We start from the raw sequence: 113,341 nt of genomic DNA on the forward strand, positions 1-113,341 counted from the left end.
GACTGGTCGCTAATACCTTCAAATACCTCGCCGGCCAGCCCGTCATTGGGGTCAATCCTGATCCGCAGCGCTGGGACGGCGTCTTGCTGCCCTTCGGGATTGCTGACCTCGCGCACATCGTGCCGGAAGTCTGGCTCGGCAAAAGACCGGTCAAGCAGATCTCGATGGGCATCGCCAGGTTGAATACGGGACTGGAGCTCCATGCGGTGAACGACTTCTTCATCGGGCAGCGAAGCCATGTTTCGGCACGCTACCGAATCACCGTCGACGACAGGGAAGAACGGCAGTCATCGAGCGGCATCATCGTTTCGACAGGCCTCGGCTCGACCGGCTGGCTGCGCAGCATCTATGCTGGCATCAATGGTGCCAGCCGCACCATTCTCGGACTTAGTGCCGCAGCGCCACCGACCGGCGCCTTCCCCTGGGATGCCGATTACCTGAACTATTTCGTGCGCGAGCCCTATCCCAGTCGAACGACGGGAGCGGACATTGTCATCGGCCGGATCCGGCAGAACGGCCGTTTTCAAGTTGTCTCGGAGATGCCGGAGAATGGCGTCATCTTCAGTGACGGCATAGAGGCGGATTATCTCGAATTCAACAGCGGAACGCGGGTCGAAATCGGGATCAGTCCGAAGCAGGGTCGACTGGTAACCTGAGGTGGTCGCGGCGGCATGCAACCGGGCCGTCGAGCCGGGTCGCGCCGCGCCATCAACCCTCTATCCAACCAGCCAGCGCATCAGCACGAAGACGGCCATGCCGATGATGATGGTCGGCATCAGCTTGTGCCAGCGCCAGCTGATCGCGGCGGCGACGATGGCGGCCACCAGATACGGATTGCGCCAGTCGATCTGCATCTCAGCCCCGCCCGGCATCAGGATCATCGGCACGATGATCGCGGTCAGCACCGTGACCGGCACGAAAGCCAGAGCCCGTTCGATCAGCGGCGGAAAGCGCACATGATCGGCAAAGAGATATACCGGCCAGCGTATGGCAAGGTTGATCAGCGCCATGCCGCCGATCATCAGGGCAATGTCGATCTCGCTCATCATTCCGCCTCCGCCAATTTGCGCCGCCGCTGCCATTCCTGCAGGAGAAGGCCCGCCGCGATGCCGGCGAGTGCCCCCAGCATCAGGCCCAGCTTGTAGGGAAGGTCATTGGCAAACGTCGCGATCGATCCGGCGACGATGGCCGCCAGCCAATAGGGGCGCGAGCGCAGCGCCGGCATGACGATGCCGATGAAGGTCACTACCATCGCGAATTCGAGGCCCCATTCGCCGATGTCCTCGAACTGCGTGCCGACGACGATGCCGATATAGGTCCAGAACGCCCAGTTGAGATACATGCCGAGGCAGGAGGCCAGATAATACCAATGCGCGTTGGCGCCGCCGCCCTCCAGCCGATAGCGGCGCTCCATCACCGCGAAGGTTTCGTCGGTGAGCCACGCGGCAAGGCCGAAGCGCCAGACCTGATTGAGATGCCGCACATGATCGACCAGGGTGGCGGCGTAAAGCAGATGCCGCAGGTTGAGGATCAGCGTCGCCAGCCAGATGACGCCAAGCGCCGAACCGGTGCCCAGCAGAATGATGGCGATGAACTGCGCCGAGCCCGAGAAGACAAAGACGCTCATGCTCATGGTGGCGAGCGGCGACAGGCCGTGGCTGGTCGCGAGTGCCCCGAAGATGAGCCCGAACGGAAAGGCCGAGATCATCATTGGCAAGGTGGCAAGGAGGCCGCGCGAGATTTCGCGTCCGATGCCGGCATCGATTCTGGTGATTGAATTCATCTCGTCACACGATGCCGAAATTGCTGTTCGGCCGGTCGTGCAGAATCTCGGCAAGGCGGGTGAGGGCGAGCTCCAGCAGATGCCGGTCTGCCGGCGCACAGAGGCACAATCTCACCCCGTTGGGCGCGTTGCGATTGAGCGAGAAGATCGTGGCCGGCGAGATGCCGACACCGCGCATCCTGGCTTCCAGCGCAAATCCATCGGGCGTCCAGGGCTCCGGCAACTTCACCCAGGTGTGATAGCTGGCTTCGTCGCTGCAGAGCTGCACATCGGAAAGGATGCGCCGTGCCATGCGCTGCCGGGCGATCGCCTCGATGCGATGCGCCTCGGCAAGGTCCATCCCGGTCCCGTCCTCGACCCAATCGGCCGCAATCTCGGCGGTGAGCGGTGCCGCCATCCAGGTGGTCGAGCGCACCACTTGCGCAAAACTGTCGAGCGCCCCTTCGGGAATGGCGAGATAACCCACGCGCAGGCCCGGCGCCATGCTCTTCGAGACGCTGGTGAAGTAATGGCCGAGTTCCGGCGCGTAAGTTGAGAGCGGCGGTATCTCGCGCGTCCCCAGCAGGAAGCCATAGACATCGTCCTCGACGATCTTGACACCGTATTTGCGTGCGATCGCGGCCAAAGCCTTGCGCCGCTCGGTCGAGAAGATGATGCCGGTGGGGTTGTGCATGTTGGCGACGCAATAGAACGCCTTCGGGCGCAGATTGATGCAGGCCTGCTCGAAGGCTTCGGCATCGACACCTTCCGCATCCATGGCGAGGCCGTGAAGGCGGATGCGCAGGAAATCGGCGAGCCGCCTGAGGCCCGGATAGGTCAGGCATTCGGCCAGCACCACGTCGCCGGGTTCGGTGATGGCGCCCAAGGCCGCCGTCATCGCGTGTTGGCCGCCGGCGGTGACGATCACGCGGTCGGCCGAGACCGGATATTGCTGTTCGGCCAGCCATTGCGCGCCGGCCGCACGGTGCCGCGGCAGGCCGACATGGTGATGATAGTCGAGCAGTGAATCGATGCCCGGCCGATGCGCGATCCGCTGCAAAGCGGTGGAGAGCAAAGCGTCATTGGCGCGCGGCGTCGGGAAGTTCACCGAGAGGTCGATGAACTCGCCCGCCTTCACCTTGGCTTCGCGGTCGAACGGCATTTCCGTGCGGCGCCGCACATCCTCGCGCACGAAGGTGCCGCGCCCCACTTCGCCGCCGATGAGGCCGCGCCGTTCCGCTTCCGCATAGGCCCGCGTCACGGTGCCCACAGTGACACCCAGCCGATAGGCGAGGTCGCGATGGGTGGGAAGCCGCGTGCCGGGAGCCACGCGCTGTTGCCGGATGTCTTCGGACAGCGCATCGGCGATCGCGAGATAGCGCGGCCCGGCAAAGCCGGCCAAGTCTGGTTGCCAAGTTGTCATGGTGACAATGTATCGATTGACGCGATCATTGGTCAATACAATTATGCGGGCGTCGATACAATATCGGCATCGATCAATACAATGGTCAGTTATTCTTACCAAAGGGGAGTAAAATGTATCCTTACAAGTCGCTATCGCCCACATCCAGTCCCGCCCCCAGTGGGTCGTTCTATCGATCTATCACCGCCGCCTTCGGTCTTCTCTCGCAGGCGGTCATGAACAAATTGCTCGATGTCATGGAAATCCACCGTCAGCGCCGCGCGCTGCAGAATCTCGACGACCGCCTGCTGAAAGATATCGGCCTCACCCGCTGCGATGTCGAAAAGGAAGTCGCGCGCCGAATCTGGCGCTAAGGACTTTGGGCTGGAGAGCCGATCATGAAACACAAGATCTACCAGGTTGACGCCTTCACCGACCGCGCCTTCGCCGGCAACCCCGCCGGGGTGATGCCGCTTCAATCCTGGCTGCCTGATCCGGTTCTCCAGCAGATCGCCGCCGAGATGAATCTCGCCGAGACAGCCTTCTTCGTGCCGAATGAGGGCGGTTTTCACCTGCGCTGGTTCACGCCCACGACCGAGGTCAAGCTGTGCGGCCACGCGACGCTGGCCAGCGCCTTTGTGCTGACGCGTCTCATTGATCCCAAGCTCCGGAAGATGCGCTTCGACAGCCTTTCCGGCCCGCTCTTCGTCGAGGTTCAGGGCGAGCGGCTGGAGCTTGATTTTCCCTTGCTGGCCTATGAGGCCAATGACGACGCGGCCATCCCCGCGCGCATCGCCGCCGCCATCGGCGTGACACCGCGCGAGGTGGTTTCCAGCCGCGTCTATGACGCCTTTGTGGCGCGCCTCGATGACGAGGCTGCTGTGCGCAATGTGCCGTCTAATTACGCCGCCATCGAGGCTCTCGGCCGCGATCTCATCGTCACCGCGCCGGGCGCGAACGGGATCGATTTCGTCAGCCGCTTCTTCGCTCCCCTCCACGGCATCCCGGAGGATCCCGTCACCGGCTCCTCCCATTGCGTCCTCGCCAATTTCTGGCACGACCGCCTGGGCAAGTCCGAGTTCCACGCCCGTCAGGTCTCCCGCCGCGGTGGCGATCTCTGGCTGAAAATGGCGGGCGACCGCCTCAAGATCGCCGGCCATGCGGTCTGTGTGCTCACCGGGGAAATCGAACTTTCATAAAGGCTTAATGCCGGCCGACGGAGCGCCGTGGCACCCCCTCGGCAGCTTTGCCGCACTTGCGTCATGGGCCGGTCTGGGCTAATAGCCCTTGCCCAAGCGCTCATGCGGTCGGAAGGTCGCCAATCGGCTTGGGGAAACCCGGAAGACCGAGCCAGATTGCCCATGACCAGCGCGCCCCCAGCCAAAGCCGCGACGCCGCCTGTTGCCGAGAATTTCCTGCTCCCCGCGGGTCTCGCCGATGGCCTGCCGCCGGAAGCCGGCTTCGAGGCGGCGATGGTCGAGCGCCTGATGACGAGCTTCGCTCGCTGGGGCTATGAGCGCGTCAAGCCGCCGCTGATGGAATTCGAGGATTCGCTCCTCGCCGGTCCGGGCGAGGCGATGGCCGCCCATACCTTCCGCCTGATGGACCCGATCTCGCAGCGCATGATGGGTCTCCGGGCCGACATGACGCCGCAGGTCGGCCGCATCGCCGCCTCGCGCCTGAAGAAAATGCCGCGCCCCTTGCGTCTTTCCTATGCGGGTCAGGTGCTGCGCGTCAAAGGCGAGCAGATGCGCTCCGAACGGCAATTGGGTCAGGTCGGCGTCGAATTGATCGGCGTCGAAAGTGCCGCCGCCGATGCCGAAGTGGTGCTGCTCCCGGTCGAGGCCCTGCGCGCCTTGGGCGTCCCCGACATCGCCGTCGACATCAACGTGCCGCGCCTTGCCCCCAGCATCCTGGTCGATCTGCCGGCCGTCGAGCGCAACGATCTCATCGCCGCCCTCGATCGCAAGGATACCGCGCGCGTCGCTGAACGCGGTGGCCGGCACAAGGATCTGCTGCTGGGTCTGTTGCGCGCGGTAGGCCCGGTCGAAACCGCCTTGCCGGCGCTGATGGCGCTCGATCTTCCCAAGACGAGCGCGGCCGCCCGCGCCAATCTTGCCGAAACCGTTGCGCTCATCCGCGCGGCCGCCCCCGGCCTCACGCTCACCATCGATGCCACCGATCATCGCGGCTTCGAATATCACAGCGGCCTTGCCTTCACGCTGCTCGGGCGCAATGTGCGCGGCGAGTTCGGGCGCGGTGGTCGCTATGTCAATCATGCCGGCGAGGCCGCGACCGGCTTCTCGCTCTATCTCGATACCCTGCTCGCGACTCTTCCATTGCCGCCGCGGCCCAACCGAATCTTCCTGCCTTTCGGCAGCGATGCCGCGATCGCCGCGTCGCTCCGCAACGATGGCTGGGTGACGGTGCAGGGCTTGAGCCAGGTCTCGGATTCACGCCAGGAAGCCAAGCGCCTCCTGTGCTCGCATGTCTTGAAGGATGGCCGCCCCGCGGCCGTGACGGATTAAGGTCTAGAGGATCATCATGGCCAATGTAGCGGTTGTCGGTTCACAATGGGGTGACGAGGGCAAGGGCAAGATCGTCGACTGGCTCTCGGTGCGCGCCGATGTCGTCGTGCGCTTCCAGGGCGGCCACAATGCCGGCCACACGCTCGTCATCAATGGCGTGACCTATAAATTGTCGCTGCTGCCCTCGGGCATCGTGCGCCCCGGCAAGCTCTCGGTCATCGGCAATGGCGTCGTGGTCGATCCCTGGCATCTCATCAAGGAAATCGACGGCCTGCGCGGCCAGGGCGTCGCCGTCTCGCCGGATAATCTGGTCCTCGCCGAGAACGCCGCCTTGATCCTGCCGCTCCACGGCCAGCTCGACCGCCTGCGCGAGGGCGCCGCCGAAGGTGCCGCCAAGATCGGCACCACTGGCCGCGGCATCGGCCCGGCCTACGAGGACAAGATCGCGCGCCGGGCCATCCGCGTCTGCGACATCATCGATGCCGGTGGCCTCGAGGCCAAGATCGAGAATCTGCTCTCGCATCACAATGCGCTGCTGAAGGGCATGGGGGCGCAGCCCATCGACGGCGCCGCCCTCATCGCCGAGCTCCGCGCCATCGCGCCGCAGATCGCGCCCTTCGTGAAACCGGTCTGGGAAATGCTCGACACCGCGCGCCGCCGCGGCGACCGCATTCTCTTCGAAGGTGCGCAAGGCATCATGCTCGACGTCGATCACGGCACCTATCCTTATGTCACCTCTTCGAACACGGTAACGGGGCAGGCTGCGACTGGCTCCGGCCTTGGCCCGGCGGCGATCGGCTATGTGCTCGGCATCACCAAGGCCTACACGACCCGTGTCGGTTCCGGCCCGTTCCCCTCGGAACTTACCGACGAGATCGGCCAGAAGCTCGGCGAGCGCGGCCATGAATTCGGCACCGTGACGGGCCGCAAGCGCCGCTGCGGCTGGTTCGACGCCGCGCTCGTGCGCCGCGCTGCCAAGGTTGCCGGCATCAGCGGCATCGCCCTTACCAAGCTCGACGTGCTCGACGGCTTCAAGGAATTGAAGATCTGCACCGGCTACGACATCGGCGGCAAGAAATACGATTACCTGCCGGCCTCGTCCGATCTCCAGGCCAAGGCGCGGCCGATCTACGAGACCATCGAAGGCTGGTCGGAATCGACGCAAGGGGCGCGCTCCTGGGCGCAGCTTCCGGCCCAGGCGATCAAATATGTCCGCCGTGTCGAAGAACTGATCGAAGTCCCCGTGGCACTCCTCTCCACCAGCCCGGAACGCGACGACACCATCCTCGTCACCGATCCGTTTGCGGATTGAGATCTCTCAAATCGTCATCCCCGGGCCCGTCGGCGCATGCCGACATGCGTCGGTGGGTCCCGGGGATCCACTGGTGCAGTTGAGAGAGTGGATGCCCGGGTCAAGCCCGGGCATGACGAAGGTGGTGGGTGTCACCGCCGCGCCACGATCACCGTCGCCGTCAGCGAGACCAGCGCCAGCACGATGATCGTGCCGCCGTAGAGATAGGTGGCATGGGCGAGCCCGAAGACCGGCGCCAGCATGCCGACCAGCATCACCGGCAGGCTGAAGGCGAGATAACTCTGCACCAGGAATGCCGAGAGCAGACCAGCCCGTTCATGGGCGCCGGCCAAAGGCAGGAAGCTTTGCGTGGCGCCAAAGAAGCTCGAGCCGAATCCCAACCCCGCCACCAATGTGCCGAGCAGCAGCAGAGCCACGTCCTGCAGATAGACGCCGGAGAGGGTGACGGCGACGCCGACAGCGAGTAACCCAGCCCCGCCGATCAGCACCTTCGTCTCGGCATGTCGGCGCACCAGGAGGATGGCGACGGCGCCGCTGATGGTGAGCAGGGCCACGATACCACCGCCGACGAAAGGCGAGGTCAATCCCGTGGCGAGGCGCAGCAGCGAGGGCATCAGCGACAGGTAGAATCCGCCCAGCGCCCAATTGGCGATATTGACCGGAGTCACGCGCAGCAATGCGCGCCGCGCCTGCTTGGGCACGAAGACATGGGGTTTCAGCGAGGCCAGCGCCCCCGGCTGTGCCGAGACCGTCTCCGGCATCTGCCAGACCAGAACCGCCATCACCAGGAACATCGCCAGCAGGATCTCATAGACCAGATGCAGCGGGTCCGGCGCATAAGTGGCAAGCGCGCTCGCCGCCAATGCGCCCGCCGACATGCCGAAAAGCGGTGTGACGCTGTTGATGAGCGGCCCCTTCGCCTTGTTGGTATCGAGAACGGTGGCGCCCAGCGTGCTCATCAGGGTACCGGTGGCGATTCCCTGGATGGCGCGGGCGATGATGAGATGCGTGGCGGAGTCGGCGGCGTAGAAAATGCCCATCGCAACTACCGTCAGCAGCAGACCTGCGAAGATCACCGGACGCCTGCCGATATAATCCGACAGCGACCCCACGGTCAGCAGCGATAGCAGCAAGGTGATCGCATAGACTGAGAAGATCGCGGTGAGGGTCACATGCGACAGCGCCCAGGCTTCCTGATAGAGCCGGTAGAGCGGCGTCGGAGCTGCCGAGCCCGCCAGGATCGCGCCCAGGCTGAAGGCCGCGAAGGCGGTCATCGCGCGCTGCGAGAAGAAACGGCCCGGCGCGGTCTTCGTGGTGTCGGTAGAGGTCATGGGAGCTTTCTCGGACGAATAAGGCGCGACGCTAGCAAATGGGCGGCAGGGTGACGATCACCGATAAGTCTATGCAGCCATGACGAAAATCGCGGGCAACCACCGGCCGGCAATATATATGATGATTATCATATAAAATTCAAGCCCCAGCCGTTGAGAGCCCCTCTGCGCGACCGAATCACCGGCGCGCTGTTGTTGGGCGCCGGATTTGGTCTGGCACTGGTCAGGAAACCCGAAAGAACGAACTGCCTCTTTCATTTCCCCTCCACCTTCAGGGGGAGGCCCCGTCGGCGAATGCCGACATGCGTCGGCGGGGTGGGGGCATGTAAGTGAAGACTTTGCGAGGCCATGCCCCCTCCCGGCCTCCCGCCTGAGGGAGGAGATGTGAGACGCATTGCCGCGAACAATCGCCGCATTCCCGGGTTATGATTGATCGCGGAAGGAGGCTGCATGACCGATCGGACCGAAACCCAGTCAGACGTGGTCGCCTTTCTGCGCGACCCTGCTTCGCATGCGGGTGCGGAGGAGGTCGAGGTGATCGCCACCCATGCCTCGATGATCTTTCTCGCCGGCAACCGCGCCTTCAAGCTGAAGAAGGCCGTCACCTATTCCTTCCTCGATTACGGCACGGTGGGATTGCGCGAGGCGGCCTGCCGTGCCGAGCTCGCGCTCAACCGCCGAACGGCGCCGCAACTCTATCTGGGAATCCGCGCGATCCGCTGCCGTGCGGATGGTCGTCTCGGCTGGGACGGCGCGGGAGAAACGCTCGATTGGGTGGTCGAGATGGTGCGCTTCCCACAAGAGGCGCTGTTCAGTCATTTGGTGGAGCAGGGTGGTCTCACGCCGCAAATCATGCGTGCGACCGCCGATGCCATCGCCGCCTTCCACCGATCGGCCGAGGTGACGCCCGGTTTCGGCGGCGCCGAGGGGATCGCCGCGGTTCTCCGTATCAATGCCGAGAACATGCGCGAATGCCTGCCCCCGGCAGTCGCAAGCGAAGATGTCGGGCGCCTGATCGCCGCCACCCGGTCCGCTTTCGATAGGCACCAATCCTTGCTGGAAGCGCGTCGCCAGGCGGGCAAGGTGCGCCGCTGTCATGGCGATCTCCATCTCGGCAATATCTGTCTTCTCGACGGGCAGCCGACGCTCTTCGACGGGATCGAGTTCAGCGACATGATCGCCAATACCGACATGCTCTACGATCTCGCCTTCCTGCTGATGGATCTCCTGCATCGCGGCCATGCCGATTTCGCCAGCATCGTGTTCAACCGCTATCTCGATCGCAGCGACGAAGCCGACGGCCTGGCCCTGCTGCCGCTCTTCCTGTCGTTGCGCGCCGCCGTACGCGCCCATGTCACCGCGCGGGCGGCGCTGCCCCAGCCATCGCCGTCCGCCGCCGCTTATTTCGCCCGCGCCGAGGATCTGCTGCGCCCCGTCGCGCCGCGCCTCATCGCCATCGGCGGCTTGAGCGGCACCGGCAAATCGACCCTCGCGGCGGCCCTGGCGCCTTTGATCGGCCAGGCCCCCGGCGCGCGCTGGTTGCGCAGCGACGTCCTGCGCAAGCGCCATTTCGGACTGGCACCCGAAGAGAAACTGCCGCCTGCCGCCTATACTCGCGAAATCAACGATCTCATTTATGGGCAACTCATGGCGGCGACGCGCGCGGCGCTCGCATCGGGCTATAGCGTCATCCTCGATGCCGTCGCGGCGAAGCCGGATGAGCGCGCGGCCTTCGCCGCCTTGGCAAAAGAGGCCAAGGTGCCGTTCACCGGATTGTGGCTGGAAGCCGATCCCGCCATCCTCACGGCGCGTCTTGAGGCGCGGCGCAACGATGCCTCGGATGCCGATGCCGCCGTGCTCCGCCAGCAGCTCGCCTACAATCTCGGCCCGATGGACTGGCAGCGCGTCGATGCCGGCGGCGATTTTGCCGCCACCCTCAGCGCCGCGCGTCAGGTGCTGGAGCTGCCCTTATAGATCTCGGCGCGGAATTTCTCGGCGAGCGCATTGAGGCCCGGCGCATAGGTACGCGGTGCATCGAGCGGCGGGAAGGACGCACGGATCTCCTCCAGCAATTCAGCCAAAGCCGGCGGTGCCGAACGTTTGGTCACATGGAAGGCCTGCGAGGCGACCGCGCCCAGCATGGCGAGTGCTGCGTCGAGGCAGCGCCCGGCTTCCTCCTGGCCCATCCAGGCAAGCCCGGTCAACGGCGCCACATCGTTCTGCCCGAACCCGCCGCCTTCGCTGCCGGGGAGGAAGGTGCGCTGTGCCGCGCGCCGCGCCTGTTCGGCATAACCTACCTGCACGAAGCCCAGCACGCCGAGATAGCCTTGATAGCCGTTATCGTCCTGCAATTGATCGGGCAGCAGCGAATAGCGCCCATCGAGCAACTTGGTCGTATGCCGCTCGGCGATGGCACAGAGATCGGCGGCGGCGGCGGCGAGATTGTCGAGTGCCGGATAGGCGCGCGCATTGTGATAGCCGCCATTGCTGAAGACGCGGCCTTTGGGATGCGTGGCGTCGGGCGCCAGGAAGACCGGATTGTCGGTGACGCTGCGCAGGGAACTGGCCGCGATCTCCTCGGCCTGGGCAATCACACGGCGGAACTGGCCGAGGACACGCGGCAGGATGCGATAGGAAACCGGTGCCTGATAGGGCCGCCGCTCCGCACCACCGCCAGACAGTAACGCGCGCAGCCGTCGCAGGCTCGCCGCCTCGTATGCGTCTTCCCACAAATCTTCAAAGGCCGGGTCATAGGCCTCGAGCGGCGCCTTGATCGCCTCGGCCGAGAGCGCCATCACCCGTTCCGCGAGATCGAGGCGTCGCCGCATGGCGATGGCGGCATCGGCGATGAGAGCGCTCGCCGCCGGCGAGCCGTTGATGAGCGAGAGCGCATCCTTCTCCGCCAGCGGAAAGCGTTCGGCGATGGCGATGATGAGCGGCCCCATCCACAAAATCTCGCCGGCGCCGCCCTGGCCTTCCAGCGACACCTCGGGCAGCTTGCCGCCGTTCAGCAGATTGGCCACTTCGACGGCGAGGCCCGGTGTCGCCGCCGCATGGCCGTCGATGAAATTGGCGAGGCGCGCCAGCACGATGCCGCGCGCCACGCGCTCGGGTGCCGCCTTGCCGAAGGGGGCGGTGGTGGGGAAGGGCGGGATGCGCGCGTGTTTCAGCCGCGCCTCACCCTCGAAGCGCAGCTTGGCATGCTGACCGTAACCGCTGGTGACGCCATAGATGACGAGCTCTGGATCCTCGATCAGCTTCATGAACGAGGCGCGGGCCTGTTCCATCCGTGCCATGGCGCCCTTGGTGAAGCGCAATCCGGCCCCCTCCCAGGCGACACGGCGATAGAGATCGAGCGTCAAATCGGCGCGGGTATCGAGGTCGAGAATCATGGGAGCACTCGCGAGGATCAGGAAGGAAGTCCGGTCCCCAAGGCTAATCCGAATTTTACTGTATGGCCATGGCCGGAATGCGCTCGATCTTTCAGCAAAATCACAATCCCCCACGGAACTTCGGGTCACTCTCTCTCGTTATTCCCATCGATTCCCGTTCCTCCACCACGCGAGAAAAACCATGATCGCCCGTACGCTTCTTCCTCTCATCTTCCTCGCCGCCGCCTCCCTGCCGGCTTGGGCCGAAGGTGGCGTCAATGTCGGCGTGCTCGAATGCAAGGTCGGCAGCGGTTTCGGCTATATCGTCGGCTCGTCGAAGGACATGACCTGTACCTTCAAGCGCCCGGACGGTACCCGCGAGAGCTATCGCGGCGAATTCGACCGCTACGGCCTCGATATCGGCTTCACCGACGAACGCTGGATGTATTGGGGCGTCTTCGCTCCCGGCGACGTGGCCAAGGGCGCCTTGGCCGGCAAATATGGCGGCGCCGGTGCCGATGTCGCGGCCGGATACGGCGTCGGCGCCAACGCCCTCTTCGGCGGCAATGGCGACCAGATCGCCCTGCAGCCGGTCAGCGTCAACGGCAACAAGGGCGTCAATATCGCGGCCGGCGTTTCCTACGTGACACTTTATTCCGGCAAATAATCAGGCATCCGCCACCCGCTTCAGGAAGGTCTCGATCTCCCGGCGCAGAATCTGCGCCTGGCGGCCGAGCTCGCCCGATGCCGTGAGCACGCTTTCCGCCGCGTCGCGCGTGCTCGTCGTACTTTCCGTCATGCCGTCGATCAGCGACGAGACGGAGGACGTCCGGTCGGCGGCTTCCTGCACATTGCGGGCGATTTCCTGGGTGGCGGCGTTCTGCTCGTCGATGGCCCCGGCAATCGTCGTCGCCACCTCGCTCATGCGGCCGATCGTGCCGGAAATCCTGCCGATGATATCGGCCGATCTCCTGGTCTCGTCCTGGATCGCCTGAACCTGGGTGGTGATCTCCTCGGTGGCGCGTCCGGTCTGGCCGGCGAGGTTCTTCACTTCCGAAGCCACCACGGCGAAACCTTTGCCCGCCTCACCGGCACGGGCCGCCTCGATCGTCGCGTTCAAGGCCAGCAGATTGGTCTGGCTGGCGATGTCGCTGATCAGCTTCACCACATGGCCGATCTTGCCGGCAACGCCGGTCAGTTCCTGCATCGAATTCTCGGCGTTCTGCGATTCGTCGACGGCGCTCTGGTTGACGTTGCGGGACTGCGTCACCTGCTGGCCGATCTCGCTGATCGAGGCCGAGAGCTGATCGGCGGCGGACGCCACCGCATGGACGTTGCTGGTGGCGGCTTGCGCGGCCTCAATGACACCCTCGGTCTGTGTTGCGGCGACGCCCACCGCCTGGTTAAGCGTTACCGCCGTTCCCTGCAGTTCCACCGCCGCGGCATCGACCGCGCCCAACGCTCCTTGCATCGCTGCATCGAAGCTCGCGATGGCATCTGCCACGATTTCCTGCCGGCGCTGCCGCTCGCGCAGCATGGCTTGCTGATAGGTGGAAATGGCGAAATCGATGTCGAGCAGCACGGCGGCACTGATCGCGGCGCATAGATTGCCGGACCCCGCGGCCTGCCAGCGTTTTTGCCGCGCCGCCACGGCGAGCAGGCGTTGCAGCACGAAACTGTAGCCGCCGATATACCAGCGCGGCTCCAGCCCGATCCGGTTATGCGCATGGCCGATCGCCTCGACGCTCGCCACATATTCCGCGTCGAATCTGCCGGCGAAAAGATGCGCCCAATGTTTGGTCTGTGCGCTCTTCAGCCGGTCGCGATGACCGCCGATCAGGGCTGCCAGTTCCGGAAAGGCGCCGATATGGTCGTAGAACGCGTCGAGGATCGCGGGCAGATTGGCGGCGACCACCGGCCAGAACGCGCGCAGCAAAGCGGTGGTCTGGTCCGACATCTCGACGAAACGCAGTCTTTGTGCCTGGCCGTCCCCCTGGGCGGCAGGCACGAACTTCGTGATCGCATCCATCTCGATTTCCCCTCTTAAGCGCGGATTCGTTCCTCCGCGATGTTGCCGGATCCGTTCGGCCGCAGACGGGCGGCCGGAAAGGTCAGGGTTGCCGTGGTGCCGATACCGACGGCACTCGCAAGATCGAGATGCCCGTCATGCAGCTCGACCATGGTCTTCACCAGATGCAGGCCGAGGCCGGTGCCGCCGAATTTCCGGGTGGCGGTGCTGTCGACCTGGCCGAAGGGCTGCAGCGCCTTGGGAATATCCGGCCCGGCGATGCCGATGCCGGTATCGTTGATGGCGATCTGCAGCGCGCCGTCCTGGGCGAGGTGTGCTGTCACCGTGATGCTGCCCTCGGGTGTGAACTTGATGGCGTTCGACAGCAGGTTGAGCAGCATCTGCTTCAGCAGCCGCTCGTCACAGAGGAGGGGCGGCAAATCCGGGGCGATCTCGGTCCGCACCGACAGCCCCGCCGCTTCCGCCCGTTCCCGCACCATCCTGAGACAGGATCTGATGGCATCGGCCGCGTCGATTTCACGCTCATGGGGCCGCATCTGTCCGGCCTCGATCTTGGCGACGTCCAGGATGTCGTTGATGAGGCTGAGGAGATGCCGCCCGGCTTCGCCGATATCCTTGCAATAGCCCCTGTATCGCTCGGAGCCGAGCGGCCCGAAGGTCTCGCGCGTCATGACCTCCGTAAACCCGATGATGGCATTGAGGGGGGTCCGCAATTCATGGCTCATATTGGCCAGGAATTCGGTTTTCGCCCGGTTGGCGAGATCGGCCTGGCGCGTGGCGTCGCGCCGCGCCATTTCGGCGGCGACGCGGTCGCTGATGTCGCGCAGGATCGCGGTCAGGACCTGCTCGCCCTGCAATTCGTAATGCATGATCGAGGCCTCGGCCGGGAATTCCCCGCCGCCGCGCCGCCGCGCCAGGATCTCGCCGCGCTGGCCCATGCGCCTTGTGCCGCTCTTCGCAGCGATGAAGGCGGCGATATGCGCGCGATGCTTGTTGCGCAGCCTTTTGGGAATCAGCAATTCGATCGACCGGCCGATCACCTTCTCGGCCCGATAGCCGAACATGGCCTCGGCCCCGGCGCTGAACAGGGTGATGAGACCGTTGGCATCGACGGAGATGATGGCGTCGGTTGACAGCTCGACGATCTTGGCGAAATGGATTTGAGTGGCGCGCAATTGCCTGCGTATGCTCCGTTCTGTGGTGGAGCGGCGGCGCTGGGCCACGGAATCGGCGGCCTTTCCGGGGCGTTCCAACCCTGTGTCACCTTGCCGCCTCGACATCTCTCGGTCTCCCCACCGACACTTGTCTTGTCGCGAACAATAGGAATCAAGTCGTTATTTGAGTATATTTTGTAATGTTGAGCCGGAGCAGTAAAAATATCCTAAAATTCTACTGTCTCGGTAGATAAACCCAAGTAAATGGGTTTGAAACCTGCAAACTATACTTATGTATTAAACATATGTTTGTTGTTGCCGGGGCCCCTGCATTGACAAGACTTGGCGGTTTCATCAAATAGCCGGGCCGGGGCGGTGTTCTACCAGAGTAAGGGGTGCTGACGATGCGGACCTGTCCGTCCGTTGCCATGGGCTGCGCGCAATGTCCGCGCTTTGCCAACGCCTTCTATGGCGGCACGGATGCCGGCAGGGCCGCGGCCGTCGAGGCGCTGCGCCTGACCAGCCGCAACGTGCCGCCCAAGCGCGTCATCTACCGCGCGGGCGAGATCGCGCGGGAGCTCCACATTCTCTATAGCGGCTGGGCCTTCCGCTACCGGCTGCTGACCGGCGGGCGCCGCCAGATCCTCTCCTTCGCGCTGCCCGGCGATGCCATCAGCATGCGCATGCTGTTCCTCGATCGCGGCGCCTTCTCGGTCCAGGCGCTGACACCCTGTACCATCTGCACTTTCGACCGCGAGCGCTTCGCGGCCTTCGTCGGCGCGCATCCCGATGTGGCGCGGCGCGCGGAATTGCTCTGCGTCGAATCCAACGCCGCCACGGAAGAGCAATTGGTCGATATCGGCCGGCGCACCGCCTATGAACGGGTCGGACGCCTGATCCTCACCCTTGCCCGGCGCATGCAGGGCAAGGGCATGCTCAATGGCAATATCGGCCATCTCCCCTTGAGCCAGCTCCACATCGCCGATGCTCTGGGCCTCACCGCGATCCATGTCGGGCGCGTGCTCAAGCAATTGCACGAAGACCACGTCCTGACACTCCACCGCGCGCAATTCGAAATCCACGATCTGCCCGCTCTCGAACGGCTTTGATCCGGCCACGGCCGGCGCTAAGCTCAGGCCCATGAAGCGCCGCCATTTCCTGACCGCGACCGCCGCTGCGACGGCGCTGCTCGCCGCGCCCCGCCTCGCCAGAGCGGCGGGCGAGGCGGCGCGGCTGGCACCTGCCCTCGATGCGGCGCGGAACCTCGCTCAGCTCCACGGTCTCATCATCGCCCAGGACGGCAAGGCTCTGCTGGCCGAGCCCATCCGCGGCCCGCGCCTCGATCAGCCGGTCAATATCAAGTCGATCTCGAAATCGGTGATCTCCGCTCTGGTCGGCCGCGCCATAGGCGATGGCATCCTGCCCGGACCCGAGGCGCCGGTGGTCGCACTCCTGGAAAAGCGCCTGCCCGCCGAGGCCGACCCGCGCCTTCAGCGCATCACGCTCGATCATCTCCTCTCCATGCGCGCCGGGCTCGAACGTACTTCGGGCCCCAATTACGGCGCCTGGGTCAAAAGCCGCAATTGGGTGCGGCACATCCTCTCGCGGCCTTTCGTCGAGGAGCCGGGCGGGCCGATGCTCTATTCGACCGGCAGCACGCATCTCCTCTCGGCGATCCTCACCGATGCCACCGGCCGCTCGACGCTGGAGCTTGCCCGCGCCTGGCTGGGCGAACCTTTGGGCATTGACATCCCCGCCTGGGAACGCGATCCGCAGGGCGTCTATCTCGGCGGCAACAACATGCTCTTGTCGCCCGAAGGATTGCTGCGCTTCGGCGAGATGTACCGCCAAGGCGGACAGTTCGACGGCAAGCGCGTCCTGCCCGCCGATTGGGTGGCCAGTTCCTGGCGCCTCCGCACCACCTCGCGTTTCACCGGCCATGGCTACGGCTATGGCTGGTTCATCTATGAACTGGGCGGCCACCCGGTCTATTACGCCTGGGGCTATGGCGGACAGATGATCTATATCGTCCCGGATCTCCGCCTCACCGTGGTCGTCACCTCCGACCCCAGCGCGCCCTCCGGCCGCTCAGGCTATGCCGACGACCTTCACACCCTCGTCGCCCGCCACATCATTCCCGCGCTGGGGTGAACTGGTCCCTGCCGATCTGGACAGAATGCAACCAGTGGGCGCATGCTTCTAATCTTGGTTGAAGCATTGAGTTTTCGTCATGCCCGGGCTTGACCCGGGCATCCACTCTCTCAACTGCACCAGTGGATCCCTGGGTCTTCGCCCGGGGATGACGACCTTTTAGACCGAGAAAGGCGACCCCACCATGCCCATCCCCGTCTATTTCGCCACCAACCGCAATCCGATCGACAGCGCAATCCCCAATAATTTCGGCACCGATTTCCATCCCGATGGCGGCCTCACTTTCGGCCGCGCCACCATCGCCTCGGTGAAGGACGAAAGCGAGATCGGCAACAGCAATCTCGCCATCGACGAGGTGAGCGCCACTGGGTTTACCGACAAGCTCAAAAAGGCCATCGCCGAAAACGGCGAGAAGCATCTCCTTCTCTATCTCCACGGCTTCGATTACCGCTTTCGCGAAGTGGTGATGCGCGCGGCATACCTCGGCGATTGGTATCGCCGCGGCAAGCCAAGTGTCACCTCCACCATCCTCGCCTTCACCTGGCCGTCCTTGGGCAGCCTCAGCATCGACGCCTACAAGACCGATTACCGCAGCGCCGGGCTTTCCGGCGGCGCCTTCCGCCGCTATCTGAACACACTGCTGCCGATCCTCGCCGATTACCGCGCCCGCGACCCCAAGCGCCGCGTCACCCTGATGGCGCACAGCATGGGCAACCACTTCCTCCATGCCGGTCTCACCGCCAGCATCGGATCGGGACCGGGCCAGATCGCGGCACCCACCCTCGCGGCCCTCATCGATCGTGTCGTCCTCATCGCCAGCGACGAGGATCACGACGCGCTCTCGTCTTCAAGCGGCCTCCGCTTCGCGACCGACATCGCGGGCGAAGTGGCGCTCTATTACAATCAGCAGGACATCCCGCTCTCGACCATCTCGCGCGTCATCCACGGCACCGGCCGGCTGGGGATCGAAGGGCCGGCGGACAAGCCCGCTTTCAAGGGCCGCAACATCCACTTCGTCAATTGCTCCGCCGCCAATCCGGAGCTGAAACCCAACAAGCGCCTCGATCCGCAATGGCACCAATATTACCGCCTGGTCCCGGAAGTGCGCGACGACATCTGTGGCGTGATGCTGGGCGGCGACCAGATGTCATTGCCCAACCGCAAATATAGGAAGAAGGACAATTACCACCGGCTGGATCTGCGGCTTTAGGGCGTTCCAGGGACAGTTGGAAATAGTCGGCCGCCAGAAACTCGCTTGTCATCCTCCGCGAAGGCGGAGGATCCACGAGTTTCTGGCCGAATACCGAATAGCCGCTAGCAAATTCTTGGATGGCCCGCCTTCGCGGGCCATGACAAAATTGGTGCGCTGCGAAAGAGGAGTGAGTGCGTTATGGACGGGCGATATCTGGGGAATCCCGGCCTGCGGATTCGCGGGCATATCGTCCGGGTGAACAACCCATGGTTCTTTTGAAAGCCGTGCTGAAGGCGTGTTCTGACGCATAGCCCAGCGACAGGGCGATGCGGGCGATGGTGTCGCGGCCGTCGATCAACCGCTCTCCGGCCAGCATCATGCGCCAGCGGGTGAGATAGCCGATCGGCGTCTCGCCGACCCGTTCGCGAAAGCGCTGCGCGAAGGTCGAGCGCGACATGCCGGTGCGGCGGGCCAGTTCCTCCAATGTCCAGGGAAACGACGGGTCCGCGTGCATGGCTGCGATCGCGCCGCTCATTTGCGGATCCGCCAGTGCCGCGAACCACCCGATGTCATGATGCGACCGGTCGGAAAGATAGAGGCGAAGCGCCTGCACCAGGATCATGTGGGAGAGGTGCTGGGCCACCAGGGAAAATCCCGGCTGTGCCTCCCGCAATTCCTCCATCATGAGTTCGATCGACCATCTCAGCTTCGCCTGATCGCCTGATGTCTCGACCCGGATGATGGGTGGGAGGGTCCGCAGCAGCGCTTCGGCATGTCGTCCATTCACTTCAAAGCGGCTGCCGACAAGAAAGACATCGCCACCGCCGTTATAGGTGACGCGTTCGCCACTTCGGTTCGGATCGAGCACCTCGCTGGCGCGTTTCGGCGGCACGCTCGGATCGCTCGCGATTTTGACCGAACGGCCGCTTGGAAGGACAAAGCAATCGCCCGCGTTCAATCGAACCGGCGCCTCCTTGTCGCCCAGCGACAGCCAGCAGGTGCCCTTGATCACGGCATAACATTTGATGCGGCCGGCCAGGTCGTCCAGGGCAAGCGCCCAGGCTCCCCCGGCATCGAATCCGGCCGTGATGTAGCTGCGCGGCTTCAGCAGAGCCAGAACTTCGGATAGCGGATCCATAGGCGCCTCGGACGATCGCCAACAAATAACAGACCTTTACGCATAGATCGTGCGGCCTCCTCGGGTCTATACCTTTTCGCGGATTTGGTCTCGATGGCGAGGCCGGGAAAGTTTGCGGAGGATGGATATGAAGGCGGCAATCGTGAACGCGTTCGGCGTGGCGCCGGCGCTAGGGGAATTTCGTGCGCCCGAAGCCGGCGACGGCGAAACGGTGGTGACGGTTCACGCAGCGCCCTTGAGCCCGATCGTGAAGGCATTGGCTTCCGGCAGGCATTATACGAGTAGTGGGACGGCCGGCTTTGTGCCGGGCATTGATGGTGTCGGCGTCGATGCGGAGGGGCGCCGCGTCTATTTCCTCTTTCCGAAAGCGCCGTTCGGTTCCATGGCGCAGAAATCTCTCGTCGCGCGGGACATGCTCGTGCCGGTGCCCGATCAATTGTCCGACGATCGCGCCGCCGCGATTGCCACGGCGGGGCTTGCCTCCTGGGTTGCGCTGTCGCGTCGGGCAAAGCTCCAGAAGGGAGAGGTCGTGCTCGTCAACGGCGCCACCGGATCCGCGGGCCGGATGGCCCTGGACATCGCGCGCCATTTCGGCGCCCGCAAGGTCGTCGCCGTTGGGCGCAACCGCGCCAGGCTGGACGAACTCGAGGCAGACGTGAAGATTGCCCTCACCGACGATGCCGATCAGCCCTTGCGCGCGGTGTTTGACCAGGGCGTCGACGTCGTCCTCGATTTCATTTGGGGTGCGCCGGCCACCCGCATCCTGAAGGCCGCGGCGGGCAATCGGGCCTCGCGCACGGGCGAACCGCGTTTGCGCTATGTCCAGCTCGGCACCGCGGCGGGTGAGGAAATCCCGCTGCGTGGCGACATGCTGCGCAGTTCGGGCCTGGAATTGATGGGCAGCGGCATCGGCAGCCTGTCTGTGAGGGAAATGGTGATCGGGGCCGGCGAATTGCTGGCGGCATCCCCCGCCGCCGGATTTGAGTCGCCCTTTGCCGGCGTGCCGCTTGCTCAGGTGACGGATGTCTGGAACAGAGAGCCGGACGTCAGATATATCATCCAGCCCAATCGGGTTTGAACGGATCCCCCACCGGCCCTTGCATCAGATCCGCGTCGCCTTCATCTTCTCTCGCCGAACAGATGGAGAGATCACGCGGATGCAAGCCCTCATCATCGTCGCCAATCCAGGTGCTGCCAGTTTCAGCCACGCCATTGCCGCGACCGCTGAGGCGGTCCTTGTCGCCGGCGGCCACGACATCCGGCGCCATGACCTTTATGCCGAGGGCTTCAACCCGGTCCAGCCGATTGGCGAGGCGGGCAACACGCAATCCGCGGATCCCCTGGTCGAACGACATTGCGCCGATCTCGCCGCAGCCGATCTTATCGTGGTCTGCCATCCCAATTGGTGGGGCCAGCCGCCGGCCATTCTCAAAGGCTGGATCGACCGCGTCTTCCGCCTCGGCACCGCCTACGATTATCCACCGGGCATTGGCTATGAAGGCGTCCCGCGCGGCCTCCTCAAAGCCCGCGCGGCCCTGGTCTTCAACACCTCCAACACCCCACCCGAGCGCGAGGCGGCCGTCTTCGGCGATCCCTTGGAGAACATCTGGACCCGCTGCGTCTTCCCCCTCTGCGGCATCACCAACGTAAAACGCCGCATGTTCGCCCCCATCGCCGCCAGCACGCCGGAGCAGCGCGAAAGCTGGCTGGGGGAAGTGAAGAAGACTCTCGCATAGCGACATCACGCTATCCTTCAAAGACAAGATGTTTATCCCTGGCTGGAATCAAGGGAGATCAAGCGAGAACCCGACTTCATCGCGTTCCAGGTCGATCAAGAGACTGTTCTTCTCGAAATACCGGATGCCGATCACGTGAACGTCCGAGGTCGCATTGAATTCAATTTCCGGATCGTAGTTGGCTGTGATCCGCCATGTTGCAACGGATGGGATATCGACGGTGAGCAGTGTGCCGATCGCTGCTGGCGGTCGATCATCACCACCCACGACAATGGTCGAATTGCCAGTATCAAAAAGTGTCGGTAGGCAGTTCGGTGTGCCGTCGACGTCAATGGTGAGGCAGGTATCGATCAAGGGCCAGAAGTGATCTGAGGGGGAGGCGCGCATTGGTCGCGCGGCAAAACCAGATCGCACCCGATCCAGAATCCCCACTTCGAACGAGGTTACCTCTGGGCAATCCGCCGCTTCATTGGTGCAGGCGCGCCACTGCGTGCCGATGGGTGCAACGACATAACCTCGGTCCACGCCCGCGCCGAATGTCAGAAAATCGAAAACGGATTTCAGATGGCCATCAGCTTGGCTTCCAACCGGCGAGATGCCAAAGATGCCCTTGGGCCAGAGCGGCCCGCCAACGATTTCACCAGTGTCACGGCGAACCTTTTTATAGCGGATCAGAAAAGGCATCGGCCGGTCTGTCTTTACCGGGCGCAGCGGCGATCCGAATTCGAGTGTCGCAAAAGCAAGATGACCATATTCGTCATAGGTGCCGTAGCGTGCGACGATCTTCCTGGTCGTTACGGTGATGCCGTTGACTTCGGTCTCGCGACTGACCGCGATACCCTCCGTTGAACAGAGCTTGGCAGGCAAGACAACGTCGCAGTCGATGGTGACACCGACCGAACCGGTATCGAACAACAGTGGCTGGTTGACCGCGCGCTGGCCCAATGTCAGCACCTTGACATAGAGCATTCGAATATTGGGCGGGTTGCCCGGATACTCCAGCTTGATTAGCGGCACCGTTATCGGCCGGTCGATCTCGACTGACTGCGCCATGCCGGCGGGCGCCAACAGAACCCAACCCAGAATGATTGCCAGAAAACGTCGCATGATGTGTCCAGGATGACCAATCAAGTTCACCACCCCGACAATATAGCTGGCTTTGGGCCAGCCCCTAACCCTTCATTAACCACTCCGGCATCAAAACTGCATATTCGGTAGCAACGCCCGGAATCGGTCGCCTCTGGCGGCGGATTTTGCCGGGTTGGTTTGTGTGGCGGGGTCTTATGGCGGTGGCGGTCGGGTTCTCCGAGAAAGTCGAGCTGGGCGAGCGCTTCGAGATTGCGCCGGGTTCCCGCATGGCCCAGCTCGATTGCGGCCTCGCCGAGGCCTATGCCGCCACCGACCGGCTGGAGCCGGGGCGCAAGGTTTTCGCCCTCATCGCCCCCGGCCATCTTGCCTGCCGCGGCCTCGCTCTGGCGCCGCAGCGCGCTGCCATGGGTACCCATATGATGTGGCCGATGGCCAGCGGCATCATCGACTGGCCGGTTGGGTCGGATGGCAACGGCATTCTCTGGGGCCGGCGCCCGGCCTTCGTCTATCAGCAGCCGGCCGGCGAGCGCCTGTTCAAGGGCGAGAAGATCGGCCGCGAGGTCGGCGCCCTGCCGCAATTCACCGAGACCGCGCTGGTGAAGCAGGTGCTGCAGCCCGCGATCCTCATGCTCCGGGAAATGATCCTGATGAGCGCGCCGCACCGCGCCATCAATCCCGCCAACATGTTCTACCAGAGTGGCGATTCCGGCGACGTGATGTTCGGCGATTGCCTTGCTTCGCCGCCGGCCTATATCCAGCCCGCCGCTTTCGAGACCATCGAGAATGCGACGGCGCAGCCGATCGGCCGTGGCCTCGGTTCCATCGCCGACGATCTCTATGCGCTGGGCGTTACCTCGCTGATGCTGCATCTGGGGCGCAATCCCGCCGCGCATATGAGCGACGAGCAACTGGTCCATTCCAAGATCAATGCCGGCACCTTCTCGGCGCTGGCGGGCGGCGACAAGCTCGCCCCCGGCATCGCCGAATTGCTGCGCGGACTCCTTTCCGACAAGGTCGCCGACCGCTGGACCATCAAGCATCTCGAAGGCTGGGTGATGGGCCAGCATTACAGCCCGGTCCTGCCCGGCGTTCCCCAGCGCGCCTCGCGCCCGATCAAATTCGGCGGCAGCGAATATTTGAGCAAGCCCGGCCTCGCCCAGGCCATGGCGCGGAACTGGGATGACGGTGTCGCCCTCATCACCAGTCCCGATTTCGACAATTGGTTCAAGCGCAGCTTCAGCGACGAGAAGGCCGGCGACAAGATGGGGCGCATCATCAGCCTCGCCAACGCGACCGGCCCGGCCGCCGCCATCCGCGACCGCATGCTCTCGCGCTACATCATCCAGATGGGTGGCTCGCTGCCCATCGCCTATAAGGGCATCATCGCCAATCTGACCGGCCTTGGTACCTTGCTCGCGCATAATTTCGAGCGGCCGGAAGTGGTGCAGCAGGTGGCCGAGCTCCTGGCGGCACGCCTCGTTCATACCTGGCTCGAGGACCAGCCCAATCTTTCCACAGAACAGATGCAACAGCGCCGCGCCCTGGAACAGGTCGACAAGGTGCTCAGCCGGCCGGGGCCGGGCTATGGCATCGAGCGCGTGCTCTACGAGTTCGCCAAAGGGACACCCTGCCGCTCCTCGCTGATCGCCGATTATTACGTGACCGACCTCAAGGATCTGCTGCCCGCGATCGATGCCGCGATCGGTGCCGCCCCTTCGGGCACCTTGCCGATCGACCGCCACATCGCAGCCTTCATGGCCACTACCATGAAACGCGCGATGGACAGCGAATTGGTGGCGCTCGCCAACAAGGAGGACGATCTCGGCTACCGGGTCGGGATTCTGCGCATGCTGGCGATCGTGCAGCGCGTGCATCAGAATTATGAATTGCCGCGCCTGACCGAGGCCGTTCTCGACATGGTGAAGCCGGTCATCGCCTCCTTCCGCAATGTCGAGATCAGGAAGCATGTGCAGGACGAGGTCGACCGCCATGCCGCCGGCTGCCGCCTCGACGAGATGCTGCTGCTGCTCGACATGGATGGGCAATTGCGCGAGGGCGACAATAACGGCTTTGCCCATGCCATGCAGGAATATGCCAATCTCGAGCGCGGCCGTGTCTGGCTGCAGCATGGTGGCCTCACCGAGGTGACCCGCGTGCGTGCCTCCGCCCAGCGTGCGGCCGCCGTCACCGCCACCCTGATTTCCAGCGCCAGCCTCGCGGCCTATGGCGTCTTCACCGTGATCTTCTAGGAAACGAGAACAGCCAATGGCCGCCGCCACCGATCAAACGATCTTCAAGGTAAAGCCCTGGGCCGTCGCCGTGCCCATGGTCCTGATCGGGCTCGTCTTCCTGCCGACCACAGTGGTCGTCCTCGCCGCGCTGACGCCGACCTTCGTCGCGCGCATCGTCGACACCTCGCCGGGCCGGCGCCTCACCGTCACCGTGGGCGCCATGAATCTGGTGGGGGCGCTTTATTTCGTGCATCGCATCTGGGCCACGGGCCACAGTGTCAGCGATATCGGCCCGACCCTGGGCGATACATTCGGCTGGCTCTGCGCGCTGGTGGGGGCGGCGGCCGGCTGGGTCATCTTCGGCGCCATGCCGGCGATCGTCGGCCGCATCGCCGCCGCGCAGACCGCCATCCGTCTGCGCCGCCTCGGGGCGCAACAGGACAAGCTCGTCGCCGAATGGGGCGAAACCGTCCGCGGCGCCTATGCCGTCCGCGCCATCAAGGAAGAAGAAGCAGAGGCCGAGGCGGAGTAGGGTGCGGCCTACCGCACCTGATCCACATCGCGCACCGCGCCGCGGGCCGCACTCGTGGTGAAGGCGGCATAGGCTTTGAGGGCCGGCGAGACGTTGCGCTTGCGGTTGTTGCTGGGCTTCCAGGCCGCAGCCCCCCGCGCTTCCATCGCCTTGCGGCGCTCAGCGAGCACCGCTTCCGAAACGGCGAGCGTGATGCCGCGCGACGGAATGTCGATTTCGATCCGGTCGCCGTTCTCCACGAGGGCGATCAAGCCGCCTTCGCCCGCTTCCGGCGAGACATGGCCGATGGAAAGGCCCGAGGTTCCCCCTGAGAAACGCCCGTCGGTAATGAGCGCGCAGGCCTTGCCCAAGCCCTTCGATTTCAGATAGCTGGTCGGATAGAGCATTTCCTGCATGCCCGGCCCACCGCGCGGGCCTTCGTAGCGGATCACCACCACGTCGCCGGCCTTGACCTCGCCCAGCAGAATGCCGCTGACCGCGTCGTCCTGGCTCTCATAGACGCGCGCGGGACCGGCGAAGACATGGATGCTTTCATCCACACCGGCCGTCTTCACGATGCAGCCTTCGAGCGCGAGATTGCCTTTCAGGACCGCGAGCCCGCCATCCTTCGAGAAGGCATGGGCCGCATCGCGGATGACGCCCTTCTCGCGGTCGAGATCCAATTCCTTCCAGCGTTTGTCCTGGCTGAAAGCGGTCTGCGTGGGGACACCACCGGGCGCCGCCATGAAAAACTTCTGCACGCTCTCGCTGTTGGTCTGCTTGATGTCCCAGCGCCTCAAGGCGTCCTTCAACGACTTCGAATGCACCGTCGGCTCGTCGCCATGCAGCAGCCCGGCGCGGTCGAGCTCGCCCAGGATCGCCATGATGCCGCCGGCGCGGTGCACGTCTTCCATATGGACGTCGGATTTCGCCGGCGCCACCTTGCAGAGGCACGGCACCTTCCGCGACAGGCGGTCGATATCCGCCATGGTGAAATCGACGCCCGCCTCATAGGCCGCGGCGAGGAGGTGGAGCACCGTGTTGGTCGACCCGCCCATGGCGATGTCGAGGCTCATCGCATTCTCGAAGGCCTTGAAGCTCGCGACCTTGCGCGGCAGCACGCTCTCGTCATTCTCTTCGTAATAGCGCTTGGTGATGTCGACGATGAGGCGCCCGGCCTCCAGGAACAGGTTCTTCCGGTCGGCATGGGTCGCCAGCGTCGAGCCGTTCCCCGGCAGCGACAGGCCGAGGGCTTCGGTGAGGCAGTTCATCGAATTCGCCGTGAACATGCCCGAGCAGGACCCGCAGGTGGGGCAGGCCGAACGCTCGATCGAGGCCACTTCGGCATCGGTGTATTTGTCATCCGCTGCGGCCACCATGGCATCGACCAGATCGAGCGCCACTTCCTTGTCTTTGAGGATCACCTTCCCAGCTTCCATCGGCCCGCCCGAGACGAAGACCGTGGGGATGTTGATGCGCAGCGAGGCCATCAGCATGCCCGGCGTGATCTTGTCGCAGTTGGAGATGCAGACCATGGCGTCGGCGCAATGGGCGTTGACCATGTATTCGACGCTGTCGGCGATGAGCTCGCGCGAGGGCAGGGAATAGAGCATGCCGTCATGGCCCATGGCGATGCCGTCATCGACCGCGATGGTGTTGAACTCCTTGGCCACACCGCCCGCCGCCTCGATTTCCCGCGCCACCATCTGGCCGAGATCCTTGAGGTGCACATGACCGGGCACGAATTGCGTGAAGGAATTCACGACCGCGATGATCGGCTTGCCGAAATCCCCGTCCTTCATGCCGGTGGCACGCCACAACCCGCGCGCCCCCGCCATGTTGCGGCCATGGGTCGTCGTGCGGGAACGATAAGCGGGCATCGGGAACTCCTTGGGGCGAATTAGGTGCCGGTTGTCATATGGCACCCCCCGGCATTGGTCAAGAAAGCGCCGGGCAACGAAATGACCGCAAGCATTTCAAGGGCTTGAGGGACGCGATTCCAGCCTGCCGAGGGAATCTTCGGCCTCTGGCCGCCGCACCCGGCGTTTGACGCAGGTCAAGACACACCGCGCATTTCCGGCGCTCAATGTCATCAAGGCCGCCACGCCATTTGACGGAGGAGGACGGGATGAAGCACGAGAAGGATGCCGCGGCTGCCGGGGAAGGCCCGGCGCAGCCGGCAAAGCCCGCCAAGAAAGCAAAATCCGGCAAGAAAGCGAAGGCGCCGAAATCCGCGCCGCCGCCCGCCGCGCCCACGATCACGCATCAATCGCCCGGTGCCGAACGCCTCGCTGCCGGCAAGGCCTTGCGCGACAAGGTCGCGCGCGAGTCACAGGGCAATTGGAAGCGCGACAAGGCGCGGGTCGATCCGCTCGCGATCCTCAAGGCGGACGATGCGGGCCGGGTCGAGCGCCTGGTGCCGATCCGCTATGGCCGCATGCTGCAATCGCCTTTCGCCTTCTATCGCGGTTCGGCCTCGGTGATGGCGGCCGATCTCGCCAAAAGCTCGGCCAGCGGCCTTCGGGTCCAGGCCTGCGGCGATTGCCACCTGATGAATTTCGGCGGCTTCGCGACGCCCGAACGCAACATCCTCTTCGACATGAACGATTTCGACGAGACCCTGCCGGCGCCCTGGGAATGGGATTTGAAGCGCCTCGTCGCCTCCTTCATGCTGGCCGCGCGCAGCAACGGCTTCTCCGATGACGACGGCAGGGACATGGCCGTTACCTGCGCCCGCGCCTATCGCAAGCGCCTGCGCGATTTCTCCGAGATGAGTCCGCTCGACATCTGGTACGCGCGCGTCACCGACCGCGACGTCATCGGCCTTCTCAAGGACGACAAGGTGCGCGAGCGGGCCGAGAAGCGCGTCGCCAAGGCGCTGGAGGAGAACGGCTCCGACCTCGCTTATCCGCAGCTCGCCGGCATGGTCGGCGGCCAGATCCGGATTCTCGATGCGCCGCCCCTGATCTATCATCCGACCGAATGGAATGCCGACGAATTCCAGGCGCGGCTCGAGGAGACCCTCGTCACCTATCGGGAGAGCCTCGCCGACGACCGGCGCGAATTGCTTGACCGCTACCGCCTGGTCGACGGCGCGGTCAAGGTGGTGGGCATCGGCAGTGTCGGCACCATGTGCCTCATCGTCCTCATGATGTCTGCCGCCAACGAGCCCCTGTTCCTGCAATGGAAGGAAGCACGCGCCTCGGTCCTCGAACCCTATGCCGGCAAAAGCCGCTACGACCATCCCGGCCAGCGCGTCGTGATGGGCCAGCGCCTGACGCAGCCCGCCAGCGACGTGTTCCTCGGCTGGGTCACCGGCAAGGGCGGCCGCAAGGGCTATGTCCGCCAGCTCCGCGACGCCAAGATCAAGCCGCTGGTGGAGATCATGGAGCAGGAAACCCTCACCCAGTTCGCCAAGGCCTGCGGCTGGGTCCTCGCTCGCGCCCATGCGAAATCCGGCGACCCGCTCATGATCACCGGCTATCTCGGCAATTCGGATGCTTTCGACGAAGCCATGGGCAAATTCGCTGGTCTCTACGCCGACCAGGCCGAACGCGACCACGCCGCCCTGAAAGCCGCCATCCGCGCCGGCAGCATCGAGGCGCATATCGAGGAATAGGAAGCCGCCGCTTGGCCAAAAAAAGAGACCGGGGTTTCCCCCGGCCTCGGCTCTCTCGACATCCCGTCGGGAATGGCTACTTCTTGCCGCCGCTTGCACCGCCCTGTTGCCGGGCGCCATCGAAGGTGATCTCCGTCCGGCGGTTTGGCTGACGCTCCTCGTCATTGCCGTCGTGGTTGTAATGCGGGGGATCGTTGTCGCTGCTGTTATCGGCGCCGCTCTCGCTGCCGCTGCTCCCTTGCGCATTGTCGCTGCCGCCGTGATCGGCCGGCCCCTCCGCGAAGGCGGGTGCCGCCAGCAGGGTGACGACCGTGATCGCCGAAGCGATACGAAGAAACTTTTTCATTCGAAAATCCTCTTGATCAAGATAACGCCGGCGGGATGGCGGCCGGTGATGGCCTGACACCGCGTCGACGCCGTGACGGCAGCCTTAAGCGACGCCGCGGAAACGGGCTGTGATCCGGTTCACTCGAAGGCATCGCCCGTCGACGACCGGCGCGCGGCGATCTGACCGTCAGTTGCCACCCGACCCGCATTTTTCTCAATTAAGTTGCGCGCACCGTGCCTTGCCCCTAGCATCGAACGCGGGATGACGACATCCGGCCTGCGCTGGGTTGCTGGGGGGGCACGGCAATGGAACTGCCATTCTTCGTGACGTCGATGGAGGAGGATGGCGATGTGCGCGCCATGGACCTCAGGGAAAAGCCGCGCAAGCTGTTCTTCCTTTGGCTGGAATGGCGCGGCGACAGCAAACGCGCGCCAAAAAAATCCGACATCGACCCTGTGACGATCGCCCGGGCCGGCATCATGCCCGATGTCTGGCTGATCGAGCGCCTGGCGGATGGAAGGTTCCGGTTCTCGCTGACCGGCGAAAATTCGATCAATGCCTTCGAGCGCGGCCTGCGCGGAAAAACCGTGGAAGAAACCTACGACCCGCCCCGCGCCCAGATGGCCAATTACCGCTACGCGCGCATCATAGAAGACGAGCGCGCCGAATTCAGCCGCGGCCCCGTCCTGCGCAACGGCCGCCTCTGCTATTACGCCCACCGCATCCTGCTGCCGCTCCTCAACGATGCCGGCGAAAGCGCCTTCGCCATCGGCGTCGCCGACCAGGAAAACTACGACCGCGACGCCACGGGCGAACCGGAATTCTTCTACGACAACATCGTCATGACGCCGGTCGCGCGGTTGTGAGGGGGGGCGGGCCATGTGCGGTCGCTATGCGATGTATACGCACCCCAGCGCGGTGCACGCCTATTTCAGCATCACCCGGCAGATGCCGAACTGGGCGGCCCGCTACAACGTGGCGCCCACCCAGGATGCGCCCGTCGTGGTCGATCACGGCGAAGGGCGCGTCATCGAGATGAAGCGCTGGTGGCTGGTGCCCTCCTGGTCGAAGGAGCCCGGCAGCAAATATCCGATGTTCAATGCTCGCGCCGAAACATTGCGCGAGAAGCCCTCCTTCAAGGGCCCGTTCGAAAAACGCCGCTGCATCGTGCCGGCGGACGGCTTCTACGAATGGACCGGGCCGAAGAACGACCGGGTCCCGCATTTCATCCAGCAGGCCGATGGCGGGCTGCTGGGCTTCGCCGGCCTCTACGATGTCTGGAAATCCAGGGACGGCACCGAGACCGTCAATTCCTTCACCATCATCGTCACCAGCGCCAATGACTGGATGAGCCGCATCCACGACCGCATGCCCGTGATCCTCGAGCCGGGCGATTTCGACATCTGGCTAAAAGGCACTCCTGACACCGCCGCCACCCTCCTGCGCCCGGCCGCGAACGACCTCCTCAAGGAACGCATCGTCTCCAAATCCGTCAACGCCGCCAAGAACGAAGGCCCGGAACTAATCGTGTGACGGGAAGGGAGGGCGGGCGAATGGCGGCGTGCGTCGGCAGAGTGGGGCGCAGGTGAAACTCTCACCGCGAGATCTCACAACCTCACTCAAAGAAATCCTCATCGATCCCCCTCAAATAAAGAGTCTCCTCGATCCGGCAACCGACACTGTGCCGGAAAATCATGTGTAATTCGTTGAACGCATTGCAAATGCAGATCAGCAGAGTGTTCGAACTTTTCTAAGCGGACATTTATCTCACTTGTCAAAGTTCAAGCGCAGAAATGGATTGAGCTTCAGTAAATATAATGCTATTATTAATTTATTTTTCGAGCATTTGTTCTATCTGAAGGTACAGCCGTTCGGTTCAGATAAGGAGCTCGGCATGGGGGACAATCTCACACCTGATCCGGCGCATCGCAGAATCCGCATTTTTGCTCTGGATCCAAGCCTCGCTGCGCAGCACGGAATGTCCGGCGTTAGCGAAATTACGATCACGATTCCTTGGGAAGGAGACCTGAAGCCAGGGCCGATTGGCGAGTATATTGAGGTCATCGACGCTGATCCTGCGAGCGGTTGCTTCTACAAGCCTGTGGATCTGAATGACCAGCGCATTCTGGCGCAGCATGGACTAGCACCATCTGAAACAAACCCACAATTCCATCAGCAGATGGTCTACGCGGTCGCTCAGGCAACGATAGAGCATTTCGAGCAAGCTCTTGGTCGGGTCGCTCTATGGGCGACCCATTACAAGGATGATGGAAGCGGCAAATACAACTGGGAACAGTTCGTTCGCCGCCTTCGCATCTATCCACATGCTTTGCGTGACCGCAATGCGTACTACAGCCCGAAGAAGAAAGCTTTACTGTTCGGATATTTTCCAGCGGGAGTAAGAGATGAGAACAATTCACCGGATTCTCTCATATTCACCGCATTGTCACACGACATCATTGCTCATGAGACGACGCATGCATTACTGGATGGGGTGCATCCACGCTTTAATGAACCGATTAACGAGGATGTGCTGGCCTTTCATGAAGGCTTCGCAGATATCGTCGCGCTCTTTCAGCATTTTTCCTATCCGGGTGTCTTGCGGCACCAAATCGCTCAGACCCGCGGCAACTTGGCGCAAGAGAATCTACTCGGCCAGATAGCACAACAGTTTGGCAAGGCCGCTGGTCGAAAGGGAGCGTTGCGTGATTTTCTGGGCAAGAGAAATGAGGCGACAGGCGAGTGGCAACCACTCGACCCCAATGTACACCAGATAGAGACGACGCATGAGCCCCACGCCAGAGGTGCGATACTCGTCGCGGCAGTCTTTGGTGCTTTCCTGAAAGTCTATCGATCGCGAACCGCAGATTTGTACCGCATCGCATCCGAAGGAACGGGTGTTCTCCGTCCCGGTGAGATACACCCCGACTTGTCAAATCGGCTGGCGGACGAAGCGGCTCAATGTGCCAAGTACATTCTTCAAATGTGCATTCGCGCAATAGACTACTGTCCTCCGGTTGGTATCACGTTTGGGGATTATCTTCGGGCGCTCGTTACGGCGGATTACGATTTCAATCGCGAAGATCAATTCGGTTATCGCCTCGCCATTGTTGAAAGTTTCCGGCAATGGGGTATCCACCCCCATGGCATGCGAAGCATGTCGATAGAAGCGCTTCTTTGGCCGACCGGCGAGGCAGCAATGGAGGAAAAGCACATTACGATGGAAGCTGATGATATGCGATCCCTCTTTATCGAGAGTCGGAGAATTGAAAGCAACCGCTGGAAAAGGAGACCAAAGGCGATTGTCTCAATACTTAAGCCCTGGAATCTTGAAAGCGACCGCTATAAGACGTGGCAGGGCGTAGACGAAAACTCTGCTGTGCTTTGGGCGTGGTTGATGAGCGATACAGGTAAAAAGCTGCTTCCTGCGTTTGGTCTTGATATTAGAGACAATGCCGCGCCGACGATCTTTCGATCGCAGACGACCCATCTTCCCGCAGTCGAAGTGCATTCAGTGAGGACAGCATTGAGGCGCAGTCCGCGTGGAGCGACGGTCAGCGACCTTGTGGTTGAGATTACGCAGCGAAGGCGCGGGTACTTTGACGAAAATGTGCAGCAACAAAAGGATTCGCCGAAATCGACTTTTAAGCCCGATGACAGGGGAGATTTTCGCTATCGAGCCGGATGCACCGTGCTAATTGACCCGGTAACAATGCGCATTCGCCGCGTAATCAGGACTCACGGAACCATTAGCGACGATGCGCAAATGCGATCGGTGCGAGAGTTCCTAGTTGGTGGCGGGCTTTCTCCCGGAAATGCATTTTGGCCGGCTCATCGAGCCATGACCGCGTCCGAGCCATTCGCGCTCTTGCACAAGCATGGCGAGGAGTAACCGCAATGCCCAATCTGGAAGCTGTTCTAAAGGCGAAGAAGACGGCTGCACGAGTGAAGTCGAAACGAGTACAGCGTGCCCAACGGCCTGCACAAAAAAAGACCAGACATACAGACCTAGCTGCGCAGGATCGGCTCATTCCGCCTCCCGATTGCGTCGTGGTAAGAATGTATAGAATTGGGCATGGGGATTGTTTCTTGCTAGCTTTCGCGAGCGATCAGAGTGATGGCCCAGTCTATATTCTCATCGATTGTGGATATAAACCCGGATCTTCGGCATTCATTGGTACGACCGCTCGAGAAGTGACGGCTAGCATTCGAGCTGCGACTGGAGGCCATGTGCATGTCGTTGTCATCACGCACGAACATCAGGATCACGTGAACGGTTTTACGAAAGAAAACTTCAAGGATGTAACGTTTGGCGAAGCTTGGTTCGCCTGGACTGAAGACGAAGATGATAAGCTGGCGAACTCGCTTCGCGAGCGATTCAATGATCGACTAGCCGCACTTATTGGTGCGCGCAATCGTCTCTCAGCATCGGGCGATAGCACTACGAAGATCGACGATTTTCTAGCGTTTGAACTGGGAGGGGATGAGGAAAGTTTACGTAGCCGAGATATTTCTTTGGCTGCAATGCCAGGTGTTTCGCAAAACAAAAGGGCATTGGCTCTGGTCAGGGAGCTGTCGGGTGGGCGATGCAAGTACCTGCGGCCTCATGGCACGGCGGCCAAGGTGGAAGGAACTAGCAATCTGCGTGTCTTCACGCTTGGCCCACCCCGCGATGAAGCACTGTTGCGATCACTCAATCCGGTGGGTCAGGAGGGGTTTCATAAATTATCTGCGGGGTCGCCCGAAAGTTACTTCTTCGCCGCTGTTGCGGATGGAACTAAATCCGGGCAGGTAGCTCCGTTCGCGCCCCGGTATTGTATGGAATGGAATATGGCGCTTCGTGCCAAGGGAAAAGGCGCTTTCTGGCGGGAGCACTATGGCACATCGAAGCCAAACTTGCAGGCACCACCGGAGGAAACCGAAGACGACGCCCAGTGGCGGCGAATTGATCAAGATTGGCTTTACTCAGCAGATCAACTCGCACTTGATATGAACAGCGATACAAACAACGGAAGTCTTGTTCTGGCATTTGAGTTGACGCCTGGCGGAAAAGTACTTTTGTTTGCGGCAGATGCTCAGCGCGGAAATTGGGCCTCGTGGGCCAAGGGCGAGTGGAAGGACGGCGACAGGAGTGTCTCATGTCGTGATCTACTTGGGCGAACCGTCTTGTATAAGGTCGGCCACCATGGCAGTCATAACGCCACGCTCAAGGGTGAGCTTGAAGACGAATATGCGAATTTGAGCTGGATGGGGACTGGTGAAGCTTCGCGCGAGTTCTCTACAATGATTACCGCAGTGCGACCTTGGGCTGAGACCCAAAAGGGTTGGGACCATCCATTGAAGGCAATCAAGGACGCTTTGCTTGAGAAAGCCGGTGGGCGTGTGTTTCAGAGCGATACTGATTTTAGTCAAATGAAAGCAACAAATCATCAAGCAGACTGGGCAGCATTTAGATCAAGAGTGACGGGGCATCACCTATACTTGGATTATGTCGTTCAGTATTAGGCGTCTGATGATTGTGAGGTTTCGTCTGGATAGAATTCTGACGGCAGCTCGCATTGGCGCATCTCACTCTCCCCCTCAAGCCACTTGCGGCCTCATCGCGACGATACCACCCATGCGGGCCCGCACTTCCGGCGAGGCGAGGTAGGTCGTGACGGCTTGAGGCACCTGTATAGGGGCGCGACGCGGCTGGGCGGGCTTTAATTAGCGGGGCAGAGGATTCGGGCCAGAACCCGCTACCTTCATATCCGGCGATGTCTACGACTTGTTCGAAGCCGACAGCCACGATCCTGAGTGTGAAACCTGGCAATTCGCGACGGGAAGTCGCGTTCACTGCGAGAAACGTCGGTCTGGTGCCGATGCTCTTCTGGTTGCGGTAGCGAGGGCCGTTTAGAGAGACGCACCATCGAACATATACACAAAAAAGGCGGACCTTTCAGCCCGCCTTCTTCGTGCTTGGATCATCTTCAGTCGGGTTCGACTTACACAAACTCCCCGATCAACTTCTCATCAATGGCCGATTTCCGGATCGAGCGCTGCAGCTTGTCGAACGCGCGCACCTCGATCTGGCGGACGCGTTCGCGGCTGATGCCGAATTCGGTCGAGAGGTCTTCGAGCGTGGTGGGCTCGTCCTTCAAGCGGCGCTCGATGAGGATCTTGCGCTCGCGCGGGGTGAGGGCCAGCATCGCCTTGTCGAGGAGCTTTTTCCGGCGGCCGAATTCCTGGTCGTCGGCGACGCGGGTTTCCTGGCTCTCGGTTTCGTCGACCAGCCAATCCTGCCACTCGCCTTCGCCGTCGACGCGCAAGGGCGCGTTGAGGCTGTGGTCGGGCGCCATCAGGCGGCGGTTCATGTCGATGACGTCGTTCTCGCTGACGTTGAGGCGGGTCGCGATCTCCTTCACGTTCTCCGGCGACATGTCGCCTTCCTCCAGCGCCTTGATCTGGCCTTTGACGCGGCGGAGGTTGAAGAACAATTTCTTCTGCGAGGCGGTGGTGCCGATCTTCACCAGCGACCAGGAGTGCAGGATGTATTCCTGGATCGCGGCGCGGATCCACCACATCGCGTAAGTTGCGAGGCGGAAGCCCTTATCCGGATCGAAGCGCTTCACGGCCTGCATCAGGCCGACATTGCCTTCCGAGATCACCTCGGACATGGGGAGGCCATAGCCGCGATAGCCCATGGCGATCTTGGCGACGAGGCGCAGATGGCTGGTGACCATGCGATGGGCGGCTTCCGGGTCCTGGTGTTCCTGCCAGCGTTTGGCCAGCATGAACTCCTCCGCCGGTTCCAGCATCGGGAACTTGCGGATTTCCGAAAGATAGCGGCCGAGGGAATTCTCGCCCACCAAAGCCGGTAATGTCGTTGCACCACTTGCCATCTTGTTCCCCACTTTCATCTGCCTGCTACTTCCGTTTCGCAGGCGCGAAGACCAAAGTTACATTCACCTCGTCACTGGCTCATCTGGCCACCCAATCTTGGCACTTTCGTGGCAAGAATGGGGTAAAAACCAAGTAAGGGCGTCGGTTATCGCTTTCCTTAAGATAAGTTAACAAATAGGGGATTCAAGACCTTCCGACAAATCAAACGGAACAATTGGTTACTTCGTTCCCAGTGATGCGGCCAGTGTGACGAAATCTCGCGGCAGCTCGCTTTCCCAGGACATGAATACGCCCGTCCGGGGGTGGTGGATCCCCAGAATCGCCGCATGGAGAGCCTGCCTGGGGAAGGCCATGGCGGCCGCCCGGGCCGCCTCGGGAAGCTGGGCGCGGCGGGCGGGGGTGGGCCGGCCATAGGTCGGATCGCCGATCAGCGGATGCCCGATATGGGCCATGTGGACGCGGATCTGGTGGGTGCGCCCGGTCTCCAGCCGGCACTCGACCAGGCTGGCGCCGAGGCCGAACACCTTCTGCACCTCGTAATGGGTGACCGCTTCCTTTCCGTTCCGGCTGACCACCGCCATCTTCTGCCGGTGGCTGGGATGGCGGCCGATCAGGGTCGCGATGGTGCCGGATTTCGGGCTGGGCAGGCCCCAGACCAGGCAGCGATAGGCCCGCTCGATGTCATGGGCGGCGAAGGCTTCCGAGAGCGCGTGATGGGCGGCATCGTTCTTGGCGGCGATCATCAAGCCGCTGGTATCCTTGTCGATCCGGTGCACGATCCCCGGCCGCTTCACCCCGCCGATGCCGGAGAGGCTGTCGCCGCAATGGGCGATCAAGGCATTGACCAGGGTCTTGTCGGGATTGCCGGGGGCGGGGTGGACCACCATTCCGGCCGGCTTATCTATGACGATGATGTCCTCATCCTCGTAAACTACGTCCAGGGGAATCGCCTGGCCCTCCGGCACCGCGCGTTCGGCGGCGGGAACGGTGAGGTCGAAGGCCTCGCCCGGTTTGACCCGGTGGGAGGGCTCGGTTATGGTCGCGCCCGTGCCGTCCTTGAGATTACCGCTTTCGATCAAGGCCTTGAGGCGCGAACGGGACATCTCGGGCAGGTGAATGGCGAGCGCCCGGTCGAGCCGTTCGCCGGCCTCGCTGGGGGTGATCTCGATCCGGTGGTCGCTCATTATTTGGAACCTCATGCAATCTCAGCCCCCGGAAGTACCCCGCAACCTGCTGGCGCTCAAGTCCATGGTGATCGGCATGGCCGGGCTCCTCATCCTCTGCGCCCTCATCCTGGTCGGTGTCGGGGTGAGCCGGATGTCGGGCAAGCAGGGTTTCGACCCCGCCAGCATTCCCTTGCCCACCGGCTGCGAACTGGGGAACGTGACCAGCGCCGATGACCGTCTGATCGTCACCATCACGGGCCGGGATGATTGCCGGAAGGTGATCATTGCGGATATGGAAAGCGGGCGCGTGATCGGCGAAATCGCCTTCCCGCCGGACTGAACAAAAAACCGCGGAATTCCGCCAGCTAATCGATTAGCTAATCGATTAGCTAATCGATTAGCTGAGGGTAACCCCATGAATTTCTGCTCAGACAATGTCGCCGGCATCGCCCCGGAAATCCTGGCCGCGATCGGCCGGGTGAATGAGAATGCCGCGATGCCCTCCTATGGCGGCGACGCGATCACCGCACGGGTCGAGGCGAAGCTTTCCGAGGTGTTCGAGCGCCGGGTCTGGGCCTTCCCAGTGGTGACCGGCACCGCCGCCAATTCCCTGGCCCTTTCGGTCATGACGCCGCCTTACGGCGCCGTCTATTGCCATCCGGAGGCGCATATCATCGTCGATGAATGTGGGGCCCCCGAATTCTATACGGGCGGCGCCAAGCTGGTGCCGATCGCGGGGAAGAACGGCAAGCTCGCCGCCTCCGACGTCGCTCATGCGCTGGAGAATGCGCGGGCGGGCGATGTGCATCACGTCCAGCCGGCGGCTGTCAGCCTCACCCAGGCGACCGAATGCGGTACGGTCTATTCGGCCGAGGAAGTGGGTGCCATCGGCGAGATCGCCAGGCGCCACCATGTGAAGCTCCATATGGACGGCGCGCGCTTTGCCAATGCGCTGCGCCACATGAATGCGAGCCCTGCCGACATCACCTGGAAAGCGGGCGTCGACGCGCTCTCCTTCGGCGCCACCAAGAACGGCGCCATGGCCGCCGAGGCCGTCGTGTTTTTCGACGAGAAGCTGGCCGAGACATTCGGCTTCCGCCGCAAGCGCGCCGGGCATCTCATCTCGAAGATGCGTTTCGTCTCGGCCCAGCTCGATGCCTATCTCGAAAACGATCTGTGGCTGCGCCTCGCCGATCATGCGAACGCGCAAGCCGCGCGCCTGGTCGCGGGTTTGCAGGCGTTGCCCGGCGTCGAGCTGCTGCATCCGGTGCAAGCGAACGAGATCTTCATCCGCCTGCCGCTGGCCGTCGTCGCCGGTTTGCGCGCGGCCGGTTTCGATTTCTACGACTGGCCGGGTGCCGCGCCGGGCACGATCCGCCTCGTCACCAGCTTTGCTACCCGGGCCGAGGACGTCACCGGCTTCATCGCCACCGCCAAGAAGCTCGCCGCCTGATCCCCGTTATTCCGGCAGGCCCGAGATGCGGTAAAGATTGCGCTGGAGCGCGGTGGGCTTTGCCTTCTCGCCGAAGGCATCGAGGAAGATCTTGCCGACGGCCCCGGAGCGGTAGAGATGGCTGAGCGCGCGGTCGATGGCGAGGCGCAGATCATCTTCGCCCCGCGGCAGAGCGAGCGCATAGGTTTCGGAGGTGAGGTAATTGTCCGCGACCACCAGCTTCGTCGCCGGCGCCGGGCGCTGGTCGAGGAGATAGACGAGGATGGTGCGGTCGGCGAAATAGGCGGCGATGTCGCCTTTCTCGATCAGATCGAGCCCTTCCTCATGGGTTTTGGCGAGCACCACTTCGGCCTCGACCTTCTGCATCGCGAGCGTCGTTCGCAGCCCTTCCTCGGTGGTGGTGCCGTCCAGCACGCCGATACGCTGGCCCTTGAGTTCGCTGAGATCCTTCGGCCCGCCCTCGCGGATCACGATGCTGGCGCCGGAGATGAAGGTGGGGATCGAAAAATCCACAAGCGCGCGACGCGCCAAAGTCGCCGTCGTCGCCTCACAGAGCAGATCGGCCTTCCCTTCCACGATCGCGTCGAAACGGTCCGTGGCGCTCACCGTCACGTATTCGATGGCAAGTTTCGGCAGCTTCAGTTGCAGCCCGATCTCTTCCGCCACCGCCCGGCAGAGGCCCACGGAATAACCTTCCGGCACGCCATTGGCCGCCATCGATGAGAAGGGGGGTGCATCCGCGCGCACCGCAAGGCGGATCTTCTGAGCGGCGCCGATATCCTCAAGCATGTCGGCCGAGGCAGGCAAGGCAGCGGAGAGAAAGAGGAGAGAAAGGAACGCGGAACGCATCGAGGACATGGCAATCTCCAATGGGAGTTGAATCCGGGCCGATGGTTTTCGTCTAGAAATCTTGGCTCGCGACTTCATGCTATCGCGGCGCGATCGTCAAGAGTGGCGCGATTCCAGGTTTCTCTGCGTTCCGTTGTCAATATCCACATTGCCATCATGGGTTGAGGCGACGCCCCGCCTTTGCTAGCCTCCCTCGGATGATCGAGGCTCCTGCGGACGTACTTGGACCTCTGATTGAGGTCATCGTCGCCAAGGCGGTCGAGACCGTCGTCGTGACCGACGGTGATGTTGATCCGCGCCTTGGCCCCACCATTCTTTTCGCCAACGCCGCCGCGACGCAGAGTTCCGGCTATGCGGCTGGTGAATTGGTCGGCAAGCGCCTCGGCCTGCTTTATGCCGAGGATGTCATGCCGCAGGTGATCCGCACCTTGACCCAGGTGGCGGAGCAGCGCGAAGTCGTGGTCAGCGAATCCCCGACACGCTCGCGCAGCGGCCGCATCCGATGGCTGGAAATTACCTCAACGCCGATCTTCGACAAGGCCGGCCGGCTGCAGCATTTCGTGCGGATCGGCCGCGATGTTTCGGCCCGGAAGCAGATCGAGCAGCAGCGCGAAAGCACCCAGCGCCTATTGGCCTCGGTCTTCGGTGTCATCAACCAGCCACTCGTCGTCGCCGACGGGGCCGGCAATCTGACCATGGCGAATACGGCGGTCACGCGGCGCCTGGGCTGGAGCATCTTCGATTTGATGGGAAAGCCCGTGGTGCAATTGATGGCGCCGGCGGACCGGCCGCATCTCAGCGACATGATGCAAGGGGGCGATGCCTTGGATCAGACCCGGCAGATCAAGGGCCTGCTCTCGATCAAGGGAAAGCCGGCGGTGCCGGGCGAGGTCGAGTTGACGACGATCCTGCAGCCCGATGGCCAGCGCTATCACGTGCTGACCCTGCGTCCCGATGCCGTGCCGGCCACGGAGGGCAGGGCCTGGGATTTCGAGCTTGCCGTCCGCGATATCATGAAGGGCAGCAAGGCAGATGCCAATGTGGTGGCCGGCAAGCTGCAATTGGTCGGGCTGGATGAGGTGAGGGAATCGCTCGGCGACAAATGGCCGGCGACCGCGGAGCGCGCCTTCTCGCTGGCCGAGCGGACGATCCAGCGGCATATGCGGACCGGCGATGTCTTCCGCAGGACCTCGGAAGAGGGCTTCCTGGTTCTGTTCGCGCATCTCTCCGAGAACGAAGCCCAGTTCAAGGCACGCGCGATCGCTGACGAAATTCGCGAGAAGCTGACCGGCGAGATCCCCGATTTGGCCGTGGCGAAGATGACGTCCTTTGCTGGTACCGTTCCCGTCGATGAGAAGATCGGGGAATCCGAAGAGGAAATCATCACGGTGATCGAGCGGCGTCTCAAGGAAGAGCGGGACAGGGTCGAAGCGGCATCGAAGGCGGCCTTGCAAACCGGCCTGCGCAAGGCGAAATCCGTCCACACCAACGCGACGAATCTGAGCGGCCAGGCAGCGCCGATGATCTTCGTGCGCCTGCCCAGCGACCTCAGGGAGGCATCGGAGACGCTGCGTTCGCTGGGCCAGCATGTCTATCAGTTGGAGACCGAGACCTTTCTGCTGGCAGGCGCAGGCGAGCGCGTGCTCAGCGGGCTGACCAAGAGTGTGGGCGAACTCATCGTTACACCGGTCAGGTTGGCAACCCTGTCCCAGAATCGCACGGCGGAGGCCTGGCTGGATGTGGGCCGTGCGCTGGGCGAGGCCGCCAAGCGGCAGATCGTGATCGAGGTCAGGGACGTGCCGCGCGATATCGTGTCGTTGCGCTTGACCGATCTCACCATGCGCCTGTCTTCGCTCTTTAAATCGGTTGCCATCGAATTGCCCGCGGCGGATGCCGCTTTCGTCGACATGCTGCCCTCGCAGGTAAGGCTGGTCACGATCGACTATGCCCGCATTCCCTGGGCCAATGACAATGAAGTGACGGCGAGCTTCTCGCGCATGGTCAAGGTGCTCGATGTCCGGCAGCGCCGCCTGATCGTCCGCAACGTGATCTCGCCGCGTCGTCGCGCCCTGCTGGCAAAGACGGGCGTCTCGCTGTTCGTCAACGAGGAGAGCTGACCGGCATCACGCCCCCGGCTTGGGCAATCGAACCGTGGCGGTGAGGCCGGGGCCATCCTTGTTGTTGCGGAGAGTGAGGCTGCCGCCATGGCCGTGGATGATGTCGCGGGCGATGGTGAGGCCGAGGCCGGTGCCGCCGGTGGCGCGGTTGCGCGAGGCTTCGAGGCGGTGGAAGGGTTTGAAGGCGGCCTCGATCTCATTCTCGGGAATGCCGGGACCGGCATCGGCGATGGCGATCGTCACCGCGTCCGGCGCCTCGCTGAGCGTCACCGTAACATGACCACCGTATTTGCAGCCATTGTCGATGAGATTGGCGAGGGCGCGGCGGATGGCTACCGGGCGGCAGGGGAGGGTGGCGTGATCGGGGCCGTGATAGCTGGCCATTTGCCCCGCATCGCTCATGCCATCGCAAAGGCTGATCGCCAGCGACGCGAGATCGACGGTGACATGAGGTTCCTGTTGCGCGTCGTCGCGGGCGAAAAGAAGCGAGGTCTTGATCATCACCTCCATCTCGGCGATGTCGGACAGCACCTGTTCCCGCTGGCGGGGGTCGGTGAGTTCCTCGGCGAGGAGCCGCATGCGGGTGAGCGGCGTGCCGAGATCGTGGGAGATCGCGGCCAGCATCTGGGTCCGGTCGTCGACGAAGCGCTTGAGGCGCGTCTGCATGTCGTTGATGCTGTCGGCGATGGCCTTGTATTCCGGAATGCGCATGTCGGGCAACACGGTCACGTTGCGTTCACGCCCCATTTTTTCCGCTGCGGCCGCGATCTGCCGCAAGGGTTTGAGCATGCGCTGCGCGGCCCAGAAGGAGATCAGCAAAATGGCGAGGATGCCAAATATGGGCGCTGCGAAGTTGCGCGCGAGCCGCAGTCCCATGGAATCGTCATTGCTTTGCGATACGAAGAGCCAGGTTCCATCGGCCAGCGACACATGGATATCGAGATGCGGTGTCGCAAAAATTTCCTCCTGCCCGTTCTCCGACACTGACTGAACCAGACGCACCGGCATCTGGCTGACCACGACAGCGACCGAGTTCAGCGACCGGTTGAAGTCCCAGGGAAAGTCCTTGGCCCTGACGATGATCTCGGTGCCGGGGCGCAAATGGCGTCTGAGTATCTCGGCCAGGGCTTCGCTCTGCGGCAATTCATTGTGATACCGTCGGCGGTCCGGCGTCGCGACGAGTGCGAAATCGAGCAGATCCCGGGAGGGCAGGTCGGCAAGAATCTCCGGGCGCGCCGCCGGTGCCGCGCTATCGAGGCGTGCCTGCGCTTCGGCGATATTGTCTGCCAGCCATTCCTCTTCCATGAGAATGACATCCGGTTCCGGCACGATCACCAGCGACAGACCGTCGACCAGGATCGTCGACAGGATGATCAGCGCGATGGTGAGCGCGAGGCGCGGTGCTAGGCCGAGCCGGGGTTTGCGGAACTTGATCATGTGGTTGCGGTTCCGGCTGTGGCGGCGGTGCCGTTCATAACAACAGTGGGCGTGAAGAAGTAGCCTTCATGGCGGATGGTCTTGATGAGAGTCGGGTTTTGCGGATCCGGTTCGATCTTGCGCCGCAGGCGGCTGATGTGGACGTCGATGCTGCGGTCGAACTGGTTGGTGACGCGGCCGTGGAGATGTTCCAGCAATTGTTCCCGGTTGAGTGCGCGCTGGGCGTTTTCGGCGAAGACCACGAGGAGATCGAATTCGCTGCTGGTGAGCACGACCAGGATTTTGTCCGGTGAGGTCAAGGCGCGGCGATTAACGTCGAGCGACCAGCCCGCGAAATGGTAGATCGCCGAACGTACAGCAGTAGTGCCGGCATTGGCCTGCAGGCCGGCGCGGCGGATGAGCGCGCGGATGCGCGCCAGCAATTCGCGCGGGTTGAACGGCTTGGTCACATAATCGTCGGCGCCGAGCTCCAGGCCGACGATGCGGTCGGTATCGCCGGAGAGGGCGGTGAGCAGGATGATCGGCATCGGCGTCTCGGCCCGCAACTGACGGCACAGGGTGAGGCCGTCATCGCCCGGCATCATGACATCGAGGACGACCAGATCGATCTGGCCACGCTGCAGCAATGCCTGCATCTCGCGGCCGTTTCCCGCCTCGCTGACACTCAAGCCATGTTCGCGCAAGAACTTCGCCAGGCGCTGGCGGATCTGGCGGTCGTCATCGACGATCAGGATATGCGGGATGGCAATCGACTGGTTCATGGCTCTTGTTCATGGGGTTGGGGGCCGAAATCCCCCGATTTCCGTGTGGAAAGGTGCCGCCACCTTAGCCGAGCTCGGACAAATGTTCAGCGGGAAGCTCACACAAGAAATATTTCGTAACAAATCGACAAGCAGCCGACATCGCCGGAAGGGGGCCGCCCTGTAAGGTCCGCCGCGAGAGACAATTCCCATCATCGATTGGAAACCATCATGGATAGCTCTGACGTCATGGATAGCCCCGACATGGCCGGGCCGAACAATCCGCTACCCTTGCCGCCCTTGCTGGCTGCGATCCTGCAGGGCCGGGTCGGGGCCAGGCGATTCGATCTGGTGCTGGATGCCGCGATCCAGGACGCGGTGGCGAAATCGCCGGCGCGCGCCGAAGAAGGGACGAAAGAATGAGAGCCGTTGCGATCGCAACCCGATGGGGCCTTGCTTTGACGATGCTGCTGGGCTTCGCCGGCATTTCCCCGGCGCTGGGGGAAGAGGAGAAGGCGGAAGGCTGGGGCGGCCATTTGATCCTGGGTGGCCTGGCGGTTCCGGATTACGAGGGCTCGGAGGATTACGGGCCGGCGCCGCTGGCTGCCGGCAAGCTCTCTTACGATGACTATTATATTGAGGCCCGGGGGCCGGGATTGCGCGCCAATGTGTTGCCGGGCGATCTGCTGCCCTTCGGGCTGGAATTCGGCCCCGCACTTTCCTATCGCGGCGGCCGGGACGATGTCGACAACGACCGCGTCGACGATCTTCGCAATATCGACGGCACGATCGAGATGGGCGCTTTCGCCAAGCTCTATACCGATGCCGGCCTGCTGCCCGGTGACGAGATCGCCTTCGAGATCGAATGGCTGAGCGATGTGGGCGGCGAGCATGACGGCACCACGATCAGCTTCGGCCCGTCCTACAGCTTCCAGCCCTGGGAGCGCGTGCATCTTGGCATCAGCGCTTCGGCCACCTATGCCAGCGGCAATTACAACGATACCTATTTCGGCATCGATGCCGACAACGCCCGGCGCAGTGGCCTCTCGCAATACGACGCCGATGGCGGCATCAAGGATGTCGGCCTGATGGTCAACGCGATCTATCAATGGAACGAGCATTGGGGGATCACCGGCATGGCCGGCATCACGCAACTGGTCGGCGACGCCGCCGACAGTCCCATCGTCGATGACGAGGGCAGCGCCACGCAGGCGATCGTCGGCGCCGGTCTTCTGTTCCGTTTCTAAGGACGACGTCGGCGGGCCGCCGTATGCCCCTTCCCCCGAGTGCGGCGGCGGTCAGCGACAAAGAGCGGGCGGCAGGTGGTCTGCCGCCCGCATCTCTTTGCCGGCGCCGCAGCGCCGGGCCATGACGGGCTGCGACGTCAGCATCTCAGATTCCCGCGCGGGAGTGCCGGGACTGTTTCCGGGCTCGGGGAATCTCCGCTCGCGCCGTCTTCTTCCTCATCCACCTCATGCGGGTCGATGCGCGGTGCCCAATCCTTCCGATGGCCGGGATTGATGGTGTTGGGATCTATGCCGGTTATCTCCGGCACATGTATTTCCAGCACCGGGCCGCGGGCACGGCAATCGACGCTTTCCTCTCCGCTCACCGACAGGCCGAGGCCGATGAAGACGGCCGCCGCAAATACAAGGATGCTCCACGCCGCGAGCGCCTTTTGTGGCCGCGCCGATTGTGCGAGTCTCTCCTTGTACGCGTCGTGATCGAATTCATTCATGTCTGTGGAATCTGTGTTTCACACATGGAACTGACGTGATGTGAGTCGCGACAGCATCTGTTGCGCGTGCATCGCTAGACGCACGCGGTGACCATCGCGCAGTACATGTCGGCTACAACCGTCACAATCCCAAGCTTGGCGTTCGAACCAGGATTGTACGCCCTGCGCGATGCGCGCGGCCGGCGAATAAGTGCATCCACAGCATCGGCGATGTTCGTGCGGGCGCCGATCATCTGTGTCGATCATATCAATCGGTCATATCAATTGGTCATTGAGCCGTGCGGCGCTTGAAATCGTCCCCGGCGCCCCTGGAGGAGGGCGCCGGGGCCATCGGCTCATGTTCCGGCAATCGCGGGCGAGAACACGAACCAAGGACGGATTTCATCAACAAGGGCCTGCGACAAATTGGCTTACGCGAAGAATCAGCAAACACAATCGAGGATTAGGCAACTCATTCGAGAGGGCCGCGTATGCACGCTCGGCATTGGCATCGCGATCCATTTCCTTTGTAACCAGATAACGCCGCTGCTCGGCGTCAGCAGCAAAGATGTGGATAGCGCGCGTAAATGAGAAGCCCATATCTATTGCATTCGGTGTTGAGGAGAATTCAGGAATGCATCGTAGCGATCTAAGCGACCTCACTGCCTTCATTGCCGTTGCCGATCATTTGAACTTCCGAGCGGCCGCCACGCGGCTGGGAATCACGCCGTCGGCTCTCAGTCATTCCATGCGGCAGCTCGAGGAACGTCTCGGTGTGCGTTTGTTGAATCGTACCACGCGCAGCATGTCGCTGACCGATGCGGGCGTGCGTCTGCTGGAACGGCTGCGCCCAGCGATCGACGAGATCGACGGTGCCCTGGAGGATCTCAACAACGAACGGCAGCGGCCCTTCGGGCGCTTGCGGATCTATGCCGGGCAGATGGCGACGGCCGCGGTGATCACGCCGGTTTGGGAGCGTTTCCTCTCCACCTATCCGGACGTGCATCTCGAATTGCAGGTGGGCGAAGCGCCGATCGATATCGTGGCAAAGGGCTTTGACGCAGGGATCGGCACCCATGACCGGGCGGCCATCGACATGATCGCGGTGCGGGTCATGGGACCGATGCGGCTTGCCCCCGTGGCGGCACCCTCCTATTTCGCGCGGCACCGCAAGCCGCGCACACCGGAAGAGTTGGGGCAGCACAATTGCGTGCAATATCGCCTGGGGGCGGACGGCGCCGTGCTGGAATGGCCGTTCCAGCGCAACGGCAGCATGCAGAAGATCGCGGTGAACGGCCATGTCATGGTCAACAGCCCGGAGCTTGCCGTGCGCGCGGCCGTGGACGGATTGGGCATCGCACTCACCATCGAGGCGCTGGCCGAGCCGTTCCTGAGATCCGGGCAATTGGTGCGGGTCCTGGAGGAGTGGTCCACCTGTCTGGAGGGACTCTATCTCTATTATCCCAGTCACCGGCAGGTGCCGGCGGCTTTGCGGGCACTCATCGACATGATTCGGGAGCAGGCCCCGTCGCAGCATCAGCCGCCACGGGCCTTCGGCAATCCGTTTGTCGCAGCCTGAGGCCGCGCGAGGCCCAGGCATTCGATTTCATCGGTCCTGCCATGCCGCTGCTTCATGGAGCGGCGCAGATCTGCTTTATTGAGGCCTCGGTTTGCTGCATTGGTGAATTTCTTTCAGCACCGAATACAAAAGATAGGCGCTTTTCCGATCTGACTCCCGTCCTTTACCTTCCGCGACACCTTCACCTTGCACGCGTTGTCAACGCGTTGCTGATTGCAAGGCAGACAATGGACGGGGCGCCAGGTGGCGTGTCATCCGCAACATGGGAACATGAATGATGAAAACGGGGGCGATGGCGGTGAAACGCATTCTTCTCGGTACCACCACTCTTTGCGCAACCAGCCTGCTGGCCACGGCGGCGATGGCGTCGGACGGCGTGAAGCTGTCACTTGGCGGCTACATCACCAACGCGATCGGCGTGGCTTTCGATGACGACGATGCCGGAGAAGCCGGCGACGACCAGAACGCAGTCGGTGTCGGTACCGATGCCGAAATCTATTTCCTCGGCAGCGTGACGCTGGATAACGGCGTCACCGTCGGTGCGCGCTTCGATCTCGAAGGCGGCGACGAGAACAACGACCAGATCGACCAGGCCTATGCCTTCTTCCGCGGCGGCTTCGGTGACGTCCGCATCGGTTCGCAGACGGGTGTCGCCGGCAACATGTACATGCTGCCGCCGGGCTCGACCGCGAATTTCGGTCCCTATTCGCCGAACACCACCGGTGCCGCCGTTTCGCCGGGTGTCTTCGACATCGAAGGCATGGAAGCGAATCAGGACAAGTCGCAGAAGCTGGTCTATTACTCGCCGGAATTCGGCGGCTTCACCTTCGGCGTGGCGTTCACCCCGAACGATGATGAGAAGGATTACAACAACGGCGACAATGCCGACGGCGAATGGCGTGCGAACAGCCAGGCCGGCAATGCCGACAACAATATTGGCCTCGGCGCCCACTTCACTCATGAGGGTGACGGCTGGGGCGTCGATGTCGGTGCCGCCGCCTATTTGGAAGGCGACGTGCAGGAAGAAGGCGCCGATGAAACCGAGCAGTCCGGCTACAATGCCGGCGTCAACCTGGCCTTCGGCGGCTTCACCGTCGGCGTCGCCGGTACCTATCTTGCCGACTCGACCATCACCGGCGCCAGCAGCGACGGCGAGAATACCTGGGTGATCGGTACCGGTCTCTCCTACAACGTCGACGCCTGGACGATCGGCGCCGGCTGGTCGCATGTGGTGGGTGAAGTCGAGGGCACCAATGCCAAGGACCACATCGACCGCGTCGGTGTGACCGGCAATTACGCGATGGGCCCGGGCATCGATCTCGATGCCGGTGTCTTCTACACTTGGGCCAATGCGGCCGATGAAGGGGCTGCTACCGACGACAGCTTCAACTCCTTCAACGACAACAATTACGACGCGATCGAATTCGCGGTCGGTTCGTCGATCACGTTCTAAGGTCGGCGTTACGGTCTTCCGTGAGACGTATCGAGGCTGCCATCCAGACCGGATGGCAGCCTCTTTGCGTTGGAAATGTTCATGTATGACAAGGCGTTAGATTGCTCTTGATCGGCGCGCCGCAATCCTCTAAGAGTTCGCCCGCTTCCAGCGCCATGCCCGGCGCCACCGGCAGGTCCCCATCGTCTAGTGGCCTAGGACACCAGCCTCTCACGTTGGTAACACGGGTTCAAATCCCGTTGGGGACGCCAATTTCCTGATCTTAGCCTGATCCGTCAGCCCCACTCGGTCCCCTTAGAAACGGATACCGATGGTGGTGTTGATGATGCCTTCATCGAGATCCTGGTTGAACGGGATGTCGTAGGCGAGCTTGGCGAGGAAGGGGCCGGCGGCGAGGCCGAGTTCCGGGCCGGCGACAAAATCGTCGTCGATGCCGGAGCCATAGAGATAGCCGATATTGCCGCCGATATGGGGGCGGAAATTCTCGTCATCACCGAAGGGGAAATCGAGGCTGGCCACGCTGCGCCCGCCGAATCCGTCATTCGAGGTGTCGAAGTGATAGAAGCCGGCCTGTTCCACGCCCAGTGACAGCCAGGGCAGGACCGGCACATCGGCGGCGAGATTGAGGCCGCCGAGATGGCTGGTATTGCCGGCCTGATCTTCCAGGTTGAACCCGTAGAAGGCGCCGAGGCTGAAGATCCTGTCATGCTTCATGGGCGGCGGGGGGGCCGCGGCGGGTGCCGGCGGCGGCGCTGGCTGGGGTGTCGGGGCAGGGGCCATTTCGGCGACCGGGGCCGGCGGCTGTTCGAACATGATTTCGACGCGGCGGTTGGCCGCTTCCGGGACGCCGTCACCGGTCGGCACCGCCAGATCGGTTTCGCCCAGGGCCGCGCTCATTACAGCGTCGGCGGGCACGCCCTGGCGGACGAGTTCGTCGACCACCGCCTGCTCGCGGCGCTCGGACAGTTCCTGGTTATAGGCGGCGTTGCCGGACGTATCGGTATGGCCGCGCACCGAGATCCGGGCGGATCCGCTGCGCTGGTATTCCTGGGCCGCCGCGGAAATGACAGCGCGCGCTTCGGTATCGAGAGTCGCCTGGTCGAACGGAAAAAGGACGGTGAAGCGTCCGGTATCCGCCTGCGCGGTTTGAACGAGGGCTGATTCCGCGGCCAATGCCGCGCCCGTCGAGGATATGAGGCCAACCACACACAAGGCCATGACGTGTTTCATCGGATGCTCCTGTTGTCCGTAACCCGAAAGACCGCAAGCGGAGGAGGGATCCTCACTGCGCACGCAGCAACGCGGCGGCCCTGGAAGTGGAGAGATCGCCGCTTCACCCCCTGCTAACCAGCCTGGTGCGGATTTGTTCCCGTTCGGCCGGGCCATGGGAGCCGAATGTCGTAAAGGCCGGCCGAAACGCCCCTCAGAGGGGCGCGATCCGCAACAGGGGGCGGCAGCGGAAACTTTGGGTTGACATCCCGGGGGCGGCAACCTCTAGAAGTGTCCTGGTTTTCTGAGACAATGCTGGGCGTGGTGCTTGATGATTTATCGCATTCTGAACATTCCGATCGTCTATCGGGCGGCCCAGATGATCCTGGGGCCGGGGGCGGAGAAGAACATTCTGCGGCGCTTGCAGGCGCTGGTGGCGACCCTGCCGATGGATGGGCCTCTGCTGGATATGGGATGCGGCCCCGAATCATGGCTATTCAAACTGGGCTATGACCCGGTCGGGCTGGATATCGAGCCTTCATACGCGGCGGCGTATACGGCCGCCGGCCATAGAGCGGTCGTCGGATCGGCCGCGGAGCTGCCGTTTCCCAGCGAATCATTTCAGTGCGTCTGGACGTTCGCCATGTTTCATCACTTGCCGGACAATCTGGCAGGCAAGGCGCTGGCTGAGGCAATCCGGGTGACGCGCCCCGGCGGTGCCGTCCTGGTTTTCGATAGCATTCTGCCGCGCAGCGTCTGGCGCCGACCCCTGGCCTACGCCATCCGCCGACTCGACCGCGGCCGGTTCATGCGCCCGAAAGAACGGCTCCTTGGCCTGCTGCCCGAGCGGGCGGCCTGGAGTGTCGAGCATATATCTTATGCCGCGACCGGGCTCGAAGGCGTCTTTTGCATTTACCGCAAGGCGCCCGCCGCGGCTTAGGCGTTACGGCGCACAGGTTACGACCCGGTCGACCGCCCCGAGGTTTTCGATGCGGGCCACCACGTCGAAGCCGCGGCTCTTTGCAAGCTGGCACAAGGCCGTATCGTCGAGCGGCTCGTCGCTGGTGCGTCGGGCCGCGGTGCTGAAGCCGTAGCTCACCGTCTGCTGCTCGGCGCAGCCTGTGGAAAGCGGCGGCAAGCCATCGACCAGCGGCACCGCGCTCATGCCGAAGAGCATCATCGACGAGACGAAGCAATTGTCTGTGAGCGCCCAGAAATCCTGCGCCTTGGGCGAGGCGTAGGCGGCGAGGCTATTGCCATGCGTCTGGCGCAGCGCCTTCAGTTCGGCAACCAAATTTTCCATCACCAGCGGGCGCCGCTCCGGCCAGTAATAGGATGACGTCCGCAACAGCGGGAAGGTGCGCTTCATATCGTCCCGGACCGCCTTCTTCTTGCGGCTTTCGAAGAAGCTGGGATCGTCGGTGCGGACGAAGGAGGCTTGCGAGAACATCTGGGCGAGGCGTTCCATGAAGACATCCGGCACATGCTCGACCAGCGCGGCAGCCATGGCCGCCACGATGCCGAGTGCGATCAGCGAACGGTGCCACGCCCCGCGCTTGAAGGCAGGCAATTCGCGCGCCAGAAGCGGAATGCCGATCGTCAGCAGGATCGGCAAGGCGACCCACATCTGCGGATGGGTCATGTAATAGCCACCACCCGCCGGAATGGGAAAGAGCAAGGCCGGCAGCGTCGCGGCCACCAGCACGACACCCAGTACTTCGAGGAGCGGCAGCTTTCCTTGCCGGAACTGCAGCCAGATCGAGCCATCCATGCGCGCGCTGACCAGCAAAGCGAGGAGAGCCAAAGCCGACAGGCTGTAATGCAGGATCGGGTAATACCAGCGCCAGTCGATGCCGAAATTGCCTGCGATGTCAGCATTGAGGGAGCCGATGACGCCTGAATCGATGACCTGGCGATAGACTAGATAAGCCGTCGTGACGGAAGATGCCCAGATCGCGAGCATGACAAGCGGCCGTTTGTGATAGGCGCGCAACGCCACATAACCAAGCAAAGCGAGAGCGACAAAACCAGTCGTTACCTTTGAGGCTGTGGTCAAGGCAAGGCAGAAGAGCAAGGCGGCCCAAGCGATCCAGGCGAGGTTCCGTCCGAGCGGCCGGGTCATGACGTAGAATGCCGTCGGCACTAAAAGGGCAAAGAAAGCGAGGCCCAGGATATGGCTTTCGCTGTCGAAGAAATCGCGGCCGAAGCATTCGTAGAGAAAGACCAGCAAGGTCACGAGGAAGGCCAAGGTCGCCGGCCGCCGGCTCTCGGTCCGGTCGAAGGTCAGGGCAATGAGAGTGCAGGCGGCAAGGCAGAGCGGCGTGACGAAGAGTGCGCGCGTCAAAACGAATGTCCAGCCGCTGTCGCCGCCACTCATATCGGCAATTCTGGCGCCGATGAAATGGACCATGGCGTAATATTTGATGCCGTGCAGACCGTCTATGCCGATCGCAACTTGCTCGAAATAGCGCAACGCGTTGGTGATCGACCAGTGATAGTAGACGTCAGCACTGGCGCGTCCGCCCAGCGCCAGATAATCGGCCACGAAGGAGCCGTAGCGCGTTCCCGCCAGACCGACGACATAGAGAATGAAAACGAGGACGAAGCCCAGCGCCGTGAGCCAGACTTGGCGCTGCATCTCGGGACGCGCAAGCCATGCCAGCCGGATAGTCGCCGCGATGGCGGCGACCATCGTGACAATCGCGCCCAGCGACCCGAGGAACGACAAGCCCAGAAATACGACAAGCCCGGCCGCGATCGAAGGCCCGACGAGAATCGCCAATGACGGCCGTCGCGGCAGGAAAACCGAAAGGATCGCCGGCGGAACCGCCAACGTGAATGACAGGGCCGCGAACGCGCACAAGCTCGGCCAAATACTGGAATCCAGTCCGATGCGGAAAGCCGCAATTCCTGCCGTCAAGGCGCCGGAAAACAGAATAAAAAACAGGAGGGCCGCACTGATCCGCTCGATGCGGACTAGGCTGTCATTCTGAGGCAGGTTCTCGGGAGACGAGCTCGGGGACACGGTTTAATCCTTGTCGATGCTGATGCTAAATGGAGGCAAGTGGCGCGGCTGATGGTATTAGTGAGATCCAGAGAATACAACCAGCCCGATACCGCCCAATATAATTCCGATGCCGACAATTTTCATGGCGCCAATGGGCGCACCGAATATGACTGTGTCCAGGAGCGTGACGCCGACAAACGCCATGCTGACCAGCATGACGTAGGCAACTGACAACGTGCTGCTGGAAAGGACGTAGAACCAGAGTAGTGCCGTCGCCATGTATGTCAGGGCGCCGACAATGAAGATGGGCTCAAGGGCAAGCCTGGCGATATCCGCAATAAAACCGCGGCCGGAGACGCCGAGCCCGCCAGCCTTGGTCAAGCCCATACGCAGCAGGACGTTGGCCGCTATGGTCATCGCCGCGGTTATCACCGTCAGGATAAAAGCCAACTTAGTCATTGCCGTATCCGGTCATCATCTGTGCTCATTCTGTAGCCGCTTTTCTTCAATCATATGTCGAAATGGATAGGCGAAATAGCCTGGATATGACCGAGCCAGGTCAGTGGGTGAGATTGCCTGCACGAGATCGGCTCCATTCGGATAGTAACCCTGTATTTCGTATGCCGAAGACTGGCTGCCCCATCGCTCCTTGAACTTGAACACCGGATCGCCCCGGGCGGGTGAGCTCTCAAAATTCCAGCGGACCAGCCCAGCGGCGCGGCATTGTTCGATAGCGATATCGATCAAGAGCGCCGTCGGCTGCAGCGACCGGACATCGGCGGCCGCGATCGGAATGGTGTAGCTCGCCACCCGGGGGCCGCGCATAGTTAGCAACCCGGCGACAATTTTTCCTTCAAGCTCGGCGGTCAACCATAGGGGTGATGTCGGATGGTCCGGCTTGTTCTCGGCCAGCCCCATCGTCAGCTCAAAATATGAGAGAGGCTTGGTCGGGATTCCGGCGTCGGCACAATTTTGCAGGTAGATCTGATACAGCATGTGCACATCGGACGATTGGCTTCTCCGCACCGTGAAACCGGCGTGCTGTGCCTTTCTAATATCGCCCCGCCGAGCCTTCGGCCAGAACATCGGGCCAGTCAGGTCCAGGTACTGGGTTTCCTTCGGCACTCGGAAGTCCGGGCGAAAGACGCGGGCGATCGGCTCGGGAGGTAGGAGGAAGGGGGTATAGATCACGGCAACGAGAACTTCCGGCCGTGCCATGGATTCCCTGAACGCCATCAGAAGTCTATCGCGCCAGTGGTCGTCGCGGGCGGCAAGCAGCCCGTTGGGACCAAAGAAGGGCAATGCGTTGACGAGATTCCCTGCCGGCCCGGCACGCTCTCGGAACGGCATGTAACCAGCGATCTTCCCCGCCTCGTCGCGCAAGATCAACTGGCGGAAGCGATCGCCCAGGATCGCCGTCATGCCGATTTGATAGTCGAGATGGTGATATCCGAGAAGCTGGTCGCCCGCATGCCGAAGAAAGTCGGCCAGTTCCGCCGCATCGACCCGGTCAGGCTGATCGACGATCGCGGCGGTGCTATTGAGCATTGCCGGTTTCAGGGGACTTGAACCCACACACTTCCGCAACGGCATAGAGCGGCCGGCGGCGAGCTTCGTTCAGCGTTCGCCACAAATATTCGCCAATGACCGACAGGGCCATCAGGTTCAAGCCGCCGATCAATGTCACGGCGCAGATGATCGAGGCCCAGCCTTCCGGAGTGCCGCCACCAGTGATCGCGCGATACACGGTAAAGATTGCGAACAGGAAGCCAGCCGCGGCTATGATCAATCCGGCGGCACCCATCAAGCGGATCGGCAGCTCGCTGAAAGCCACGATGGAGTCGAGCGCATGGGAAATCTTGCGCATGAACGACCAGCGTGTCGTCCTGACGGCCGCGCGTCGATGATAGGTGATCGTCGCGGTGGGGAAGGGGCTGTTGGCGATGAAGCCGTCGATCGTGACCGAGTGGTCCGGGTAGCTGTTCAACAAGTCAATGACGCGGCGCGAGAACAGGAACTGGCTGGAGCCGCCCACGGGAAGATTCTTCAGGCCGAGCAAGCGCAACAAACGGTGATAGAGCGCGCTAAATATTCTATCGGTCAATTTGTCATCCCGCGAATGACGGATCGCCAGGGTGATATCCGCCTGTTTGCTGGTCATTTCCGCGAGCAGTAGATCAATCTGCTCCAATGGTTCCTGTAGATCAACGGGCACATTCACAATGAGATTGCCCTGGGCATGCCTATAGCCGCACCGCAATGCTATGTGGCTGCCGCGGTTGACCAGCAACCGAACGCCGCGCACTCGTTCGTCGAGGGCCGAGAAAGATTGAATGACGCGCCAGGTCCCGTCACGGCTGCCGTCATCCACCAGAATTATTTCGGCGTTCCGGCCGATCTCACTGGAATTCTGCCACGCGGCCAGTTGGCGGAAAAACTCGGGAAGAGCGTCTTCTTCATGATAGCAGGGCACGATCACGGAAAGCGGCAAACGCTCATCCTTACTGGAGGCCATGGGCCGCTTCCTCTCTGGCTAGAAACTTCGACATGAGAACGACCGTGCGAAAGCGTCCGCCGATATAGTATTGATCTTTCAGCCGACCTTCTTCGACGAAGCCGTGACTTAGATACAGCTTCATCGCAGGCAGATTGTCGTCGATAACTTCCAGCGTTACTTTGCGCATTCTCAGGCTCGTCGCGAGGTAACGCAGCAACAGTGTCAGCATATGCCCGCCGTAGCCTTTCCGCCCATCTGCCGCGGAATCGAATAGCGCAAGTCCAAGGCGGCAGCTCCCAGACAGTGGGTCGATGTTGAAGACCTTGATGAATCCCACCGGCCGGTGCGCCTCACCCGGAACGACGGCTGTCAATACCAGCTCGTCCGGACGCTCGCCAAGCCCGCGTATCCATTCGTCGACCTTCGCAGTCGATACGCCGCGATTGAAAGAGATCAGCTGCTCTACAGTAACGAGGTCGTTGCGCATGCGATGATAGCCAGGGCCGTCACTCGGTTCCGGGCGGCGCAAGCCAATGACGTCATCGGAGAGGAGCAAAGGGAACGTGTCCGTCATATCGCCTACTCTTGCCCGGGGCGATGGGGGCGCGTTTCGGGAGGCATCAGAAACTCAGCCATGCTGACCGGCGTGCGGACATGGTAGCCCAGAAACTGACGCACATCTTCGGAGAGGCCGCTCACATGCTGGGGGGCGAGCATCCGCGGATAGTCGAATTGTTGCCGCATGTAAGAGCGGCACAGGTTGAGAGTCACGGCATGCCGCCAGTTCTCAGTATGGTTTATGCCGCCACGATGCCAGCACCGGGCGTTGAAGATGATTGCATCACCGATATTCAGTGCCGGCCTCACCGACTTCGCCGCAAAAGCCTCCTCGCTGAGCTGCTCGCGCACCTGAAAACTGTCGGGCACGATTTCCATTCCGCCGTTTTGGCTTGTGAAAGGATCGAGAGCCAATGTTACGCCGAGATTGGTGATGTAGCCAGGAATGAGCCGAGGACAGTCGACATGGATAGAGCGCGAGTAATTCGATGCCGATGGCGGCATCGACGACGAGTTGTAGGCATGCACGATGCAGCCGTGCCCCAGTACCGTTCTGCATATGCGCAGCAAAGCGGGGGTCGATAGCAAATCCAGGAAAGGCTGTCCCCGAGACATGAGGGCATGAACCATTCCGTAGAACCGATATTCTGTTCCATGCGCCTCGGCGTCTTCAGCCAGTGCCCGGATCAATGCCGTTTTCAGAGCTGCGGCGATATCCGGCGTCACGAGGTTGCGCATGACTATCGCCCCTTCGCGCTCGATATGATCCCGCGCCAGCAGGAAGCCATCTTTCCCGAGAGACGTGGCGTCGAAATCGGCTAAACCAGCCTCGGCGCGCTTGTTGTCCAGCTTCAGCATGATGACATTCCTCCAGTATCGGCAAAACGCTCAGTTGACGGTGAATTCCGCCCAGCCATTGTCGAGGCAAGCCAAAATCGTCGTCGTCCTGCCCAGGCTACGAATTCTCGCGATCACTTTTTCATGATAGATGCTGTTAAGGCTGAGAACGACATACGGAACTTCGGCCAGCATCTCCTCGGTCAGCGTCAAGACAGGCAAGCCAAGAGCCGGCACGTGATGGCCTTTATAGCTGGGGTTATCATCGACCACGTATTTTATGGCTTCCGGCGCCACCCGCTGTGCCAGCCAGAAGAGCTGTGGCCCCACCCCATACATGACAACGGCATTGCTGCGAACGGCCGGCGTCTGCGCCAATCGATGCGCGATGCCTTCCACATCGTCATTTTTCATCATCTGCGGCTTTTGTGTGATCGGCTGGCTGCGCTTAGCCGCACATATCAGACTGCTGCCTTGTGGCGCCCATGTCTCGGGTTCCCAGCCAGTGCGCCGCATGACGTATGCAAGCTGATCCTGCCGGAAGTATTGCAGATGTTCATGGGCCAGGAAGTTGGGCTGGCCGTGGCGCACAAACTCGCCGATATCGGGAACCTGAATGACCAGTGTCGCCCGCTCGCTTGCCAACTGCCATGCAGCGGTCAGAAATTCGACCAGGTCGGCGATATGTTCAAGATTAAACTGGCTGACAATGCAGTCGAACCTGCCCGACGGCATCGCTCCAGGGAAGTAGCCATGAACGAATTCGCAATCTGGGTGTTCGCGCTTGGCGTCGGCAATCTTTTCCGACGCGTCAACGCCGACATAGCGTTCGCAGAACTGCTTGAAAAAATCGACATTGGCGCCGGAAGAACAACCGATCTCCAGCAGACTGGAGAGGGCCGGAGACAAGCGACCGAAGGTTTCCGAAAAGAAGGTATGGAAGGGCACGCGGTAGTGCGGCAGAAGTGCCTCAGCGCGATCGACTGAATAGTAGGAGTAGTAAACGTCGTAGATTAGACGCTGTATTTCCGGGTCCGGAACGGCCTGCTGCAAGTGGCCGCAATCGAGGCAATTCATCAGAAGCAGATCCGCGCAGCGTACGCTCTGAGCCAAGTCCTTGGGCAGCGGTACGATGTAAGCGGGGTAGCGATCCAATCGTGCCGCCTCTCGCAAGTTGAGGCTTCCGCAAACGGCACAGGATGTTAGCGCTGGTGGCATTCTGCTTCTCTACCAATTCCAAATATTGCGCGGGACATTATGACTTGCGGTGGAAATTCCGGGCGACATGCGCATCCGATCTTACAGCCGCACGCTGTTTTGCCTTTCAAGCTGCTCCCCCGCAACTCTCTATTTCGATGCCTCTAACCTATTGAAGTTCTTCTACAAGACACAAAACCAATTTACCATCTGAAGAATGTGGAAATCCAGGGTAGACGTTGTCGCATCTATTACCTAGTTTCCCGGCGAATCGGGGTCCAGGAAGGACCGAACCGAAGACAAGAAGTGGGGCGCTTCCTTTGATCAAGAACGACGTCAAACTCGGCCAGAACGTTCAGGTCTTTCAGCCGGACCTGGTTAATCTTTACGGTTGTTCGATCGGTGACGAGACCAAGGTCGGGGCCTTTGTCGAAATCCGGCGGGATGTGCGGATCGGGCGGCGCTGCAAAATCCAGGCTTTTGTGTTCATTCCCGAGGGCGTCACCCTGGAGGATGGTGTGTTCGTGGGGCCGCATGCCTGTTTCACCAACGATCCCGTCCCCCAGGCGGTCAATGCCGATGGCTCGCTGAAGGATGCCAGCGACTGGAAAGTCGTGCCGACCCTGGTGAAGGAAGGGGCGGCGATCGGGGCCAATGCGACGATTCTCTGCGGCCTCACCGTGGGCCGCTTCGCTTTGGTGGGCGCCGGCGCGGTGGTCACGCGCGATGTGCCGGATTATGCGATCGTCGCCGGCAATCCCGCCAAGGTGATCGGCGATACGCGCAAGGCCAAGGCGAAAGCGTAGCCTTCTTAGCGCCCGGACATCCTAACGCGCGGGCGCGTCCCAATTGATGGGGCGTTCGCTGGCCAGCAGATCGTCAGGATTCTGACCGCTGCCCAGATACCAGTCGCGCAGGGCCTCAAGCCCCTGCTGCAGCGTGATGCGCGGCTTGAAGCCGAACAGGCGCTGGGCCTTGCTGCTGTCGGCGATCAGGCGGCGGACATCGCCCGGACGGTCCGGCCCATGTTCCACCTGGATGTTGCGTCCAGGGAGGACGCGCGCGATGAGGTTGGCAAGGTCATTCACCGAGACTTCGCGGCCATTGCCGAGATTGAGCGTCTCGCCGATCGTGCCTTCATGGAGGGCCGCTTCGATGATGCCCCGGGCCGTGTCGGCGACGAAGGTGAAATCGCGCGTCTGGGTGCCGTCGCCATGGACGATGAGGGGCTTCCCGGCCATCGCGCGCAGCATGAATTTCGGGATCACCTCACCGCTATCGCCCTCGTGATGACTGCGCGGGCCGAAGGCGTTGAACGGCCGGATCACCGTCGTCGGGAAACGCCAGGTGCGCCAATAGGCGTCGGTATAACGCTCGCCGGCGAGCTTCGCCGCGCCATAGACGGTCATCGGGAATTGCGGGTGTTCCTCGGTCATCGGCGCCGTGCGCGCGGTGCCGTAGATCTCGGAGGAGGAGACATAGACGAAGCGCTTGATGCCGGCATTGCGCGCCAGTTCGAGGAGCGCCAAAGTCGCCGTCGCATTGACGGCATGGTTTTCCAGGGGCGCATGCAGCGAATGGCGCACGCCGAGGCAGGCGAGATGCAGGATCAGATCGCGATCCTTGATCAATCCGGCCATGGCGGCCTCGTCGCGGATGTCATTGCGGGCGACGGTCAGGCGCTGCGGATCGATATCGGCGAGATTGGCGTCCTTGCCGTTGACGAAATTGTCGACCACGGTCACCTGGGCGCCCAGCGCCACCAATTGGCGCGCGACCTCGTTGCCGATGAATCCGGCGCCGCCCGTTACCAGGACGCGAAGGTTCTGGGCGTTCACGCCGGCACCTTCGCGGTGACTTCCGCCATCACCTCGCGCAGGGCCTTGGCCACTTCGTCGACCTGGGCCCGGGTCATTTCCGGGAACATCGGCAGCGACAATTCGGCGGCGCCATGATGTTCGGCCAGGGGGAAGCTGCCGCGGCCTCGGCCGAGTTCGGCAAAGCAGGGCTGCAGATGCACCGGCGTCGGATAATGGAGATTGGTGCCGATGCCCCGCGCGGTGAGGCCCGCCATGATGGCCTCGCGCTGCTGCGGGGCGACCAGGATGCCATAGACATGCCAGACATGGCGCCTTCCGGCGCGCTCGACCGGCAGGGTGATGCCGGGCGTGTTCCCGAGCGCTTCCTGATACCAGGCGGCGACCTGGCGCCGGGCTTCGGTCCAGGCTTCGATATGGCGCATCTTGATGTCGAGGACGGCGCCCTGGACACCGTCCATGCGGTAATTGAGGCCCTTGATGACGTGATTGTATTTCCGGTCCTGGCCCCAATCCCGCAGCATGCGCAGCCTGGTCGCCAGCGCATCGTCCGATGTGGCGACGAGGCCGCCCTCGCCATAGGCGCCGAGATTCTTGCCCGGATAGAAGCTGAAGCAGGACATGCGGCCCATCGTGCCGGCGAAGCGGTCGCCGAGCTTGGCGCCGTGCGCCTGGGCCGCGTCCTCGATCACGATCAGGCCGTGCTGGTCGGCGATCCTCTGAATGGCACCCATGTCGGCGCATTGGCCATAGAGATGCACGGGCATGATCGCCTTGGTGCGCGGCGTGATGGCGGCGGCGATGCGGCCGGCATCCAGCAAGGCGGTGTCGGGTTCGATATCGGCAAAGACCGGTGTCGCCCCCACCAGGTCGATGGCGGTCGCGGTGGCGATGAAGGTCATGGTGGTGGTGATGACTTCATCGCCGCGCCCGATGCCGGCGGCGAGCAGCGCCAGATGCAAGGCGGCCGTGCCCGAGCTGCAGCCGATCGCGTGCTTGATGCCATAGGCGGCACCGAAGGCGGCTTCGAATCTGGCGACGGCGGGGCCGAGGACATATTGGCCGCTTTCCAGCACGTCGATGACGGCTTTGTCGACGTCCGGTTTGATGGCCGCGTATTGGCTCTTCAGGTCGAGGAATGGCACCATGATTGCGCTACTCAGAGTTCGAGGATGAGGCCGCCCTGGCGTGCCGAGGCATCCGCCATTTCAAGGAGGCGTACGATGTTGAGGCCGACCTCGCCGGAAGTCAGCGGCGGCTTGTTGGCCGTGAAGCAGTCGTTGGCATGTTCGGCCATGACGGAGAGGGCGTCGCGGCTGTCGAGATGGGGTGCGCGCATGTCGCCGATGCGGTAATCGACCTTCAGCGCCCGCTCCCGCTCGGTGTCGTGGATGAGTTCGATTCCCTTGTCGTAGATGCGGATCTTCTCCGAGGGGTTCATGTCGTCATAGACGACCATGGAACGATCGCCGCCGACGATGATCTGGCGGATCTTGACCGGTGCCAGCCAGCTCGCGTGGATATGGGCAACGGCATTGCCGGGGTAATAGAGCGTGACGTAAGCGAGGCTCGCCTGCTTGGATCCCATCGGGTCGAGCGCCGTGGCGCTGATCGCCGTGGGTGCCGCCGGCATCAGGCTCTGCAGGATGGCGAAATCATGCACCACCAGATCCCAGATGACGTTCACATCGCTCTGGAAGAGACCCAGATTGATGCGGGTCGAATCGTAATAGAGCACGCGGCCGAGCTCGCCCGCCGCACTCATCTGCGCCATGCGCCGGACCGCCGCGGTATAGACGAAGGTGTGGTCGGTCAGGATCTGGCGGCCTTTCTTCGCCGCCAGCTCGACCAATTGTTCGGCCTCGGCCGCGGTTGCGCAGAGCGGCTTTTCTACCACCACATGCTTGCCGGCCTCGAGTGCCGCCTTGGCCAGCGCGAAATGGGTCGAGACCGGCGTCGCCACGGCGATGACGTCGATCTCGGGATCGCGGATCATCTCGAGCGCGTCGGCGAAGACGCGGATCTTGGGGTAAAGACCCAGCGCCCGGTCGCGGTTCTTCGCCTGCTGGTCGGACACCGCGGCCAGAGTCGAGCCGGCGGCCTGATTGAAGACGCGGGCGAGGTTCGGCCCCCAATAGCCGTAACCGATGATTCCATATTTCAGCATGTGGCGCTTTTCCGCTCCGGGGTTTGCAGGGCCGCGTTGAGGGTGGTGGCGACCCGGTCGATCTGCGCCTCGGTCATGGTGTCGAACATCGGCAGGACGAGACCGCGATCCTGCGCCGCTTCCGATTGCGGCAGGGGGAAGCGAATGCCCGCGGCATGGGGGCCGCCGGCATAAGCCGGCTCGCGATGGGCGTTCATGATGCCGCGCCGGGTGGCGATGCCGGCATCGAGCATGGCTTGCATGACGCGGCGCTGATCGGCGCCCGCCGGCAGCAGGACGCAATAGCTCTGCCAGTTTGTGCGCGTGTCGTTGCGGTCCTTGGGCAGTTCCAGCCCGGGAATGACCGAGAGCGCGCGCTGATATTTCTCCGCGAGGTCGCGGCGGCGGGCGATCATGACCGGCAGGCGCTGCAACTGGCAGCGGCCGATCGCGGCCTGGATGTCGGTCAGGCGGAAATTGAAACCGATTTCGGTGTATTCCTCGAACACGACGGCGTTCGACTGGTGGCGCTTCTGATCGTTGACGCTCATGGCGTGCTGGCGCAGCAGGCGCAGCCGTGCCGCCATGGCATCGTCATCGGTGGTGATCATGCCGCCATCGCCGGTCGAGAGCAATTTCCGGGGATGGAAGGAGAAACAGGCCGCCTGGCCGATTGGCTTGCCGATCCGCATCCAGGCACCGTCGGCGAAGAGCTCGCTGCCCGCGGCGCAGGCGGCGTCCTCGATCAGGCGCAGGCCATGCTCGCGTGCGACGGCGGCGATGGCTTCCAGGCGGCAGGGCATCCCCACCTGATGGACGGCGAGGATCGCCTTGGTCTGGGGCGTGATGGCCTGGACAATAAGCTGCGGATCCATGTTGAAATCGTCGAGGCGGATGTCGACGAAGACCGGCACCGCCCCCGCATGGACGATGGCATTGGCTGTGGCGATGAAGGAATGGCTGACCGTGATGACCTCGTCGCCCGGCCCCACGTCATTGGCCAGCAGCGAGAGATGCAAGGCAGTCGTGCAATTCGACACGGCGACGGCATGCCGGGCACCGCAGAAGGCGGCGAATTCCTGCTCGAAGGTCGCAACCTCCGGGCCCTGGGTAACCCAGCCGGAACGCAGAACGCGCGCAACGGCGGCTTCCTCCTCAGGCCCGAAATTCACCCGGGCCAAGGGGATGACTTGATCCGACATGCCAGAAGCTTCCAATCCACTGTAATGCCCAGATATCTACGTTCGCGCCGGAAAAGGAGCAACCGAATAATCGGGCAAGGCAGGGCGGTTGGAGACGGCTCCCGCTCACGATGGTGTGTCGGGCGCCGGGACACTGGAAATTGGGCGGAAGATCGAGGGAATCGCCGAGAAAGAGTGGCGGGCGGATCGCTGCGTCACCTTGTCCCGGCCAGCGCCGATGCGCGGCGACTCGGCCGCACTTCCGATGCCTCAATCCCCCAGCAGCAGATTGGGCAGGAATTCGGCAAAGCCCGGGACATAGGTGACGAGGAAGAGGGCGGCGATGAGGGCGCCGTAGAAGGGCATGATGGTGCGCATGACGTCGGCCACGGAGACACCGCCGATGGCGCAGCCCACCACCTGGGTCGTCCCGACCGGCGGTGTGTTGAGGCCGAGGGCGCAATTGATCAGCATGACCATGCCGAACTGGACCGGACCCATCCCCATCTGCATGCAGATGGGGAGGAAGATCGGCGTGCAGATGAGGATGGTGGCCGCCATGTCGAGAAAGGTGCCGAGCAGGAACAGGATCAAATTGACCAGGAAGAAGATGACGAAGGGCGAGGTCGAAATCTGGCTGAGGAAATCGGCGGTGAGTTGTGCCACGCCATAGAGGCTGATGAGATAGCCGAAGGCATTCGAGATGCCGATGAGGAGCAGCACGATGCCGGTGGTCTTCACCGCCTTGGCCGCCGCCTTCATCAGATGCTCGAAGCGGAGTGTCCGGTAGAAGAAGACGCCGAGCAAAATCGAATAGATGACCGCGACTGCGGCCGATTCCGTCGCCGTGAACACGCCCGAGAGAATACCCACCAGAATGATGGCGATGACGAAAAGGCCGGGAATGGCCGCGGCCAGCGAGCGCCAGACCGGCGCCCAGCCGGGGAAGATGCCAGCGGGATAGCCGCGCTTCAGCGCCACGAGATAGGCCGCCACCAGCATGCAGATGGTGAGCAGCGCGGCCGGGACCAGGCCGGCAACGATGAGGGCGGCGATCGAGACATGGCCGCCGGCCGCCAGGGCATAGATGATCATGTTGTGGCTGGTCGGCATCAGGGCGCCCACCAGCGAGGCATGGGTGGTGACGTTGACCGCGTAATCGGCGTCATAACCTTCGCGCTTCATCATCGGGATCATGACCGAGCCCATGGCCGAGACGTCGGCCACGGGCGAGCCGGAGACGCCGCCGAAAAGCGTGCAGGCCACCACATTCGACATGCCGAGGCCGCCGCGGATATGGCCCACCAGATTGCGCGCGAAATTGACGATGCGGTCGGCGACGCCGCTATAGAGCATCAATTCGCCGGCGAAGATGAAGAAGGGGATCGCGAGGAACGAGAAGATGTTCATGCCGGAGGACATGCGCTGGAACACGACAGCGAGCGGCAGGCCCTCATAAAGGATGGTGGCGACCGCGGAAAGGCCGATGGCGAAGGCCACCGGCACGCCGATCACCAGGAGGACGAGGAAGCTGACGCAGAGGATGATCAATGCCAAGAGGGTTCGACCTTCGTGTCGGCAAGCAGCGCCAGGATATGCTCGATGGAGAAGAGGAAGATGAGCAGGCCGGCGATGACGAGGGGAATGTGATTGAGGCCTTCGGAGAGGCCGAGGACGGGGATTTTGTAGGTCATGACCGATTGCGCGAGCTTGCCGCCGTTCCAGGCCATGATGAGGCCGAACAGGCCCACGAGGACGTGGCAAGTGAGTTCGAACCAGATGTGGTATCGGTCGGGCACGAAGAAGGCGAGGGAATCAAGGCCGATATGGCGCGCATCGCGCACGCCCACCGCGGCGCCGAACATGGTGACGTAAAGCACCAGGACCAGCGCCAGGCTCTCGGCCCAGGTCGGCGTGTTGTTGAGGACGTAGCGGCCGAAAACCTGCCACGCCACAACCACGACGATGGCCAGCAGGCCCGCCACCGCCACATACATGCACAGCCGGGAGATCCAGGCATTGATGGTTGAGAGCCATTTCAGCATGGAATTTTCTCCCGGCCGTGCTGTGTATGCCGGTTACTGGATGGCGCGGATCTGCTCTATCAATGCCTGGAGAGCGGGGTCGGCGGCGAACTTGTCATAGACCGGTTGGGCCGCGTCGATGAAGCTCTGGCGGTCGATCTCGCTGGTGATGGTGGCCCCGCCGGCTTCCACCGCCGCGCGCGATTTCGCCTCGCGCGCATCCCACAATTCGCGCATATAGGGAACTGAATCCTTGGCCGCCTGGCGGATCACGGCCTGATCTTCAGGCGAAAGCGTGTCCCAGACCACCTTCGAGAAGACCAGCAATTCCGGCGACATGGAATGTTCGGTGAGGCTGTAATTCTTGGCGACTTCGAAATGCTTCGAGGATTCGTATGAGGGCCAGTTGTTCTCGGCCCCGTCGACGATGCCGGTCTTCAGCGCGGTATAGACCTCGGCATAGGGGAGGGGCGTCGGGTTGGCGCCCAGGGATTCAATTAGCGTCACCCAAAGGTCGGATTGCTGCACGCGGAGCTTCAGGCCCTTCATGTCGGCCACGCTCTTGATCGGTTTCTCGGTCGTGTAAAAGGAACGTGAGCCGCTATCATAGAAGGCGAGGCCGATGAAGCCCTGCGATTCAAGAGCCGCCAGGATCTTCTCGCCCACCTCGCCATCCAGCGCCTTGCGCATATGTTCCTTGGAATTGAACAGGAAGGGCAAGGCCGGGACGATGGTCTCTGGCACGATGTTGTTGAAGGCGGCTACGTTGACGCGGACCAGATCGAGGGCGCCGATCTTCACCTGCTCGACCGTGTCCTTCTCTGAACCGAGCGCGCTCTGGCCGAACACCTTGATCGTGTGCTTGCCGCCGGTCCGTTCGGCGATCAACTCGCTCATCTTCTTCACCGCCATGACGGTCGGATAATCATCCGGATGCACGTCGGACGAGCGGAATTCGGTGGCGAAAGCGGTGCCGGCCAATGTCATCGACAATGCGAGCCCGGCAATGATGCGGGTGAGTTTTGTCATCTGGGGTCTCCTCCTCGTCGGCGCGCGATTGCATAGATCGCCGCTCGTCTTATTGGGGGTATCCGAGGCAAGTTGTATGATAACCGTATAACCTGGTCAAGCCGACTTAAGTCGTGGGTAGATTGAATCCATATTGAATGTAATGGCTGTATTAATTGGCTAAAAAGTTAACATGACAACATGAGCAAATGCAGCATGACATTTTGCATCTGCGATACGATGGCGAGGCGAATGGCTTCAGTTGTCATACGTCTTAAAGGATGCTAGAAAATGGCCCTGCAGCGCCCGACCGATGAGTTGGCGCGATCTTGCGGGAGGATTTGAGAGTGACGGCCTTGCGCCAGCGCGAAACACTGACATCGCAACTTGTGAAGGCGCTGACCGAGCGCATTCGCAGCGGCCAATTAAAAACCGGCGACCGGCTGCCGACCGAGCAGGAATTGATCGAGGAATTCGCGGTCAGCCGCACGGTGGTGCGCGAGGCGATTTCCAGCCTGCGCGCGGCGGGCCTCGTTGCCTCGCAGCAGGGTGTGGGGGCCTTTGTCCTGCAATCCGATACCACCCAGGCCTTCCGCATCGAGGGCACCAGCCTCAATCTCATTAAGGACGTGATCGCGGTGCTGGAGCTGCGCATCGCGCTGGAATCCGATGCGGCCGCCCTGGCGGCACAGCGCCGCAACGAGACGCATATTGTGAAGCTGCGGGAGGCGCTCGACCGCATGACGGCGGCGATCGATGCCTCGCAGGATGCGGTCTCGCCCGATTTCGATTTCCACCGCACCATCGCCGAGGCGACCGGCAATTCGCATTTCACGCATCTCTTCAGCTATCTGGGGTCGCTGCTGATTCCCCGCGCCCGGGTACAGACCTCGCGCTATTTCCAGGATGACCGCAGCGAATATCTGCGTCGCGTCAACCGCGAGCACGAGGACATCTATCAGGCGATCCTGCGGCAGGATTCGGAAATGGCCCGCTCGGCCATGCGCCTCCATCTCAGCAATTCGCGCGAGCGCCTGCGCCAGGCCATGGCCGCCGGCGAATCCTGAACCTTATTCCCTCGATCCGTTTGCCCAAGGAAATGCGATGCATCCCCAAGAATTGAAATCAGCGATCGGCACCGGCCTGTTGTCTTTTCCGGTGACCGATTTCGACGCCGCCGGTGATTTCAACGCCAAGAGCTACCGGGCGCGGCTGGAATGGCTGATGCCCTATGGTGCCACCGCCTTGTTCGCGGCGGGCGGCACGGGTGAGTTCTTCTCGCTGGCACCCGATGAATATCCGGCCGTGATCCGTGCCGCGGTGGAGACCTGCAAGGGCAAGGTGCCGATCATCGCCGGCACCGGCTATGGCACACGCCAGGCCATCGCCTATGCAAGGGAAGCCGAGAAGGCGGGAGCCGCTGGTCTCCTCATCCTGCCGCATTATCTGGTCGAGGCGGATTCCGAGGGCATCTCGCGCCATGTGGCGGCGATCTGCCGGTCGGTGAAGATCGGTGTCATCGTCTATAATCGCGGCGTTTGCCGGCTGGGCCCCGACACGCTGGAGAAGCTGGCCGCGGAATGCCCCAATCTGATCGGTTTCAAGGATGGGATCGGCGATCTCGAACTCATGGTCTCGGTGCGGCGGCGCATGGGCGATCGGTTCGCCTATCTGGGCGGTTTGCCGACGGCGGAATTCTTCGCCGCCCCCTACAAGGCCATGGGTGTCCCGGTCTATTCCTCGGCGGTGTTCAATTTCATCCCGAAGACGGCGATGGATTTCTACCGTGCCATCACGAGCAACGACGAAGCGACCTTCAATGGTCTTCTCGACACATTCTTCATGCCCTATGCGGCGATCCGCAACCGGCGGCCGGGCTATGCGGTCAGCATCGTGAAGGCAGGGGCCGATCTGGTGGGCCATGGTGCCGGACCGGTGCGGACACCGCTGATGGATTGCAATGCCGACGAACGCGCGGCGCTCAAGGCCCTGATCGATCGGCTTGGGCCGCAATAGAGTTTCGGGAGATTTCGGCATGAAAGTTCTCCTCACCGGAGCAAGCGGCGGCGTCGGCACCAGATTGCGCGAGATGCTGCCCCAGCATTACCCGCATCTCCGCCTCTCCGATCTCGCTGCACCCAAAGATCTCCGCGCCGATGAGGAATTCGTGGCGGCCGATCTTTCCGACATGGTGCAGGTTGAGCGGGCAGTGGACGGCGTGGATGGCATCATCCATCTCGGCGCCCATTCGATCGAGGGGCCATGGGAGACGATCCTGCAGGCCAATATCGCCGGCACCTACAACATCTTCGAGGCGGCGCGGCGCCAGGGGGTGAAGCGCGTGGTCTTTGCGTCGAGCAATCATGTGGTTGGTTTCTATCCGCGCGGCCAGCGCATCGGTACCGACGTGACCGCCTTGCCCGATACGCGCTATGGCGTCAGCAAGGCCTGCGGCGAGGCATTGGGCGCCCTCTATGCCTATAAATATGGTCTGCGCGTGCTGTGCTTGCGCATCGGCAATTTCGGCGACGTGCCGCTGGATGTGCGGCGGCTCTCGATCTGGCTGAAGCCGGAGGATCTCGTTCAATTGATCCAGATCGGCCTGGAACATCCCGATTTGCGCCACGAGATCTTCTACGGCGCCTCGGCCAATACCCGCGGCTGGTGGGACAATTCGGCAGCTTACCGCTATGGCTACAAGCCCAGCGGCGATTCCGAAACCATGCTGCAGGCAGCGCTCGACGGGCAGGCGAAGCTGGCGCCCGATCCGGTCAGCGATTTCTTCCAGGGCGGGCCGTTCTGCAGCCAGGAATTCTCGGCCGATTTCGAGGCCCTGCGGAAAGAACTTTGAACATGGCCAAGATCGCGCGCCTCGACACCCTGCTGCTCGACATCCCCTTCGAGGATTATTACAACGGGCCTCGCACCAAGCCGCGGGGCTGGGTGCAGCGCGATACCTTGCTGGTGCGGGTCGAAACCGATGACGGTCTGGTCGGCTGGGGCGAGGCCTTCGCCTATGCCTGTGCCACGGCTACCCGCGCGGCGGTGATGGACATGTTCAAGCCGCGCCTCATCGGTCAGGCTTGCGACAACATCGCCGCCTTGAGCCGCGAGATGCAAAGGCAGCTTCATATCCAGGGTCGCTACGGCATCACCATCTTCGCCTGGTCGGGGATCGAGATGGCGCTGTGGGACATTGCGGGCAAACGCGAGAATCTCTCGCTGGCGCGGCTTCTGGGCGGGCGGTTGCGCGATCATGTGCCGGCTTATGCGAGCCTGGTGCGTTATGGCGAAGCCTTGCCGGTGGCGCGTGTCACCGAGGCGGCGTTGCGCCAGGGCTATAGCGATGTGAAGCTCCACGAGATCGCTGACGAACCGATCACGGCGGCGCGCGATGCCGGGGGCAAGGCATTGCGCCTCACCACCGACGTCAATTGCAACTGGTCGCTGGATCAGGCGCATGTGCTGCTGCCGCGCATGAAGGAGCTGGAGCTCTATTGGGTCGAGGAACCGATCTGGCCGCCGGAGGACTTTGCGACTTTGGGCCGCCTGGAGCGGGAATTCGGCATGGCGATGGCGGCGGGCGAGAATGCCTCGACGGCTTTTCAGTTCAAGCATCTCATCCCCGTGATCACCTACATCCAGCCGAGCGTCCCCACGGTGGGCGGATTTCTGCAATTCTTCCAGGTCGCGGAAGCGACCAAGGCGGCGGGTAAACAATTGATGCCGCATTGCCCTTACTCGGGACCGGGCTGGTGGGCGAGTTTGCAACTGGCGGCGCTGTTGCCGGAGATCGGCATGCTGGAATTCCTGTTCATCGAACCCGCTGCCTGGGTGGGGATCGATTCCCCGCTGCCGAAAGCCGGCAGGGTCGCCATTCCTGATGCGCCAGGCCTTGGCTTTGCACCGGATCCGACAACCCTCGACCGATTCATCGTGAGCTGAGAGAAGATGGCCCTCATTCGTACCCTGACCGGCACGCCGCCGAAGCTGAAAGCGCCGCGCGGCACCTGCGACACGCATATGCATTTCTACAGCAAGACCTATCCGGCGCTGCCGGGGACGCTCAACCCGCCTGATGCAAGTGTCGCCGATTATCATCAGGTGATGAAATGGCTGGGCATCGAGCGCGCCATCGTGGTGCAGCCCAATGCCTATGGCGCCGACAACCGCGCCACGATGGGCGGGGTCGCGGCCCTGGGCGAGATGGCGCGGGGTGTGGTCGTGGTGAAGCCCGGCATCAGCGATGCCGAATTGGAGGACTACACGCGCAAGGGTGCACGTGGCATCCGCTTCATGACCATGCTGGGCGGGACCCTGGGTTTTGCCGAGATGGACGAGATGGCGGCACGGGTGAAGCCTTTCGGCTGGAGCGCCATCGTGCAGCTCGACGGCCGCAATCTGCCTGAGCACGAGGCCCAATTGCGCCGCCTGCCGGTGAATTACGTGATCGATCATTGCGGCAAGTTTCTGGAGCCGGTGGAGCCGGACAGTGCCGCGTTCAAGACATTGCTGAGTCTGGTCGAGACCGGACGCTGCTGGGTCAAGATCGCCGGCGCCTATGAATCCTCGAAGGAGGGCGCGCCGCGTTTCGAGGATGTGGGCCGGCTGATGCGCATCCTTGTGAAGGCGGCACCCGAACGCGTCATCTGGGGCAGCAACTGGCCCCATGCCCTGGCCGAGAAGATCGGCTATCCGGACGACGCGGCCCAGCTCGATCTGCTGCTTGACTGGGCGCCGGACGAGAAAACGCGGCAGCGCATCCTCGCCGACAACCCGGCCGAGCTCTACGGCTTCTAGAGGTCGATCTCGATCGTGCCCGAGGCCGGGCGCGAGCAGCAGGCGAGGATATAGCCTTCGGCGATGGCGTCGTCGGTGATGCCGCCGTCATGGTTCATCACCACGTCACCGGAAATCTTTTTCACCTGGCAGGTGCCGCACAATCCCATCTCGCAGGCATAGGGGATGGGGATGCCCGCGGCCTGCGCGGCGGCGAGGATCGTCTCGGTGCCGCCGATACTGGCGCTGCGGCCAGATTGCGTGAAGCGGATTTCGGCACTGTCGGTGGTCACCGCTGATTCGACCGGTTTTGGTGCCGCGGGCTGGAAGCTCTCTTCGCGGTAGCGATCGAGCGATCCGGCGATGGTGGTCACAGCCTCACGCATCGCCTGCATGAAGGGGGCGGGGCCGCAGCAGAAGACATCGCGGCCGGCGAGATCGGGGCAGAGCTGGCGCAGCAGCGCATCGCTGGGGCGCCCCACCGGACCAGCCCAATTGGCGCATGCGGGGTCGTCGACAATGAAACGCGGCTTCAGCGCCGGCCAGAATCCGGCGAGCGCATCGATCTCGCTGGTGAAGAGAAGGTCGGCGGGCGTCCGCGCAAAGTGCAGGTAGGTGATGTCAACTTCAGCGGCAAGGTCGTGGAGGTAGCGCGTCATTGAGAGCATCGGTGTGACACCGCTGCCACCGGAGATGAAGAGCAGCTTCTCGGGGTTTGGCGGCAGGGTGAAATCACCGGCCGGTCCGACGGCACTCAGACTCTCGCCTACCTGGAAATGATCCAGCAGCCAGCGCGTGCCGATGCTGTCCTTCTGCGCCTTCACGGTGACGCTCGCCCGCAAGGGTCGGGTCGGCGTCGAAGAAAGCGTGTAGGTGCGATAGACGGTATTGCCCGGCACCGGCAAAGCGAACGTCACGAACTGGCCCGGCTGGTAGCGGAACCAGGCGCCGTCCTCGGCTGCGAAGTGGAAGGTCTTCACATCCGGCGCTTCCGTTGCGATGGCAACACAGCGGAGTTTCGTGGTCGCGGCGTTCCAGAAGCGCAAGGGCTGCGGCGCGTTCATCAGGCGACGTTCCGGTTGGATTGCGTGACGCTCTTCAAACGCGGCGTGATCAGGCGCTGATACCAATCGATGAACTGGATGACGCCGCCTTCGTGGAGCGTGGAATAGGGGCCGGGTTCGTAGGCGGGCGAGAGAATGCCCTTCTGGTTGTCCTCGACGATCTTGCGGTCCTGGTCGTTGGTGGCGAGCCACATCTCGGTCAGGGCCTTGATGTCGTAATCCACACCTTCGACGGCGTCCTTGTGTACCAGCCATTTCGTGGTGACTTCTGTTTCCGTCGGGCTGATCGGCAGAATGCGGAAGCTCAAGGCGTGATCGGCGAGGAGATGGTTCCAGGTGTTGGGGAAATGGAACAGCAGCATGGAGCCGAGATCGTCGCTGGGATAATCGCCGAGGCGCCGGTTGACGGCGGGTTGGCCGTTCATGGTCATGGAGACGGCCTTGTTGCTGAAGGGGATGCGCGCCGTGCGGTACTGGCCGTTATCCGAGATTTTGAACTGGCTGGGCAGGCCCATCTCCTCGCAGCGCCGGGCATGGGCGGCGATGAGATTGTCCTCCTCGACATGATCGACGCCGGTGAGGGTCGGGCTGTCGGAATAGACGCGGCAAAGCTCGGCGTGGTTGCTGGTGCAGTGATAACATTCGCGGTTGTTCTCGATGACCAGCTTCCAATTGCCCTTCTCGATGATGGTCGAGGTGAAGGCGACCTTGGCATCGGCGAGATTGTGCGGCGCCATATAGGGCTCGGCCTGGGCGCGGAACTCGGCGAAGGGCACCGGCTGGTCGGCGAGACTGATGAAGATATAGCCGGCCATTTCCTCGCAATGCACGGGTTTGAGGCCGAACTTCTTGACGTCGATCTCCTTCATCATGTCGCGGGCAAAGACCAGGCGGCCGTCGAGATCGTAGGTCCATTGGTGATAGGGGCAGACCAGCTTCGCACCGGAACCCTTGTCCTTGGTGCAGAGCTGCTGGCCGCGATGGCGGCAGATGTTGTGGAAGGCGCGGATCACCTTGTCCTGGCCGCGGGTGACGATGATCGGATAGGCGCCGATCTTCGCGGTGATGAAATCGCCGGGCTTCTTGATTTCGCAGGAATGCCCGACAAACAGCCATTCGCGGTAGAAGATGTGTTCGAGGTCGAGCTGATGGAAGTCTTCGCTGGTATAGAAATTCTGCGGCAGGCTGAAATTCGGCATTCGGCCGAGGAGTTCGACCAGCATCTGGGTGGAACGCGAAACCATCTCTAGGCACCTCAAGCGACGGCGCGCCGGTTTCCCGGCGGGGCCAGTTGACGAGAGTGATTGCAAGCGAGGGAATGGGTCGGCGCCGATGGCGTGCAGGCACGCGCGGCTGTCCCGCCCGATCGCCCACCGCGATCACGGACCAAAATTCCAGAGGCTGGTTTCCGGGCTGAGGCGGCGGCTCCGTCGAGCCGGGCACGGCGCCTTCCCAGACGGGATGATCCGTCCAGTGGCTTTTGGCCGCGCCCATTCCGCCATGACCGTTGCGGGGGCAGCACCGGGATCTCACCGGCTTCCCAATTCTCCGCGCCGTCTCCTCCCGGGTCCGGCGTGGCACCTCTCGCGGCCGAGGATATGAGAATCGCGGCCAAGACCTCGTCCGGTTGCGACCGGGCCTGTCGCGATTCCGCAAATCAATCAGACGAGATAGGAATCGTCCGCGCGTAGTTCGATCACTGTCGGTTTCTGACGCGTTGCTGCCGCTTTCAGTTCGGCGGCGAGATTGTCGTAGCTGGCCGGGCGACGGGCTTCGCAACCGAAGCCCTTGGCCAACGTCTGGAAGTCGGGCGTGTAGATGTCGACGCCGATCGGGTGGATCTGGCGATCGACCATGTAATTCTTGATCTCGCCATAGCCGTCATTGTTCCAGAGCAGGATGATGAGCGGCACCTGCGCTTCGACCGCGGCGGCCAACTCGCCGATGGTGAATTGCAGGCCGCCATCGCCCACCAGCACGACAACCGGGCGATCCGGTGCCGCCAGCTTGGCGCCGAGACCGGCGGGAAGGCCGTAGCCCAAGGTGCCGTAGCCGGTCGAGGAACTGAAGAAGGAGCGCGGACGCGGCGCTTCGTAGCTCTGGTTGAGGGCATAAACCGGCTCGGCGGAATCACCGACGAGGATCATGTCGGGCAAAGCGGCGCTCACCACCTCGATGATCTTCTGGTGGCGATGCACGGCGGGCCACCAATGCGTCTTCGATGCCGCGCGGATCGCGGCGGCGCGCTTGGCGCCGGCGGTGGTCTTGTCGGCCTTGGTGGCGCCGATGCCCAGCGCCCGCACGATGTCCTCAAGCGCTGCCTTGGCATCGGCGACGATGGGCAGATCGGCGCCGAAGCCGCGCACCAATTGCTCGGGATCGATGTCGATGCGGACCAGCTTGCCGTTGAAGGTGAGGGGTTCGGGATCGGGATACATTTCCGTCTCGCCGAATTCGGTGCCCACGGCCAGCACCACATCCGCCTCGCGGAGTGCGCGGGCGATGGGCGGATAGGCCATGTTCTCGCCGGCGCGCAAAGGATGGCCCGGCGGCAGGATGCCCTTGGCATTGGCGGTGTGGATCACCGGCGCATCGAGATGCTCGGCCAGTTTCTGAGCCGCCGCAGCGGCGTCGGCGGCACCGCCGCCCAGAACCATGAGCGGCGATTTCGCCTGGCGCAGCAAAGCGACGGCGGATTCGAGATCGGCATGGCGCGGGGAGGGGGCGAGGGGGATGTTGCGCGGCGCCACCACCGCCTTTGCCTCAACCTGCGTGGTGATGACGTCGATCGGGATTTCGATATGGACCGGGCGCGGGCGGCCGCCACGGAAGATGGCAAAGGCGCGGGCGATCACCTGCGGCAATTGTTCAGGCCGCAGCAGGGTATGGCTGAAGGCGGCAACCCCCGCCACCATGTTGCGCTGCGATGGCAGTTCATGGAGGCGGCCATCGCCCATGCCGAGCTGTTCGGTGCGGTTGACGCTGGAGATCACCAGCATCGGCACGGAATCGGCATAGGCCTGGCCCATGGCGGTGAGGATATTGGTCATCCCGGGGCCGGTGATGATGAAGCAGACGCCAGGCTTGCCGCTGACACGCGCATAGCCGTCGGCTGCGAACCCGGCACCTTGTTCGTGGCGCGGCGTCACATGGCGGATTTTCGTCTGCGGCAGGCCGCGATAGAGTTCGACCGTATGGACGCCGGGAATGCCGAAGACCATGTCGACGCCATAGGCCTCCAGCAATTGCACCAGAAGCTCGCCACAAGTCGCCATGATCTTTCCCCTAAAAACGTGAATCGACGGCGGGGATAGAGCCACGGGGCGGCAGCCGGTTCAACCTTGAAAACAGCGTCTTGACGGGCACCCCGGAGGCATTTAAGCATATTGTATGACAATAAACGTCGGGCGGCTCGGCGAGGCCGGCCTGACGAAAAAAAATGCACTCGCCCCGGGATTTGATCGATTGGGGAGAAAAATCGGTCGGATCGCGGCAAGTTTGCCGGGAGGGTTCTGTGCTGTCCAAACGCGACAATCGTGGGCGCGACGGGCGTGGGCGCGATATGCGCGGCCCGTTCTTGCGTCAAAGTACGCATCATCAGGTCTTGCAGGAGGTCGGCGAGCGCATACTGTGCGGCGTCTTCTCTCCAGGCGAGATCATGCCCAGCGAAACGGCGCTTTCCGACGAATTGCAGGTCAGCCGCCCGGTCCTGCGCGAAGCGATCAAGGTGCTGGCCGCCAAGGGGCTGGTGGATTCCCGCCCCAAGATCGGCACGCGCGTGAAGCAGCGCGAAGACTGGAACATGCTGGATCCCGACATCCTGGCCTGGGGCTTCGCCTCGCCGGAGGCGGAAAGCTATGCGGTGGCGCTGTCCGAAATGCGTCGCATTCTGGAACCGGCGGCGGCGGCCTTGGCGGCGGAACGTGCCAGTCCGGCGCAGCTCGCCCGCATCAGCGCCGCCTATGACGGCATGGAAGCGGCCGAGGAAGACAGCCAGGACAGCATCGTCAACGACCTCAAATTTCATCAGGCGATCCTGGCGGCGACCGGGAATGCCTTTCTCGCCTCGACCGGGCATGTGATCGAATCCGCCCTCATGTTCAGCTTCAAGATGGCGAGCCAGATCAAGGGGGCGCGCACCCATTCGCTGCCGCGCCATGCCGCCGTGCTGGAAACCATCGCCGCGCACAATCCGGAAGCGGCACGGCATGAAATGGAAGTGCTGCTGGACGAAGCCTGGGCCGATATCGCGGCTTTGCTGGGCGCCAAGGAGCCGCCGCCCGTCAGCGCGGCCAAGGCGCTGGCGCCGGTGCGGATTGGACGGGTCACGCGCAAGAACTGATTGCTGTCCGGACCGGCAGCGTCATCCTGCCGGTCCGGTTCCAGATCAACGGTGACGCAAGCATAAGACCAATTTGGGAGGAGAACATGCGTTTCAAGACTTTGCTGCTTTCGTTCGCGGCGATGGGGATCGTCCTGGGCGTCGGAACTGTCGGCACGATGCCGGCCAAGGCCGATACCGCGGACAAGAAGATCGCGCTGTCCAACAACTATGCCGGCAATTCCTGGCGCCAGGCGATGCTGAAGAGCTGGGAGAAGGTGACGGGCAAAGCCGTGAGCGACGGTGTGGTCGCCGAAGCCTCGGCCTTCACCACCTCGGAAAACCAGGTGACCGAACAGGCCGCGCAGATCCAGAACCTGATCCTGCAAGGCTATGACGCGATCGTCGTCAATGCGGCCTCGCCCGATGCGCTCAACGGCGCCATCAAGCAGGCCTGCGATGCCGGCATCATCGTCGTTTCCTTCGATGGTATCGTGACCGAACCCTGTGCCTGGCGCATCGCGGTCGATTTCAAGCAGATGGGCGCCATCCAGCTCGACTATCTGGCCGAGCGCATGCCCGAGGGCGGCAATCTGCTTGAGATCCGCGGCCTTGCCGGCGTCTTCGTCGATGACGAAATCCATGCCGGCATCGAGCAGGGTGTGGCCAAGCACAGCCAGTTCAAGGTCGTGGGCTCGGTCCATGGCGATTGGGCGCAGGAAGTGGCGCAGAAGGCCGTTGCCGGCATTCTGCCCTCGCTCCCCGAGGTGAAGGCGGTGGTGACCCAGGGCGGTGACGGCTATGGCGCCGCGCAGGCCTTCAAGGCCGCCGGCCGCCCGACGCCGCTCATCATCATGGGCAACCGCCAGGACGAGCTTGCCTGGTGGAAGGAACAGAAGGACGCCAACGGCTATGAGACCATGTCGGTCTCGATCGCGCCCGGCGTCTCGACGCTGGCGTTCTGGGTGGCACAGCAGATCCTCGACGGCCAGGAAGTGCCGAAGGATCTCGTGGTGCCGTTCCTCCAGATCAACCAGGGTGATCTGGAGAAGTCGCTGGAGACCACGGAGAAGGGCGGCGTCGCCAATGTCGAGTATTCGCTCGACGACGCCAAAGCCGTGATCGCCGGCAAGTAAGAGATCGTGATGACCCAATCGCCACGGCAGATCGTCGACCTTGCCGGGATCGCCAAGAGCTTCGGTGCCGTCAAGGCCCTGGCCGGCGTCGATCTGGCCGTGGCGGCTGGGGAATGCGTGGGACTTGTCGGCCATAACGGCGCCGGCAAGTCCACCTTGATGAATGTGCTCGCAGGCACTCTGGTGCCGGATACCGGCAGGATCGATGTCGCCGGCACCGATGTGACGCGCGGCTATGATGTGCGGGTGGCGCATCAGCGCGGCATTCGCTGCGTGTTCCAGGAATTGTCGCTCTGCCCCAATCTCACCGTGGCCGAGAATGCGCGTGTCTTTCACAAGCACCTCACGGGCTTCGGCTGGAAGAAGCGGGCGGCGGCGCTGATCGGCGCCAAGCTTGCCGAGATTTTCCCCGGTCATGACATCCAGCCGCAGGATATCGTCGGCGATCTTTCCATCGGCCGGCGGCAGATGGTGGAAATCGCCCGCGCCTTTACCGTGACCGACGAGCCGCTGGATCTCGTCATTCTCGACGAGCCAACCTCGTCGCTGGACGCGGTGACGGCGGAGCAATTGCTGGGCTTCGTGCGCCGGCAGGTGGCGACGGGGACCAGCGTCATTCTGATCTCGCATATGCTGGGCGAGGTGCTGGGCACCTGCAGCCGGATCGTGGTGATGAAGGATGGCGGCGTCGTGGCGGCAAAGCCCGCCGACGCATTCACGCGGGATTCACTGGTCGCTGCCATGGGTACGGTGGTGGAGGCGCATCAGGCGGCGGCGCAATCGGCGGTCGCGAGCGTTGGCCGCCGGGGGCCGGTGATGGTGCATGCGCGCCTGCGCATCCAGCCCAATGACCGGGCGCTAATCGCCCATCGCGGTGAGGTCATCGGCCTTGCCGGCCTGGCCGGTCATGGTCAGACCCGGATGCTGCTCCAAATCTATGCCGCCAGACGGCGCGATCTCTTTACCGACGTGGCGGCGCCGGTGGCGATCATCGCCGGCGACCGGCAGACCGACGGCATCTTCCCGCTCTGGTCAATCGGCGAGAACGTCACCATCCGTTCGCTGCGCAAGATGGCGCGGCATCTGCTGCTCGATAGAACCAAGGAACGCGCCATGGCGGAAACCTGGCGCGCCCAGATGAAAATCAAGACACCGGACATGGACAACAACATCCTCTCGCTCTCGGGCGGGAACCAGCAGAAGGCGCTCTTCGCCCGCGCGCTCGGCTCGGATGCCGAAATCGTGCTGATGGACGATCCGATGCGCGGCGTCGATGTCGGCACCAAGCTCGAAGTCTATGAGCGCATCCGCCAGGAGGCGGCAGGCGGCCGTACCTTCCTCTGGTACACGACCGAGATCGACGAACTCGGCAATTGCGACCATGTCTATGTCTTCCGCAACGGTATCATCGTCGACGACATTCCGCGCGGTGAACTGACCGAAGCCCGGGTGTTGCGTGCCTCGTTCCATGAGGCGGCGTAAGAATGCTGCAACGCTTCGTCAATCCGCGCCTCTTGCGCTCGGCTCTGCCGGCCTTGTCCCTGGCTGTTCTGCTCGTCGCCATCTTCTATACGCAGCCCCGGGCCATGAGCTATTTCGGGCTCAATCTGATGCTGCAATATGCCGTGCCGATCGCGTTGGCGACGCTCGCACAGATGTTCGTGATCACGGTCAACGATCTCGATCTCTCGATCGGGCCCTTCGTCGGATTGGTGGCGTCGATCGGAGCCACCTATCTTCATGACACGCCTGCTTTGGGGCTCTTGATGCTGGCCGGATGTGTGGCGCTCTATGCGGCGATGGGGGCGCTCATCCATCTGCGGAACCTGCCCTCGATCGTGGTGACGCTGGGCATGTCCTTCGTCTGGCTGGGGATCGCGGTGCTGGTTCTGCCGACGCCTGGCGGCAAGGCGCCGGAATATCTCAAGGCCCTGATGTCGATTCAGGTGCCGCTGGTGCCTTTCCCGATCGTCGCCGCAATCATTATCGCGCTCGTCGTGCATTTCGCCCTCATGCATTCTTCCTATGGCGTCATTTTGCGCGGGGCGGGTGGCAATCCCAAGGCGGTGGCGCGGGCCGGCTGGTCGTTGCTGCGCACCAAGATGATCATGTTCGGCCTTGCCGGCTTCTTCGGCGTGCTTTCCGGCCTGTCGCTCATTGGCCTCACCACTTCGGGCGATGCACATATCGCGGATCGCTATACGCTCTATTCGATTGCGGGGGCGATTTTGGGCGGGGCGGAATTCGTCGGCGGGCGGGTCTCGCCGGTGGGGGCGGTGCTGGGTGCCCTCACGCTGACCCTGGCCGGATCCTTCCTCATCTTCCTGCGCGTCTCGCCGGATTGGCAGATCGGCGCGCAGGGAGCGATCCTGATCCTGGTTCTTGCCCTGCGCGCCCTCATCAGCCGGGGAGAGGCGCGATGAACCTGCTGCGTCTCCTCGGCACCCGCGCCTGGATCTGGTCCTTCGTCGCGACCGCGTTGGTTTGGCTGGCGACGGTGATGTTCACCGGCGGTCTCGGCGGCGGGCAGATCCTGACGGCGGCCTTGTCCTTCGCGGTCTTCACGGTCATCGTCGGCACGGGTCAGATGTTCGTGATCACGACCGGTCCCGGCAATGTCGATCTGTCGATCCCGGCCACCATGGCCCTGTCGGGCGCCGTCACCACCAAGCTGATGGATACGCAGGACAGTCTCGTCGCGCTGGGCGTCGTCGTGGCGCTGGGCATCGGGGTGGCTGTGGGGCTGTGCAACTATCTGCTCATCCGCCTCCTGCGCATCCCGCCGATCATCGCCACCTTGTCGGCGAGCTTCCTGGTGCAATCGACCGCCATCGCCTATGGGCGTGGCCTCCGTATCAAGCCGCCGCCGGTCCTCGCCGATTTCACCACGGCGCAGGTGGCGGGCGTGCCCATCCTGGCCTTAGTCGGCTTGGTCTTTACCGCGATCATGGGGATCGTGCTGGCGCGGACGATGTACGGCCGCTCGGTGCTGGCCGTGGGGCAGAACATGCGCGCGGCCTGGCTGGCGGGGATCAATGTCGAGCGCACGCGGCTTATGACCTATGTCATGTCGGCGATGCTGGCGGGGCTTTCCGGCCTGCTGCTCTCAGGATTTTCTGGCGGCTCGTCGCTCAATATGGGCGAGGAATATCTGCTGGCCTCGATCGCGGTCGTGGTCATCGGCGGCACCTCAGTCGCCGGCGGCCGCGCCAATGTGCCGGGGATCTGGGGCGCCGCCCTGTTCCTGTATCTGCTGGTGACCATGCTCAACACCTTCGGCGCCAGCGCCGGGCTGCGTCTCATCCTGACCGGCCTCATCATCATCGGCGTCATTACCCTGGCGGGTGGTGGCGAGCAGCAAAAGCGGTAGGGGAGAGAGCCATGTCCATGGTCAGCGACGCCTATGAATATTACGATCAGCGCTTTCGTGCGCTCACGGTTCCGATTGCCAAGGTCGAGCGCCTCTATGACGGCTGCCGCTGGGCGGAAGGGCCGGTCTGGTTCGGCGACGGCAATTATCTGGTCTGGAGCGATGTCGCCGAGAACCGCATGCTACGTTGGGTGCCGGGCCTGGGTGTCGGCGTGTTCCGCGCCTATTCCAACAACTCGAATGGCAATACCCGCGACCGCCAGGGGCGGCTCGTCACCTGCGAGCATCTGACGCGCCGCGTCTCGCGCACCGAAGCCGACGGTAAAATCACGGTGGTCGCCGATCGCTATAACGGCAAGCGCCTCAACTCGCCCAACGACGTCGTGGTGAAATCCGATGGCAGCGTCTGGTTCACCGATCCTTCCTATGGAATCCTCAGCGATTATGAGGGCGAGCGGGCGGAATCTGAGCAGACCGGCTGCCACGTCTATCGCGTGGACGCGCAATCGGGCGCCGTCACCATCGCCATCGATGATTTCGTGAAGCCGAACGGTCTCGCTTTCTCGCCCGACGAAAAGATCCTCTACATCGCCGATTCCGGCCGCTCTCACGATGAGAAGGGACCGCACCATATCCGCGCCTTCGAGGTCGGCGAGGGCGGCAAGCTCGGCAAGGGGCGGGTCTTCGCCGAGATCGAGCATGGCGTGCCGGATGGCTTCCGTGTCGATACCCAGGGGAATGTCTGGACCTCGGCCCAGGACGGTGTCATCTGCTACAGTCCGGAAGGGGCCAAGCTCGGTCGCATCAAGCTGCCGGAGATGGTGAGCAACCTCACCTTCGGCGGCGAAAAGCGGAACCGCCTCTTCATCACCGCGACCTCGTCGCTTTATGCTGTTTATGTCAGCGCCAATGGCGCGCAACGACCGTGAGATGGGAAGTTCGATGAATATTGCCTTGAGAGCTGAAGCCGTTCTGCCTGATGACGGGATCGCCGGAACCCTGCTGGGCCGCGTCTGGGTGCCGGGCAAACCGGGTGGGCCATGTGTCGTCCTGGTGACGGATGCCGGGCTGAAAGATCTGACCGCGTCCTTCGCCACCATATCGGCCCTGCTGGCGAGCGATAACCCGGTGGCGGCAGCGCGCGCCGCGGCGGCGAAGGCGCCGGTGCTCGGCTCGCTCGATGATATTCTCGCGAACACGCCGCCCGATAGCCGCGACGAAACCAAGCCTTATCTGCTCTCGCCCATCGATCTGCAGGCGATCAAGGCCTGCGGCGTCACCTTCGCCGCCAGCATGCTGGAGCGCGTGATCGAGGAACGCGCCAAGGGCGATCCCAAGGCCGCCGACGGCATCCGTCAGGTGATCGCCACGGAAATCGGTGGCGATCTCCGGCGCATCAAGCCGGGCTCGCCGGAAGCCGAAAGGTTGAAGCAGGCCCTCATCGAGCGGGGCATGTGGTCGCAATATCTCGAAGTCGGCATCGGCCCCTATGCCGAGGTCTTCACAAAATCGCAGCCCATGTCCTCGGTCGGCACGGGGGCCGATATCGGCATCCACCATGAATCCGGCTGGAACAATCCGGAACCCGAGATCGTGCTGGCGATCAACCCCAAGGGCGAGATCGTCGGTGCCACTTTGGGCAATGACGTGAATTTGCGCGATTTCGAAGGTCGCTCGGCTTTGCTGCTGGGCCGCGCCAAGGACAACAATGCCTCGGCCGCTCTGGGGCCGTTCATTCGCCTCATCGACGAGACCTACAAGCTCGACGATCTGCGACAGGCGGAACTCAGCGTGAAGGTGGCGGGGCTCGATCAATTCGTGCTGGACGATCATTCCAACATGGCGCTGATCAGCCGCGATGTCACCGATTTGGCACGGCAGACGCTGAGCAAGAACCATCAATATCCCGATGGCCTGGTGCTCTATGTCGGCACCATGTTCGCGCCGATCAAGGATCGCGGCGCACCGGGCATGGGCTTTACCCACAAGATCGACGACATCGTCACCATCGCCACGCCGAAACTGGGGGCGCTGGTCAATCGGGTGCGCTATTGCCATGACGTGGCGCCCTGGACATTCGGAACCGGGGCCCTGATGCAGAACCTTGCGCAGCGCGGCTTGCTGGCATCCAAGAACTGAGACAATCGAGGACAAGATGACGAACAGACTGGCCGGCAAGACGGCATTGGTGACGGCGGCGGCGCAGGGGATCGGGCGCGCCAGCGCGTTGCGATTCGCGGCAGAGGGCGCCCGTGTCATCGCCACCGACATCAATATGGCGAAGATGGGCGATTTCCCGGCGGGCGTCACGACGCGGCGCCTCGACGTCATGGATGCCGAGGACATCAAGAAGGCGGCGGCCGAGATTGGTAAAATCGACGTGCTGCTGAACTGTGCCGGCGTGGTGCATGCCGGCACGATCCTGGAATGCAGCGAGGAGGATTTCGATTTCGCCGTGACGCTCAACATGCGCGGCGCCTATCGCATGATCAGGGCGTTCCTGCCGGCCATGGTGGCCAATGGCGGTGGCTCGATCATCAACATCGCCTCGGTTGCCTCGACGATCAAAGGTGTCCCGAACCGCTTCATCTACGGCACGACCAAGGCGGGCCTCATGGGGCTCACCAAGGCGGTGGCCGCAGATTTCGTCGGCCAGGGCATCCGTTGCAACGCCGTCTGTCCGGGGACCGTGCAGACGCCGTCGCTGGATGACCGCATCAATGCCAATCCGGATGCGCAAGCCGCGCGCAAGGCCTTCATCGCAAGGCAGCCGATGGGGCGCCTCGGCCGCCCGGAGGAAATCGCGGATATGTGTCTCTATCTCGCCTCGGATGAATCGGCTTTTGTCTCGGGCACGGAATTCGTCATCGATGGCGGCATGACGATCTGATCGGAACGGTATCAGTCAGGAGGATATTATGGCGGCAATCGAAAAAGTGGGCCTGATCGGCGTCGGCCTGATGGGGCACGGCATCGGCAAGAACATCCTCTTGAAAGGGTTCAAGCTGACGGTCCTTGCCAATCGCAACCGCAAGCCGGTCGACGACCTCATCGGCCGCGGGGCGACGGAAGCGAAAAGCCCGAAAGACTTGGCGGCCGCCGTCGATTTGGTCATCACCTGTGTCGGCAATTCGGCGCAGCTTGAGGACATCATGCGTCGTGCCGATGGCGTCCTTGCCGGCCTGAAGCCCGGCACGATCATCGCCGATTGCACGACGGCGCAGCCGCAATCGACCGAGGCGCTCGCCGCCGAGACGATGGCCAAGGGTGGGCATTTCGTCGACACGCCACTCACCCGCACGCCGAACGAGGCCGAGGCGGGCAAGCTCGGCGTCATGACCGGCGGCGATGCGGCGATCCTCACGCGCATCCGCCCGGTGATCGAGGCCTTTGCCGACACGATCGTCTATTGCGGCCCGGTGGGGGCCGCGCACAAGGTGAAGCTCATCAACAATCTGCTGGCATTGAGTGCCGCGGCGGTCACGGCGGAAGCCCTGGCGACGGCGCAGAAAGCGGGGGTCGATCTCAAAGCCCTGCGCGAGATCGTGACCGCGGGCGGGGCCAACAGCGTCATGTTCCAGCGCCTCTCCAGCTATTTCATCGATGGCGACAAGAGCCAGGCGCAATTCGCCATCACCAATGCGCAGAAAGACCTGCGCTATTACCTGCAATTGGTGGAAGGCCTGTCGCTGCCATCGCCGGCTGCCACCGGGGCGCACCAGCTTTATTGCCTGGCCAGTGGCATGGGCTATGGCGAGCGATACGTGCCGACCACGATCGACGCGCTGCTCTCGCTGGGAAAGAAACCTGTCTGAATCCTGACAAAATCGCGCCAGATTGTCGCAGTTAGGCAAATTTCCTGTCGTTTTATGAGGTTAGCGGCTTGCGAGCGTCGCTTCCTCATGCCATACACCCGCCCCGGACAGGCGCGCGGGGCGAGCGTGCCACGAATCAACACACTGAATCTCAGCGGAGTTGGTCAGCATGCTCGATATGGCGCAATACGATCCGACGCCCTATTACAACTGGACCTATCCGGACCGCGCGCCGCTCGTGCCGGGGTCGGCGGCGCATCGCGATGCCTTCTGCCGCCTGCTGACGGACACCTACAATCCCTATAAGCCGGCGGTCATTCCCTGGCCGAAACTTTCCGTCGAGGAACTGGCGCGGCTGGCGGCGCTGCCGTTCTGGGACACCGCCGTCGCCATCGAAGGGCGCGCCAGCCTGCGCATGCAATGGCAGGCGGACCGTCTCGCCGACAAGCAGATCGCGGAGGCGCTTTCCCTGAACGCCGCCGAGGAAAGGCGGCACAAGGAAGTGCTCCACAACATGCTGACCTTCTACCGGATCGAGCTGGGGCCAGAGCCGGTCTATCTGCCGCCCAAGGAACCGGAATTCGGCTTCCTGCGCACGGGGTTCGGCGAGTGCATCAATTCATTCTTCGCCTTCGGCCTTTTCGACATGGCGCGGTCTTCGGGCTTTTTCCCGCCGGCTCTGGTCGAGACCTTCGAGCCGGTCATCCAGGAAGAGGCGCGGCACATCATGTTCTTCGTGAACTATGTCGCCTATCGCCGGGCGCAGCTCGGCCTGCTGCCGCGTTTGTGGTTCGATCTCAAATGCCTGGTGGCGATCGCCGAGCAATTCGCCAACCGGATCGGCATGGCGGTCGAAACGAAACGCAAGCGCGGGAAGGTGAAGTCCAATTTCCTCACGGCCGGCGCCAATTCCGTCGCCAAGGGCTTTTCGAAGCGCAAATTCTTCGAGCTGTGCCTCGCTGAAAACGATCGCCGCATGGCGGGCTATGACCCGCGCCTGCTGCGGCCGATGATGATGCCGCGCCTCGTCGCGTTGATGCTGAAATTCGGCTGATAGCGCCGCCGCTTGTGCCGCCCGGGGCGATCTGCTAGACGATCCCTCGGTGGTTCCCCGACGGATGAAGTCCAGGGGATTAATAGGGAACACGGTGCGGACGACCCAGATAGGGGCCTATACCGTGGCTGCCCCCGCAACTGTAAGCGGCAAGGTTCCAGGCGCATTGCCACTGGCTTTCCAAGGAAAGCCGGGAAGGCCGTCCGGAACCGTCGAGCCGTGAGCCAGGAGACCTGCCACCGGCGTAGCGAAGCGGGAAGAATACGGGGAGTATCTTCACCGGATTGCGGAGATCGGCGGCTGTTGCCGGCGTCACCGCCATTCCCGTCAGCGCGTTTTTTGCAGCGTGTTCTCTCGGGGAGTGGATTTCATGCATATCATGGAAGGTTTCCTGCCGGTGCAGCACAGCATCGGTTGGGGTCTCGCCAGCGCGCCGTTCCTGGCGCATGGCGCTTATAAAATTCGGAAAATTCTGCGCGAACAACCGGAGGCGCGGCCGATCCTGGCGGTTTCCGGCGCCTATCTGTTCGTCCTGTCGGCACTGAAACTGCCCTCGGTCACGGGAAGCTGTTCGCATCCCACCGGCGCTGGTCTCGGCACGGTATTGTTCGGGCCGTCGGTGGTGGCCATTCTCAGCGCCATCGTGCTGCTGTTCCAATCCCTGCTGCTGGCCCATGGCGGGTTGACCACGCTGGGTGCCAACATCTTCTCGATGGGCATCGCCGGCCCCTGGATCGCTTATGCCGTCTTTAAGGGCGCCAAGGCGCTGGGGGCGGGCATCGGCGTGGGTGTCTTCCTGGCGGCTTTCGTTGCGGATCTCGGTACCTATGTGGTGACCTCGCTGCAGCTTGCCCTGGCCTTTCCGGATCCGGCCAGCGGCATGGCCGGGGCAGCCACCAAGTTTCTCGGCATCTTCGCCGTGACGCAGGTGCCGCTGGCCATCACGGAAGCGCTGCTCACCGTCGTCGTCGTCAATCTGCTGCTGCAGCGTGGTGTCAACAAGAACGCCAATCTCCAGAATCTCTCGCGGAGTGCCCTCTGATGACCAGGCAGAATCTCATCCTCATTGCGCTGGCGGTTGCGATCTCGATCCTGCCGCTGTTCATGTTCAGCGACGGCAGCGCCGAATTCGGCGGTGCCGACGGGCAGGCTGAAGGAATCATCCAGGAACTGCACCCGACTTACGAACCCTGGGCGGCGCCGCTCTGGGAACCGCCCTCGGCCGAGATCGAAAGTGCGCTGTTCGCCCTGCAGGCGGCGATCGGGGCCGGCATCCTGGGCTATGTTCTGGGCCGCCGCCACGGCCGCAAATCCGCCTGATCGCCGGAGGTGATCCGCACGATCGACATCGTGGCCCGCGGCAATCGCTGGTCGCGGCATCATCCGCTGGAAAAGATGGTGCTCTATCTCGGCGCTCTCATCCTGGTGATGGTGGCGCCAAGGGCGCATCTGCCGGTGGCGGCGGCTCTGGCCGCGACCATGGCTCTGGGGGCGACGTTGTTGCTGGCGCGGGTGAAGTGGCGCGTCTTCGCGGGGCTCATCGCAGTCCCGGCCGGTTTCCTGCTGACCAGCCTTGGCGCCATGGCTATATCGCTGGATTGGAGCGATGGCTGGCATCTCGGTCTGGCGCCCAATGCCTGGGAGACGATCTGGCCGCTCGCTCTGCGGGCTTTGGCGACGCTGACCTGTCTCATCGGCCTTGCCACGACGACCCCCGTCACCGATTTGCTGGCCTTTGCCGGGCGGATCGGGTTGCCGGCCTTTCTCTCTGATCTGGCGCTGATGATCTATCGGCAGATCTGGATCACCGCGGAGATCATGGAACGGAGCCTCGCGGCACAGCGCGCGCGTCTGGGCTTTGCCGGCTATCGCGGCACCTTGCGCTCGCTCGGCATTGCGGCGGCGACGCTGTTTCCGCGGCTGCTCGACCGGTCGCAGCGGATCGAACTGGGCCTGGCGGCGCGGAATTTCGACGGGCGCCTCGCCTTCCTGCGCGTGGGCGAAGCCCTGTCGGCGCGCCGGATGGCCGGTGTTGGCGGCGTTCTGGCGCTGCTGATGTTGCTGACTTTGGCGCTGCCGGTGACGTCATGATCCTCTCCTTTCACGAAGTCGGCTATCGCTATGCCGATGACGGGATTGCGCTGGACGGTATCTCGCTGTCTCTGGGTGCACGCCGCATCGCGCTGCTGGGCAGCAACGGTGCCGGCAAGACCACCATGCTGCTGCATCTCAACGGCAGCCTGCGGCCGAGCCGGGGCATGCTGCGTATCGACGATGCGCCCGCCGGCTATGACGCGGCGAGCCTGCGGGCTTGGCGGCAGCGCGTGGCCTTCGTGCTGCAGGATCCGGACGACCAGCTCTTCGCCGCGACGGTGGCCGAGGACGTTTCCTTCGGTCCGATGAATCTGCGTCTACCCCTGGCGGAGGTCGAGGCTCGGGTCACGGCGGCGCTGGCCGACATGGATATCGCCGATCTTGCCGAACGGGCCACCCATGCGCTGAGCTTCGGACAGAGGAAGCGGGTGGCGATCGCCGGGGCGCTGGCGATGCATCCTGAAATTCTGGTGCTCGACGAACCCACCGCCGGGCTGGATCCGCTGGCAACGCAGCATCTGCTCAATGCCTTGACCCGGTTGAGCGCGCGCGGGGTGCAGATCATCTTCTCCACCCATGATGCCGATCTTGCCTATGCCTTCGCCGATGACATCGTGCTGCTGCGTGCCGGACAGGTGGTGGCGCAGGGTCCCACGGAAACGATCGGGCAAGATCACGCTGCCTTTATCGCGGCCTTTCTGGAGCCGCCTTATCTGCCGCGCCTGATTGCCCAATTATCGGCCCTGCATCCCGAACTCGATGCGGCGCGCATCCGGTCGCGGGAAGATCTGCTGGTGGCCCTGGCGGAGATCGCATCGGCGGCGCCGCGCCGCCTGCATCAGCGAGTCTAGGAACGCGCGCTTATTCCGGCCGGCGGGATAGGCATTCATTGATGCCGCATTAACGGATACCGGAATTCGGACCCGATTGCGCTAACGAGAGCGTAATATTTTCGACAAATACTGAGGTATCGGCGTTTCCGCGCGCCCATCTCCCGGCGTGCGTTTTCTCGGCGCAACCTTTGGTGACGGAGGTACCGGATGTCCGGCCTGTTCAAGACGCTCAGGATTTCCTGGCAGATCCAGCTCGTAAGTTTGATGGCGTTCGTGGGCTTCGCCGCCATCCTGATCGTCTATCTGACGGTTGATGGCGCGCGCGGCCGCGAACAGGATCGCGCCAACAGGGCGACCGACATCTACGTGACGGCGCAGGCCCTGCGCTACGAATTCCTCAACGCCCGGCGGCGCGAGAAGGATTTCCTGCTGCGCCTCGATGAGAAATATGTGGCCGATCATGGCACCGTGATGACGGCCATCGGCGAGAATCTGGCGCGGCTCGAGGCAGCGGACCAGGGAGGTTCTTTCACATCCGACATCGAAGCAATCCGCGCGGGGATCGGCGAATATCAGAATGCCTTCGTGGCGCTGGCGGCGGATTGGAGCGAGATCGGCCTCACTGACGAGCTCGGCCTGCGCGGGAAATTGCGCAAATCGGTGCACGACGTCGAAGAGAAGCTGAAAGCCCTCGCCCTCGACAAGCTCACCATCACGATGCTGATGCTGCGCCGCGCGGAGAAGGATTTTCTGCTGCGCCTCGACCCCGCTTATGTCGAGCGTCATGCCAAGACAGCGGCTTCGTTCCAGGCGGATCTCACCGCGGCTGGTCTCATGCCCGCCGACCGCGATGCCATCGCGAAATTGATGGAAGGCTATGCCGTCGACTTCCTGCGTGTGGCCGAATTGCGTCTGAAACTGATCGGGGACGAAAAGCTGCTCTCGGAAGCCTTCGCCAAAGTTGATCCGATCGTCACCGCCATGATCGAGCGCATCGACGCGGATTTCAAGGCGGCCAACGCGGCCGCGGTGGAACTCGGCGCCGTGACGGAACGCTGGATCATGATCGCGATTGTGGTGACGGCGATCATCTCGGCTTTGGTCGCCTTCTATATCGGGGGGCGCATCTCGCGCCCGATCGGGGCCATGACCGGCGCGATGCATGCCTTGTCCGGCGGCAATCAGGAGACGGCCATTCCCGCCACCGATTACAGCAACGAGATCGGGCAGATGGCCAAAAGTGTCGAAGTGTTCAAGAACGCGATGCTGGAATCACAGCGCCTGGCGGCGGCGCAGGCGGCGGCGCAGCGCCAGCAGCTGGAACGGAGCGAGCGCATGCTGGCGCTCACACGAAGCTTCGACCAGGAGGTGGCGGCGGCGTTGGCCACCGTCAACGCGGCGGTCCTGGCGATGGAAACGACCGCGCACAAGATGGCGGAATCGGCGCAATCGGTCGCAAGCGGCGCGCAGGCCGTCTCCTCCGGCGCCATGGAGGCGTCGACCAATGTGCAGACGGTGGCGGCGGCGACCGAGGAACTCAACGCCTCGATCGGCGAGATCGGCAATCAAGTCACCATGTCGACCCGGGTGGCGGAGGAGGCGGTGGGCGAGGCCGAGCGCACCAGCCAGGTGGTGACCGGGCTCGCCAGTGCCGCCGACCGCATCGGTCAGGTGGTGACCCTGATCCAGGACATCGCCAACCAGACCAATCTCCTGGCCCTCAACGCCACCATCGAGGCGGCACGGGCGGGCGAGGCGGGGCGCGGCTTTGCCGTCGTCGCCTCGGAAGTGAAGAACCTCGCCCAGCAGACGGGCCGTGCCACCGAAGAGATCGGGCAGCAGATCGGCGATGTGCAAAGCTCGACCGGAACAGCGGTTACCGCCATCCAGCAAATCTCCAGCACGATCAAGCGCAGCCACGAAATCGCCGCAACCATCGCCGCGGCGGTCGAGGAGCAGAGCGCCGCCACCAAGGAGATCGCCCGCAATGTCGAGGAGGCGGCCAAGGGAACCGAGGAGGTGACCCAGAACATCTCGGTGGTCAGCGATGCCGCCCGGGCCAGCACGGAAGCCGCGACAACGGTGCGGGAATCGGCCGGCGAGCTTGCCCGTCAATCGGCTCAACTGGATCATCTGGTGAAGGGATTCCTGGACGGGGTGCGGGCGCTTTAAGCGCCCCACCGCCAATACAACATCAAATCAACATGAATTGTGCCTTGAATGTTGACTTTTGCCGCGTTTGATGGCGAATGGATGTCCGGAAGCGGATGCCATCAATGGGAGGCGGCGGCGGGTTCATGCGTGAGGCGATGGCGCGGGTGCGCAGCCTGACCTGCTGGTCAGGCCCGGTCGAACCCGAAATCATCAAAGGCGGCATCACCAACGCCAATTTCCGGGTGACGGATCGCGGCCGGCGCTATTTCGTGCGCATTGGCGACGATATCCCGGTCCATGGCGTGATGCGGTTCAATGAATTGGCGGCAAGCCGCGCCGCCGCCGATTGTGGATTGTCGCCCGCTGTGGTGCATGCGGAAGCGGGTGCTCTGGTCTTCGACTTCATCGAAGGCAAGACGCTGGCGGCGGAAGATGTGCGTGCGCCGGCCATGCTCGCGCGGATCCTGCCGCTCATCAAGCGCTGCCACCGCGAGATGCCGCTGCATGTAACCGGGCCGGCGCTCATCTTCTGGGTCTTCCATGTGCTGCGCGATTACGGCCATTCGCTGGAGGCCGGCAAGAGCCGGCATCTCGGTGCCCTGCCGCGTCTGCTCGGCATCGCCTCGGATCTGGAAAAGGCGGTTGGGCCGGTCGAGATCGTCTATGGCCATAACGATCTGCTGCCGACAAATTTCATCGATGACGGCCGGCGGCTCTGGCTGATCGATTGGGATTATGCGGGGTTCAATTCGCCGCTCTTCGATCTTGCCAATCTCTGTTCCAACAACGAGGTGGCAACGGCGGACGAGCGGCATCTGCTGGAAAGCTATTTCGAGGCGCCTGCTTCGGACGACTTGTTGCGGCGCTACCACGCCATGAAATGCGCCTCGCTCCTGCGCGAGACGATGTGGAGCATGATCTCGGAAATTCATTCCACCCTCGATTTCGACTATCAGGCCTATACCGCCGAGAATCTGGCGCGGTTCGAACGCGCGCTCGGCGATTTCAAAGCGATGTGAGGAGTAGCGTATGAGCACTTTGCCGGCTTCGGCCCGGGCAATCATCATCGGCGGCGGCATTATTGGCTGCTCGACCGCCTATCACCTGGCCAAGCTCGGCTGGAAGGATGTCGTCCTCCTCGAGCGGCACAAGCTCACTTCCGGCTCGACCTGGCATGCCGCCGGGCTGGTGGGGCAATTGCGCACCAGCGCCAATATCACGCAGCTCCTGAAATACTCGGTCGAGCTCTACAACAAGCTGGAAGCGGAAACCGGCCTGGCGACCGGCTGGAAGATGAATGGCGGATTGCGTCTCGCCTGCAACAACGCGCGCATGACCGAGATCAAGCGTCAGGCGACGACCGCGCATTCCTTCGGGCTGGAGATGCACCTTCTCACTCCCAAGGAAGCGCAGGATCTGTGGCCGATCATGGATATCGGCGATCTGGTGGGGGCTGCCTTCCTGCCGACCGACGGCCAGGCCAATCCGGCGGATATTGCGCAATCGCTGGCCAAGGGTGCCAGGCTGGCGGGTGTCAAGATCGTCGAGGAAACAGCGGTCACCGGGATCGAGGTGGTGAAGGGCAGGGCCATTGCCGTCATGACGGATAAGGGCCGCATCGCCGCCGATGTGATCGTCAATTGCGGCGGACAATGGGCGCGCGAGATCGGGGCGCTGGCCGGTGTCAACGTGCCGCTGCAATCGGTGCAGCATCAATACATCGTCACCGAAGCCATGGCCGGCGTGCCGAAGAATCTGCCCACTTTGCGCGATCCGGACCGGCTCATCTATTTCAAGGAAGAGGTGGGCGGTCTCGTCATGGGTGGCTACGAACACAACCCGGTTCCCTGGCTTCCGGGCAAGGATCGTTTTGCGCTGCCCGGCAATTTCGCCTTCCAGCTGCTTGAGAACGATTGGGATCATTTCGGGCAATTAATGGAGCAGGCCCTGGCCCGGGTGCCCGCTTTGGAGAATGCCGGCGTCAAGCAGATGATCAACGGTCCGGAAAGCTTCACGCCGGACGGCAATTTCATCCTGGGCGAGGCGCCGGAGGTGCGGAACTTCTTCGTCGGCGCCGGCTTCAATGCCTTTGGCATTGCATCAGGTGGCGGTGCCGGCAGGGCGCTGGCGGAATGGGTCGCGGGTGGCGAGCCGCCGATGGATCTGTGGCCGGTCGATATCCGTCGTTTCGGCAGCGTGCATCGCGACCGCAACTGGGTGCTGACGCGGACGCTGGAAGCCTATGCGCATCATTATTCGATGGCCTGGCCCCATGAGGAATTGGAGAGCGTGCGGCCCGTGCGCGTCTCGCCGCTTTACGCCAAGCTCAAGGAACAGGGCGCCGTCTTCGGCTGGAAGCTGGGCTGGGAACGGCCGAACTGGTTCGCCCCGAAAGGCGTCGAAGCTAAGGATATTTACTCGTACGAGCGCCAGAACTGGTTCGAGCATGTCGGCAACGAACACAAGGCCGCGCGCGAGCGCGTCGTGCTGATTGACCAGACCTCGTTTGCGAAATTCATGCTGGTCGGACGTGATGCCGAGGCGGCACTTTCCTGGATCGCCGCCAATGACGTCGCGAAAAAGCCGGGTGCGATCATCTATACCCAGATGCTGAACCAGCGCGGCGGCATAGAATGCGATCTTACCGTGACGCGGGTGGCGCAGGATGCCTATTACATCGTCACCGGCACCGGCTATGCGACCCATGATTTCCACTGGATCGCAGCGCATATTCCGGCGGATCTCGATGCGCGGCTGATCGATGTGACATCGTCCTATGGCGTTCTTTCGCTGATGGGACCGAAGGCCCGCGACGTGCTCTCCGCCGTCACCGATGCCGATGTCTCCAATGCGGCGTTCCCGTTCGGCACGGCGAGGGAGATCGCGATCGGCGGGGCGATGGTGCGGGCCCTGCGCGTCACCTATGTCGGCGAATTGGGCTGGGAACTCCACATCCCGGTCGAAGCGATGGTCACGGTCTATGACGCGCTCTGGGCCGCGGGGCAAAGCCACGGCATCGCCAATGCCGGCTATCGTGCCATCGAAAGCCTGCGTCTGGAAAAATTCTATCGCGCCTGGTCATCCGACATCACGCCGGATCATTCGCCGCTGGAAGCCGGGATGGGCTGGGCGGTGAAGCTGAAAAAGAACACGCCGTTCCTGGGCCGCGAGGCGCTGACGACGCTTGCACAGAAAAAGCTGCCGAAGCTCCTGGCCTGCTTCACGGTCGATGATCCCTCGATCGTGCTGCTGGGCCGCGAGACGATTTTCCGCAACGGCAAGCAATGCGGCTGGCTGGCCTCGGGTGGCTATGGCTATACGCTGGGCACCAATATCGGCATCGGCTATGTGCGCGATCCGCAGAACGGTGTCAGCGCCGAGGATGTGCTGTCGGGCTCTTACGAACTGGAAATCGCCTGCGAACGCTATCCGGCCAAGGTCAGCCTGCAGCCGCTCTATGACCCGAAGATGGAGCGGGTGAGGGGCTAAGCCAGCACCACTTCCACCTCGATCCCGTGCACGCTCGAACTCTCGGCCATGTCGGCCTTGGTGCCGGGGTTGAGGGCGTTGATGCTTTTGCCGCCGGGGAGGAGCTTGGGCCAGCGGCTTTTGGCGGCAAGCGCCACGCCGCGCGGGATTGTGTCGGCGATCTCGGCGATCATCTCGATGCTGTCGGTCGCATTCGAAACGCGGATTTGCGCGCCGTTCGCGATACCGCGCTGCATAGCGTCATCGGGGTGAAGGACAAGATGTTCCGGGCCCAGCTTCGCAGCGATCTTCGGATCGTTGTGATAGGAGCTGTTCATCAGCCATTTCGAAGCGGGGGACAAAAGCCGCAGAAGACCCTTGGCGGGATGCGCATCGACATTGGCGACCGGCACGCGCGGCAAGCCTGCTTCGATTGCGGCCTCGCTGGCGATCTCGATCTTGCCGGAGGGTGTCGGGAAAACGAGGTCCGGGAATTGTGTGACCGGCTTTGACCAGCGCGCGACCGTGCCGGATTCTTTCAAGGCCGCAAAACTCTCCTGACCCACCTGCCGCGCCAGATTGTCGAGGATGACGGCATCGTCTTCGAATAATTCCGGCGCGTTATACCCCATGGCGGCGGCGAGGCGGCGGAAGATCTCCTGATTGGGCAGGGCATCGCCCATCGGGTCCGTGGCTTGCGCCTGCGCCGAGATGGTGAGGTCGAAATAGGAAAGAACGAGATCGTCGAATTCCAGGAACGAGGCCGCCGGCAGGATGAAATCGGCGAGATCGACGGTGTCGGTCGGAAACAGGTCGATGGCGACATGGAAGAGGTCGTCGCTTTGCAGCGTTTTCTTGAGATCGGCCTGGCGCGGATTCGAGGCGGCGATGTTGATGTTCCAGGTAAAGAGTGCTTGCACGCGTTGGCGGTCGTTCAGCAGATCGACCAGGTCCATATGGCTCGCCACCTGGCGCTCGTTCTGCCGCAGATGCGGTGCCTCGAGATAGTCGCCGTCGATGCCGCGCCGGGCGCCGCCATTGAGGAAGAGGAGCCCGGCACCGGGTTTACCGAAATTCCCCGTCGCGGCGGGAAGGAGGCCGATGGCGCGGAAGATGTTGCCGCCCATGGGTTGACGCTGCAATCCCTGGCCGAGCCAGAGCAGAGCCGGTCCGCTGCCATAGAGGCGCGCGGCTGCGATGATGTCGGCTTCGGGGATGCCGGTCAGCGCCGCCGTGCGGGCCGGTGTCGCGGCGGCGGTGGTTTCGGCGATCTCGTCCCAGCCGATCACATGCGCGTCGATGAAATCCTGATCGATGAGATTGTCGCGCACCAGCACATGGAGCAGGCCGTAGGCCAAGGCGGCATCGCTGCCGGGGAAGGGCTGCAGATGGAGATCCGCCTGTATGGCAGTTTCATGACGGACCGGGTCGATCACGATCACCTTGGCCGGCGTTTCCTTCAGCCAGTATTTGTGCCGGTGCGGGGCGGAAGCTGAGGGGTTGGCACCCCAGACCAGGATGCAGGCGGCGTCTTTAGCCATGCGCGGGTCGAAACCGTCGCTGCCCGTGCCGATGAGATAGCCCAGTGCGGCATGCCCGGCCGCGTTGCAGATGCTGTCGGGATCGACTTCGCTGGCGCCCAGGCGGTGGAAGAATCGCTGCGGGAAACCGCCGGCGATGGCGGAGCAGGTGCCGGTATAATGGGTGTGCCAGATCGCTTCCGGGCCGCTTTCCGCCACGATCGCCTGGAGCTTTTCCGCGATGGCGGCAAGCGCAACTTCCCAGGTGACAGCCTCGTACTGCCCGCTGCCCTTGGGGCCGGTGCGGCGCAGCGGTTGGGTGAGGCGCGCCTTGGGATCGAGATAGGCGCCGTTATAGGCAATGGCGCATTTCCCGCACAAGGCACCGCGGCTTACCGCATGGTCGGGGTCGCCCAGAACCTTGATGCGGCCGTCCGGGGCCTTGGCGACGGCAATTCCGCAGGCGTCGTAACAATCGCGCGGGCAGGTGGTGCGGATGATCTGCTTGGCGGTCTGGCTGGCTGTCATCATGGGGTCACTCTAGCGATCCCGAGGATGATTGTGAACGGGTCTCGCGTTGCTCGGCTTGACTTGGCCGCGCTGGACCTTGATTTTGCCCCTTAGCGCCTTATCGAGGGGCAACTTGGGAAAGCACCAGCATGAACGACCGCTCCTACAGGCGATTGATCCTCGACCCCGGTTTCGGCTGGATGCTCGTCACCCAGTTCCTGGGGGCGCTCAACGACAATATCTATCGGTTCGTGGTCAGCTTCTTTGCGATCGCTCTGGCAGCGCAGCAGGAAGACGGTCTGGATGCCGCCACCTATCTGTCGGCGATCGCGGCGATGTTCGTTCTGCCCTATCTGCTCTTTTCCGGCTATGCGGGGCAATTGGCGGACCGCTATCCGAAACGCTCGGTGCTGATCGTCACCAAGAGTCTCGAGATATTGGCGATGGGGCTGGGCTTCGTTGCCTTCGTCCTCGGCAATCTCAATTTGATGATGGCGGTCATGTTCCTCATGGCCCTGCAATCGACCTTCTTCAGTCCGGCGAAATATGCCTGCCTGCCAGAATTGCTGCCGGATCACGATCTCTCGCGCGGCAATGCGCTGATCGAGATGAGCACGTTCCTGGCCATTATCCTGGGCACCTGGGCCGGCGGGCAGCTCTTTGAATCCATGGGTAACCAGCCGGTGATGCTCGGTGCCATCGTGCTCGCCATCGCGGTTATCGGCACGCTGGCCAGTTTCGGCATCGGCCGGACGCCGCATCCGGTGGTGAAGGCGCCTTTCCAACTCAATCCGCTGGCCGGTATCGACAAAGGCATGGCCGAACTCTTCGGCAACCGGCGACTCTTCCTGACGGTTCTCGGCATTTCCTGGTTCTGGTTCCTGGGCGCCTTGCTGCAGATTTCGATCCCGCTCTACGGCACGCAGGTTCTGGGCCTCGGCGAAGGGGCCACGGGCACATTGTGGGCGGCGGTCGCCATCGGTATCGGCATCGGCAGCATGGCGGCGGGGCGCCTCTCCGGCCACAAGGTCGAGCTCGGCCTGGTGCCGATCGGCTCGGTCGGCATGGGTCTCTGCGCCATGTTCCTGGTGACGGCGGATACCACCGGCGGCGCCATCTTCTGTTTCGGGCTGCTTGGTTTCTTCGGCGGGTTCTTCGTGGTGCCGTTGAACGCGATGCTGCAGCAGAAATCGGAGGCCGGATCGCGCGGCCGCATCATCGCCGCCAACAACGTGCTCAATTTCATCGCCATTTTGCTGGCGGCGGTGGCGAATTACGTGTTCGGCAGCGTGCTCGCTTTCCGGCCCGACGAGGTGATCTTCGCCGGCGGCATCCTCAGTTTCCTGGTGACGGGCTATATCTTCTTCCTGCTGCCGGATTTCTTCCTGCGCTTCGTGCTGTGGTCGCTCACGCATTCGATCTATCGCATCCGCATCGTCGGTGCCGAGAATGTGCCGTTGAATGGTCCGGCGCTGCTGGTCTGCAATCACCTTTCCTTCGTCGACGGGTTGCTGGTGGGTGCCTGCGTGCAGCGCTTCGTGCGCTTCATGGTCTATGCGCCGTTCTTCCAGATCCCGGGCCTCGGTGGATTCCTCAAAAGAATGCATGCGATCCCGACCGGCGGCGGCAAGGTGGCCGAGCCGATCCGCCGCGCTCGTGCGGAACTCGCAGGCGGCCACGTGGTCTGCATCTTCGCGGAAGGCGCGATCACGCGGACCGGCAACATGCTGCCCTTCAAGCGCGGTTTCGAGCGGATCAGCGATGGCATCGAGGCGCCGGTGATTCCGGTCCATCTCGACCAGGTCTGGGGCTCGATCTTCAGCTTCAAGGACGGCAAGTTCTTCTGGAAATGGCCCAGCCGCTTTTTCTATCCCGTGACGATCACCTTCGGGAAACCGTTGCCGTCAGACACCAAGGCCTTTGTCGTGCGCCAGAAGCTCCTGGAAATGAGCGGCGATTCGTTTCGCCACCGGCGCAAGGAAGACGATCTGGTCGCGATCCGCTTCATCAAGACGGCGAAGGCCAATTGGTTCCGTTTCGCGCTCGCCGATTCCCTCGGTCGGGAAATGACTTTCGGCGAGACACTGACAGGGGCGCGAATCCTCAGCGACTGGTTCAAGCGCGAACGGCCAGGTGAGCAGATGGTGGGTGTGCTGCTGCCGGGATCGGTGGGAGCGGCGCTGGTCAATATGGGGCTGATGCTGGCCGGCAAAGTGCCGGTCAATCTCAACTTCACCATCGGGGCGGAGGCGATGGAATCCGCCATCCGTCAATGTGGCATCAAGACCATCGTGACCGCGAAGCCGTTCCTCGCCAAGGCGAAGCTCGAAGAGCGGCCGGGCATGATCTATGCCGAGGATCTGCTGGGCGGGATCGGCAAGGCGACGCGTCTTCTCATGTATGTGAAGACCTTGCTGACGCCGACCGGCATGCTGACATTGCTCGCCGGGCCGCGCGGGCAGAAGATCGACGATCTTTGCACGGTGATGTTCAGTTCAGGCTCAACCGGCGAACCCAAGGGCGTTATGCTCTCGCAGCATAATGTCGTCTCGAATCTGGAGGCTCTGGCCCAAATTCTCTGGGCACAGAAGAGCGACCGCATCATCGGCGTGCTGCCGTTCTTCCACTCTTTCGGCTTCACGGGAACCTTGTGTCTGCCGCTGGTGGTGGGGCTGGGGGCCGTCTATCACCCCAATCCGCTGGACGGAAAGACGATCGGCGGGCTGGTGAAGAAGTACCGGGCGACGATCATGATTTCGACGCCGACCTTCTGCCAGGCCTATTACCGCATCTGCCCGGCGGAGGATTTTGCGAGCCTCCGTTATGTCGTGGTGGGGGCCGAGAAGCTGCGGCCGGATTTCGCCGCCCAGTTCAAGGAGAAATACGGTCTCGATATGCTGGAAGGCTATGGCACCACCGAGATGGGGCCGGTCGTGGCGGTCAATGTCCCTAACTACGGCAACGGGATCGACCGGCAGGTGGGCCACAAGCCCGGCACGGTCGGACATCCCATTCCCGGTGTCGCAGCGCGCATCGTCGACCCGGACAGCTATGAGGAACGGGCGCCGGGCGAGGAGGGATTGCTGCTGCTCAAGAGCCCTGCCCGTATGCTGGGCTATCTCAACAATCCGGAAAAGACCGCCGATGTCCTGCGCGATGGCTGGTATGTGACGGGGGACATCGCCGTGCTCGACGACGATGGCTTCATCCGCATCACCGACCGCCTGTCGCGCTTCTCCAAGATCGGCGGCGAGATGGTGCCGCATCTCAAGGTCGAGGAGGCGCTGCTGCGCATTCCCGGCATCAGCGGTGCCAATGTCACCAGCATCCCCGACGCCGCCAAGGGCGAACGCCTGGTCGGCTTCTACGTGGCCGAGGAACCGCTGGAGCCGGCACTGGTCTGGCGGCAGCTCAATGAGAGCGAGATGCCGAAGATCTGGATCCCGAAGGCGGCGGATCTTTATCGCATCGAGGAATTGCCGGTGCTGGGGACGGGCAAGACCGATCTCAAACGCCTGAAGGCGATGGCCCTAACTGCCGCGTCGGCCGCCCAATAGGCGGAAGACCAGCGGGGCCGCCACGATGATCATGAAGATGCGCACGACATGGTGGCTGGAGACGTAGGCGGAATCGATGCCGAGGGCCAAGGCTATGAGGCTCATCTCGGCAAGGCCGCCTGGTGCGAAGGCGAGCATGGTGGAGGCGAAGGGCAGGCCGGCGCTCCAGGCAACCGCATAGCCGAAGGCGCCTGCCAGGAGCAGCAAAAGGGCGGTGGCCCCGATTGCCAGCAGGATGCCGCGCAGAACCAGGCCGAAGGCCAGCCCGGTGAAGCGCGCGCCGATCATCGAGCCGATCACGATCTGGGCGAGCGTCACCAATTCCTGTGGCGGCTTCGAGGCGGTGATGCCGGCAAGATGCAAGCCGGCGCTGAGGATCATCGGCCCGACCAGCGCATGGGCGGGGAGGCGGATGAGCCGGGCGCCGAGATAGCCGGCAATTCCGGCAAGCGCCAGCCAGAAGATGTCGATCAGTTCCAGCGGGGCCTGGCTGGCCAGCGGATTGGCGCTGGGCGGGGCATAGCCGCCGAACCAGCGATAGCCGAAAGAGAGCACGAAGACCGCGACCAGGATGCGCGCGCCATGGGCCAGCGAGATGCGCGCCTCGTCGCCGCCGAAGGCGGAACCCGCCAGGATCATTTCGGAGAGGCCGCCGGGTGCCGCCGCGAAATACGCGGTAACCGGGTCATACTTGGCGACGCGCAAATAGTACCAGCGTACCGCCCAGGTCGCGACCACGACATAAAGGCCGAGCCAGAGAAAGCTGATCATCCAGTTCTGAAGGTGACCCAGGATTGCCGGCGAGAACTGGCTGCCCAGCATGATGCCGAGTACCGAGACAAAGATCATGCGCACGCGCGGCATGAGCGAGATGCGCACACCCGAGACGGCGGCCACGGTGGTGAAGGCCATGGCGCCCAGCATCCAGGGCAGCGGCATGTGGAGGAGATAAAAGGTGAAGCCGCCGATAGCACCCAGAACGAGGCCAAGAATATGGGCGCGTGTGGGTGGCGTGAACGCAAACGGCATCAGGCTGTCAAATCTCCGCGGTCACCTTGAGGCCTTCGAGGACGGCTTCCTCGGCGGTTCGAGGGGTCAGGCAATCGCCGATGACATACACGTCACCCTGCCAACCGGCAAGCTCGTCCTCCAGCCCGGCCACGCGCGTGTGGCCGAGGGAGGCCACCAGCGTGTCCACGCCTTCGAAGATGATCGGCTCGCCCGAGGTCGCGTGCTGGAAATAGACCGTGTCGCCGTCGATGCCGTAAAGACGGGCATAGGGCACAACCTCGACATTGAGCTTGTGAAGCTCGCCCACCCAATGATCGCGGACATATTGGTGGATACGCTGGCCGGCCATGTAGCCGTCGACGCAGAGTCGCACATGGCATCCGGCGCGAGCCAGCTTCTCGGCCAAGCCCAGGCCGATCCAGTCACAGCGCCAATCAGCGATCACCACCGAGCGGCCGATATTGGCCTCGTCGCGAATAGCGGCCCAGGCGCTCACCACATGGGCGCCCTCGACGCCTTCGATCCCGGCCTCGAGGGCCGAGCGGGGCCGGGCACCGGTGGCGATGATGACGGCATCGGGCTTCTCCGCCTCGACGAGCGCGCGCGTGACCGGCGTGCGGGTCCTGACCTCGACGCCGGCCAGTTCGACTTCGCGAGCGAGATTGGTGACAATGCCGCCGAATTCCCCGCGGCTGGGCAGCAATTGCGCGATCAGGGCCTGGCCGCCGAGGCGTTCGCTGGCCTCGCACAGAATGACCTGATGGCCGCGTTCGCCGGCAACCGCCGCCGCCTTCATCCCGGCCGGGCCGCCGCCGGCGATGAGGATCTTCTTCTTGCGGGCGAGTGGCTGGCGGGTGCCGTAAGTGAGCTCGCGGCCCGTCTCGGGATGCTGGATGCAGGAGATGGGATAGCCCATATGGAAATGGCCGATACAGGCCTGGTTGCAGGCGATGCAGGCGCGGATGTCCTCGAGCTTGCCGGCCTCCGCCTTCTTCGGCATGTCCGGATCGCAGATCATGGCGCGGGTCATGCCGATCATGTCGGCGGCACCGCTTGCCAGGATCTTCTCGGCATCCTGCGGCTGGTTGATGCGGCCGGCGACGAAGACCGCGGCCTTCACCTTGTTTTTCACCGCCGCGGCGAAGGGTGCCACATAGCCATTGGCAATGGCCATGGGCGGCGCGATATGCACAGCGCCACCAAAGCTCGCCGAGGTGCCGGCAATGACGTTGAAGAAATCGATGTCGCCGTCGAGCGCCGCGATGGCGGCGAGGCTCTCGCTCTCCTGCAGGCCTTCCGCATCCTTCTCGTCACCGCTGATGCGGATGCCGACCACCATCTCGTCGCCGACACGGTCGCGGATCGCCTGTGCGACCTCGCGCAGGAAGCGGAGGCGGTTCTCGAACGAGCCGCCATATTCGTCCTCGCGCCTATTCACGCGCTCGTTGAGGAATTGCGCCGGCAGATAGCCGTGGCTCGCCACGATCTCGACGCCGTCGAGACCGCCTTTCTTGAGGCGCAAGGCGGCTTCGGCATAGCCATCGATGATCTCGTGGATCATCGTCTTCGACATCGGCTTCGGCATCACATGGAAACGTTCATTGGGGATTGCCGAGGGGGCATAGGCGACCGGCGCGGTGCCGTCCTGGCTTTCCATGATCTCGCGGCCGGGATGGAAGAGCTGGCCGAAGATCCTGGTGCCATAGGGCTTGCAGGCCGCGACCACCTCGCGATAACCCGGAATGCAATCGTCGGTCGTCGCCATGATGAGATGCGACGTGTAGCGCGCGGTCTCGTGAACGCCCGCCACCTGCATGACGATGAGCCCGGCACCACCCGCAGCGCGCGCCTCGTGATAGGCGGCGAGGCGCTTGTTGGGCGTGCCGTCGGTCGGCATGGTGGTGTCATGACCGGTCGAGAAGATGCGGTTCTTGATGCGGCAGCCGCGGATCTCGAGGGGCTGGAAGAGATGCGGCAGGGCGGTGGTCATGATGTCTGGCTCGCGGGCTGGGACGGTGTTGGCTGGGCCGCCAAGCTAGCGCGACGGCCACTCTCTTAGAAGCGCCAAGTTGGGTGTTTTGTTGAGGGATTACGACATCCCCGATCTTCCTCTGTCATCCCCGCGAAGGCGGGGATCCACGAGTTTCGTGCGAACACCAAGAAATTCGTGGATGGTCGGCCTTCGCCGACCATGACAATTGATAGAATTGTTTGTTGGTCAATCCTTCCGGAAATGCTTGTCCGCGATCAGGCTCAGCATTTCGAACATGATGACGACCGAGTTCATGGCGGTGATCTGCGTCGCGTTGTCCTTGGAGGGGATCATGCAGACAATGTCGCCGCCGATGACATTGGTGCCGCGCAGGGATTGGATGAGCTTGATCGCTTCGTAAGCCCGCAGCCCCCGATAGCCGGGCTCGAGATTGGAGACGCCCGGCGCGTCGCTGGGATCAAGGGCGTCGAGGTCGAAGGTGATATAGACCGGCATGTCGCCGACGCGCTTGCGGATGGCGGCGCCGACATCCTCCATGCCGCGCTCGAAGATGTGTTCGGCCGGGATGATCTCGTAGCCCATATCGCTTTGCGACGGGTCCTTGCGCGCCTTCATCGGGTTGCCGCGCATGCCGAGCTGGATGGAATGGGACGGATCGACGATTTCTTCTGTGATGGTATAGGCGGCCCAATGTGCAGCCGAGCGCCGGCTGCCCAGCCAATGCGGCAGGTGTTCGTAATCGTCGCGATGGGCGTCGAAATGCACCAAGGCGATCTTCTGTCCCTTGCTGAGATGGCCGTCCTTGCCGCCCAAGGCGCGCAGGATCGGGCCGGTGATGGAATGATCGCCGCCGATCGAGACCGGCCGCGTGCCGGCGAGATCCAGGCGCTTGTAATATTCCTCGATATGATCGACGCAAATGTCGTTCACCATGGCCTCGGGCAGTGGCACGTCGCCGAGATCGTTGATGCGGCAGGTCTCCCAGGGCCGGAGCTGGAATTTCTGATGCGCGCGGCGATACCAGCCCGAGGCGTTGCGGATGGCGCGCGGCGCCAAATGCTGGTCACGCTCGGTCGAGCCGTTGCCGGAGGAATGCGGGACACCCACCAAAGCGATGTCGCAGGCCTTGGGGTCGGGGTTGAAGTCGCATTTGAAGAAGGTTTGAACGCCCCACCAATACCAATTCTCCATTTCCTTCGCCCGTTCGGCGTAGAGGGCATCGGTGATCGGCTGCGCGGTGGGCTTGCTGGCGGGCGGCTTGTTCATGGCTTCCTCGGTTTGGCTGGCGGGGCTCGCCAGATGATTCCGCGAGGTTCTTTAATAGTCAACTTAGTTTGGTTATAGTGAACATCAGATTTCGAGGATTCCGGATGAAGACGCAGAAATTGCTGAGCGAGCCGCAGCCGAAACCGCAGATCGGCCCGCAATTGCGGGAAAGGCGGCGGCAACTCGGCCTCTCCATCGACGACCTCGCCACAAGGGTCGATCTCACCAAGGGCCATCTCAGTGCGATCGAGCGCGACCTGGCTTCGCCCTCCGTCGCCTCGCTGCTGGCGATTTGCAATGCGCTCGGCCTCTCGGTGGGGTCGCTGTTCGAGGGCACGGAAACGGCGGTGGTGCGCCGGAACAAGCGCCGCCGCATCGAATTCGGCGGCAAGGGCCTGCACGATTATCTGCTCTCGCCTTCGACCCGCAGCCGCATCCAGGTTGTCTGGAGCGAGATGGGGCCGGGGGGATCCGGCGGCGACCAGCTCTATACCATCCCGGCCGAGGAGGAGTTCGTCATGGTGATCAGCGGCCGCCTGCTGATGACAGTGGCCGGGCAGGAGACATTGCTGGAGGAGGGCGATTCCATGACCTTCGATCCCAGGAAGCTCCATACCTTCAAGAATCCCTCAAATACTGGGCGAACCGTGGCGCTCTTTGCCTTCACGCCGCCGCTTTACTGAGGAAGTCCGCTCAAAAACCGATTCCAGGTTGACTTTGCGGGGCTTTGCCGCTGATTTGGCGCCGCAATCGCCAGAAAAATGAGGCTCGCATGATCCCGCGCTATTCCCGTCCCGAAATGACCAAGATCTGGGACCCGGAAAACCGATTCCGCATCTGGTTCGAGATCGAGGCCCATGCCTGCGATGCGCTGGCGGAACTGGGTGTCATTCCCAAAGAGGCCGCGGCGGAAATCTGGGCCAAGGGGAAATGGGAAGTGGCGCGTATCGACGAGATCGAGCGCGAGACCAAGCATGACGTAATCGCCTTCCTCACCAACCTCGCTGAGTATGTCGGCCCGGCAGCGCGCTTCGTGCACCAGGGCATGACGTCGTCCGACGTGCTCGATACCTGCCTCGCGGTGCAGATGGCGCAGGCGACCGATCTCTTGCTCGAGGATCTCGACCGGCTGCTGAAGGCGCTGGAGAAGCGCGCCTTCGAACACAAGATGACGCCGACCATGGGCCGCAGCCACGGCATCCATGCCGAACCCACGACCTTTGGTCTGAAGCTCGCCACCCATTACGCGGCCTTCAAGCGCGGCCGCGAGCGCTTGGTGGCGGCGCGCGCCGACATCGCCACCTGCGCGATCTCGGGGGCCGTCGGGACCTTCGCCAATATCGATCCGCGCGTGGAAGCCCATGTCGCGAAGAAGATGGGCCTCAGCGTCGAGCCCATTTCAACCCAGGTCATTCCGCGCGACCGTCATGCGATGTTCTTCGCGGTGCTGGGTGTCATCGCCAGCTCAATCGAGAACCTCTCGATCGAGGTGCGCCATTTGCAGCGCTCGGAAGTGCGCGAGGCGGAGGAATATTTCTCGCCGGGCCAGAAGGGTTCCAGTGCCATGCCGCACAAGCGCAACCCGGTGCTCTCGGAAAATCTCACGGGCCTCGCGCGTGTCGTGCGTGCCGCGGTCAACCCGGCCCTCGAGAATGTCGCCCTTTGGCACGAGCGCGATATCAGCCATTCCTCGGTCGAGCGCGTGTTCGGCCCGGACGCCACCATCGCCCTCGATTTTGCGCTCAACCGTCTGGTGGGCCTGGTCGAGAAGCTGATCGTGTATCCTGAGAACATGCAGGCCAATCTCGATCGCTATGGCGGCTTGGTGCATTCGCAGCGCGTGCTGCTGGCGCTGACCCAGGCCGGCATGAGCCGGGAGGATTCCTATCAGGCAGTGCAGCGCAACGCGATGAAGGTCTGGCTGGAAGGCAAGGACTTCCTGACCGAGCTCAAGAACGATTCCGTGGTCAGCCAGAAGATCGATGCCAAGTCGCTCGAAGCCTGTTTCGACCTCGGCTATCATTACAAGCATGTCGACGACATCTTCCGCCGGGTCTTCGGCCACGCTTGAGCCGCTGGAATTCTGTACGGCAAAGACAATAACAGCGGCGATAGAGCTCTATCGCCGCTGTTATTATTTCGAGATCGAGAAAGAGGTGCCGGTGTTGGTCCGGCACTTCGCTTGAGGGGCGATCAGCCGTTGTTTTCGCTCATGAGCTGCTGCTTGGACATGGCGAGAAGCTCGTCCATCTGCTTCCGCAGGCGATGCTCGCTGATATCGACATTCTTTGCCTTGAAGTCCTCCAGGACCTTCGCCAGCACGTCATGATCGCCGGGCTTTTCGAAATCGGAGGCGACCACGGATTTGGCATAGGCTTCGGCCTCGGCGCCGTCGATGCCCATCAATTTCGCCGCCCACAGGCCCAGCAGCTTGTTGCGCCGGTTGTTGACCTTAAATTCAAGCTCCTTGTCGTGCTTGAACTTGTTTTCGAAAGCGGCTTCCCGGTCGTTGAAACTCGTCATACCGATGCAATCCTTTAAATGTTCCCGGCTAAATGTTCCCTGCGGCCAGGCTGTGACACTGGCCGTTGTCTGGAAAAATGGTTGGCCGACCGCCTTCCGTCAAGTCTAATAGGGTTACCGCGAACCGGCGGGCCCAAACCCAGATGTCCCGATTTATGTCCGTAAGCTCATGTGCAGCGTAATCATTCTCCATCGGCCGAATCACGACTGGCCGATCCTCGTTGCCGCCAATCGCGACGAAATGCATGAGCGCCCCTGGCTTGCCCCCGGGCGGCACTGGCCCGACCGGCCGGAAATCGTGGCGGGGCAGGATCAGCTAGCTGGCGGTTCATGGCTGGGCATCAATGATTTCGGGGTGGTGGCGGGCATTCTCAACCGCCGTAACACTCTGGGGCCGCAGGCGGGCAAGAGGTCGCGGGGCGAATTGGTCCTCGATGCGCTGGATTTCGCCGATGCCGACGCTGCCATCGAGATGCTGCGGGAACTGGATGCGGGCGCCTATCGGCCCTTCAACATGTTCGTGGCCGACAATTCCGGCGGTTTCTGGCTGAGGAACGACGGGGCCGAAATCGTCGCGGAAACCCTGCAGCCGGGTATTTCCATGATCACGTCATCGGATCGCAATGATCCCGAGAGCCTGCGCATCCGCCATTTTCTGCCGCGCTGGCAGATCGCCGAAACGCCGGAGCCGGAAATCGGGCAATGGCGGGAATGGGAAGCGCTGCTGACCAACCGCGAATACGCGCCGGGGGGCGATGTGTTCGACGCCATGCATATCGTTTCCAATACCGGCTTCGGCACCATGTCGTCCTCGCTCATGGCGCTTCCCTCGGTGCAGCATTCCGAACGGGCGCCGATCTGGCGGTTCCTGGGTGGGCGGCCGGAAACCTTTTCCTGGACGGACATCGACCTGGAGTGACCGGCGGTAAAGAGCTTGCCGCGGGCACCGCTCTGCGTTAAATGTGTTATATTATAACATTCTGAATGAGAGCGATCATGTCGTTGAAATCGACCTTCCGCATCCTCCTGCTCGCCGGCCTTGGCTCGCTGGCGGTCCTTGCCCCCGCCCTGGCGCAGGAAAAGCTCAAGGTGGTCGCCACCTTCAGCATTCTGGGGGACCTCACCCAGCGGATCGGGGGCGATGCCATCGCGCTCACCACCTTGGTTGGTCCGGATCTCGATTCCCACGGCTTCGAGCCCAATGCCGCCGATCAACGCGCGGTGGCGGGAGCGGATGTGCTGATCGCCAATGGTCTCGGTTTCGAGACCTGGCTCGCGCGGCTGACCGAAGCGGCGGATTTCAAGGGGCGCCTCGTCGTGGCGACCGAGGGCATCGCGGCTTTGCCCTGGGAAGAGCATGAAGATGAGCACGCGCACGAAGACGAGCATGCGGAAGAGGGGCAGGCCGAAGAGGAGCATGCGGAAGAGGGGCACGACCATGGGGATTTCGACCCGCACGCCTTCCAGGATGCGCATCTGGTTCTGACCTATATCGACAATATCGCTGCCGGCCTCAGCGCCGCTGAACCGGCACAGGCGGCCTTGTTCAGCAAGAATGCCGGTGCCTTGAAGGCCGAATTTGCGGCACTCGATGCCGAATTGAAAGCGAGCCTCGGCGCGCTGCCGGCGGAACGCCGCCGCGTCCTGACGTCGCATGACGCTTTCGGCTATTTCGCCCATGCCTACGGGATCGAATTCGTCGGCCTCCAGGGGGTGAGTACCGAGGGTGAGCCCACCGCGCAGGACCTCAAGCATGTGATCGAGCAGATCAAGGACGGCAAGATCCAGGCGGTTTTCCTGGAGAACATGAGCGATCCGCGCTTCGTCGAGACATTGGCGGCTGATACCGGGATCAAGGTTGGCGGCGCGCTCTATGCAGATGCCCTGTCGGGGCCGGACGGGCCGGCCCCGGATCTGCTGTCGCTCTTCCGTCACAATCAAAGTGAATTGCTGAAGGCCTTGCAGTGACCTATCTTCTTCCCCAACGGGGGAGGCAAAGAACGGTGGAGATTCGGCAATGCTGACACGGCGACAAATGCTCCTGGCTTCGGCGACGATTGTTTCGGCGGCGGGCCCGGGTGTGGTGCCGGCGCTGGCCCTTTCGACCGAGCCCATGGCGCCCGCCGATGCCCGGGCCATGGCGCTGGCCTGCGGGGCCGCGGCCTCCCATGCCGAATTGGTGGCCGAGGCCCGGTTGCTGCTGGATGGCGAGGTGAAGCAGGGGCTGCTGCCCGCCAATTACGACACGACCATCGTCTGTCCGTTCTGTCGCTGCAGCCTCAAGGTCGCGCCCGAAATCGCTTTCTGATCGTGCTGCGTTATTCCATCCTCGCCTGCGTGGCGGTTCTGCTGCTGTTGCCCCGCGCGGCCTTGGCCCATCCGCATGTTTTCATCGACAACCGCGTTGTCCTGCAATTCGAGGGTGGCAAGCTCGCCGGCTTCCGCACCGACTGGCGTTTCGATGAAATCTTCACCGAGGACATGCTGATGCAGTTCGACAAGGACGGCGACGGCGCGATCAGCACCGCCGAGAGCGAGGCGATGGGAAGCGAGACATTGCCCAATCTCGCCGGCTTTCGCTATTTCACCCGCGCGTCGGTGGATGGCACCGACTTTCCCGATCTGGCGCCGGAGGCTTTCCTGGCCAGGGTGGAAGAGGGTGCGTTGCATTACGAACTGACCTTCGCCTTGCCGCAGCCGATCGATCCGCGGCAGCAGAAACTGCGCCTCGAAATAAGTGACCGCGACTATTACGTCGAGGTGCTCATGGCCGAAACGGATCCGGTAAGAGTGGAGGGCGAGGGCTCTGCCGGCTGTGAAGCGACCGTGAAGGATGACCCGGAGAATGCCTATTACGAGGGCTTCGTGATCCCCCAGGCCATTTCGGTGCAATGCCGATGACCCTGTTCCTCCGCGCCCTGCTGCTATGCGTGGCGCTGCTGGTCATGCCCCTGGCGGCCCAGGCGCAGTCGGATTCACCCTTCACCGGCGGCACCTCCACCGAGGCCGCCGCCGATACGAATTCCGGCGGCATCTGGCGCGATTTCCGGCATGGGCTTTTTGCCATCCAGCGCGACGTCAACCGCGCGCTCAATCAGCGTCTGGTGGCCATCAAGCGTGGCGAGGATACGGGTGCCCTCTGGGCCGGCATCCTCTTCGCCTTCCTCTATGGCGTGTTTCACGCGCTGGGGCCCGGTCACGGCAAGAGTGTCGTCATCGGCTATTTCCTGGGCCGTGCCGCCCGGCCCAGCCGGGGCGTCGCCATGGCCGCCTGGATCGCGCTCAGCCATGTGGTGGGTGCGATCGTCATCGTGGGCCTTGCCCATCTCATCCTCTCGCGCAGCCTGGTCTCGCCGACCAACGAATATTTCTGGCTGCGCATTGTGAGCTATGCGGCGATTCTGGCGATCGGCCTCCTGATGCTGCGGGAGTGGTGGCGCGGCGGCCACGCGCATGTTCATCATGGGCATCATCATGACCATGACCATGCCTGTGCGGCCGGCGAGATGACCTGGACGAAAAAGGGCCGGCCGCTGGAGCAGCGGATGCTGGCGCTGGCCGCGGGCTTTGTGCCCTGTTCCGGCGCCATTTTGATCTTGCTCTTCGCCATGGCGAACAATCTCATTCTGGCCGGGATCGTCATGGCGGCGGCGATCGCGCTGGGCATGGGAATGACCCTCGCGGCCCTGGGGGTGTTCAGCATTTTCCTGCGCCGGCAGGTCAGTCTGCGCCTGCCCCAAGGCAGCGGATGGACGCGCGGATTGGCTCTTCTGGGACCGCTTTTTGTGATCCTGGTCGGCGGCGGCCTGCTAGTGCTCAGTGCGATCTCGCCGTCCAGTTACTAATATGCTGAAATAAAACGATATAAATTGCCCGCGACGATCCCGCGCAAGGTGGTCGCCGTCATTGTATTGCGGACCCCATGCTGCTAGAAGAAGGCCGAATCTCGATAGCGCGGCCCGCCAGATTCGATGCCCCGTCGATCTGGTCGCGCCGAGCAGCATTGGAGACCCCCCAAATGTCGCGCCGCCGCCGCATTTACGAAGGCAAGGCCAAGGTCTTGTTCGAAGGCCCGGAGCCCGGCACCTTGGTGCAGTACTTCAAGGACGATGCGACCGCCTTCAATAATCAGAAGAAGGGCACCATCACGGGGAAGGGCGTCCTCAACAACCGCATCTCCGAATATCTGATGTTGCGTTTGGGCGAGATCGGGGTGCCGACCCATTTCGTGCGCCGCCTCAACATGCGCGAACAATTGGTGCGCGAGGTCGAGATCATTCCCCTCGAAGTCGTGGTGCGCAATGTGGCCGCCGGTTCGATGGCCAAGCGCTTAGGGCTGGCCGAGGGCACGCAGTTGCCGCGCTCGATCATTGAGTATTATTACAAGTCCGACGAGCTCGGCGATCCAATGGTCTCGGAAGAGCACATCACGGCTTTCGGCTGGGCCATGCCGCAGGATCTCGACGAGATGCTGGCACTGGCGCTAAGGGTCAACGATTTCCTTACTGGCTTGATGCTGGGCGTCGGGTTGCGCCTCATCGACTTCAAGCTGGAATTCGGCCGGCTCTATGAGAACGAGGAAATGCGCATCGTTCTCGCCGACGAAATCAGCCCCGACAATTGCCGCCTGTGGGACGTCAAGACCGGCGAGAAGCTGGACAAGGACCGGTTTCGCCGCGATCTCGGCAATGTCGAGGAGGCCTATCAGGAAGTGGCGCGGCGCCTCGGCATTCTGCCCGAAGGCGGCCCCCGCGACATGAAGGGCCCGAGTACGATGCAATAGGGCCCATGGCCTGGGAAATGAGGGCGCCTGTTGGCGCCCCATTCATTCCAGCCGCGGGCTTCCGGGTAGTTCAGTTTTTATCTTTGCGACAAAAGGGAAGGTTATGAAGGCCCGTATTCACATCACCCTCAAGAACGGCGTCCTTGATCCCCAGGGCCGCGCCATTGCCGGTGCGCTCCATGCACTCGGCTTCAATTCGGTCGGCGACGTGCGCCAAGGCAAATACATCGAGGTCGATCTCACCGAGACCGACAAGGCCAAGGCGAAGGCGGCGGTCGATCAGATGTGCGGCAAGCTCCTGGCCAATACCGTCATTGAAAACTACTCGATAGAGCTGGTGGACTGACACATGAAGGCGGCAATCGTCGTATTTCCCGGTTCCAATCGCGAGATCGATGCCAAGGCGGCGCTGAAACAGGCCACGGGCAAGGACCCGATCATGGTCTGGCATCGCGACACTTCCCTGCCCAAGGTGGATCTGGTCCTGGTGCCGGGCGGGTTCTCCTACGGAGACTATCTGCGCTGCGGCGCCATCGCCGCCAATTCGCCGGTGCTGCGGGAAGTGAAGTCACGGGCGGAAGGCGGCATGGCTGTCATCGGTGTCTGCAACGGCTTCCAGATCATCACCGAAGCCGGGCTTCTGCCGGGCGTGCTGCTCCGCAATGCCAATCTCAAATTCGTCTGCCGCAATGTGGGCCTGCGGGTCGAGACTTCAGGCTCGCGCTTCACGGCGGGCTACAAGAAGGGCCAGGTGCTGTCGATCCCGGTCGCGCATCACGACGGCAATTATTTCGCCGATCCTCGGACGCTGGACGAACTCGAGGCGGAAGACCGCATCGCCTTCCGCTATTGCGGGCCTGAGGGTCGGCTTGATTCCGTCTACAACCCGAATGGATCGATCCGGCACATCGCCGGCATCCTCAACAAGAAGCGCAATGTGCTGGGACTGATGCCACATCCGGAGAATGCGATCGAGCCGATGCATGGCTCGACCGACGGCAAGGCCTTGTTCAAGAGCATGGTGGAGGCCGTGTCGTGAGTGTCGCCAAAAAGATCACCCCGGAGATCGTCGCCGAACACGGTCTCAGCGCGGACGAATACAAACTGGTTCTGGAAATCATGGGCCGCGAGCCCAGCATGACCGAACTCGGCATCTTCTCGGTCATGTGGTCGGAGCATTGCTCCTACAAATCATCCCGCGTCCATCTAAAGAAACTGCCCACCGAGGCACCCTGGGTGATCCAGGGGCCGGGCGAGAATGCCGGCGTCATCGATATCGGCGACGGCCAAGCGGCGGTCTTCAAGATGGAAAGCCACAACCATCCCTCGTTCATCGAGCCCTATCAGGGGGCGGCGACCGGTGTGGGCGGCATCATGCGCGACGTTTTCACCATGGGTGCGCGGCCGATCGCCAATTTGAACGCTTTGCGTTTCGGCGAGCCCGAGGATCCCAAGACCAAGCATCTGGTTTCCGGTGTCGTCGCGGGCATCGGCGGCTACGGCAATTGCATGGGCGTCCCTACCGTGGGCGGCGAGGTGAATTTCCACGCCAGCTATAACGGCAATATCCTGGTCAACGCGATGACCGTGGGCCTCGCCGATGCGGACAAGATCTTCTATTCGGCGGCGGCGGGCATCGGCAATCCCGTGATCTATGTCGGCGCCAAGACCGGGCGCGACGGCATTCACGGCGCCACCATGGCCTCGGCCGAATTCACCGAGGATTCGGAAGAGAAGCGCCCGACCGTGCAGGTCGGCGATCCTTTCACCGAAAAGCTGCTGCTGGAAGCCTGCCTCGAATTGATGGCGACCGATGCCATCGTCGCCATCCAGGATATGGGTGCTGCCGGCCTCACCTCGTCTTCGGTCGAGATGTCGTCGAAAGGCGGCCTCGGGATCGAGCTCGACCTCGACAAGGTGCCGGTGCGCGAGACGCATATGACCGCCTATGAGATCATGCTCTCGGAAAGCCAGGAGCGCATGCTCATGGTGCTGAAGCCGCAGGCGATGGACAAGGCGCGCGCCATCTTCGAGAAGTGGGAGCTGGATTTCGCCGAGATCGGCGTGCTCACCGATACCGGTCATCTGGTCCTGAAGAAGAACGGCGAGGTGGCGGCCGACATGCCGGTAGCGCCCCTGGTCGAGAAGGCGCCGCTTTATGAACGTCCCTGGGTGCCCACCCCCTTGCAGGCGGAAATCGCCGCCAAGGACGTGCCGGCCCCCAACGATCTTCTTGGTGCCCTGAAGACGCTGATCGGCTCGGCGGATCTCGCCAGCCGCCGCTGGGTCTGGGAACAATACGATCATCTGGTCATGGGCCAGACCGCGCAGC

103 protein-coding genes, 1 tRNA gene and 2 riboswitches (2 of these 106 running past the window's edge) are annotated in these 113,341 nt (G+C 62.8%); of the genes, 64 read left to right on the plus strand and 40 right to left on the minus strand.

The window, feature by feature from the left end; genetic code table 11:
- Nucleotides 1-656, plus strand: partial view of a hypothetical protein gene (locus ACE3PR_RS14300; protein ID WP_374373139.1) — the 3' portion only. 220 nt of this gene lie to the left of the window's left edge; only the last 656 of its 876 coding nucleotides appear in the window; its start codon lies off the left edge, out of view; it ends in the stop codon at nt 654-656.
- 60 nt (nt 657-716) lie between these two features.
- Here ACE3PR_RS14300 and ACE3PR_RS14305 read toward each other — a convergent pair whose 3' ends face one another.
- From ACE3PR_RS14305 to ACE3PR_RS14315, 3 genes are read right to left on the minus strand one after another with little or no spacing between them, the layout of a single operon-like run.
- Nucleotides 717-1,049: an AzlD domain-containing protein gene (locus ACE3PR_RS14305; protein ID WP_374373141.1), complete on the minus strand. Its 333-nt coding sequence runs from the start codon at nt 1,047-1,049 to the stop codon at nt 717-719.
- Entirely contained in the window at nt 1,046-1,783 is a 738-nt protein-coding gene (locus tag ACE3PR_RS14310) for an AzlC family ABC transporter permease (protein WP_374373144.1), read from the minus strand. Before ACE3PR_RS14310 ends, ACE3PR_RS14305 begins: the two co-directional genes overlap by 4 nt.
- Before the next feature lie 4 nt (nt 1,784-1,787).
- Nucleotides 1,788-3,185 carry a PLP-dependent aminotransferase family protein gene (locus ACE3PR_RS14315; protein WP_374373147.1) on the minus strand — a complete coding sequence of 466 codons (1,398 nt, stop codon included), beginning with the start codon at nt 3,183-3,185 and terminating at the stop codon, nt 1,788-1,790.
- Between the two features lie 215 nt (nt 3,186-3,400).
- On the opposite strand from ACE3PR_RS14315, the gene ACE3PR_RS14320 reads away from it, so the two are divergent.
- The 4 genes from ACE3PR_RS14320 to ACE3PR_RS14335 all read left to right on the plus strand — a co-directional run bounded on the left by ACE3PR_RS14320 (nt 3,401) and on the right by ACE3PR_RS14335 (nt 7,004).
- On the plus strand, nt 3,401-3,538 hold the full coding sequence (locus ACE3PR_RS14320) for a DUF1127 domain-containing protein (protein ID WP_374373150.1): 138 nt from the start codon (nt 3,401-3,403) through the stop codon (nt 3,536-3,538).
- 24 nt (nt 3,539-3,562) lie between these two features.
- The gene (locus tag ACE3PR_RS14325) at nt 3,563-4,363 is read left to right on the plus strand and encodes a PhzF family phenazine biosynthesis protein (RefSeq protein WP_374373152.1); all 801 of its coding nucleotides are present in this window, start codon (nt 3,563-3,565) and stop codon (nt 4,361-4,363) included.
- A gap of 162 nt (nt 4,364-4,525) precedes the next feature.
- The gene (locus tag ACE3PR_RS14330; protein WP_374373154.1) at nt 4,526-5,692 is read left to right on the plus strand and encodes an ATP phosphoribosyltransferase regulatory subunit; all 1,167 of its coding nucleotides are present in this window, start codon (nt 4,526-4,528) and stop codon (nt 5,690-5,692) included.
- A 16-nt stretch (nt 5,693-5,708) separates the two neighbouring features.
- Nucleotides 5,709-7,004: an adenylosuccinate synthase gene (locus tag ACE3PR_RS14335; RefSeq protein ID WP_374373157.1), complete on the plus strand. Its 1,296-nt coding sequence runs from the start codon at nt 5,709-5,711 to the stop codon at nt 7,002-7,004.
- Between the two features lie 131 nt (nt 7,005-7,135).
- Here ACE3PR_RS14335 and ACE3PR_RS14340 read toward each other — a convergent pair whose 3' ends face one another.
- Entirely contained in the window at nt 7,136-8,335 is a 1,200-nt protein-coding gene (locus ACE3PR_RS14340; protein WP_374373158.1) for an MFS transporter, read from the minus strand.
- A 450-nt stretch (nt 8,336-8,785) separates the two neighbouring features.
- Between ACE3PR_RS14340 and ACE3PR_RS14345 the strand changes: the two genes are divergently transcribed.
- Nucleotides 8,786-10,309 carry an AAA family ATPase gene (locus ACE3PR_RS14345; RefSeq protein ID WP_374373160.1) on the plus strand — a complete coding sequence of 508 codons (1,524 nt, stop codon included), beginning with the start codon at nt 8,786-8,788 and terminating at the stop codon, nt 10,307-10,309.
- Here ACE3PR_RS14345 and ACE3PR_RS14350 read toward each other — a convergent pair.
- The gene (locus tag ACE3PR_RS14350) at nt 10,285-11,727 is read right to left on the minus strand and encodes an aromatic amino acid lyase (protein WP_374373162.1); all 1,443 of its coding nucleotides are present in this window, start codon (nt 11,725-11,727) and stop codon (nt 10,285-10,287) included. The two genes, ACE3PR_RS14345 and ACE3PR_RS14350, sit on opposite strands and share 25 nt — an antisense overlap.
- Before the next feature lie 181 nt (nt 11,728-11,908).
- Between ACE3PR_RS14350 and ACE3PR_RS14355 the strand changes: the two genes are divergently transcribed.
- Nucleotides 11,909-12,373 carry a DUF992 domain-containing protein gene (locus ACE3PR_RS14355; RefSeq protein ID WP_374373164.1) on the plus strand — a complete coding sequence of 155 codons (465 nt, stop codon included), beginning with the start codon at nt 11,909-11,911 and terminating at the stop codon, nt 12,371-12,373.
- Here ACE3PR_RS14355 and ACE3PR_RS14360 read toward each other — a convergent pair whose 3' ends face one another.
- Together ACE3PR_RS14360 and ACE3PR_RS14365 are read right to left on the minus strand one after the other, a co-directional pair.
- A complete protein-coding gene (locus ACE3PR_RS14360) occupies nt 12,374-13,735 on the minus strand; it encodes a protoglobin domain-containing protein (protein ID WP_374373165.1) in 1,362 nt (453 codons plus the stop codon).
- A 14-nt stretch (nt 13,736-13,749) separates the two neighbouring features.
- Nucleotides 13,750-14,988 carry an ATP-binding protein gene (locus ACE3PR_RS14365; RefSeq protein WP_374373167.1) on the minus strand — a complete coding sequence of 413 codons (1,239 nt, stop codon included), beginning with the start codon at nt 14,986-14,988 and terminating at the stop codon, nt 13,750-13,752.
- Nucleotides 14,989-15,293: 305 nt separating this feature from the next.
- Here ACE3PR_RS14365 and ACE3PR_RS14370 point away from each other — a divergent pair, with 305 nt between their 5' ends.
- From ACE3PR_RS14370 to ACE3PR_RS14380, 3 genes are all read left to right on the plus strand, one after another.
- A complete protein-coding gene (locus tag ACE3PR_RS14370; RefSeq protein WP_374373169.1) occupies nt 15,294-15,998 on the plus strand; it encodes a Crp/Fnr family transcriptional regulator in 705 nt (234 codons plus the stop codon).
- Nucleotides 15,999-16,029: 31 nt separating this feature from the next.
- Nucleotides 16,030-17,040 (plus strand): serine hydrolase domain-containing protein, encoded by a 1,011-nt coding sequence (locus ACE3PR_RS14375; RefSeq protein ID WP_374373171.1) that lies wholly within the window; start codon nt 16,030-16,032, stop codon nt 17,038-17,040.
- 184 nt (nt 17,041-17,224) lie between these two features.
- Nucleotides 17,225-18,250: an alpha/beta hydrolase gene (locus ACE3PR_RS14380; RefSeq protein WP_374373173.1), complete on the plus strand. Its 1,026-nt coding sequence runs from the start codon at nt 17,225-17,227 to the stop codon at nt 18,248-18,250.
- 178 nt (nt 18,251-18,428) lie between these two features.
- Here the strand turns inward: ACE3PR_RS14380 and ACE3PR_RS14385 are convergent, their stop codons facing one another.
- Nucleotides 18,429-19,370, minus strand: a complete 942-nt coding sequence (locus ACE3PR_RS14385; RefSeq protein ID WP_374373176.1) for an AraC family transcriptional regulator — start codon at nt 19,368-19,370, stop codon at nt 18,429-18,431.
- Nucleotides 19,371-19,497: 127 nt separating this feature from the next.
- On the opposite strand from ACE3PR_RS14385, the gene ACE3PR_RS14390 reads away from it, so the two are divergent.
- Both ACE3PR_RS14390 and ACE3PR_RS14395 read left to right on the plus strand, forming a co-directional pair.
- Nucleotides 19,498-20,448, plus strand: a complete 951-nt coding sequence (locus ACE3PR_RS14390) for a zinc-binding alcohol dehydrogenase family protein (RefSeq protein WP_374373178.1) — start codon at nt 19,498-19,500, stop codon at nt 20,446-20,448.
- Between the two features lie 79 nt (nt 20,449-20,527).
- On the plus strand, nt 20,528-21,106 hold the full coding sequence (locus ACE3PR_RS14395; RefSeq protein WP_374373181.1) for an NAD(P)H-dependent oxidoreductase: 579 nt from the start codon (nt 20,528-20,530) through the stop codon (nt 21,104-21,106).
- Nucleotides 21,107-21,154: 48 nt separating this feature from the next.
- Here ACE3PR_RS14395 and ACE3PR_RS14400 read toward each other — a convergent pair whose 3' ends face one another.
- Nucleotides 21,155-22,213: a hypothetical protein gene (locus tag ACE3PR_RS14400; RefSeq protein ID WP_374373184.1), complete on the minus strand. Its 1,059-nt coding sequence runs from the start codon at nt 22,211-22,213 to the stop codon at nt 21,155-21,157.
- Nucleotides 22,214-22,389: 176 nt separating this feature from the next.
- Here ACE3PR_RS14400 and ACE3PR_RS14405 point away from each other — a divergent pair, with 176 nt between their 5' ends.
- Together ACE3PR_RS14405 and ACE3PR_RS14410 are read left to right on the plus strand one after the other, a co-directional pair.
- Nucleotides 22,390-24,444: a hypothetical protein gene (locus ACE3PR_RS14405; protein ID WP_374373187.1), complete on the plus strand. Its 2,055-nt coding sequence runs from the start codon at nt 22,390-22,392 to the stop codon at nt 24,442-24,444.
- Between the two features lie 16 nt (nt 24,445-24,460).
- A complete protein-coding gene (locus ACE3PR_RS14410; RefSeq protein ID WP_374373189.1) occupies nt 24,461-24,958 on the plus strand; it encodes a hypothetical protein in 498 nt (165 codons plus the stop codon).
- An 8-nt stretch (nt 24,959-24,966) separates the two neighbouring features.
- Here ACE3PR_RS14410 and ilvD read toward each other — a convergent pair whose 3' ends face one another.
- Nucleotides 24,967-26,817 carry a dihydroxy-acid dehydratase gene (gene ilvD, locus ACE3PR_RS14415; protein ID WP_374373192.1) on the minus strand — a complete coding sequence of 617 codons (1,851 nt, stop codon included), beginning with the start codon at nt 26,815-26,817 and terminating at the stop codon, nt 24,967-24,969.
- A gap of 248 nt (nt 26,818-27,065) precedes the next feature.
- Between ilvD and ACE3PR_RS14420 the strand changes: the two genes are divergently transcribed.
- Entirely contained in the window at nt 27,066-28,556 is a 1,491-nt protein-coding gene (locus ACE3PR_RS14420) for a DUF2252 domain-containing protein (RefSeq protein ID WP_374373195.1), read from the plus strand.
- Between the two features lie 76 nt (nt 28,557-28,632).
- Here the strand turns inward: ACE3PR_RS14420 and ACE3PR_RS14425 are convergent, their stop codons facing one another.
- Nucleotides 28,633-28,902: a hypothetical protein gene (locus ACE3PR_RS14425; protein WP_374373198.1), complete on the minus strand. Its 270-nt coding sequence runs from the start codon at nt 28,900-28,902 to the stop codon at nt 28,633-28,635.
- A gap of 287 nt (nt 28,903-29,189) precedes the next feature.
- On the opposite strand from ACE3PR_RS14425, the gene ACE3PR_RS14430 reads away from it, so the two are divergent.
- The 4 genes from ACE3PR_RS14430 (at nt 29,190) to ACE3PR_RS14445 (ending at nt 34,389) form a co-directional block, all read left to right on the plus strand.
- Nucleotides 29,190-29,750 (plus strand): PAS domain-containing protein, encoded by a 561-nt coding sequence (locus tag ACE3PR_RS14430; protein WP_374373200.1) that lies wholly within the window; start codon nt 29,190-29,192, stop codon nt 29,748-29,750.
- Between the two features lie 13 nt (nt 29,751-29,763).
- On the plus strand, nt 29,764-30,417 hold the full coding sequence (locus ACE3PR_RS14435; RefSeq protein WP_374373203.1) for an SOS response-associated peptidase: 654 nt from the start codon (nt 29,764-29,766) through the stop codon (nt 30,415-30,417).
- A 238-nt stretch (nt 30,418-30,655) separates the two neighbouring features.
- Complete coding sequence (locus ACE3PR_RS14440; protein ID WP_374373206.1) at nt 30,656-32,776, plus strand: hypothetical protein; 2,121 nt, start codon at nt 30,656-30,658, stop codon at nt 32,774-32,776.
- A gap of 5 nt (nt 32,777-32,781) precedes the next feature.
- Nucleotides 32,782-34,389, plus strand: coding sequence for a hypothetical protein (locus ACE3PR_RS14445; protein ID WP_374373209.1), 1,608 nt, complete (start codon nt 32,782-32,784; stop codon nt 34,387-34,389).
- Nucleotides 34,390-34,868: 479 nt separating this feature from the next.
- Here ACE3PR_RS14445 and rpoH read toward each other — a convergent pair whose 3' ends face one another.
- On the minus strand, nt 34,869-35,765 hold the full coding sequence (gene rpoH, locus ACE3PR_RS14450; RefSeq protein WP_374373212.1) for an RNA polymerase sigma factor RpoH: 897 nt from the start codon (nt 35,763-35,765) through the stop codon (nt 34,869-34,871).
- 219 nt (nt 35,766-35,984) lie between these two features.
- On the minus strand, nt 35,985-36,950 hold the full coding sequence (locus tag ACE3PR_RS14455) for an RluA family pseudouridine synthase (protein WP_374373215.1): 966 nt from the start codon (nt 36,948-36,950) through the stop codon (nt 35,985-35,987).
- A gap of 13 nt (nt 36,951-36,963) precedes the next feature.
- On the opposite strand from ACE3PR_RS14455, the gene ACE3PR_RS14460 reads away from it, so the two are divergent.
- Nucleotides 36,964-37,272, plus strand: a complete 309-nt coding sequence (locus ACE3PR_RS14460) for a DUF6476 family protein (protein ID WP_374373218.1) — start codon at nt 36,964-36,966, stop codon at nt 37,270-37,272.
- A gap of 75 nt (nt 37,273-37,347) precedes the next feature.
- Nucleotides 37,348-38,385 (plus strand): low specificity L-threonine aldolase, encoded by a 1,038-nt coding sequence (locus tag ACE3PR_RS14465; protein ID WP_374373221.1) that lies wholly within the window; start codon nt 37,348-37,350, stop codon nt 38,383-38,385.
- 6 nt (nt 38,386-38,391) lie between these two features.
- Here the strand turns inward: ACE3PR_RS14465 and ACE3PR_RS14470 are convergent, their stop codons facing one another.
- Nucleotides 38,392-39,243 carry an amino acid ABC transporter substrate-binding protein gene (locus tag ACE3PR_RS14470; protein WP_374373224.1) on the minus strand — a complete coding sequence of 284 codons (852 nt, stop codon included), beginning with the start codon at nt 39,241-39,243 and terminating at the stop codon, nt 38,392-38,394.
- A gap of 188 nt (nt 39,244-39,431) precedes the next feature.
- On the opposite strand from ACE3PR_RS14470, the gene ACE3PR_RS14475 reads away from it, so the two are divergent.
- Entirely contained in the window at nt 39,432-41,351 is a 1,920-nt protein-coding gene (locus ACE3PR_RS14475; RefSeq protein ID WP_374373226.1) for a PAS domain-containing protein, read from the plus strand.
- A gap of 6 nt (nt 41,352-41,357) precedes the next feature.
- Here ACE3PR_RS14475 and ACE3PR_RS14480 read toward each other — a convergent pair whose 3' ends face one another.
- Both ACE3PR_RS14480 and ACE3PR_RS14485 read right to left on the minus strand, forming a co-directional pair.
- Nucleotides 41,358-42,788 (minus strand): sensor histidine kinase, encoded by a 1,431-nt coding sequence (locus tag ACE3PR_RS14480; RefSeq protein WP_374373229.1) that lies wholly within the window; start codon nt 42,786-42,788, stop codon nt 41,358-41,360.
- Nucleotides 42,785-43,549 (minus strand): response regulator, encoded by a 765-nt coding sequence (locus ACE3PR_RS14485; protein WP_374373231.1) that lies wholly within the window; start codon nt 43,547-43,549, stop codon nt 42,785-42,787. Before ACE3PR_RS14485 ends, ACE3PR_RS14480 begins: the two co-directional genes overlap by 4 nt.
- 210 nt (nt 43,550-43,759) lie before the next feature.
- On the opposite strand from ACE3PR_RS14485, the gene ACE3PR_RS14490 reads away from it, so the two are divergent.
- Together ACE3PR_RS14490 and ACE3PR_RS14495 are read left to right on the plus strand one after the other, a co-directional pair.
- The gene (locus ACE3PR_RS14490; RefSeq protein ID WP_374373233.1) at nt 43,760-43,951 is read left to right on the plus strand and encodes a hypothetical protein; all 192 of its coding nucleotides are present in this window, start codon (nt 43,760-43,762) and stop codon (nt 43,949-43,951) included.
- Nucleotides 43,948-44,775, plus strand: coding sequence for a MipA/OmpV family protein (locus ACE3PR_RS14495; RefSeq protein WP_374373236.1), 828 nt, complete (start codon nt 43,948-43,950; stop codon nt 44,773-44,775). Before ACE3PR_RS14490 ends, ACE3PR_RS14495 begins: the two co-directional genes overlap by 4 nt.
- A 137-nt stretch (nt 44,776-44,912) precedes the next feature.
- On the opposite strand, the gene ACE3PR_RS14500 is transcribed toward ACE3PR_RS14495, so the two are convergent.
- Entirely contained in the window at nt 44,913-45,266 is a 354-nt protein-coding gene (locus ACE3PR_RS14500; RefSeq protein WP_374373239.1) for a hypothetical protein, read from the minus strand.
- A 613-nt stretch (nt 45,267-45,879) separates the two neighbouring features.
- Here ACE3PR_RS14500 and ACE3PR_RS14505 point away from each other — a divergent pair.
- The 3 genes from ACE3PR_RS14505 to ACE3PR_RS14515 all read left to right on the plus strand — a co-directional run bounded on the left by ACE3PR_RS14505 (nt 45,880) and on the right by ACE3PR_RS14515 (nt 48,528).
- Nucleotides 45,880-46,824: a LysR family transcriptional regulator gene (locus ACE3PR_RS14505; protein ID WP_374373241.1), complete on the plus strand. Its 945-nt coding sequence runs from the start codon at nt 45,880-45,882 to the stop codon at nt 46,822-46,824.
- Nucleotides 46,825-47,098: 274 nt separating this feature from the next.
- Complete coding sequence (locus tag ACE3PR_RS14510; protein WP_374373243.1) at nt 47,099-48,277, plus strand: porin; 1,179 nt, start codon at nt 47,099-47,101, stop codon at nt 48,275-48,277.
- Between the two features lie 175 nt (nt 48,278-48,452).
- Nucleotides 48,453-48,528: transfer RNA gene (locus ACE3PR_RS14515), tRNA-Glu, on the plus strand.
- 43 nt (nt 48,529-48,571) lie between these two features.
- Here the strand turns inward: ACE3PR_RS14515 and ACE3PR_RS14520 are convergent.
- Nucleotides 48,572-49,507 (minus strand): OmpA family protein, encoded by a 936-nt coding sequence (locus ACE3PR_RS14520; RefSeq protein WP_374373246.1) that lies wholly within the window; start codon nt 49,505-49,507, stop codon nt 48,572-48,574.
- Between the two features lie 310 nt (nt 49,508-49,817).
- Here ACE3PR_RS14520 and ACE3PR_RS14525 point away from each other — a divergent pair, with 310 nt between their 5' ends.
- The gene (locus tag ACE3PR_RS14525; protein WP_374373248.1) at nt 49,818-50,426 is read left to right on the plus strand and encodes a class I SAM-dependent methyltransferase; all 609 of its coding nucleotides are present in this window, start codon (nt 49,818-49,820) and stop codon (nt 50,424-50,426) included.
- A gap of 3 nt (nt 50,427-50,429) precedes the next feature.
- Here ACE3PR_RS14525 and ACE3PR_RS14530 read toward each other — a convergent pair whose 3' ends face one another.
- Nucleotides 50,430-52,178, minus strand: coding sequence for a hypothetical protein (locus ACE3PR_RS14530; RefSeq protein ID WP_374373251.1), 1,749 nt, complete (start codon nt 52,176-52,178; stop codon nt 50,430-50,432).
- Between ACE3PR_RS14530 and ACE3PR_RS14535 the strand changes: the two genes are divergently transcribed.
- Complete coding sequence (locus tag ACE3PR_RS14535) at nt 52,165-52,479, plus strand: hypothetical protein (RefSeq protein ID WP_374373253.1); 315 nt, start codon at nt 52,165-52,167, stop codon at nt 52,477-52,479. The genes ACE3PR_RS14530 and ACE3PR_RS14535 overlap by 14 nt on opposite strands.
- Before the next feature lie 89 nt (nt 52,480-52,568).
- On the opposite strand, the gene ACE3PR_RS14540 is transcribed toward ACE3PR_RS14535, so the two are convergent.
- From ACE3PR_RS14540 to ACE3PR_RS14565, 6 genes are read right to left on the minus strand one after another with little or no spacing between them, the layout of a single operon-like run.
- Nucleotides 52,569-52,952: a hypothetical protein gene (locus tag ACE3PR_RS14540; RefSeq protein ID WP_374373256.1), complete on the minus strand. Its 384-nt coding sequence runs from the start codon at nt 52,950-52,952 to the stop codon at nt 52,569-52,571.
- A 15-nt stretch (nt 52,953-52,967) separates the two neighbouring features.
- The gene (locus ACE3PR_RS14545) at nt 52,968-54,041 is read right to left on the minus strand and encodes a GNAT family N-acetyltransferase (RefSeq protein WP_374373258.1); all 1,074 of its coding nucleotides are present in this window, start codon (nt 54,039-54,041) and stop codon (nt 52,968-52,970) included.
- Nucleotides 54,031-55,008 (minus strand): glycosyltransferase, encoded by a 978-nt coding sequence (locus ACE3PR_RS14550; RefSeq protein WP_374373260.1) that lies wholly within the window; start codon nt 55,006-55,008, stop codon nt 54,031-54,033. Before ACE3PR_RS14550 ends, ACE3PR_RS14545 begins: the two co-directional genes overlap by 11 nt.
- Nucleotides 54,995-55,564, minus strand: a complete 570-nt coding sequence (locus ACE3PR_RS14555; protein WP_374373262.1) for a GNAT family N-acetyltransferase — start codon at nt 55,562-55,564, stop codon at nt 54,995-54,997. The genes ACE3PR_RS14550 and ACE3PR_RS14555 overlap by 14 nt, the downstream gene beginning before the upstream one ends.
- 5 nt (nt 55,565-55,569) lie before the next feature.
- Nucleotides 55,570-56,406, minus strand: coding sequence for a phytanoyl-CoA dioxygenase family protein (locus ACE3PR_RS14560; RefSeq protein ID WP_374373264.1), 837 nt, complete (start codon nt 56,404-56,406; stop codon nt 55,570-55,572).
- A 30-nt stretch (nt 56,407-56,436) separates the two neighbouring features.
- On the minus strand, nt 56,437-57,540 hold the full coding sequence (locus ACE3PR_RS14565) for a class I SAM-dependent methyltransferase (RefSeq protein ID WP_374373266.1): 1,104 nt from the start codon (nt 57,538-57,540) through the stop codon (nt 56,437-56,439).
- Between the two features lie 362 nt (nt 57,541-57,902).
- On the opposite strand from ACE3PR_RS14565, the gene ACE3PR_RS14570 reads away from it, so the two are divergent.
- Complete coding sequence (locus tag ACE3PR_RS14570; RefSeq protein WP_374373268.1) at nt 57,903-58,388, plus strand: acyltransferase; 486 nt, start codon at nt 57,903-57,905, stop codon at nt 58,386-58,388.
- Nucleotides 58,389-58,409: 21 nt separating this feature from the next.
- Here ACE3PR_RS14570 and ACE3PR_RS14575 read toward each other — a convergent pair whose 3' ends face one another.
- From ACE3PR_RS14575 to ACE3PR_RS14605, 7 genes are all read right to left on the minus strand, one after another.
- Nucleotides 58,410-59,420 (minus strand): GDP-mannose 4,6-dehydratase, encoded by a 1,011-nt coding sequence (locus tag ACE3PR_RS14575; RefSeq protein WP_374373270.1) that lies wholly within the window; start codon nt 59,418-59,420, stop codon nt 58,410-58,412.
- Nucleotides 59,417-60,547, minus strand: a complete 1,131-nt coding sequence (locus ACE3PR_RS14580) for a DegT/DnrJ/EryC1/StrS family aminotransferase (protein WP_374373272.1) — start codon at nt 60,545-60,547, stop codon at nt 59,417-59,419. Before ACE3PR_RS14580 ends, ACE3PR_RS14575 begins: the two co-directional genes overlap by 4 nt.
- Nucleotides 60,548-60,558: 11 nt before the next feature.
- Nucleotides 60,559-61,566, minus strand: a complete 1,008-nt coding sequence (locus ACE3PR_RS14585) for a Gfo/Idh/MocA family protein (protein WP_374373274.1) — start codon at nt 61,564-61,566, stop codon at nt 60,559-60,561.
- Complete coding sequence (locus ACE3PR_RS14590; RefSeq protein WP_374373276.1) at nt 61,560-62,747, minus strand: DegT/DnrJ/EryC1/StrS family aminotransferase; 1,188 nt, start codon at nt 62,745-62,747, stop codon at nt 61,560-61,562. Before ACE3PR_RS14590 ends, ACE3PR_RS14585 begins: the two co-directional genes overlap by 7 nt.
- 249 nt (nt 62,748-62,996) lie before the next feature.
- Nucleotides 62,997-64,283 (minus strand): TRAP transporter large permease, encoded by a 1,287-nt coding sequence (locus tag ACE3PR_RS14595; RefSeq protein ID WP_374373278.1) that lies wholly within the window; start codon nt 64,281-64,283, stop codon nt 62,997-62,999.
- Entirely contained in the window at nt 64,274-64,771 is a 498-nt protein-coding gene (locus tag ACE3PR_RS14600) for a TRAP transporter small permease (protein WP_374373280.1), read from the minus strand. The genes ACE3PR_RS14595 and ACE3PR_RS14600 overlap by 10 nt, the downstream gene beginning before the upstream one ends.
- Nucleotides 64,772-64,804: 33 nt before the next feature.
- On the minus strand, nt 64,805-65,779 hold the full coding sequence (locus tag ACE3PR_RS14605) for a TRAP transporter substrate-binding protein (protein WP_374373282.1): 975 nt from the start codon (nt 65,777-65,779) through the stop codon (nt 64,805-64,807).
- 326 nt (nt 65,780-66,105) lie between these two features.
- Between ACE3PR_RS14605 and ACE3PR_RS14610 the strand changes: the two genes are divergently transcribed.
- From ACE3PR_RS14610 to ACE3PR_RS14630, 5 genes are read left to right on the plus strand one after another with little or no spacing between them, the layout of a single operon-like run.
- The gene (locus tag ACE3PR_RS14610) at nt 66,106-66,825 is read left to right on the plus strand and encodes a FadR/GntR family transcriptional regulator (RefSeq protein WP_374373285.1); all 720 of its coding nucleotides are present in this window, start codon (nt 66,106-66,108) and stop codon (nt 66,823-66,825) included.
- Between the two features lie 37 nt (nt 66,826-66,862).
- Nucleotides 66,863-67,774: a 5-dehydro-4-deoxyglucarate dehydratase gene (kdgD, locus tag ACE3PR_RS14615; protein ID WP_374373287.1), complete on the plus strand. Its 912-nt coding sequence runs from the start codon at nt 66,863-66,865 to the stop codon at nt 67,772-67,774.
- A 19-nt stretch (nt 67,775-67,793) separates the two neighbouring features.
- Entirely contained in the window at nt 67,794-68,609 is an 816-nt protein-coding gene (locus tag ACE3PR_RS14620; RefSeq protein WP_374373289.1) for an NAD-dependent epimerase/dehydratase family protein, read from the plus strand.
- Nucleotides 68,610-68,611: 2 nt separating this feature from the next.
- Nucleotides 68,612-69,703: a mandelate racemase/muconate lactonizing enzyme family protein gene (locus ACE3PR_RS14625; protein WP_374373292.1), complete on the plus strand. Its 1,092-nt coding sequence runs from the start codon at nt 68,612-68,614 to the stop codon at nt 69,701-69,703.
- Between the two features lie 6 nt (nt 69,704-69,709).
- Nucleotides 69,710-70,558 carry an amidohydrolase family protein gene (locus ACE3PR_RS14630; protein WP_374373294.1) on the plus strand — a complete coding sequence of 283 codons (849 nt, stop codon included), beginning with the start codon at nt 69,710-69,712 and terminating at the stop codon, nt 70,556-70,558.
- On the opposite strand, the gene ACE3PR_RS14635 is transcribed toward ACE3PR_RS14630, so the two are convergent.
- From ACE3PR_RS14635 to ACE3PR_RS14645, 3 genes are all read right to left on the minus strand, one after another.
- Entirely contained in the window at nt 70,555-71,601 is a 1,047-nt protein-coding gene (locus ACE3PR_RS14635) for a 2Fe-2S iron-sulfur cluster-binding protein (RefSeq protein ID WP_374373296.1), read from the minus strand. The two genes, ACE3PR_RS14630 and ACE3PR_RS14635, sit on opposite strands and share 4 nt — an antisense overlap.
- Nucleotides 71,601-72,845 (minus strand): aromatic ring-hydroxylating dioxygenase subunit alpha, encoded by a 1,245-nt coding sequence (locus ACE3PR_RS14640; protein ID WP_374373299.1) that lies wholly within the window; start codon nt 72,843-72,845, stop codon nt 71,601-71,603. Before ACE3PR_RS14640 ends, ACE3PR_RS14635 begins: the two co-directional genes overlap by 1 nt.
- A 137-nt stretch (nt 72,846-72,982) precedes the next feature.
- Nucleotides 72,983-73,201: riboswitch (cobalamin riboswitch) on the minus strand.
- A 61-nt stretch (nt 73,202-73,262) separates the two neighbouring features.
- Entirely contained in the window at nt 73,263-74,876 is a 1,614-nt protein-coding gene (locus ACE3PR_RS14645; RefSeq protein WP_374373301.1) for a 5-guanidino-2-oxopentanoate decarboxylase, read from the minus strand.
- 239 nt (nt 74,877-75,115) lie between these two features.
- On the opposite strand from ACE3PR_RS14645, the gene ACE3PR_RS14650 reads away from it, so the two are divergent.
- From ACE3PR_RS14650 to ACE3PR_RS14730, 17 genes are all read left to right on the plus strand, one after another.
- Nucleotides 75,116-75,943, plus strand: coding sequence for a FadR/GntR family transcriptional regulator (locus ACE3PR_RS14650; protein WP_374373303.1), 828 nt, complete (start codon nt 75,116-75,118; stop codon nt 75,941-75,943).
- Between the two features lie 86 nt (nt 75,944-76,029).
- Nucleotides 76,030-77,058, plus strand: coding sequence for an ABC transporter substrate-binding protein (locus ACE3PR_RS14655; RefSeq protein ID WP_374373305.1), 1,029 nt, complete (start codon nt 76,030-76,032; stop codon nt 77,056-77,058).
- Between the two features lie 9 nt (nt 77,059-77,067).
- Nucleotides 77,068-78,540: a sugar ABC transporter ATP-binding protein gene (locus ACE3PR_RS14660; protein WP_374373307.1), complete on the plus strand. Its 1,473-nt coding sequence runs from the start codon at nt 77,068-77,070 to the stop codon at nt 78,538-78,540.
- 2 nt (nt 78,541-78,542) lie between these two features.
- On the plus strand, nt 78,543-79,481 hold the full coding sequence (locus ACE3PR_RS14665) for an ABC transporter permease (protein WP_374373310.1): 939 nt from the start codon (nt 78,543-78,545) through the stop codon (nt 79,479-79,481).
- Nucleotides 79,478-80,428: an ABC transporter permease gene (locus ACE3PR_RS14670; RefSeq protein ID WP_374373313.1), complete on the plus strand. Its 951-nt coding sequence runs from the start codon at nt 79,478-79,480 to the stop codon at nt 80,426-80,428. The genes ACE3PR_RS14665 and ACE3PR_RS14670 overlap by 4 nt, the downstream gene beginning before the upstream one ends.
- Nucleotides 80,429-80,439: 11 nt before the next feature.
- On the plus strand, nt 80,440-81,357 hold the full coding sequence (locus ACE3PR_RS14675; protein WP_374373315.1) for an SMP-30/gluconolactonase/LRE family protein: 918 nt from the start codon (nt 80,440-80,442) through the stop codon (nt 81,355-81,357).
- A gap of 13 nt (nt 81,358-81,370) precedes the next feature.
- On the plus strand, nt 81,371-82,567 hold the full coding sequence (locus ACE3PR_RS14680; protein WP_374373317.1) for a fumarylacetoacetate hydrolase family protein: 1,197 nt from the start codon (nt 81,371-81,373) through the stop codon (nt 82,565-82,567).
- A gap of 16 nt (nt 82,568-82,583) precedes the next feature.
- On the plus strand, nt 82,584-83,318 hold the full coding sequence (locus ACE3PR_RS14685; RefSeq protein WP_374373319.1) for an SDR family oxidoreductase: 735 nt from the start codon (nt 82,584-82,586) through the stop codon (nt 83,316-83,318).
- A gap of 28 nt (nt 83,319-83,346) precedes the next feature.
- Nucleotides 83,347-84,243 carry an NAD(P)-dependent oxidoreductase gene (locus ACE3PR_RS14690; RefSeq protein WP_374373321.1) on the plus strand — a complete coding sequence of 299 codons (897 nt, stop codon included), beginning with the start codon at nt 83,347-83,349 and terminating at the stop codon, nt 84,241-84,243.
- A gap of 169 nt (nt 84,244-84,412) precedes the next feature.
- Nucleotides 84,413-85,297 carry a ferritin-like domain-containing protein gene (locus ACE3PR_RS14695; protein WP_374373323.1) on the plus strand — a complete coding sequence of 295 codons (885 nt, stop codon included), beginning with the start codon at nt 84,413-84,415 and terminating at the stop codon, nt 85,295-85,297.
- A gap of 33 nt (nt 85,298-85,330) precedes the next feature.
- Nucleotides 85,331-85,553: riboswitch (cobalamin riboswitch) on the plus strand.
- Between the two features lie 114 nt (nt 85,554-85,667).
- Nucleotides 85,668-86,339, plus strand: coding sequence for an energy-coupling factor ABC transporter permease (locus ACE3PR_RS14700; protein ID WP_374373325.1), 672 nt, complete (start codon nt 85,668-85,670; stop codon nt 86,337-86,339).
- A complete protein-coding gene (locus ACE3PR_RS14705; protein ID WP_374373327.1) occupies nt 86,339-86,617 on the plus strand; it encodes an energy-coupling factor ABC transporter substrate-binding protein in 279 nt (92 codons plus the stop codon). The genes ACE3PR_RS14700 and ACE3PR_RS14705 overlap by 1 nt, the downstream gene beginning before the upstream one ends.
- 9 nt (nt 86,618-86,626) lie before the next feature.
- The gene (gene cbiQ, locus ACE3PR_RS14710) at nt 86,627-87,388 is read left to right on the plus strand and encodes a cobalt ECF transporter T component CbiQ (protein ID WP_374373329.1); all 762 of its coding nucleotides are present in this window, start codon (nt 86,627-86,629) and stop codon (nt 87,386-87,388) included.
- Nucleotides 87,385-88,242 carry an energy-coupling factor ABC transporter ATP-binding protein gene (locus ACE3PR_RS14715; protein ID WP_374373332.1) on the plus strand — a complete coding sequence of 286 codons (858 nt, stop codon included), beginning with the start codon at nt 87,385-87,387 and terminating at the stop codon, nt 88,240-88,242. Before cbiQ ends, ACE3PR_RS14715 begins: the two co-directional genes overlap by 4 nt.
- Before the next feature lie 189 nt (nt 88,243-88,431).
- Nucleotides 88,432-90,396: a methyl-accepting chemotaxis protein gene (locus tag ACE3PR_RS14720; RefSeq protein ID WP_374373334.1), complete on the plus strand. Its 1,965-nt coding sequence runs from the start codon at nt 88,432-88,434 to the stop codon at nt 90,394-90,396.
- Nucleotides 90,397-90,521: 125 nt separating this feature from the next.
- Nucleotides 90,522-91,397, plus strand: coding sequence for a phosphotransferase (locus ACE3PR_RS14725; protein WP_374373336.1), 876 nt, complete (start codon nt 90,522-90,524; stop codon nt 91,395-91,397).
- Nucleotides 91,398-91,407: 10 nt separating this feature from the next.
- Entirely contained in the window at nt 91,408-93,867 is a 2,460-nt protein-coding gene (locus ACE3PR_RS14730) for an FAD-dependent oxidoreductase (RefSeq protein WP_374373338.1), read from the plus strand.
- Here the strand turns inward: ACE3PR_RS14730 and ACE3PR_RS14735 are convergent.
- A complete protein-coding gene (locus tag ACE3PR_RS14735; protein WP_374373340.1) occupies nt 93,864-95,897 on the minus strand; it encodes a molybdopterin-dependent oxidoreductase in 2,034 nt (677 codons plus the stop codon). The two genes, ACE3PR_RS14730 and ACE3PR_RS14735, sit on opposite strands and share 4 nt — an antisense overlap.
- A gap of 128 nt (nt 95,898-96,025) precedes the next feature.
- On the opposite strand from ACE3PR_RS14735, the gene ACE3PR_RS14740 reads away from it, so the two are divergent.
- Nucleotides 96,026-99,433 (plus strand): acyl-[ACP]--phospholipid O-acyltransferase, encoded by a 3,408-nt coding sequence (locus ACE3PR_RS14740; RefSeq protein ID WP_374373343.1) that lies wholly within the window; start codon nt 96,026-96,028, stop codon nt 99,431-99,433.
- On the opposite strand, the gene ACE3PR_RS14745 is transcribed toward ACE3PR_RS14740, so the two are convergent.
- The 3 genes from ACE3PR_RS14745 to ACE3PR_RS14755 form a co-directional block, all read right to left on the minus strand.
- Complete coding sequence (locus ACE3PR_RS14745) at nt 99,407-100,462, minus strand: AbrB family transcriptional regulator (RefSeq protein WP_374373345.1); 1,056 nt, start codon at nt 100,460-100,462, stop codon at nt 99,407-99,409. The genes ACE3PR_RS14740 and ACE3PR_RS14745 overlap by 27 nt on opposite strands.
- A gap of 7 nt (nt 100,463-100,469) precedes the next feature.
- Entirely contained in the window at nt 100,470-102,434 is a 1,965-nt protein-coding gene (locus ACE3PR_RS14750) for an FAD-dependent oxidoreductase (protein WP_374373348.1), read from the minus strand.
- A 228-nt stretch (nt 102,435-102,662) separates the two neighbouring features.
- Nucleotides 102,663-103,703, minus strand: coding sequence for an arginase family protein (locus ACE3PR_RS14755; protein WP_374373350.1), 1,041 nt, complete (start codon nt 103,701-103,703; stop codon nt 102,663-102,665).
- 104 nt (nt 103,704-103,807) lie between these two features.
- On the opposite strand from ACE3PR_RS14755, the gene ACE3PR_RS14760 reads away from it, so the two are divergent.
- Nucleotides 103,808-104,386: a helix-turn-helix domain-containing protein gene (locus tag ACE3PR_RS14760; RefSeq protein ID WP_374373352.1), complete on the plus strand. Its 579-nt coding sequence runs from the start codon at nt 103,808-103,810 to the stop codon at nt 104,384-104,386.
- Nucleotides 104,387-104,475: 89 nt separating this feature from the next.
- On the plus strand, nt 104,476-105,774 hold the full coding sequence (gene purB, locus ACE3PR_RS14765) for an adenylosuccinate lyase (RefSeq protein ID WP_374373354.1): 1,299 nt from the start codon (nt 104,476-104,478) through the stop codon (nt 105,772-105,774).
- Nucleotides 105,775-105,896: 122 nt separating this feature from the next.
- On the opposite strand, the gene ACE3PR_RS14770 is transcribed toward purB, so the two are convergent.
- Nucleotides 105,897-106,226 (minus strand): DUF1476 domain-containing protein, encoded by a 330-nt coding sequence (locus tag ACE3PR_RS14770; RefSeq protein WP_374373357.1) that lies wholly within the window; start codon nt 106,224-106,226, stop codon nt 105,897-105,899.
- Nucleotides 106,227-106,395: 169 nt separating this feature from the next.
- Between ACE3PR_RS14770 and ACE3PR_RS14775 the strand changes: the two genes are divergently transcribed.
- The 9 genes from ACE3PR_RS14775 to purL form a co-directional block, all read left to right on the plus strand.
- Nucleotides 106,396-107,145 carry an NRDE family protein gene (locus tag ACE3PR_RS14775; protein ID WP_374373359.1) on the plus strand — a complete coding sequence of 250 codons (750 nt, stop codon included), beginning with the start codon at nt 106,396-106,398 and terminating at the stop codon, nt 107,143-107,145.
- A 77-nt stretch (nt 107,146-107,222) separates the two neighbouring features.
- Nucleotides 107,223-108,194, plus strand: a complete 972-nt coding sequence (locus ACE3PR_RS14780) for a metal ABC transporter solute-binding protein, Zn/Mn family (RefSeq protein WP_374373361.1) — start codon at nt 107,223-107,225, stop codon at nt 108,192-108,194.
- Nucleotides 108,195-108,243: 49 nt separating this feature from the next.
- The gene (locus ACE3PR_RS14785; protein ID WP_374373364.1) at nt 108,244-108,534 is read left to right on the plus strand and encodes a hypothetical protein; all 291 of its coding nucleotides are present in this window, start codon (nt 108,244-108,246) and stop codon (nt 108,532-108,534) included.
- A gap of 2 nt (nt 108,535-108,536) precedes the next feature.
- Nucleotides 108,537-109,127 carry a DUF1007 family protein gene (locus ACE3PR_RS14790; protein WP_374373366.1) on the plus strand — a complete coding sequence of 197 codons (591 nt, stop codon included), beginning with the start codon at nt 108,537-108,539 and terminating at the stop codon, nt 109,125-109,127.
- On the plus strand, nt 109,124-110,071 hold the full coding sequence (locus ACE3PR_RS14795; RefSeq protein ID WP_374373368.1) for a nickel/cobalt transporter: 948 nt from the start codon (nt 109,124-109,126) through the stop codon (nt 110,069-110,071). The genes ACE3PR_RS14790 and ACE3PR_RS14795 overlap by 4 nt, the downstream gene beginning before the upstream one ends.
- A 173-nt stretch (nt 110,072-110,244) precedes the next feature.
- A complete protein-coding gene (purC, locus tag ACE3PR_RS14800) occupies nt 110,245-111,009 on the plus strand; it encodes a phosphoribosylaminoimidazolesuccinocarboxamide synthase (RefSeq protein ID WP_374373370.1) in 765 nt (254 codons plus the stop codon).
- Between the two features lie 103 nt (nt 111,010-111,112).
- The gene (purS, locus tag ACE3PR_RS14805; protein ID WP_374373373.1) at nt 111,113-111,355 is read left to right on the plus strand and encodes a phosphoribosylformylglycinamidine synthase subunit PurS; all 243 of its coding nucleotides are present in this window, start codon (nt 111,113-111,115) and stop codon (nt 111,353-111,355) included.
- A gap of 3 nt (nt 111,356-111,358) precedes the next feature.
- Nucleotides 111,359-112,048: a phosphoribosylformylglycinamidine synthase subunit PurQ gene (gene purQ, locus ACE3PR_RS14810; RefSeq protein ID WP_374373375.1), complete on the plus strand. Its 690-nt coding sequence runs from the start codon at nt 111,359-111,361 to the stop codon at nt 112,046-112,048.
- A protein-coding gene (gene purL / locus ACE3PR_RS14815; protein WP_374373377.1) for a phosphoribosylformylglycinamidine synthase subunit PurL crosses the window boundary here: on the plus strand, nt 112,045-113,341 show its 5' portion. 905 nt of this gene lie beyond the right edge of the window; 1,297 of the gene's 2,202 nt are visible here — the first part of the coding sequence; the start codon lies at nt 112,045-112,047; its stop codon lies beyond the right edge, outside the window. The genes purQ and purL overlap by 4 nt, the downstream gene beginning before the upstream one ends.

Origin of the sequence: Dongia sp. (assembly GCF_041909655.1) — a bacterium.
Lineage (GTDB): Bacteria > Pseudomonadota > Alphaproteobacteria > Dongiales > Dongiaceae > Dongia.

Coding starts and splice junctions, on each gene's coding strand:
- ACE3PR_RS14305 (WP_374373141.1), bottom strand. CDS start 1,049: ATGATGAGCGAGATCGACATTGCCCTGATGATCGGCGGCATGGCGCTG.
- ACE3PR_RS14310 (WP_374373144.1), bottom strand. CDS start 1,783: ATGAATTCAATCACCAGAATCGATGCCGGCATCGGACGCGAAATCTCG.
- ACE3PR_RS14315 (WP_374373147.1), bottom strand. CDS start 3,185: ATGACAACTTGGCAACCAGACTTGGCCGGCTTTGCCGGGCCGCGCTAT.
- ACE3PR_RS14320 (WP_374373150.1), top strand. CDS start 3,401: ATGAACAAATTGCTCGATGTCATGGAAATCCACCGTCAGCGCCGCGCG.
- ACE3PR_RS14325 (WP_374373152.1), top strand. CDS start 3,563: ATGAAACACAAGATCTACCAGGTTGACGCCTTCACCGACCGCGCCTTC.
- ACE3PR_RS14330 (WP_374373154.1), top strand. CDS start 4,526: ATGACCAGCGCGCCCCCAGCCAAAGCCGCGACGCCGCCTGTTGCCGAG.
- ACE3PR_RS14335 (WP_374373157.1), top strand. CDS start 5,709: ATGGCCAATGTAGCGGTTGTCGGTTCACAATGGGGTGACGAGGGCAAG.
- ACE3PR_RS14340 (WP_374373158.1), bottom strand. CDS start 8,335: ATGACCTCTACCGACACCACGAAGACCGCGCCGGGCCGTTTCTTCTCG.
- ACE3PR_RS14345 (WP_374373160.1), top strand. CDS start 8,786: ATGACCGATCGGACCGAAACCCAGTCAGACGTGGTCGCCTTTCTGCGC.
- ACE3PR_RS14350 (WP_374373162.1), bottom strand. CDS start 11,727: ATGATTCTCGACCTCGATACCCGCGCCGATTTGACGCTCGATCTCTAT.
- ACE3PR_RS14355 (WP_374373164.1), top strand. CDS start 11,909: ATGATCGCCCGTACGCTTCTTCCTCTCATCTTCCTCGCCGCCGCCTCC.
- ACE3PR_RS14360 (WP_374373165.1), bottom strand. CDS start 13,735: ATGGATGCGATCACGAAGTTCGTGCCTGCCGCCCAGGGGGACGGCCAG.
- ACE3PR_RS14370 (WP_374373169.1), top strand. CDS start 15,294: ATGCGGACCTGTCCGTCCGTTGCCATGGGCTGCGCGCAATGTCCGCGC.
- ACE3PR_RS14375 (WP_374373171.1), top strand. CDS start 16,030: ATGAAGCGCCGCCATTTCCTGACCGCGACCGCCGCTGCGACGGCGCTG.
- ACE3PR_RS14380 (WP_374373173.1), top strand. CDS start 17,225: ATGCCCATCCCCGTCTATTTCGCCACCAACCGCAATCCGATCGACAGC.
- ACE3PR_RS14385 (WP_374373176.1), bottom strand. CDS start 19,370: ATGGATCCGCTATCCGAAGTTCTGGCTCTGCTGAAGCCGCGCAGCTAC.
- ACE3PR_RS14390 (WP_374373178.1), top strand. CDS start 19,498: ATGAAGGCGGCAATCGTGAACGCGTTCGGCGTGGCGCCGGCGCTAGGG.
- ACE3PR_RS14395 (WP_374373181.1), top strand. CDS start 20,528: ATGCAAGCCCTCATCATCGTCGCCAATCCAGGTGCTGCCAGTTTCAGC.
- ACE3PR_RS14400 (WP_374373184.1), bottom strand. CDS start 22,213: ATGCGACGTTTTCTGGCAATCATTCTGGGTTGGGTTCTGTTGGCGCCC.
- ACE3PR_RS14405 (WP_374373187.1), top strand. CDS start 22,390: ATGGCGGTGGCGGTCGGGTTCTCCGAGAAAGTCGAGCTGGGCGAGCGC.
- ACE3PR_RS14410 (WP_374373189.1), top strand. CDS start 24,461: ATGGCCGCCGCCACCGATCAAACGATCTTCAAGGTAAAGCCCTGGGCC.
- ilvD (WP_374373192.1), bottom strand. CDS start 26,817: ATGCCCGCTTATCGTTCCCGCACGACGACCCATGGCCGCAACATGGCG.
- ACE3PR_RS14420 (WP_374373195.1), top strand. CDS start 27,066: ATGAAGCACGAGAAGGATGCCGCGGCTGCCGGGGAAGGCCCGGCGCAG.
- ACE3PR_RS14425 (WP_374373198.1), bottom strand. CDS start 28,902: ATGAAAAAGTTTCTTCGTATCGCTTCGGCGATCACGGTCGTCACCCTG.
- ACE3PR_RS14430 (WP_374373200.1), top strand. CDS start 29,190: ATGGAACTGCCATTCTTCGTGACGTCGATGGAGGAGGATGGCGATGTG.
- ACE3PR_RS14435 (WP_374373203.1), top strand. CDS start 29,764: ATGTGCGGTCGCTATGCGATGTATACGCACCCCAGCGCGGTGCACGCC.
- ACE3PR_RS14445 (WP_374373209.1), top strand. CDS start 32,782: ATGCCCAATCTGGAAGCTGTTCTAAAGGCGAAGAAGACGGCTGCACGA.
- rpoH (WP_374373212.1), bottom strand. CDS start 35,765: ATGGCAAGTGGTGCAACGACATTACCGGCTTTGGTGGGCGAGAATTCC.
- ACE3PR_RS14455 (WP_374373215.1), bottom strand. CDS start 36,950: ATGAGCGACCACCGGATCGAGATCACCCCCAGCGAGGCCGGCGAACGG.
- ACE3PR_RS14460 (WP_374373218.1), top strand. CDS start 36,964: ATGCAATCTCAGCCCCCGGAAGTACCCCGCAACCTGCTGGCGCTCAAG.
- ACE3PR_RS14465 (WP_374373221.1), top strand. CDS start 37,348: ATGAATTTCTGCTCAGACAATGTCGCCGGCATCGCCCCGGAAATCCTG.
- ACE3PR_RS14470 (WP_374373224.1), bottom strand. CDS start 39,243: ATGTCCTCGATGCGTTCCGCGTTCCTTTCTCTCCTCTTTCTCTCCGCT.
- ACE3PR_RS14475 (WP_374373226.1), top strand. CDS start 39,432: ATGATCGAGGCTCCTGCGGACGTACTTGGACCTCTGATTGAGGTCATC.
- ACE3PR_RS14480 (WP_374373229.1), bottom strand. CDS start 42,788: ATGATCAAGTTCCGCAAACCCCGGCTCGGCCTAGCACCGCGCCTCGCG.
- ACE3PR_RS14485 (WP_374373231.1), bottom strand. CDS start 43,549: ATGAACCAGTCGATTGCCATCCCGCATATCCTGATCGTCGATGACGAC.
- ACE3PR_RS14490 (WP_374373233.1), top strand. CDS start 43,760: ATGGATAGCTCTGACGTCATGGATAGCCCCGACATGGCCGGGCCGAAC.
- ACE3PR_RS14495 (WP_374373236.1), top strand. CDS start 43,948: ATGAGAGCCGTTGCGATCGCAACCCGATGGGGCCTTGCTTTGACGATG.
- ACE3PR_RS14500 (WP_374373239.1), bottom strand. CDS start 45,266: ATGAATGAATTCGATCACGACGCGTACAAGGAGAGACTCGCACAATCG.
- ACE3PR_RS14505 (WP_374373241.1), top strand. CDS start 45,880: ATGCATCGTAGCGATCTAAGCGACCTCACTGCCTTCATTGCCGTTGCC.
- ACE3PR_RS14510 (WP_374373243.1), top strand. CDS start 47,099: ATGATGAAAACGGGGGCGATGGCGGTGAAACGCATTCTTCTCGGTACC.
- ACE3PR_RS14520 (WP_374373246.1), bottom strand. CDS start 49,507: ATGAAACACGTCATGGCCTTGTGTGTGGTTGGCCTCATATCCTCGACG.
- ACE3PR_RS14525 (WP_374373248.1), top strand. CDS start 49,818: ATGATTTATCGCATTCTGAACATTCCGATCGTCTATCGGGCGGCCCAG.
- ACE3PR_RS14535 (WP_374373253.1), top strand. CDS start 52,165: ATGGCGGCGACCATCGTGACAATCGCGCCCAGCGACCCGAGGAACGAC.
- ACE3PR_RS14530 (WP_374373251.1), bottom strand. CDS start 52,178: ATGGTCGCCGCCATCGCGGCGACTATCCGGCTGGCATGGCTTGCGCGT.
- ACE3PR_RS14540 (WP_374373256.1), bottom strand. CDS start 52,952: ATGACTAAGTTGGCTTTTATCCTGACGGTGATAACCGCGGCGATGACC.
- ACE3PR_RS14545 (WP_374373258.1), bottom strand. CDS start 54,041: ATGCTCAATAGCACCGCCGCGATCGTCGATCAGCCTGACCGGGTCGAT.
- ACE3PR_RS14550 (WP_374373260.1), bottom strand. CDS start 55,008: ATGGCCTCCAGTAAGGATGAGCGTTTGCCGCTTTCCGTGATCGTGCCC.
- ACE3PR_RS14555 (WP_374373262.1), bottom strand. CDS start 55,564: ATGACGGACACGTTCCCTTTGCTCCTCTCCGATGACGTCATTGGCTTG.
- ACE3PR_RS14560 (WP_374373264.1), bottom strand. CDS start 56,406: ATGCTGAAGCTGGACAACAAGCGCGCCGAGGCTGGTTTAGCCGATTTC.
- ACE3PR_RS14580 (WP_374373272.1), bottom strand. CDS start 60,547: ATGGTGCCATTCCTCGACCTGAAGAGCCAATACGCGGCCATCAAACCG.
- ACE3PR_RS14585 (WP_374373274.1), bottom strand. CDS start 61,566: ATGCTGAAATATGGAATCATCGGTTACGGCTATTGGGGGCCGAACCTC.
- ACE3PR_RS14590 (WP_374373276.1), bottom strand. CDS start 62,747: ATGTCGGATCAAGTCATCCCCTTGGCCCGGGTGAATTTCGGGCCTGAG.
- ACE3PR_RS14600 (WP_374373280.1), bottom strand. CDS start 64,771: ATGCTGAAATGGCTCTCAACCATCAATGCCTGGATCTCCCGGCTGTGC.
- ACE3PR_RS14605 (WP_374373282.1), bottom strand. CDS start 65,779: ATGACAAAACTCACCCGCATCATTGCCGGGCTCGCATTGTCGATGACA.
- kdgD (WP_374373287.1), top strand. CDS start 66,863: ATGCATCCCCAAGAATTGAAATCAGCGATCGGCACCGGCCTGTTGTCT.
- ACE3PR_RS14620 (WP_374373289.1), top strand. CDS start 67,794: ATGAAAGTTCTCCTCACCGGAGCAAGCGGCGGCGTCGGCACCAGATTG.
- ACE3PR_RS14625 (WP_374373292.1), top strand. CDS start 68,612: ATGGCCAAGATCGCGCGCCTCGACACCCTGCTGCTCGACATCCCCTTC.
- ACE3PR_RS14630 (WP_374373294.1), top strand. CDS start 69,710: ATGGCCCTCATTCGTACCCTGACCGGCACGCCGCCGAAGCTGAAAGCG.
- ACE3PR_RS14635 (WP_374373296.1), bottom strand. CDS start 71,601: ATGAACGCGCCGCAGCCCTTGCGCTTCTGGAACGCCGCGACCACGAAA.
- ACE3PR_RS14640 (WP_374373299.1), bottom strand. CDS start 72,845: ATGGTTTCGCGTTCCACCCAGATGCTGGTCGAACTCCTCGGCCGAATG.
- ACE3PR_RS14645 (WP_374373301.1), bottom strand. CDS start 74,876: ATGGCGACTTGTGGCGAGCTTCTGGTGCAATTGCTGGAGGCCTATGGC.
- ACE3PR_RS14655 (WP_374373305.1), top strand. CDS start 76,030: ATGCGTTTCAAGACTTTGCTGCTTTCGTTCGCGGCGATGGGGATCGTC.
- ACE3PR_RS14660 (WP_374373307.1), top strand. CDS start 77,068: ATGACCCAATCGCCACGGCAGATCGTCGACCTTGCCGGGATCGCCAAG.
- ACE3PR_RS14665 (WP_374373310.1), top strand. CDS start 78,543: ATGCTGCAACGCTTCGTCAATCCGCGCCTCTTGCGCTCGGCTCTGCCG.
- ACE3PR_RS14670 (WP_374373313.1), top strand. CDS start 79,478: ATGAACCTGCTGCGTCTCCTCGGCACCCGCGCCTGGATCTGGTCCTTC.
- ACE3PR_RS14675 (WP_374373315.1), top strand. CDS start 80,440: ATGTCCATGGTCAGCGACGCCTATGAATATTACGATCAGCGCTTTCGT.
- ACE3PR_RS14680 (WP_374373317.1), top strand. CDS start 81,371: ATGAATATTGCCTTGAGAGCTGAAGCCGTTCTGCCTGATGACGGGATC.
- ACE3PR_RS14685 (WP_374373319.1), top strand. CDS start 82,584: ATGACGAACAGACTGGCCGGCAAGACGGCATTGGTGACGGCGGCGGCG.
- ACE3PR_RS14690 (WP_374373321.1), top strand. CDS start 83,347: ATGGCGGCAATCGAAAAAGTGGGCCTGATCGGCGTCGGCCTGATGGGG.
- ACE3PR_RS14695 (WP_374373323.1), top strand. CDS start 84,413: ATGCTCGATATGGCGCAATACGATCCGACGCCCTATTACAACTGGACC.
- ACE3PR_RS14700 (WP_374373325.1), top strand. CDS start 85,668: ATGCATATCATGGAAGGTTTCCTGCCGGTGCAGCACAGCATCGGTTGG.
- ACE3PR_RS14705 (WP_374373327.1), top strand. CDS start 86,339: ATGACCAGGCAGAATCTCATCCTCATTGCGCTGGCGGTTGCGATCTCG.
- ACE3PR_RS14715 (WP_374373332.1), top strand. CDS start 87,385: ATGATCCTCTCCTTTCACGAAGTCGGCTATCGCTATGCCGATGACGGG.
- ACE3PR_RS14720 (WP_374373334.1), top strand. CDS start 88,432: ATGTCCGGCCTGTTCAAGACGCTCAGGATTTCCTGGCAGATCCAGCTC.
- ACE3PR_RS14725 (WP_374373336.1), top strand. CDS start 90,522: ATGCGTGAGGCGATGGCGCGGGTGCGCAGCCTGACCTGCTGGTCAGGC.
- ACE3PR_RS14730 (WP_374373338.1), top strand. CDS start 91,408: ATGAGCACTTTGCCGGCTTCGGCCCGGGCAATCATCATCGGCGGCGGC.
- ACE3PR_RS14735 (WP_374373340.1), bottom strand. CDS start 95,897: ATGATGACAGCCAGCCAGACCGCCAAGCAGATCATCCGCACCACCTGC.
- ACE3PR_RS14740 (WP_374373343.1), top strand. CDS start 96,026: ATGAACGACCGCTCCTACAGGCGATTGATCCTCGACCCCGGTTTCGGC.
- ACE3PR_RS14745 (WP_374373345.1), bottom strand. CDS start 100,462: ATGCCGTTTGCGTTCACGCCACCCACACGCGCCCATATTCTTGGCCTC.
- ACE3PR_RS14750 (WP_374373348.1), bottom strand. CDS start 102,434: ATGACCACCGCCCTGCCGCATCTCTTCCAGCCCCTCGAGATCCGCGGC.
- ACE3PR_RS14755 (WP_374373350.1), bottom strand. CDS start 103,703: ATGAACAAGCCGCCCGCCAGCAAGCCCACCGCGCAGCCGATCACCGAT.
- ACE3PR_RS14760 (WP_374373352.1), top strand. CDS start 103,808: ATGAAGACGCAGAAATTGCTGAGCGAGCCGCAGCCGAAACCGCAGATC.
- purB (WP_374373354.1), top strand. CDS start 104,476: ATGATCCCGCGCTATTCCCGTCCCGAAATGACCAAGATCTGGGACCCG.
- ACE3PR_RS14770 (WP_374373357.1), bottom strand. CDS start 106,226: ATGACGAGTTTCAACGACCGGGAAGCCGCTTTCGAAAACAAGTTCAAG.
- ACE3PR_RS14775 (WP_374373359.1), top strand. CDS start 106,396: ATGTGCAGCGTAATCATTCTCCATCGGCCGAATCACGACTGGCCGATC.
- ACE3PR_RS14780 (WP_374373361.1), top strand. CDS start 107,223: ATGTCGTTGAAATCGACCTTCCGCATCCTCCTGCTCGCCGGCCTTGGC.
- ACE3PR_RS14785 (WP_374373364.1), top strand. CDS start 108,244: ATGCTGACACGGCGACAAATGCTCCTGGCTTCGGCGACGATTGTTTCG.
- ACE3PR_RS14795 (WP_374373368.1), top strand. CDS start 109,124: ATGACCCTGTTCCTCCGCGCCCTGCTGCTATGCGTGGCGCTGCTGGTC.
- purC (WP_374373370.1), top strand. CDS start 110,245: ATGTCGCGCCGCCGCCGCATTTACGAAGGCAAGGCCAAGGTCTTGTTC.
- purS (WP_374373373.1), top strand. CDS start 111,113: ATGAAGGCCCGTATTCACATCACCCTCAAGAACGGCGTCCTTGATCCC.
- purQ (WP_374373375.1), top strand. CDS start 111,359: ATGAAGGCGGCAATCGTCGTATTTCCCGGTTCCAATCGCGAGATCGAT.